General features: G+C 72.2%; 99 protein-coding genes and 1 riboswitch (1 of these 100 cut by a window edge). Of the genes, 31 read left to right on the forward strand and 68 right to left on the reverse strand.

Annotated features, from left to right (window positions below):
• Window positions 1-454: 454 nt before the first annotated feature.
• On the forward strand, window positions 455-904 hold the full coding sequence (locus tag ACZ3OF_RS33580; protein WP_361678835.1) for a PTS sugar transporter subunit IIA: 450 nt from the start codon (window positions 455-457) through the stop codon (window positions 902-904).
• 83 nt (window positions 905-987) lie between these two features.
• A complete protein-coding gene (ptsP, locus tag ACZ3OF_RS33585; RefSeq protein ID WP_361678832.1) occupies window positions 988-2,658 on the forward strand; it encodes a phosphoenolpyruvate--protein phosphotransferase in 1,671 nt (556 codons plus the stop codon).
• Window positions 2,659-2,724: 66 nt separating this feature from the next.
• Here ptsP and ACZ3OF_RS33590 read toward each other — a convergent pair whose 3' ends face one another.
• Both ACZ3OF_RS33590 and ACZ3OF_RS33595 read right to left on the reverse strand, forming a co-directional pair.
• On the reverse strand, window positions 2,725-3,621 hold the full coding sequence (locus tag ACZ3OF_RS33590; RefSeq protein ID WP_467308615.1) for a hypothetical protein: 897 nt from the start codon (window positions 3,619-3,621) through the stop codon (window positions 2,725-2,727).
• 22 nt (window positions 3,622-3,643) lie between these two features.
• Window positions 3,644-4,927 (reverse strand): MFS transporter, encoded by a 1,284-nt coding sequence (locus ACZ3OF_RS33595; protein ID WP_467308617.1) that lies wholly within the window; start codon window positions 4,925-4,927, stop codon window positions 3,644-3,646.
• Between the two features lie 47 nt (window positions 4,928-4,974).
• Between ACZ3OF_RS33595 and ACZ3OF_RS33600 the strand changes: the two genes are divergently transcribed.
• Complete coding sequence (locus tag ACZ3OF_RS33600) at window positions 4,975-6,294, forward strand: aminotransferase class I/II-fold pyridoxal phosphate-dependent enzyme (protein ID WP_467308619.1); 1,320 nt, start codon at window positions 4,975-4,977, stop codon at window positions 6,292-6,294.
• Between the two features lie 57 nt (window positions 6,295-6,351).
• On the opposite strand, the gene ACZ3OF_RS33605 is transcribed toward ACZ3OF_RS33600, so the two are convergent.
• Window positions 6,352-8,322, reverse strand: a complete 1,971-nt coding sequence (locus ACZ3OF_RS33605; protein ID WP_467308621.1) for an acetoacetate--CoA ligase — start codon at window positions 8,320-8,322, stop codon at window positions 6,352-6,354.
• A gap of 216 nt (window positions 8,323-8,538) precedes the next feature.
• Between ACZ3OF_RS33605 and ACZ3OF_RS33610 the strand changes: the two genes are divergently transcribed.
• Window positions 8,539-10,893 (forward strand): glycoside hydrolase family 31 protein, encoded by a 2,355-nt coding sequence (locus ACZ3OF_RS33610; RefSeq protein WP_467308623.1) that lies wholly within the window; start codon window positions 8,539-8,541, stop codon window positions 10,891-10,893.
• 94 nt (window positions 10,894-10,987) lie between these two features.
• On the opposite strand, the gene ACZ3OF_RS33615 is transcribed toward ACZ3OF_RS33610, so the two are convergent.
• Window positions 10,988-11,548, reverse strand: a complete 561-nt coding sequence (locus ACZ3OF_RS33615) for an NUDIX domain-containing protein (protein WP_361678814.1) — start codon at window positions 11,546-11,548, stop codon at window positions 10,988-10,990.
• On the opposite strand from ACZ3OF_RS33615, the gene ACZ3OF_RS33620 reads away from it, so the two are divergent.
• The 3 genes from ACZ3OF_RS33620 to ACZ3OF_RS33630 all read left to right on the forward strand — a co-directional run bounded on the left by ACZ3OF_RS33620 (window position 11,547) and on the right by ACZ3OF_RS33630 (window position 14,234).
• Window positions 11,547-12,356 (forward strand): M15 family metallopeptidase, encoded by an 810-nt coding sequence (locus ACZ3OF_RS33620; protein ID WP_361678811.1) that lies wholly within the window; start codon window positions 11,547-11,549, stop codon window positions 12,354-12,356. The genes ACZ3OF_RS33615 and ACZ3OF_RS33620 overlap by 2 nt on opposite strands.
• A gap of 166 nt (window positions 12,357-12,522) precedes the next feature.
• Window positions 12,523-13,050 (forward strand): Zn-ribbon domain-containing OB-fold protein, encoded by a 528-nt coding sequence (locus ACZ3OF_RS33625; RefSeq protein WP_361678808.1) that lies wholly within the window; start codon window positions 12,523-12,525, stop codon window positions 13,048-13,050.
• Window positions 13,047-14,234: a lipid-transfer protein gene (locus tag ACZ3OF_RS33630; RefSeq protein WP_361678805.1), complete on the forward strand. Its 1,188-nt coding sequence runs from the start codon at window positions 13,047-13,049 to the stop codon at window positions 14,232-14,234. Before ACZ3OF_RS33625 ends, ACZ3OF_RS33630 begins: the two co-directional genes overlap by 4 nt.
• A 42-nt stretch (window positions 14,235-14,276) precedes the next feature.
• Here the strand turns inward: ACZ3OF_RS33630 and ACZ3OF_RS33635 are convergent, their stop codons facing one another.
• Genes ACZ3OF_RS33635 through ACZ3OF_RS33650 form a run of 4 tightly spaced genes read right to left on the reverse strand, consistent with a single transcriptional unit; the run spans window position 14,277 to window position 18,627 of the window.
• On the reverse strand, window positions 14,277-14,879 hold the full coding sequence (locus tag ACZ3OF_RS33635) for a GTP-binding protein (RefSeq protein ID WP_361678802.1): 603 nt from the start codon (window positions 14,877-14,879) through the stop codon (window positions 14,277-14,279).
• Window positions 14,860-15,345, reverse strand: a complete 486-nt coding sequence (locus ACZ3OF_RS33640; protein WP_361678800.1) for a DUF742 domain-containing protein — start codon at window positions 15,343-15,345, stop codon at window positions 14,860-14,862. Before ACZ3OF_RS33640 ends, ACZ3OF_RS33635 begins: the two co-directional genes overlap by 20 nt.
• A gap of 13 nt (window positions 15,346-15,358) precedes the next feature.
• On the reverse strand, window positions 15,359-15,799 hold the full coding sequence (locus ACZ3OF_RS33645) for a roadblock/LC7 domain-containing protein (protein ID WP_467308628.1): 441 nt from the start codon (window positions 15,797-15,799) through the stop codon (window positions 15,359-15,361).
• A complete protein-coding gene (locus ACZ3OF_RS33650) occupies window positions 15,796-18,627 on the reverse strand; it encodes a sensor histidine kinase (protein WP_467308630.1) in 2,832 nt (943 codons plus the stop codon). Before ACZ3OF_RS33650 ends, ACZ3OF_RS33645 begins: the two co-directional genes overlap by 4 nt.
• A 427-nt stretch (window positions 18,628-19,054) precedes the next feature.
• Here ACZ3OF_RS33650 and ACZ3OF_RS33655 point away from each other — a divergent pair, with 427 nt between their 5' ends.
• Window positions 19,055-19,477 carry a hypothetical protein gene (locus ACZ3OF_RS33655; RefSeq protein WP_361678844.1) on the forward strand — a complete coding sequence of 141 codons (423 nt, stop codon included), beginning with the start codon at window positions 19,055-19,057 and terminating at the stop codon, window positions 19,475-19,477.
• Window positions 19,478-19,573: 96 nt separating this feature from the next.
• Here ACZ3OF_RS33655 and ACZ3OF_RS33660 read toward each other — a convergent pair whose 3' ends face one another.
• The 5 genes from ACZ3OF_RS33660 to ACZ3OF_RS33680 form a co-directional block, all read right to left on the reverse strand.
• Window positions 19,574-24,328 carry a hypothetical protein gene (locus ACZ3OF_RS33660; protein WP_467308632.1) on the reverse strand — a complete coding sequence of 1,585 codons (4,755 nt, stop codon included), beginning with the start codon at window positions 24,326-24,328 and terminating at the stop codon, window positions 19,574-19,576.
• 41 nt (window positions 24,329-24,369) lie between these two features.
• Window positions 24,370-25,278 (reverse strand): hypothetical protein, encoded by a 909-nt coding sequence (locus tag ACZ3OF_RS33665; RefSeq protein WP_361678788.1) that lies wholly within the window; start codon window positions 25,276-25,278, stop codon window positions 24,370-24,372.
• Window positions 25,275-25,667: a hypothetical protein gene (locus ACZ3OF_RS33670; protein ID WP_361678785.1), complete on the reverse strand. Its 393-nt coding sequence runs from the start codon at window positions 25,665-25,667 to the stop codon at window positions 25,275-25,277. Before ACZ3OF_RS33670 ends, ACZ3OF_RS33665 begins: the two co-directional genes overlap by 4 nt.
• The gene (locus ACZ3OF_RS33675; protein ID WP_361678782.1) at window positions 25,664-27,190 is read right to left on the reverse strand and encodes a hypothetical protein; all 1,527 of its coding nucleotides are present in this window, start codon (window positions 27,188-27,190) and stop codon (window positions 25,664-25,666) included. The genes ACZ3OF_RS33670 and ACZ3OF_RS33675 overlap by 4 nt, the downstream gene beginning before the upstream one ends.
• A gap of 110 nt (window positions 27,191-27,300) precedes the next feature.
• Entirely contained in the window at window positions 27,301-28,005 is a 705-nt protein-coding gene (locus ACZ3OF_RS33680) for a GntR family transcriptional regulator (RefSeq protein ID WP_361678779.1), read from the reverse strand.
• A gap of 173 nt (window positions 28,006-28,178) precedes the next feature.
• On the opposite strand from ACZ3OF_RS33680, the gene ACZ3OF_RS33685 reads away from it, so the two are divergent.
• From ACZ3OF_RS33685 to ACZ3OF_RS33700, 4 genes are read left to right on the forward strand one after another with little or no spacing between them, the layout of a single operon-like run.
• Window positions 28,179-29,459 carry an MFS transporter gene (locus tag ACZ3OF_RS33685; protein WP_361678776.1) on the forward strand — a complete coding sequence of 427 codons (1,281 nt, stop codon included), beginning with the start codon at window positions 28,179-28,181 and terminating at the stop codon, window positions 29,457-29,459.
• A 49-nt stretch (window positions 29,460-29,508) separates the two neighbouring features.
• Window positions 29,509-30,273, forward strand: a complete 765-nt coding sequence (locus tag ACZ3OF_RS33690; RefSeq protein WP_361678773.1) for a LamB/YcsF family protein — start codon at window positions 29,509-29,511, stop codon at window positions 30,271-30,273.
• Window positions 30,270-30,896, forward strand: a complete 627-nt coding sequence (gene pxpB, locus ACZ3OF_RS33695) for a 5-oxoprolinase subunit PxpB (RefSeq protein WP_467308637.1) — start codon at window positions 30,270-30,272, stop codon at window positions 30,894-30,896. Before ACZ3OF_RS33690 ends, pxpB begins: the two co-directional genes overlap by 4 nt.
• Entirely contained in the window at window positions 30,893-31,756 is an 864-nt protein-coding gene (locus ACZ3OF_RS33700; protein ID WP_467308639.1) for a 5-oxoprolinase subunit C family protein, read from the forward strand. Before pxpB ends, ACZ3OF_RS33700 begins: the two co-directional genes overlap by 4 nt.
• A gap of 14 nt (window positions 31,757-31,770) precedes the next feature.
• Here the strand turns inward: ACZ3OF_RS33700 and ACZ3OF_RS33705 are convergent, their stop codons facing one another.
• The 6 genes from ACZ3OF_RS33705 to ACZ3OF_RS33730 all read right to left on the reverse strand — a co-directional run bounded on the left by ACZ3OF_RS33705 (window position 31,771) and on the right by ACZ3OF_RS33730 (window position 41,023).
• Window positions 31,771-35,370: a hydantoinase B/oxoprolinase family protein gene (locus tag ACZ3OF_RS33705; protein ID WP_467308640.1), complete on the reverse strand. Its 3,600-nt coding sequence runs from the start codon at window positions 35,368-35,370 to the stop codon at window positions 31,771-31,773.
• Window positions 35,367-36,365, reverse strand: a complete 999-nt coding sequence (locus ACZ3OF_RS33710) for an SGNH/GDSL hydrolase family protein (RefSeq protein ID WP_467308642.1) — start codon at window positions 36,363-36,365, stop codon at window positions 35,367-35,369. The genes ACZ3OF_RS33705 and ACZ3OF_RS33710 overlap by 4 nt, the downstream gene beginning before the upstream one ends.
• Window positions 36,362-37,540: a glycosyltransferase gene (locus ACZ3OF_RS33715; RefSeq protein WP_467308644.1), complete on the reverse strand. Its 1,179-nt coding sequence runs from the start codon at window positions 37,538-37,540 to the stop codon at window positions 36,362-36,364. Before ACZ3OF_RS33715 ends, ACZ3OF_RS33710 begins: the two co-directional genes overlap by 4 nt.
• Window positions 37,537-38,667, reverse strand: a complete 1,131-nt coding sequence (locus tag ACZ3OF_RS33720) for a glycosyltransferase family 4 protein (RefSeq protein ID WP_361678755.1) — start codon at window positions 38,665-38,667, stop codon at window positions 37,537-37,539. Before ACZ3OF_RS33720 ends, ACZ3OF_RS33715 begins: the two co-directional genes overlap by 4 nt.
• A gap of 282 nt (window positions 38,668-38,949) precedes the next feature.
• Window positions 38,950-40,365, reverse strand: a complete 1,416-nt coding sequence (locus ACZ3OF_RS33725; RefSeq protein WP_467308646.1) for a HEAT repeat domain-containing protein — start codon at window positions 40,363-40,365, stop codon at window positions 38,950-38,952.
• Window positions 40,366-40,630: 265 nt separating this feature from the next.
• Window positions 40,631-41,023: an ankyrin repeat domain-containing protein gene (locus tag ACZ3OF_RS33730; RefSeq protein ID WP_361678749.1), complete on the reverse strand. Its 393-nt coding sequence runs from the start codon at window positions 41,021-41,023 to the stop codon at window positions 40,631-40,633.
• Window positions 41,024-41,343: 320 nt separating this feature from the next.
• Here ACZ3OF_RS33730 and ACZ3OF_RS33735 point away from each other — a divergent pair, with 320 nt between their 5' ends.
• Both ACZ3OF_RS33735 and ACZ3OF_RS33740 read left to right on the forward strand, forming a co-directional pair.
• Entirely contained in the window at window positions 41,344-41,538 is a 195-nt protein-coding gene (locus tag ACZ3OF_RS33735; RefSeq protein ID WP_046907412.1) for a hypothetical protein, read from the forward strand.
• Between the two features lie 37 nt (window positions 41,539-41,575).
• The gene (locus ACZ3OF_RS33740) at window positions 41,576-43,225 is read left to right on the forward strand and encodes a hypothetical protein (RefSeq protein ID WP_467308649.1); all 1,650 of its coding nucleotides are present in this window, start codon (window positions 41,576-41,578) and stop codon (window positions 43,223-43,225) included.
• Between the two features lie 66 nt (window positions 43,226-43,291).
• Here the strand turns inward: ACZ3OF_RS33740 and ACZ3OF_RS33745 are convergent, their stop codons facing one another.
• A complete protein-coding gene (locus ACZ3OF_RS33745; RefSeq protein ID WP_361678743.1) occupies window positions 43,292-44,791 on the reverse strand; it encodes an SCO1417 family PLP biosynthesis transcription factor in 1,500 nt (499 codons plus the stop codon).
• A gap of 102 nt (window positions 44,792-44,893) precedes the next feature.
• On the opposite strand from ACZ3OF_RS33745, the gene yczE reads away from it, so the two are divergent.
• The 4 genes from yczE (at window position 44,894) to ACZ3OF_RS33765 (ending at window position 48,362) form a co-directional block, all read left to right on the forward strand.
• Window positions 44,894-45,574 carry a membrane protein YczE gene (gene yczE / locus ACZ3OF_RS33750; RefSeq protein WP_361678740.1) on the forward strand — a complete coding sequence of 227 codons (681 nt, stop codon included), beginning with the start codon at window positions 44,894-44,896 and terminating at the stop codon, window positions 45,572-45,574.
• Window positions 45,571-46,335, forward strand: coding sequence for a glycerophosphodiester phosphodiesterase family protein (locus ACZ3OF_RS33755; protein WP_467308651.1), 765 nt, complete (start codon window positions 45,571-45,573; stop codon window positions 46,333-46,335). Before yczE ends, ACZ3OF_RS33755 begins: the two co-directional genes overlap by 4 nt.
• 41 nt (window positions 46,336-46,376) lie before the next feature.
• Window positions 46,377-47,732, forward strand: a complete 1,356-nt coding sequence (locus ACZ3OF_RS33760; protein WP_361678734.1) for an MFS transporter — start codon at window positions 46,377-46,379, stop codon at window positions 47,730-47,732.
• 255 nt (window positions 47,733-47,987) lie between these two features.
• The gene (locus ACZ3OF_RS33765; RefSeq protein WP_026278069.1) at window positions 47,988-48,362 is read left to right on the forward strand and encodes an RNA polymerase-binding protein RbpA; all 375 of its coding nucleotides are present in this window, start codon (window positions 47,988-47,990) and stop codon (window positions 48,360-48,362) included.
• Window positions 48,363-48,569: 207 nt separating this feature from the next.
• On the opposite strand, the gene fxsA is transcribed toward ACZ3OF_RS33765, so the two are convergent.
• The 4 genes from fxsA to ACZ3OF_RS33785 form a co-directional block, all read right to left on the reverse strand.
• Entirely contained in the window at window positions 48,570-49,163 is a 594-nt protein-coding gene (fxsA, locus tag ACZ3OF_RS33770; RefSeq protein WP_467308654.1) for an FxsA family membrane protein, read from the reverse strand.
• Window positions 49,164-49,230: 67 nt separating this feature from the next.
• Window positions 49,231-50,010: a polyprenol monophosphomannose synthase gene (locus tag ACZ3OF_RS33775; protein WP_361678729.1), complete on the reverse strand. Its 780-nt coding sequence runs from the start codon at window positions 50,008-50,010 to the stop codon at window positions 49,231-49,233.
• Between the two features lie 451 nt (window positions 50,011-50,461).
• Window positions 50,462-52,084 (reverse strand): amidohydrolase, encoded by a 1,623-nt coding sequence (locus ACZ3OF_RS33780; protein WP_361678726.1) that lies wholly within the window; start codon window positions 52,082-52,084, stop codon window positions 50,462-50,464.
• 67 nt (window positions 52,085-52,151) lie between these two features.
• A complete protein-coding gene (locus tag ACZ3OF_RS33785) occupies window positions 52,152-52,592 on the reverse strand; it encodes an Lrp/AsnC family transcriptional regulator (protein WP_260231077.1) in 441 nt (146 codons plus the stop codon).
• A gap of 227 nt (window positions 52,593-52,819) precedes the next feature.
• On the opposite strand from ACZ3OF_RS33785, the gene ACZ3OF_RS33790 reads away from it, so the two are divergent.
• Window positions 52,820-53,188 carry a hypothetical protein gene (locus tag ACZ3OF_RS33790; RefSeq protein ID WP_352186610.1) on the forward strand — a complete coding sequence of 123 codons (369 nt, stop codon included), beginning with the start codon at window positions 52,820-52,822 and terminating at the stop codon, window positions 53,186-53,188.
• Between the two features lie 6 nt (window positions 53,189-53,194).
• Here ACZ3OF_RS33790 and ACZ3OF_RS33795 read toward each other — a convergent pair whose 3' ends face one another.
• Together ACZ3OF_RS33795 and ACZ3OF_RS33800 are read right to left on the reverse strand one after the other, a co-directional pair.
• Window positions 53,195-54,286 carry a phosphotransferase family protein gene (locus ACZ3OF_RS33795; protein ID WP_467308658.1) on the reverse strand — a complete coding sequence of 364 codons (1,092 nt, stop codon included), beginning with the start codon at window positions 54,284-54,286 and terminating at the stop codon, window positions 53,195-53,197.
• A 37-nt stretch (window positions 54,287-54,323) separates the two neighbouring features.
• The gene (locus ACZ3OF_RS33800) at window positions 54,324-55,445 is read right to left on the reverse strand and encodes an Rv3169 family protein (RefSeq protein ID WP_361678720.1); all 1,122 of its coding nucleotides are present in this window, start codon (window positions 55,443-55,445) and stop codon (window positions 54,324-54,326) included.
• Window positions 55,446-55,645: 200 nt separating this feature from the next.
• Between ACZ3OF_RS33800 and ACZ3OF_RS33805 the strand changes: the two genes are divergently transcribed.
• Window positions 55,646-55,918: a hypothetical protein gene (locus tag ACZ3OF_RS33805; RefSeq protein WP_361445045.1), complete on the forward strand. Its 273-nt coding sequence runs from the start codon at window positions 55,646-55,648 to the stop codon at window positions 55,916-55,918.
• On the opposite strand, the gene ACZ3OF_RS33810 is transcribed toward ACZ3OF_RS33805, so the two are convergent.
• The 3 genes from ACZ3OF_RS33810 to ACZ3OF_RS33820 all read right to left on the reverse strand — a co-directional run bounded on the left by ACZ3OF_RS33810 (window position 55,881) and on the right by ACZ3OF_RS33820 (window position 58,833).
• Window positions 55,881-57,053, reverse strand: coding sequence for an acyl-CoA dehydrogenase family protein (locus tag ACZ3OF_RS33810; protein ID WP_361678718.1), 1,173 nt, complete (start codon window positions 57,051-57,053; stop codon window positions 55,881-55,883). The genes ACZ3OF_RS33805 and ACZ3OF_RS33810 overlap by 38 nt on opposite strands.
• Before the next feature lie 199 nt (window positions 57,054-57,252).
• Complete coding sequence (locus tag ACZ3OF_RS33815) at window positions 57,253-57,399, reverse strand: SCO1431 family membrane protein (RefSeq protein WP_361678715.1); 147 nt, start codon at window positions 57,397-57,399, stop codon at window positions 57,253-57,255.
• Window positions 57,400-57,474: 75 nt separating this feature from the next.
• The gene (locus ACZ3OF_RS33820; protein ID WP_467308660.1) at window positions 57,475-58,833 is read right to left on the reverse strand and encodes a peptidase C39 family protein; all 1,359 of its coding nucleotides are present in this window, start codon (window positions 58,831-58,833) and stop codon (window positions 57,475-57,477) included.
• A 189-nt stretch (window positions 58,834-59,022) separates the two neighbouring features.
• Between ACZ3OF_RS33820 and ACZ3OF_RS33825 the strand changes: the two genes are divergently transcribed.
• Window positions 59,023-59,667, forward strand: a complete 645-nt coding sequence (locus ACZ3OF_RS33825; RefSeq protein ID WP_361678693.1) for a uridine kinase family protein — start codon at window positions 59,023-59,025, stop codon at window positions 59,665-59,667.
• Between the two features lie 364 nt (window positions 59,668-60,031).
• Entirely contained in the window at window positions 60,032-61,969 is a 1,938-nt protein-coding gene (locus tag ACZ3OF_RS33830) for an AAA family ATPase (RefSeq protein ID WP_361678690.1), read from the forward strand.
• A 62-nt stretch (window positions 61,970-62,031) separates the two neighbouring features.
• Here ACZ3OF_RS33830 and ACZ3OF_RS33835 read toward each other — a convergent pair whose 3' ends face one another.
• The 10 genes from ACZ3OF_RS33835 to ribD form a co-directional block, all read right to left on the reverse strand.
• The gene (locus tag ACZ3OF_RS33835; RefSeq protein ID WP_467308663.1) at window positions 62,032-63,129 is read right to left on the reverse strand and encodes a hemolysin family protein; all 1,098 of its coding nucleotides are present in this window, start codon (window positions 63,127-63,129) and stop codon (window positions 62,032-62,034) included.
• The gene (locus ACZ3OF_RS33840) at window positions 63,126-64,466 is read right to left on the reverse strand and encodes a hemolysin family protein (RefSeq protein ID WP_361678685.1); all 1,341 of its coding nucleotides are present in this window, start codon (window positions 64,464-64,466) and stop codon (window positions 63,126-63,128) included. Before ACZ3OF_RS33840 ends, ACZ3OF_RS33835 begins: the two co-directional genes overlap by 4 nt.
• A 209-nt stretch (window positions 64,467-64,675) precedes the next feature.
• A complete protein-coding gene (locus ACZ3OF_RS33845) occupies window positions 64,676-65,128 on the reverse strand; it encodes a PH domain-containing protein (RefSeq protein ID WP_361678681.1) in 453 nt (150 codons plus the stop codon).
• Window positions 65,129-65,158: 30 nt separating this feature from the next.
• A complete protein-coding gene (hisG, locus tag ACZ3OF_RS33850) occupies window positions 65,159-66,007 on the reverse strand; it encodes an ATP phosphoribosyltransferase (protein ID WP_467308666.1) in 849 nt (282 codons plus the stop codon).
• A 102-nt stretch (window positions 66,008-66,109) separates the two neighbouring features.
• Complete coding sequence (locus ACZ3OF_RS33855) at window positions 66,110-66,382, reverse strand: phosphoribosyl-ATP diphosphatase (protein ID WP_260231097.1); 273 nt, start codon at window positions 66,380-66,382, stop codon at window positions 66,110-66,112.
• A gap of 34 nt (window positions 66,383-66,416) precedes the next feature.
• Window positions 66,417-66,902 carry a 6,7-dimethyl-8-ribityllumazine synthase gene (ribH, locus tag ACZ3OF_RS33860; RefSeq protein ID WP_467308669.1) on the reverse strand — a complete coding sequence of 162 codons (486 nt, stop codon included), beginning with the start codon at window positions 66,900-66,902 and terminating at the stop codon, window positions 66,417-66,419.
• Window positions 66,903-66,932: 30 nt separating this feature from the next.
• A complete protein-coding gene (locus ACZ3OF_RS33865; protein WP_361678675.1) occupies window positions 66,933-68,210 on the reverse strand; it encodes a bifunctional 3,4-dihydroxy-2-butanone-4-phosphate synthase/GTP cyclohydrolase II in 1,278 nt (425 codons plus the stop codon).
• A complete protein-coding gene (locus ACZ3OF_RS33870; RefSeq protein ID WP_361649579.1) occupies window positions 68,207-68,794 on the reverse strand; it encodes a nicotinamide mononucleotide transporter family protein in 588 nt (195 codons plus the stop codon). The genes ACZ3OF_RS33865 and ACZ3OF_RS33870 overlap by 4 nt, the downstream gene beginning before the upstream one ends.
• A gap of 44 nt (window positions 68,795-68,838) precedes the next feature.
• Window positions 68,839-69,447, reverse strand: coding sequence for a riboflavin synthase (locus ACZ3OF_RS33875; protein WP_361678672.1), 609 nt, complete (start codon window positions 69,445-69,447; stop codon window positions 68,839-68,841).
• Between the two features lie 2 nt (window positions 69,448-69,449).
• Window positions 69,450-70,511: a bifunctional diaminohydroxyphosphoribosylaminopyrimidine deaminase/5-amino-6-(5-phosphoribosylamino)uracil reductase RibD gene (ribD, locus tag ACZ3OF_RS33880; protein ID WP_361678841.1), complete on the reverse strand. Its 1,062-nt coding sequence runs from the start codon at window positions 70,509-70,511 to the stop codon at window positions 69,450-69,452.
• A gap of 188 nt (window positions 70,512-70,699) precedes the next feature.
• Window positions 70,700-70,829, reverse strand: a riboswitch (FMN riboswitch).
• A gap of 241 nt (window positions 70,830-71,070) precedes the next feature.
• Here ribD and ACZ3OF_RS33885 point away from each other — a divergent pair.
• Together ACZ3OF_RS33885 and ACZ3OF_RS33890 are read left to right on the forward strand one after the other, a co-directional pair.
• The gene (locus tag ACZ3OF_RS33885) at window positions 71,071-73,431 is read left to right on the forward strand and encodes a chitinase C-terminal domain-containing protein (protein WP_361678669.1); all 2,361 of its coding nucleotides are present in this window, start codon (window positions 71,071-71,073) and stop codon (window positions 73,429-73,431) included.
• A 136-nt stretch (window positions 73,432-73,567) separates the two neighbouring features.
• Window positions 73,568-74,320, forward strand: coding sequence for an SDR family oxidoreductase (locus ACZ3OF_RS33890; RefSeq protein ID WP_467308673.1), 753 nt, complete (start codon window positions 73,568-73,570; stop codon window positions 74,318-74,320).
• Window positions 74,321-74,413: 93 nt separating this feature from the next.
• On the opposite strand, the gene ACZ3OF_RS33895 is transcribed toward ACZ3OF_RS33890, so the two are convergent.
• Entirely contained in the window at window positions 74,414-75,538 is a 1,125-nt protein-coding gene (locus tag ACZ3OF_RS33895) for an ROK family transcriptional regulator (RefSeq protein WP_361678663.1), read from the reverse strand.
• Between the two features lie 106 nt (window positions 75,539-75,644).
• Between ACZ3OF_RS33895 and ACZ3OF_RS33900 the strand changes: the two genes are divergently transcribed.
• The 3 genes from ACZ3OF_RS33900 (at window position 75,645) to ACZ3OF_RS33910 (ending at window position 79,155) form a co-directional block, all read left to right on the forward strand.
• Window positions 75,645-76,868: an MFS transporter gene (locus ACZ3OF_RS33900; protein ID WP_467308675.1), complete on the forward strand. Its 1,224-nt coding sequence runs from the start codon at window positions 75,645-75,647 to the stop codon at window positions 76,866-76,868.
• Window positions 76,869-76,981: 113 nt separating this feature from the next.
• Window positions 76,982-78,382 carry a uracil-xanthine permease family protein gene (locus ACZ3OF_RS33905; RefSeq protein ID WP_361678657.1) on the forward strand — a complete coding sequence of 467 codons (1,401 nt, stop codon included), beginning with the start codon at window positions 76,982-76,984 and terminating at the stop codon, window positions 78,380-78,382.
• Window positions 78,383-78,456: 74 nt separating this feature from the next.
• A complete protein-coding gene (locus ACZ3OF_RS33910) occupies window positions 78,457-79,155 on the forward strand; it encodes a DUF5995 family protein (RefSeq protein WP_361678654.1) in 699 nt (232 codons plus the stop codon).
• Window positions 79,156-79,182: 27 nt separating this feature from the next.
• Here the strand turns inward: ACZ3OF_RS33910 and ACZ3OF_RS33915 are convergent, their stop codons facing one another.
• Window positions 79,183-80,880, reverse strand: coding sequence for a flavin monoamine oxidase family protein (locus tag ACZ3OF_RS33915; protein ID WP_467308677.1), 1,698 nt, complete (start codon window positions 80,878-80,880; stop codon window positions 79,183-79,185).
• A 55-nt stretch (window positions 80,881-80,935) separates the two neighbouring features.
• A complete protein-coding gene (locus ACZ3OF_RS33920) occupies window positions 80,936-81,742 on the reverse strand; it encodes a carbon-nitrogen hydrolase family protein (RefSeq protein ID WP_361678648.1) in 807 nt (268 codons plus the stop codon).
• A gap of 278 nt (window positions 81,743-82,020) precedes the next feature.
• On the opposite strand from ACZ3OF_RS33920, the gene ACZ3OF_RS33925 reads away from it, so the two are divergent.
• On the forward strand, window positions 82,021-82,566 hold the full coding sequence (locus ACZ3OF_RS33925) for a Repetin (RefSeq protein ID WP_361678645.1): 546 nt from the start codon (window positions 82,021-82,023) through the stop codon (window positions 82,564-82,566).
• A 60-nt stretch (window positions 82,567-82,626) separates the two neighbouring features.
• Here the strand turns inward: ACZ3OF_RS33925 and ACZ3OF_RS33930 are convergent, their stop codons facing one another.
• Both ACZ3OF_RS33930 and ACZ3OF_RS33935 read right to left on the reverse strand, forming a co-directional pair.
• Window positions 82,627-83,082, reverse strand: a complete 456-nt coding sequence (locus ACZ3OF_RS33930; protein WP_015032260.1) for an Lrp/AsnC family transcriptional regulator — start codon at window positions 83,080-83,082, stop codon at window positions 82,627-82,629.
• 10 nt (window positions 83,083-83,092) lie between these two features.
• Complete coding sequence (locus ACZ3OF_RS33935) at window positions 83,093-84,577, reverse strand: amino acid permease (protein WP_361678642.1); 1,485 nt, start codon at window positions 84,575-84,577, stop codon at window positions 83,093-83,095.
• A gap of 354 nt (window positions 84,578-84,931) precedes the next feature.
• Here ACZ3OF_RS33935 and ACZ3OF_RS33940 point away from each other — a divergent pair, with 354 nt between their 5' ends.
• A complete protein-coding gene (locus tag ACZ3OF_RS33940; protein WP_361678638.1) occupies window positions 84,932-85,936 on the forward strand; it encodes a GDSL-type esterase/lipase family protein in 1,005 nt (334 codons plus the stop codon).
• A 62-nt stretch (window positions 85,937-85,998) separates the two neighbouring features.
• Here ACZ3OF_RS33940 and ACZ3OF_RS33945 read toward each other — a convergent pair whose 3' ends face one another.
• From ACZ3OF_RS33945 to fmt, 7 genes are all read right to left on the reverse strand, one after another.
• Window positions 85,999-87,441, reverse strand: a complete 1,443-nt coding sequence (locus tag ACZ3OF_RS33945) for a GuaB1 family IMP dehydrogenase-related protein (RefSeq protein WP_361678635.1) — start codon at window positions 87,439-87,441, stop codon at window positions 85,999-86,001.
• A gap of 105 nt (window positions 87,442-87,546) precedes the next feature.
• A complete protein-coding gene (locus tag ACZ3OF_RS33950) occupies window positions 87,547-87,867 on the reverse strand; it encodes a barstar family protein (protein ID WP_467308682.1) in 321 nt (106 codons plus the stop codon).
• Entirely contained in the window at window positions 87,854-88,255 is a 402-nt protein-coding gene (locus tag ACZ3OF_RS33955; protein WP_361678629.1) for a guanyl-specific ribonuclease, read from the reverse strand. Before ACZ3OF_RS33955 ends, ACZ3OF_RS33950 begins: the two co-directional genes overlap by 14 nt.
• Before the next feature lie 120 nt (window positions 88,256-88,375).
• On the reverse strand, window positions 88,376-89,401 hold the full coding sequence (locus ACZ3OF_RS33960) for a sugar-binding transcriptional regulator (RefSeq protein WP_467308685.1): 1,026 nt from the start codon (window positions 89,399-89,401) through the stop codon (window positions 88,376-88,378).
• A gap of 166 nt (window positions 89,402-89,567) precedes the next feature.
• On the reverse strand, window positions 89,568-90,251 hold the full coding sequence (gene rpe, locus ACZ3OF_RS33965; RefSeq protein ID WP_361445130.1) for a ribulose-phosphate 3-epimerase: 684 nt from the start codon (window positions 90,249-90,251) through the stop codon (window positions 89,568-89,570).
• Between the two features lie 153 nt (window positions 90,252-90,404).
• A complete protein-coding gene (locus ACZ3OF_RS33970; protein ID WP_361678623.1) occupies window positions 90,405-91,826 on the reverse strand; it encodes an RsmB/NOP family class I SAM-dependent RNA methyltransferase in 1,422 nt (473 codons plus the stop codon).
• Between the two features lie 136 nt (window positions 91,827-91,962).
• Window positions 91,963-92,895: a methionyl-tRNA formyltransferase gene (gene fmt, locus ACZ3OF_RS33975; protein WP_467308688.1), complete on the reverse strand. Its 933-nt coding sequence runs from the start codon at window positions 92,893-92,895 to the stop codon at window positions 91,963-91,965.
• Between the two features lie 263 nt (window positions 92,896-93,158).
• On the opposite strand from fmt, the gene ACZ3OF_RS33980 reads away from it, so the two are divergent.
• Window positions 93,159-93,671: a hypothetical protein gene (locus ACZ3OF_RS33980; RefSeq protein ID WP_467308690.1), complete on the forward strand. Its 513-nt coding sequence runs from the start codon at window positions 93,159-93,161 to the stop codon at window positions 93,669-93,671.
• A 151-nt stretch (window positions 93,672-93,822) separates the two neighbouring features.
• On the opposite strand, the gene ACZ3OF_RS33985 is transcribed toward ACZ3OF_RS33980, so the two are convergent.
• The 14 genes from ACZ3OF_RS33985 to pyrR all read right to left on the reverse strand — a co-directional run bounded on the left by ACZ3OF_RS33985 (window position 93,823) and on the right by pyrR (window position 110,430).
• Window positions 93,823-95,967, reverse strand: coding sequence for a primosomal protein N' (locus tag ACZ3OF_RS33985; protein ID WP_361678614.1), 2,145 nt, complete (start codon window positions 95,965-95,967; stop codon window positions 93,823-93,825).
• A gap of 109 nt (window positions 95,968-96,076) precedes the next feature.
• Window positions 96,077-97,285 (reverse strand): methionine adenosyltransferase, encoded by a 1,209-nt coding sequence (gene metK / locus ACZ3OF_RS33990; protein WP_361445145.1) that lies wholly within the window; start codon window positions 97,283-97,285, stop codon window positions 96,077-96,079.
• A gap of 212 nt (window positions 97,286-97,497) precedes the next feature.
• Window positions 97,498-98,763: a bifunctional phosphopantothenoylcysteine decarboxylase/phosphopantothenate--cysteine ligase CoaBC gene (gene coaBC / locus ACZ3OF_RS33995; protein ID WP_361678611.1), complete on the reverse strand. Its 1,266-nt coding sequence runs from the start codon at window positions 98,761-98,763 to the stop codon at window positions 97,498-97,500.
• A gap of 117 nt (window positions 98,764-98,880) precedes the next feature.
• Window positions 98,881-99,153 (reverse strand): DNA-directed RNA polymerase subunit omega, encoded by a 273-nt coding sequence (gene rpoZ, locus ACZ3OF_RS34000; RefSeq protein WP_005319902.1) that lies wholly within the window; start codon window positions 99,151-99,153, stop codon window positions 98,881-98,883.
• A gap of 70 nt (window positions 99,154-99,223) precedes the next feature.
• The gene (gene gmk, locus ACZ3OF_RS34005) at window positions 99,224-99,787 is read right to left on the reverse strand and encodes a guanylate kinase (RefSeq protein ID WP_361678609.1); all 564 of its coding nucleotides are present in this window, start codon (window positions 99,785-99,787) and stop codon (window positions 99,224-99,226) included.
• 49 nt (window positions 99,788-99,836) lie between these two features.
• The gene (locus ACZ3OF_RS34010; RefSeq protein ID WP_026246651.1) at window positions 99,837-100,160 is read right to left on the reverse strand and encodes an integration host factor; all 324 of its coding nucleotides are present in this window, start codon (window positions 100,158-100,160) and stop codon (window positions 99,837-99,839) included.
• Between the two features lie 321 nt (window positions 100,161-100,481).
• Complete coding sequence (gene pyrF / locus ACZ3OF_RS34015) at window positions 100,482-101,318, reverse strand: orotidine-5'-phosphate decarboxylase (RefSeq protein ID WP_467308697.1); 837 nt, start codon at window positions 101,316-101,318, stop codon at window positions 100,482-100,484.
• A complete protein-coding gene (locus ACZ3OF_RS34020; RefSeq protein ID WP_467308699.1) occupies window positions 101,315-102,427 on the reverse strand; it encodes a quinone-dependent dihydroorotate dehydrogenase in 1,113 nt (370 codons plus the stop codon). Before ACZ3OF_RS34020 ends, pyrF begins: the two co-directional genes overlap by 4 nt.
• A 55-nt stretch (window positions 102,428-102,482) precedes the next feature.
• The gene (gene carB / locus ACZ3OF_RS34025) at window positions 102,483-105,791 is read right to left on the reverse strand and encodes a carbamoyl-phosphate synthase large subunit (RefSeq protein ID WP_361678600.1); all 3,309 of its coding nucleotides are present in this window, start codon (window positions 105,789-105,791) and stop codon (window positions 102,483-102,485) included.
• Window positions 105,784-106,926: a glutamine-hydrolyzing carbamoyl-phosphate synthase small subunit gene (gene carA / locus ACZ3OF_RS34030; protein ID WP_361604701.1), complete on the reverse strand. Its 1,143-nt coding sequence runs from the start codon at window positions 106,924-106,926 to the stop codon at window positions 105,784-105,786. Before carA ends, carB begins: the two co-directional genes overlap by 8 nt.
• Window positions 106,923-107,489, reverse strand: a complete 567-nt coding sequence (locus ACZ3OF_RS34035) for a PH-like domain-containing protein (protein WP_361678597.1) — start codon at window positions 107,487-107,489, stop codon at window positions 106,923-106,925. Before ACZ3OF_RS34035 ends, carA begins: the two co-directional genes overlap by 4 nt.
• On the reverse strand, window positions 107,486-108,772 hold the full coding sequence (locus tag ACZ3OF_RS34040; protein ID WP_361678594.1) for a dihydroorotase: 1,287 nt from the start codon (window positions 108,770-108,772) through the stop codon (window positions 107,486-107,488). The genes ACZ3OF_RS34035 and ACZ3OF_RS34040 overlap by 4 nt, the downstream gene beginning before the upstream one ends.
• Before the next feature lie 2 nt (window positions 108,773-108,774).
• Window positions 108,775-109,755, reverse strand: a complete 981-nt coding sequence (locus tag ACZ3OF_RS34045) for an aspartate carbamoyltransferase catalytic subunit (RefSeq protein WP_361445172.1) — start codon at window positions 109,753-109,755, stop codon at window positions 108,775-108,777.
• Between the two features lie 111 nt (window positions 109,756-109,866).
• The gene (gene pyrR, locus ACZ3OF_RS34050) at window positions 109,867-110,430 is read right to left on the reverse strand and encodes a bifunctional pyr operon transcriptional regulator/uracil phosphoribosyltransferase PyrR (RefSeq protein ID WP_361445175.1); all 564 of its coding nucleotides are present in this window, start codon (window positions 110,428-110,430) and stop codon (window positions 109,867-109,869) included.
• Window positions 110,431-110,684: 254 nt separating this feature from the next.
• Between pyrR and bldD the strand changes: the two genes are divergently transcribed.
• Window positions 110,685-111,185 carry a transcriptional regulator BldD gene (bldD, locus tag ACZ3OF_RS34055; protein WP_015032294.1) on the forward strand — a complete coding sequence of 167 codons (501 nt, stop codon included), beginning with the start codon at window positions 110,685-110,687 and terminating at the stop codon, window positions 111,183-111,185.
• 195 nt (window positions 111,186-111,380) lie between these two features.
• Here the strand turns inward: bldD and nusB are convergent, their stop codons facing one another.
• The 3 genes in view from nusB to ACZ3OF_RS34070 are tightly spaced (at most 49 nt apart) and all read right to left on the reverse strand, a layout consistent with a single transcriptional unit that may run on beyond the window.
• On the reverse strand, window positions 111,381-111,812 hold the full coding sequence (gene nusB, locus ACZ3OF_RS34060) for a transcription antitermination factor NusB (RefSeq protein WP_352186558.1): 432 nt from the start codon (window positions 111,810-111,812) through the stop codon (window positions 111,381-111,383).
• A 2-nt stretch (window positions 111,813-111,814) separates the two neighbouring features.
• Window positions 111,815-112,381, reverse strand: a complete 567-nt coding sequence (gene efp, locus ACZ3OF_RS34065; protein WP_361445999.1) for an elongation factor P — start codon at window positions 112,379-112,381, stop codon at window positions 111,815-111,817.
• A gap of 49 nt (window positions 112,382-112,430) precedes the next feature.
• Window positions 112,431-112,618: the final stretch of an aminopeptidase P family protein gene (locus tag ACZ3OF_RS34070; RefSeq protein ID WP_361678591.1), read on the reverse strand. The gene runs 919 nt beyond the window's last position; the window shows 188 of its 1,107 coding nt (coding positions 920-1,107); the start codon falls outside the window, past its right edge; its stop codon occupies window positions 112,431-112,433.

Below are 112,618 nucleotides of genomic sequence, written 5' to 3' on the forward strand. Positions count from 1 at the left end.
CCCTCTCGGGCTTTCCTCCGGGCTTTTCCCTTCGGTCTTTCGTGTTTCCAGCTTAGCAGATCCGTTTTCCGTTTCTGCCACCCGCTGGAGCGGGCGTGCCGTTTCGGGAATTAACTTTCGCGCTTTCCCTTGCGGCGGGGTCAAACACTACCAGGCTTTTTCGCTCCCCCTGACCACCCCTCCGCAGGCATGCAGAGGTGTAGACCACTGGGGTTAGGATCTGGCTTGATAGGTGCTGCCGACCCACGACTCAAAGTCGCGTTGGGGTCAGGCAGGAGTACGACAGTACATCCCACCGTCAGTAGAGGCAAATCGTTTCCGGCTAGCCCTAGGTCCGCCAACTGGTACATCTCGTGCGGAACCGGGACTTCCCATGACATACGCTTCTGAACAGTACGCCGTCCAGGACAGGCAGTGACGGCGCCACACCATCTCCGCCCCTGGGAGGCTTCCCATGACAACCGTGACGTCGCCGCTTGCTGGACGCGCCATCGGTCTTGCCGCAGTACCCGACCCGGTCTTCTCCGGCGCGATGGTCGGTCCCGGCACCGCCATCGACCCCGTACGTGAGCCGTCGGAGGCCGTGTCGCCGGTCGACGGCGTCATCGTCTCTCTGCACCCGCACGCGTTCGTCGTCGTGGACAGCGAGGGACACGGAGTGCTGACGCACCTCGGGATCGACACCGTTCAGCTCAACGGGGAGGGCTTCGAGCTGCTCGTGAACAAGGGGGACACCGTGACGCGGGGACAGGCCGTCGTCCGTTGGAACCCCGCCGGCGTCGAGGCCGCCGGCAAGTCCCCGATCTGCCCCGTCGTGGCCCTGGAGGCCACGGCCGACTCTCTCTCCGATGTCGTGGACAGCGGCGACGTGAAGGCCGACGACCAGCTCTTCAGCTGGCGCTGAGGTCGGCGTCGTCCTCGTGACGACCACGAGTTCGACATTCATCGCGGCGGCCGGATGCCGCCGCTCTATCGGAGACGGGTGAGATGGAGACAACGCTGCGAGGCGTCGGCGTCAGCCACGGAGTGGCGATCGGCGAGGTCCGGCACATGGGTACGGCGGTTCTCGAGCCGCCGGCCAAGCAGATTCCCGCCGAGGAGGCGGAGCGCGAACAGGGGCGCGCCCGTCAGGCCGTGGAGGCTGTGGCCGCCGATCTCATCGCGCGCGGCAATCTGGCGGGCGGCGAGGCTCAGCATGTGCTGGAGGCCCAGGCGATGATCGCCCAGGACCCCGAGCTCATCGCCGACGTCGACCGTCGGATCGCGGTCGGCAGCACCGCCGAGCGCGGTATCTACGACGCGTTCTCCCACTACCGCGAGCTGCTCGCGGGTGCGGGTGAGTACATGGCCGGGCGCGTGGCCGACCTCGACGACGTGCGGAACCGTATCGTCGCGCGCCTGCTCGGCGTGCCGATGCCTGGTGTACCGGACAGCGACGAGCCGTACGTGCTGATCGCGCGGGACCTCGCTCCCGCGGACACGGCGCTGCTCGACCCGGCGCTCGTGCTCGGTTTCGTGACCGAGGAGGGCGGGCCGACCAGCCACAGCGCGATCCTCGCGCGGGCGCTGGGTGTGCCTGCCGTGGTGGCGCTGCCGGGCGCGGGCGAGATCGGTGAGGGCACGGTCATCGCGGTGGACGGTTCCACCGGGGAGATCTTCGTGGACCCGACCGAGGAGCGGAAGGAGCGGCTGACCGAGGCCGCCGCCGCGCGCAAGGCCGCGCTGGCCGCGTCCAGCGGTCCGGGCGCGACCTCGGACGGGCACAAGGTGCCGCTGCTGGCCAACGTCGGTGGTCCGGCGGACGTGCCGGCCGCGGTGGAGGCCGGCGCCGAGGGTGTCGGTCTGTTCCGTACGGAGTTCCTCTTCCTGGACGACAGCAAGAAGGCTCCGTCGGAGGAGAAGCAGGTCGAGGCGTACCGCAAGGTGCTCGAGGCCTTCCCCGAGGGCCGGGTGGTCGTGCGTGTGCTGGACGCCGGTGCGGACAAGCCGCTCGACTTCCTGACGCCGGCGGACGAGCCGAACCCGGCGCTTGGTGTGCGGGGTCTGCGGTCGCTGCTCGACCACCCGGAGGTGCTGCGGACGCAGCTGACCGCGCTGGCGAAGGCCGTCGAGGGCCTGCCGGTGTACCTCGAGGTCATGGCGCCGATGGTGGCCGACCGTACGGACGCGAAGGCGTTCGCCGACGCGTGCCGTGAGGCGGGGCTGCAGGCGAAGTTCGGTGCGATGGTGGAGATCCCCTCCGCCGCGCTGCGGGCTCGTTCGATCCTGCAGGAGGTGGAGTTCCTGTCGCTCGGTACCAACGACCTGGCGCAGTACACCTTCGCCGCCGACCGTCAGGTCGGTGCGGTGTCGCGGCTGCAGGATCCGTGGCAGCCGGCGCTGCTCGACCTGGTGGCGCTGTCTGCCGAGGCGGCCAAGGCCGAGGGCAAGAGCTGTGGTGTCTGTGGTGAGGCCGCTTCGGATCCGCTGCTGGCCTGTGTGCTGACGGGTCTGGGTGTCACCTCTCTGTCGATGGGTGCCGCGTCGATCCCCTATGTGCGGGCGACGCTCGCGAAGTACACGCTGGCTCAGTGCGAGCGGGCCGCTGCGGCGGCTCGGGCCGCCGACACGGCCGAGGAGGCCCGGGTGGCCGCGCAGGCGGTGCTGTCCGGGGAGTGATCCCGGTTCGTTCGTAGGTGTCGAAGGGGCTTCCCGTCACGGATGTGGCGGGGAGCCCCTTCGGCGTCAGTGGTGGGAGGGCCAGTCGTCCTCGTCGGGGGTGAGGGCGAAGCCGGCCCGGTAGTCGACGCCGGGTTCCGGGGCGATCGGTTCTCCGGTGTGGGCGTCGGTGCAGTAGGCGCTGAAGACCTCGGCTTCGGTGAGGGGTTGCAGGGTCCCTCCGCCGAGGCGCCAGCCGTGGAGGCGGTCGGGTGTTCCCGGGATCTGGGTGCGCAGGACGACTCCCCCGAAGCTGTCGAGGGCGATTCCCGCGGCGAGGACGGTGGCGAATTCGGCTCCTTCGCCGCTGTCGAGGTGGGCGGGGCCGTCCCCGTCGCGGGTGGCGTGGAGTACGGCGAGGAGATGTTCGTCGTCCGCGGGGACGCTGCAGACGAGGTGGTGGCTGCCGGGGCCGGCGGCTTCGAGGAGGCGTGTGAGCAGGCGTGCGGCGTGGGCGAAGGCGGCTCGGCCGATGTCCTGTCCGCAGGAGGCGCAGTCTCCGGCGTCGGCGAGGAGTGTGGAGGCGTACTCCCAGGTGGCGTGGCGAACGCTGGTGTCGATGAGGGTGGGGACGAGGGTGGTCATGGGCTGCCCGGTGTACGCGACGAGGGCGCCTGTGGCGGCCAGTTCGGCGGTGTAGCGGCTGCGGCTGGCGGGGCGGTCGGGGTCGATGCCGGTGTCTTCGCAGTGCTGCGCGTACTCCTCGGGGTCGAAGAGGGCGACCGTGGTGTGTCCGCCCTGGTTGGCGAGGGACTTGAGGAGGCCTTCGACCTGGCGGAGGTAGTCCGGGTGGTCGTCGAAGACGAAGGTGGCGTACCGGCGCATGGCTGTGAAGTCGTCCTCGTCGGCGAGCAGGCCGACGGTGCTGGGGACTTCGCGGCGCAGGGCGCGGCGCATGGATGTGGTGGTGCCGGGCTTGGTCATGTCTCCCCCTGAGTGCTGTCGATCAGTGCTCACTCACCGTAACCGTCGGCACTGACAGTGACGGTTTGGTGAGGCGGTCGCGGATCACACGGTGCTGTGCCGCGCCCGCGGCGACGAGGCCGAGGCCGAGGAGGGGCCAGGCGAGAGCGCCGGCGGAGATGACGCCTGTGACGAGGAGGGGGCCGGCGAAACGCTGGGTGGACTGGGCGAGTCCGTGGACGCCGAGGTAGGCACCCTGTGCTTCCGCCGGGGCGAGGGCGACGGAGAGTTCCCACGAGGCGGTCGCGTGGATGATCTCGGCGAAGGTGAAGGCGATGACCGCGGCGACGAGCGCCGTGATGGCGAGGGCTCTGCCGCCGGCGGCGGAGGCGGCGAGGGCGAGGGTGCCGACCACGAAGAGGCCGGCGAGAGGGACGAGGAGACGCCGGGCGGCCTGGCTGGTGGCCCCGAAGCGGGCGAGCGGGACCTGGAAGAGAACGACCAGGACGGTGTTGAGGACCAGCAGCAGCGGGGCCATCCCGACGGGTGCGGTGGTGGCGTGGACGATCCAGAGCGGGATGGCGACCTGGAGGATCGTGTCGTCGAGGAAGAGGGCGGCGTCGGTGGCCGTGTAGGCGAGGAACGTGCGGTCGCGCCAGGGGCTCGCCGGTGTGGCGGGTGCCCGGTCCTCGGCGGTTCGGGAGGTGACGGCGATCCGGGAGGGGGCCGGGGGTTCGGCGCAGCGCAGGGTGAGGACGGCGATGACGAGGTACGTGACGACGTTGCCGACGAGGAGCAGTGCGTAGGCGCGGGTGCTGCCGGTGGCGAGTGCGGCGGCGGCGCCGAGGCCGCCGATGGACCAGCCGATGTTGACCGTGGTGCGCTGGATGGCCTGGTAGCGGACGCGGTCGGGTCCGGCCTGGCGGGCCGCGTACAGCTTGATGAGGACGCTGCCCGCGCGGTCGGGTAGGGCGCCGAGGGCGGAGTAGAGCGTCAGCAGGAAGAAGTTGTCGGTGGTGAGGAGGGCGAGGAGCGCGCCGCCGCGTACGAGTTGGGCGCCGACGATGAGCCGGACGAGGGGGAAGCGGTCGGCGAGGCGGCCGGCGATCGGAGCGCCCGCGATGCCGACGCCGCCGGAGACCGTCATGAGGAGGCCGACCTGGCCGAGGCCGAGGCCGGAGACGTAGGTGAAGTAGAGGACGGTGCAGCCGGCCCAGAGGCCGGTGCCGGTCTTGTCGATGATGCTGACGACGAGCATGCGGCGGCCGTCGCGGCCGCCCGGTATGCGCTTGAGGACGGTGCTGTGCCACGAAGTCCGGCGGCTCACTCGGTTCCCCCTTGACCTGAGTTTTGTATTGATACATAGTTCAGTACGTGGCAACACAATATTCGATCCAGGGGGCGACGGCCAAGGGGATTGCCGCGTCCGTCGAACGCGGCGTGACGGAGGGCGAGCTCGCCCCGGGCGTCGCGCTGCCTCCCGTGCGGCGGCTCGCGGACGAGCTGGGAGTCAGTGCCGGCACGGTCGCGACGGCGTACAAGGAGCTGCGGCGTCGGGGCCTGGTGGTCACGCACGGCCGGGGCGGCACGGTGGTCGCGGAGGCGGCCTCGGCTGCCTCGCGGCGACCGCCGAGGGTCCCGCCGGGCTTGGTGGACCTGGCCAGCGGCCTGCCCGACCCCGCCTTCCTGCCGGTCCTGCGCCCTCCGGCGGAGATCCGGCCGGTGTACGGCTCGCACCGCGCCGCGCCCCGGCTCACGGCGCTCGAAGACCTGACCCGCGCCTGGTTCGCCCGGGACGGCGTACCGGCGGAGCGGGTGACGTTCGCCCACGGGGCGCTCGACTGCATCGCCCGGCTGCTCTCGGTCGAGCTGCGGCCGGGAGACGCGGTGGCGGTGGAGGATCCCGGATTCCACCATCTCCTCGACCTGGTGACGGCCTTGGGCCTGAGGACGGTGCCGGTGGCCGTGGACGAGGAGGGAATGACGCCGGACGCCCTGCGGACGGCCCTGCGGGCCGGGGTGCGGGCGCTGGTCTGCAGCCCACGCGCCCAGTGCCCGACCGGGGCGTCGTTCACGCCCCGGCGGCGGGACGAACTGGCGGCGATGCTGCGGGGGTTCCCCGAGGTTCTGGTGGTCGAGGACGACTACAACGCACAGCTCGCCGGCCCGGAGGCGCCCACATTGGCCGCCTCCGGGCTCGAGCGCTGGGCACAGGTGCGGACGGTGTCCAAGCGGCTGGGCGTCGACCTGCGGTGGGCGGGGCTCGCCGGTGATCCGGTGACGCTGGCGCGGCACGACGGCCGGATGCTGATGACCTCCGGCTGGGTCAGCCACATCCTTCAGGAGACGGTCGTCGGCCTTTTCTCCGACCCGGCGGTCGCCCGGCTGGTGGCGGACGGGGAGGTCGCGTACGCGGAACGGCGGCAGGCGCTGATCGGCGGGCTCGGCTCGTACGGGATCCGGTCGGTCGGGGCGAGCGGGCTCAATGTGTGGGTGCCCGTTCGGGACGAGTCGGCGGTGGTCAACGGGCTGCGGACGCGCGGGTGGTGGGTCGCGGCCGGGGCGCGCTTCCGGATCGCGTCACCGACGGCGGTGCGGATCACGACGTCGGCGCTGGACGTGGCGGCCGCCCGGCGCCTGGCGTCGGACTTCGCGGAGGTGCTGGGAGAGGCACAGGCGACGTACGAGGGGTAGAACTCGCGTGAGGGCGGGGGGAGTCGAGCCGCTGGGCCGCTCCCCCCGCCGCGCGTCTCACTGCGCCCGCTTGCGGGCCACCTCTTCGTAGAAGTGCAGCAGGTCCAGGTTGTCGACCGAGCCCGGGTTGACCGCCTTGGCCATCGGGGTGCCCTGGAGAAGGCGCTTGACGGGGACCTCGATGCGCTTGCCCGTGAGGGTGTGCGGGACGCCGGGCACCTCGATGATGTCGTCGGGGACGTGACGCGGGGAGAGTTCGGTACGGATCGTCTGCTTGATGCGGCCGATCAGTGCCTCGTCCAGGGTCGCGCCGTCCGCGAGGTGGACGAAGAGCGGCATCCAGTAGCCGCCGTCGGGCTCCTCGAGGCCGATGACGAGGGATTCGCGGATCTCCGGGAGGCGTTCGACCGCCTCGTAGATGTCCGCGCTGCCCATCCGTACGCCCTGCCGGTTCAGGGTGGAGTCGGAGCGTCCGTGGATGACGACCGAGCCGTGGTCGGTGATCGTGATCCAGTCGCCGTGGCGCCACACGCCCGGGAACATCTCGAAGTAGCTGTCGCGGTAGCGGCTGCCGTCCGGGTCGTTCCAGAAGTGGATCGGCATGGACGGCATCGGGTTGGTGACCACGAGTTCGCCGACCTCGCCGATCAGCGGCTTGCCGGACGGGTCCCAGGACTGGAGGTCCGTGCCCAGGCCGGCCGCCTGGAGCTCGCCGATGTGGACGGGGAGGGTGGGGACCGCTCCGGCGAAGCAGGAGCAGACGTCCGTGCCGCCGCTGACCGAGGCGATCCAGAGGTCCTCGCGCACCTCGTCGTGGAGCCAGCGGAAACCATCGGGCGGGAGCGGGGAGCCGGTCGTCGCGACGCACTTGATCGCCCAGAGGTCGAAGTCCCGGCCCGGGTGGACGTCCGCCTTGGCGCACGCCATGACGTACGCGGCGGAGGTGCCGTAGAGCGTGGCCCGGGTCCGTTCGGCGACGCGCCACTGGGCGCCCGTGTCGGGGTAGCCGGGGCTGCCGTCGTAGATGACGACCGTCGTGCCCGTGAGCAGGCCGGAGACGAGGAAGTTCCACATCATCCAGCCCGTGGAGGTGTACCAGAAGAACACATCCTCGGGGCCGAGGTCGCAGTGCAGGCCGAGCTGCTTCAGGTGCTCGATCAGAATGCCGCCCTGGGACTGCACGATCGCCTTGGGCAGACCGGTGGTGCCGGAGGAGTAAAGCACCCAGAGGGGGTGGGAGAAGTCGACCTGCTCGAAGACCGGCTCCACGTCGGCCGCCGTCAGGTCGGCCCAGGTGAGAGCCCTCTCGGGGGCCTCGGTGCCGAGGAGCGGGATGTGGACCACGGCGCGGAGCGTCGGAAGCTCGGCGCGCAGCTCGGTCACGGTGTCGCGGCGGTCGTGCTCCTTGCCGCCGTAGCGGTAGCCGTCGACCGTGAACAGGACGACCGGCTCGACCTGCTGGAAGCGGTCCAGGACGCTGCGCGCGCCGAAGTCGGGAGCGCAGGAGGTCCAGACGCCGCCGACGGCGGCCGTGGCGAGGAGGGCGACGACGGCCTCGGGGATGTTGGGCAGGTACCCGCTGACGCGGTCGCCGGGGCGCACGCCCAGGGCGCGGAGCTCGGCGGCGAGGGAGCCGACCTGTCGGCGCAGCTCGGCCCAGCTGATGGGGCGCGGCTCATGTGTCTCGTCCACATGGAGCAGGGCCGTGTCATGGGGGCGCTCCTCGGCGGCGCGCAGGGCGTGCTCGGCGTAGTTGAGGGTGGCTCCGGGGAACCACGTGGCGCCGGGCATCGAGCGGTCGCCGAGGACACGCTCGTACGGCGTGGCGAAGCGGATGTCGAACCACTCGGCGACGGCCTGCCAGAACGACTCCAGCTCGTCGACCGACCACCGGTGCAGGGCCGGGTACCCGCCCTCGGACGGGGCTCCGTGGCGCTCGGCGGCCCAGGCCTGGAAGCGGGTGACCGCGGCGGCGGCGATGCGTTCCTCGTCCGGCTGCCAGAGCGGCTCGGTGTGCGCTGATGTCATGGGGCGGTTCTCCCTGGGCGTACGCGGGTCTGCGTGTGTCGCGCGCACGTGCTGGGGTGTGCGCGTGACGCGGCTGACAGGGACGATGCCATGTGATCGTCTTTCGCACCAGGGTTCCCCGCCCATGGTCGGACGGCTGAATATGTGCTCCCACCACGGGTGAACGGCAGTTGAACGAACCGCGCACGGGCCCTGGCGACTGGCAGGGTGAGCTGCATGGACGGTCGTGAGCTGGTGCGTTCGGTGAGGGTGTTCGGATCGGTGCAGGGGTTGCGGGCGGTGCGTTCGGCGTGGCGGCAGCGTCGGACGGATGCGCGGGGGTTGCCGCCGAGAGGGGCGGAGCGGGCCCGGGTGCCGGGACCGGTGGGCGAGGCGAAGCCGATGCCGGGCGGGGGGATCGTCCGGTTCGCCCGATCCGAGCTGAGGGTCTGTGTGTCGGCCGGGGGCACGGTCTTCTGGGGTTGGGACGGGGCCGAGGCGCTCCCCTCGTACGCGTTGGCCGGCGAGGCACCCGAGCCCGACCCACGGGCCGGGCTGGAGCCGGACACCGACGGCGGATGGCGGGTGGTCTCGGAGCGGGTGACGGTGGCCGTGTCCCGGCACGGGGCGGTGGAGATCCGTACGCCCGGTGGTGTGGTGCTGCGCCGGGATCTGCCGCCGCGCTGGTGGGAGCCGGTGTCAGGGGGGCCGGCGCGGTGGGTGCAGCGCAGCGAGGTGCCGGCGGACGCGCGGTTCTTCGGCCTCGGCGGGCGGGCGTCGGGGCCGCGGCTGCGGAACGGTACGTACCGGCTGTGGAACACCGACCCCAAGGGAAGCTTCTCCCCCGGCGACGATCCGCTGTACATCACGATGCCGGTGCAGTTCGTCGTCGCGGACGCGGGGACGCATCTGGCGTTCCACGACAACTCCTGGGACGGCCGGGTCTCCCTCACGGAAGGCGAGGAGGGGGCCGGGTCCGGGCACGACCGGCCGGGGACCAGCGAGGTCCGGATGGGCGGCGGGCCGCTGCGCTGCTGGGTGGTGGTCGGTACTCCCGCGCGCGTGCTCCATGGCTGGGCGGCCCTGACGGGGGCTCCGGCGCTGCCCCCGTCCTGGGCGCTGGGTCCACAGCACGCGCGGTGGGGGTTCGGCAGCGCGAAGGAGGTACGGCGGGTGGTGGGCGGGTACCGCGAGCGCGGCCTGCCGCTGTCCGTGCTGCACCTGGACATCGACCACTACGACGCGCACCAGGTGTTCACGGTGGACCGCGAGCGGTTCCCGGATCTGCCGGGGCTCGCGGAGGAGCTGCGCGAGCAGGGCGTACGGCTGGTGTCGATCGTCGATCCCGCGGTGAAGGCGGAGCCGGGGAACTCCGTGTACGACTCCGGGGCTGCGGCAGGCGCGTTCGTCCGCGACGGGCGGGGCGACGAGGTCCACGGGGTGGTCTGGCCCGGCGAGTGCGCCTATCCGGACTTCACGGACGCGGCGGTACGGGAGTGGTGGGGCGGGCTGTACGAGGAGCGGCTCGCACAGGGCTTCTCGGGGATCTGGCACGACATGAACGAGCCGGTCTCCTTCTCCCCCTTCGGGGACATGACGCTGCCACGCTCGGCACGGCACGCCCTTGAGGGGCGGGGCGGGGACCACCGCGAGGCGCACAACGTGTACGGGCTCACGATGGCGAAGGCGGGCTACGAGGGGCTGCGCCGGCTGAGGCCGGACGAGCGGCCCTTCCTCTTCTCCCGCTCGGGGTGGGCGGGCATGCAGCGGTACGGCGGGACCTGGTCGGGCGATGTGTCGAGCGGGTGGCCCGGGCTGCGGGCGTCCCTCTCGCTGGTCCTCGGCCTGGGGCTGTGCGGGGTGCCGTACTCGGGGCCGGACGTGGGCGGTTTCGACGGGAGTCCGTCACCCGAGCTGTTCCTGCGCTGGTTCCAGCTCGGGGCGTGGATGCCCCTGTTCCGTACGCACGCGGCGATCGGCGCGGGGCGGCGCGAGCCGTGGGAGTTCGGCCCCGAGGTTCTGGAGCACGCGCGCGTGGCGCTCGCCGAGCGGGAGCGGATGCGGCCCTACTTCGTGACCCTCTCCCAGCTCGCGCGGCTGACCGGGGCACCGTACATCCGTCCCGTGTGGTGGGGAGCGCCGGAGGACCGGGCGCTGCGGGACTGCGAGGACGCGTTCCTGGTGGGCGACGCGCTGCTGGTCGCACCGGTGCTCGCACGGGGCGCCGACCGGCGGGCGGTCCGGCTGCCGCGCGGCCGCTGGTACGACACGGCGACGGGGCAGGCGTACGAGGGGCCGGGGCAGGTCCTGCTCGACGCGCCGCTCTCCCGTATCCCGGTGCTCGCCCGAGCGGGGGCGGTCGTACCGGTCCGGGGCGAGGACGGTGGGCTGGAGTTGGAGGTGTGGGCGCCGGCCGCCGGGCGGACCGGCGGGGGGCTCGTCGTACGGGACACCGGTGACGGATGGGGGGCTGCCGAGATCGAGCGGTACACGTCACGGCTGGTGGACGGCCGGGTTGTGGTGGAACGCGTGACGGACGACGGACCGGTCGAGGCGGGGCTTCCGGTGCGGGTGCGGGAGGTGAAGGGGTAGGGGTCGCGGACGGGCGACCGGACATCGGATCCCGGATGTTGGATGTTGGATGTTGGATCCAACATCCGTGATCCGGGATCCGGCCGCGTTCCCCTCAGGCGTACGCCCCCGCGAACCAGCGCCGTACCGCCTCCGTGTGCAGGGGGAACCCCAGGTCCGTCGGCGCGTGGAGAACGTGCCAGCCGGTCGTCTCGTCCGTGGGCACGGAGGGCGGGAGTTCGGCGGCCGCGCGGGCCGGGAGGAGGCCGAAGAGGAGCAGGTGACCGCCGGTGGAGCTGAGTGCGTCGGCGAGCCGGACGTCCTCGGCCGGCGCCTCGATCCCGGTCTCCTCGCGCAGTTCACGGACGACGGCGTCCCGCCAGTCCTCGGCGTGGTCGATGAAGCCCCCTGGCAGGGCGACCTCGCCCCGGGCGGGCTCGATCGTGCGGGTGATGACGACGAGGCCGCTCCCCCGGTCGTCCGTGACGGGGAGCAGGGTGACGGCGACGGGCAGCGGGTTGCGGTAGGCGACGGCGTGGCACGCGGCGCAGGTGCGGGGCCAGCCGGCGGCCTCGGCGTAACGGGTGCCGCAGCTGGAGCAGTAGGAGTCCTTCACGTCAGGACCGTATGCGATCACCCTTTCCCGTGCCCCGCGAACCTGATAGACGGTGCACATGACAGGACTTGCTTCCGTTTTCCGTGGACTCGCCGTGTCGGCGGCCGCCGGGCTGCTGGCCGCCACCGCCGCCGTACCTTCCGCGCAGGCCAGACCGGAGCCGAAGGCGCCGAAGGAGTTCGTGGCGCTGAGCTCGGTGGACCGGACGATCATTCAGGAGATGCGCTACACCACGGAGCACAACTTCGTGGGCGAGCGGGTCGACGGCTACCGGCAGCCGCTGTGCATTCTGACGCGCCCCGCCGCCGAGGCGCTGCACCGCGCACAGCTGAAACTCCTCGCCCGGGGCTACTCGCTGAAGGTCTACGACTGCTACCGGCCGCAGCGCGCCGTCGATCACTTCGTGCGATGGGCGCAGGATCTGGCCGACGAGCGGATGAAGAAGGAGTTCTATCCCCGGGTCGACAAGTCGAGGCTGTTCGAGGACGGTTACATCGCCGAGAAGTCCGGGCACAGCCGTGGTTCGACGCTCGACGTGACGATCGTGCGGCTGCCCGCCGCGCCCACCCGTCCGTACGTGCCGGGCGAGAGGCTCGTGGAGTGCTCCGCCCCGCGGGACCAGCGGTTCCCGGACAACTCCGTCGACATGGGCACGGGATTCGACTGCTTCGACACGCTCTCGCACACCGACGATCCACGGATCCAGGGCGCGCAGCGGGCCAACCGGCAGCTGCTGAAGGGGACGCTGGCCGAGCAGGGTTTCGTGAACCTGCCCGAGGAGTGGTGGCACTTCACCTTCAAGCCGGAGCCGTTCCCCAGCACTTTCTTCGACTTCCCGGTGGCGCGGCGGTCGGTGGCCGGGCACTGACACCCGGAGCGTGACGAGCGGCCGGGACCACCCCCGTGGGTCCCGGCCGCCCGTTCGCATGTAGGGACGCGATAAGGGCCCGTACGGTTCTCAGCTCGCGACATCCGTGGCAGACTTCCTGACGCTTCGTCAGATGAGGGTGGTCTCGGGGTCGGGGAGGACCGTCGTGGCACGGACGCGCAGGCCGGTGGTGGCCGGATGGTTCACGGACGACAGCGGCGGAGGCGTGGCCGGTGGGAACGGGACCGGCGGTGACGGAGCCGGCGGCGCGAGCGAGTTCCGCCTCCTCGGCACCCGCTGTACGGCCTGCGCCTCGGTCTTCTTCCCGCGCGAGGACGCCTGGTGCCGCAACCCCGGCTGCCCCGGCGGGGGTGAACTCGTCGAGACCCCGCTCTCGCGGCGGGGCCGCGTGTGGTCGTTCACCGACGGCCGCTACCGCCCGCCCGCGCCCTATGTCTCCGACCCCGACGCGCCCTGGGACCCGTACACCCTGATCGCGGTCGAGCTGGCGGCCGAGGCGATGGTCGTCCTCGGACAGGGGGCGCCCGGGGTGCGGACCGGGGACCTCGCCGTCGGCATGGAGGTCGAGGTGGTGCCGGGCGTCCTCGACGAGGACGACACCCACGTCTGGACCACCTGGCACTGGCGGCCGGTGCACGCGCGCGTGGCGGACGGGACGGAGGAGCGGTCATGAACGACATCGCCGTGCTGGGTGCCGGAATGCACCCGTGGGGCAAGTGGGGCCGCAGCTTCGTCGAGTACGGTACGGCGGCGGCGCGGTCCGCGCTCGCGGACGCCGGGCTCGACTGGCGGGACGTCGGTTCGGTGGTCGGCGCGAACACCATGCGGTGCGGCTACCCGGGCCATGTGGCGGGGGCGACGTTCGCGCAGGCCCTCGGCTGGCAGGGCGCGCGCGTCACCAGCGTGTACGCGGCCTGCGCCTCCGGCGCGCAGGCCGTCTCCACCGCGCGGGCACAGATCCTCGCCGGCCTGGCGGACGTGGTGCTCGTCGTCGGCGCGGACTCGGCCCCCAAGGGCTTCTTCGCCCCCGCGGGCGGGGAGCGGCCCGACGACCCCGACTGGCTGCGCTTTCGGGTCCTCGGGGCGACCAACCCCGCGTACTTCGCGCTGTACGCCCGTCGCCGCATGGCCCTGTACGGGGACACGGTCGACGACTTCGCCCAGGTGAAGGTGAAGAACGCGGCGGCCGGAGCCCTCAATCCGCTGGCGCGCTACCGCAAGGCGGTGAGCGCGGACGAGGTCGCGGCCTCGGCCGTCGTCGCCGATCCGCTGCGGCTGCTCGACATCTGCGCGACCTCGGACGGGGGCGCGGCGCTGGTGCTCTCCAGCCTGGAGTTCGCCCACCGTCACGGGCATCGGGCCCCCGTCCGTATCCGGGCCGTCTCCACCGTCACACCGACGTACCCGAAGGCGGTCCTCGACCTGCCCGACATCGCGACCGACTCGGCGGTCGCCGCCTCCCCCTCGGCCCACTCCTTCCGCGCGTCGATCGCACGTGCGGCGTACGAGGAGGCGGGGATCGGGCCCGAGGACCTTTCGCTGGCGGAGGTGTACGACCTGTCCACCGCGCTGGAGCTGGAGTGGTACGAGGACATCGGCCTGTGCGGGGCCGGTGAGGGCGCCAAGCTCGTACGGGAAGGGGTCACGTCCCTCGGCGGACGCGTGCCGGTCAACACCAGCGGCGGTCTGGGGTCGTTCGGCGAGGCCGTGCCCGCCCAGGCCATCGCGCAGGTCTGCGAGCTGACCTGGCAGTTGCGGGGCGCGGCGGGAGACCGGCAGGTGCCCGGGGCGCGGGTCGGGATCACCGCGAACCAGGGGCTGTTCGGACACGGGTCGGCGGTTGTGGCGGTGCGCTGAGCAGCGGCACCGCCACCGCGTGGCGTCCGGCGCGGCCGGGTGTCAGGTGGTCACGGGCGTTCCCTGGTCCGCGAGGACCAGGGCGTGCTGGACGACGGCCACGAGGACGTTCTTCACCGACTCGCGGTCGCGGGCGTCGCACATCAGCAGCTCGACCTCGGGGTCGAGGTCGAGAGCCCCGCGGACGGTCTCCGCGGGGAACCGCCGTGCGCCCTCGAAGCAGTTGACCGCGACCGTGAACGGGATACCGCGCCGCTCGAAGTAGTCGATCGCCGCGAAACTGTCCTCCAGGCGGCGGGTGTCCGCCAGCACGATCGCCCCGAGCGCACCCTGTGCGAGCTCGTCCCAGAGGAACCAGAAGCGGTCCTGTCCGGGCGTGCCGAACAGGTAGAGGACGAGGTCCTCGCGGAGCGTGATCCGGCCGAAGTCCATGGCGACCGTGGTGGTCGACTTGTTCTCCACCCCGTGCAGATCGTCGACGGGCCGGCCCGCCTCGCTCAGGACCTCCTCGGTGCGCAGCGGTCTGATCTCGCTGACGGCGCCGACCAGTGTCGTCTTGCCCACCCCGAAACCGCCCGCGACCAGGATCTTCAAGGTCACCGGTTCGACGAACGGCTTGGTGCGGCTAGAGCGCCCGAAGGCCATTGATCACCTCGCGGAGAATGCTCACGTCCGGCAGCTCGGCCGGCGGAACGGGGCGGGTCACATGGACGAGTTCGTCCTCGACGAGATCTCCGACGAGGACGCGGACGACCCCGACCGGGAGGTCGAGTCCGGCGGCGAGTTCGGCGATCGACTGGGGCGTGTCCGAGCAGCGCTCGACGATCTCCACGTGTTCCGGGGAGAGCGTCTGGTCGCGGCCGGGGTCGTCGGCGGCGGGCTCGGGCACCACCACGGCGATCAGGTCGAGGCGGTGCCGGGTGGCGGCGCTGGTCCGGCCACGGGTCATCGCGTACGGACGGACCACCGGCCCGGCTTCGTCGTCGAACCAGTGGTGGGCCGGCTGCGGCGCCTGGTCCCAGGATTCCGCGGCGTGGGCGCCTTCGGTGGTGCGCTCGGCCGTGCCCTCGGCCGTCCCGGTGGCCGTGCCCTCAGTCGTGCCGTCAGTCATGGAGTCCCCCCACTCACCCTCCGGTGGACAGGCCGGAGCGAGGCGCCGTCCCCAGGTGGATGCCGACCCGCTTGACCATCAGCGTCATCTCGTAGGCGACCTGGCCGACGTCCGAGTCGGCGTCCGCGAGGACGGCGAGGCAGCTGCCGTCACCCGCCGCCGTGACGAAGAGGAACGCGTCCTCCAGTTCCACGACCGTCTGGCGGACCTTGCCCGCCTCGAAGTGACGGCCGACGCCCTTGGCGAGGCTGTGGAAGCCGGAGGCGACGGCGGCGAGGTGCTCGCCGTCCTCCCGGGTCAGGTCCCCGGAGGCACCGGTGGCGAGTCCGTCGCTGGAGAGCACCAGGGCCTTGCGGATGGATCCGACCCGCTGGACCAGCTCGTCGAGGAGCCAGTTCAACTCGCCGTTGCCGTTTCCGGAGGTGTGGGTTGCTGCGGCGTTCGGTGCGGTCATCGACCGTCCCCCTCGGGTGTCGTTCCTGGTGCTGTGGTCTCGGCGTTCTGCTGTCGTCCGCGCTGCCAGCCGCGCTGCATCGATGCCATGCGGTTGCGCACTTCCTCGGCGTCTCGCTCGAAGTCTGCGGCCGCCGGGGCGGTGGAGCCGCCGATGGCCTCGGAGTCGGTGCGGTCGCCCGTGCCGCGCAGCTGAGGCGCGAGGCTCGCCTGCCGGACCCGGCGGGGCAGGCCGCCGAACGGCGCGGGGCCGTCCGGCGACACGGGCCCGGCGGGCGGTACGGGGCCGGCGCCGGCGGGCGGCACCGGCGTGACGGACGGTACGGCCCCGGCGGGCGGCACCGGCGTGACGGGCGGTACGGGTACCAGGTTGGGCGGGGTGCCCGGTGCCTCGGTGTCCGGGGCGGAGGCCGGGTGGGCGCGGCCCGGCTCGTCGACCCGGCGGCCGTGGTCCACGACGAGCGTCGGCGGGCGGCGGCGGGGCAGCGGCACGATACCGCCGCGGTCGTGGGCCGCCCGGTCGGGCGACTGGTCCGGCGCCTGCTGGTGCTGCTCGCCGCCCGGGGCGGGGGCGAGACCTCGACGGTTGCCACGGGGCCGGAAGAGTCCACCGCGCTCGCTCTCGGTGTCCTCCAGGTCCGCGGCCGACGGGCCGAGCAGCTCGTCGAAACCGGAGGCGCCGAGGGGTGCTTCGAGCTCGACGGGTCCGTCGAGGGGGACGTCGAGCGAGTCGTCGAGCGGCCCGTCCAGCAGCGAGGAGCCCGCGGAGCGCCGGGAGCCGCCGGTCGTCGACGCGCCGCCCGGCACCTTGGTGAGCGCGGGGCGGCGGCCCGGCTGGTCGCCGGCGCCGCTCGGCCGTCCCTGGGGTCCGCGCTCCAGGGGCGGGCGGTCCACGGACGCCCGGTCCAGACGGAAGCCCGCGCCCTCGGTCTCGGGGGCGTCGGTGAGCAGGGCGGCCGGGATGAAGACGACCGCGGTGGTCCCTCCGTACGGCGAGGGCTGGAGCGAGACCCGGACGTTCTGGCGCTGGGCGAGCCGGCTGACCACGAAGAGGCCGAGGCGGTCGGTGTCGGAGAGCTCGAACTCGGGTGTCTCGGCGAGGCGGAGGTTGGCGTCGAGCAGCAGGTCGGGGTTCATGCCGAGGCCGCGGTCGTGGATCTCCAGGGTGAAGCCGTTGGCCACCCGTTCGCCGAGGACCTGCACGGCGGTGTGCGGTGGCGAGAACACGGTGGCGTTCTCGAGGAGTTCGGCGATGAGGTGGGTGAGGTCGGCGACGGCGGGGCCGCCGACGCCGAGCCGGGGCAGTCGGCGTACCTCGATCCGCTCGTAGTCCTCGACCTCCGCGACCGCCGCGCGCACCACGTCCATCAGCTGGACGGGCTTGCGCCACTGGCGGGAGGGCGCGGCGCCGGAGAGGATCACCAGGCCTTCGGCGTGGCGGCGCATGCGGGTGGTCATGTGGTCGAGGCGGAACAGGTCGGCCAGTTCCTCGGTGTCCTCGGTGCGCCGTTCCATGGTGTCGAGGAGCGTCAACTGGCGGTGCAGGAGGACCTGGTTGCGGCGCGCGAGGTTGACGAACACCTCGGAGACACCGCGGCGGAGCTCGGACTGCTTGACGGCGGCCTCGACGGCGGCCCGCTGGAGGGTGTTGAGGGCCTGTCCGACCTGGCCGACCTCGTCGTCCTCGTACCGCAGATGGGGTACCTCGGTCTCGACGTCGACGAGCTCTCCGGCGGCGAGCCGGCGCATCACGCTGGGCAGGCGTACGCCGGATACCTCCTGGGCCTCCTTGCGGAGCCGGCGCAGGTCGCGGACGAGGGCACGGCCGATGCGGACGGAGACGACGACGGAGACGAGCAGGGCGAGGAAGCCGAGGACGCCTGCGACACCGGCCTTGAGCAGCACGCTGTAGGCGGCGGGCTGGACACGGTCCTGGTAGCGGTCGCCGGCCGCGGTGTTCTCCCGCGCGAGGTCGTCGAGGACCGGGGTCGCCCATTGCTGCCACCTCTCGGCGGTGACGACGCGCGGGTCCCGGGTGGGCCCCGCCGCGATCAGGTCCTCCTCGGCACGGCGCAGCGTCTGGGTGTCGGGGCTGCCCCAGTACCTCTCGAATCTCTCGCGCTCGGCGGTGGGCAGGACTTCGAGGTTCATGTCGTAGATGAGGTCGCGCTGGGCGATGAGATCGGCGACCGCGCGGATCTCCTCCGCCGTGACGCGTTCGGAGATGAGCGCGGAGACGACCAGCGCGTCTTCGCGCGCGAGCATCTCGCGGCCGCGGGTGACGCCGACGAGGGCACGGCCCTGCTTGTCCATCTCGACGTTCTCCAGCGCGTGGAGAGTGGTGAGGAAGCTGTAGCAGGGGTCGACGAGCCGGTTGTAGAAGCCGAGGGCCTGGATCCGGTCGATGCTGCGGTTCTCCACGGAACGGCGCAGCGCGTCGAGGCCGTCGAGCGCCGTGAGCAGGGAGTCGAGACGCTGCGAGGCGACGGGCCGCATCTCGCTCCGTACGCCGGACTCGGCGGCGTTCCGGCGGATGACCGCGAGCTGACGGTCGGTCGCCTCGCGCTGGGTGCGCAGCGTGGTGAGGGCGTCCGAGGCACGCGGGTCGGCGAGATAGACGAGCGACTGGCGGCGTTCTTTCTGCAGGACGCGCGCGGTGTCCTCGATCGGGTAGCCGACCTTGTCGACGATGTAGCCCACGTCGAGGAGTTGGTCGGCCTCGCGGCTGGTGAGGACGGTCGCGAAGCCCCAGAGCCCGGTGAGGGAGACGAGCGGTACGAGCAGCAACGCCACGATCTTCCGGCGGATGGACTTCCCGCGAAAGCGCATGGCCTCCCCCAGTTCGGCCGGCCTCCGCCCGGCGCGGAGGTCCTCCTTGCGACGCGCGGCGTCAACACACAGCGTCAACACATGGCGTCAACCATCAGCTTCAACAAACGGCGGCGCGAGCCTACTACTGCATCACAGCCAACTCGAAGGCGCATCTGGGCGATTTTCAGCCTCCCGAGTGAGCGTTGATCAGGAGATGTCCTGGTATTCGGGGAGTTGGGCTTCGGCGCTGTGGCGCAGGACACTCGACTCCAAGGCACGGGCGACCTGCGGGGGATGGCTGGAAGTGTTCGTTCCGGTACGAAGGCGGGGAAACCTTTTGCCCTCGTCGAGCGTCATTGTGTGCGGGGAGGGGTGTGTCCGTGTAAAGCCACAAAAGACGGGCAGCCACCCCTGAGGACGTTCAGCGGTGGGGAGTGACGAGACGATGGAGCACGAGGCGCGGTCCGCGCGGCAGTTGTGGGTGGAGGACGAGAAGGGCCGGCGCAGGTTGCCGGACCCGGTGCGTACCGCCGCCGTACGAGCCGTGATGATCACGTCGGTGACACTGATACAGGCGATGGTGGCCTTCCTCTGCGCGGTCACGAGTTCGTGGCTCGCGTTTCCGACGCTGCTGACCACGGTCGGCAGTACGGTCGTGGCGACCTGGAGCGTGCTCGATGTGTGGGTGACGCGTCAGGTCTGGCGGCAGCGCAACGGTGTGGTGTCCGAGCCGAGCAGTGCGGTTCGGATGTCGCGGCGTGAGCGGCGCCGGGCGCAGAAGGCCACACGGGCGGCGGAGGCCGATCCCGGTCAGGGTGCCGCGGCGATACGACGTGCGGAAGCGCCGGCGCTGTCCGAGGCGGCCTGAGGCACGGCCCGTGCCTCGGGCTCGCTGAGCCGGCCCGAGGCACGGGAGTACGACGAACGGCCCGGCCCCACCAGGGGGCCGGGCCGTTCGTCGTCGTCACCGCGTGACGGGTTCCTCCACCGAGGAGCGCCGGAACATCCGGGTCGCCGTGATCTCGCCGTGCACGCCCCCGTCCTCCGCGGTGGGCTGCGGAAGGCCCGGGCGCAGATGCTCCTCCACGCTGATGTACTTCAGTCCCGCCCGCAGGTCCGCGTCGTTGCGCAACCGGATGACCAGGGGGAACTCCGCGAGCGCGGTCGTGTCGAACAGACCGGTCGTGTACAGCAGCTGGACGCCGAGGGCGTCCGAGACGGCCCGCTGCAGTTCGAGGAGGTACGTGGCGTTGGCGCGGCCGATCGGGTTGTCCAGGAACAGCGTGCCCGCGTGGCGGTGCTTGTCGCGGCCCCGGTCGTTGGAGCGCAGCGCGGCCATCGTGCAGTAGAGCGCGATGGCGGCGGTGAGGAGCTGGCCGCCGGAGAAGACGTCGCCCATCTGTCCGACCGGTACGCGCTCGGCCCGCAGCACGGCGTCCGGCTTGAGGATCTCCACCGCGATGCCGCGCGGCTCCAGCGCCGCCTGAACGCCCCGCAGGAGCAGGGACATGCCGTCGCGGCGCAGGTCGGAGTTCTTCTTGACGGCGGCGCGGGTCGCCTCGTCGATGACCTCGCCCAGCCGCTCGGTGAGGGTCGCCTGGTCCGGCTCCTCGAAGCGGATGCGCAGGAACTCCTGGCCCGACCACTCGCCGAGCCCCTCGGGCAGCCGGGACAGCCGCTGCGCGGAGCGGAGCGTGGTCAGTGCGGACTCCACCAGGCCGCGGAGCCGGTCGACGATGGAGTCGCGGTTGCGCTCCAGCTGCTCCAGCTCGTCGGTGAGGACGCGGAGCCGGGGCGCGAAGGCCTCGGCCCACTTCGCGGCGTGCTCGGGGAGCGCGGCGGCGGGCAGTTCGCGGATCTGCTGGCGGGCGGGGGTGCGGACCTGCTCGTAGCGGGTCGAGTTGGCGTGCCGGACGAGGATGTCGCTCGCCTCGCGCACGGCCGCGTCCGCCGCGGAGAGCTCGGCGGAACAGGCGCGCAGCGAGCGGCGGGCCTCGGCGGCCGTCTGCCGGGCCTCCTCCAGCGTGCCGGGGTACGTCTCGGGCCCGTCCTCCTCGTCCTCCGTGTGGTCACGGAGGAGGTCGCGCAGGAGCGCCGCGGACTCGTCGAAGCCGCTCGCGGCGTCCTCGGAGGCGCGGTGGGCCCGCAGGAGGCTCGCGTGCGCGGTGCGCGCGGCTTCCAGGGCGTCGCTGCGGGAGGCGAGTTCGGTGGTCGCGGTACGGAGCAGGGTCTGGGCCTGCTCGGCGTCGGCGGGGACCAGCTCCTCGGGGAGCTCGGTGTGCGACGCGCCGTCCTCGGGGGCCAGCCGCTCGGCCTCGCCGCGCAGCCGGCCGAGCTTCTCGCTCGCCTCGGAGGCCCGGGTCTCCAGCATCTGGACGAGCGCCTCGGCGCGCGCGGCGGCGGCCTGGCGGGACGGGCCGTCGGCGCCGTCGGTCGACTCCAGGAGCTGCTCGGCGCGGGTGCGGACCTTGTTGGTGAGGCGGTCGAGCTCGGCGAGCGCCGCTGACTCGTCGCTCTCCGCGCGCGCCTGCTCGGCGCGGAGGTCCGCACCGACGCCGACCTTCTCGTACAGCTGGGACGCGGCGCGGTACGCCTCGCGGAGGGTGGGGAGCGCGGTGCGGGGCGCTGCCGGGTCCTCCTCGGGGAGCTGGTCGGGTGCCCCGGCGATCTCGGCGCGTTCGGCGCGCAGGGCGCGGGCGGTGCGGTGGGCGTCGTCGGCGGCCCGCTGGGCGGCCCGGCGGTCCTCGTCGGCGGCGCGGGCACGCTCCAGGCAGGTCTGGGCACGGGCCTCGGACTCGGCGGCGTCGTCGGCCAGTTCGCGGAGCTTGGCCTGCCAGGCGGAACGCTCGCGCAGCCGGAACGCGAGGCCCGCGAGGGCGTCGGCGACGCGGCGGGCGCGCTGGGCGGCCTCCTGGCGCTCGTCCCGTACGCGAGCGGCGTCGGCGGCGGCCTCGTCGGCCTCGGCCCGTACCGTACGAGCCTCGGCGAGGGTCTCCGCCGCGGCCTCGGCGGTCTCCCGGGCGGTGGTGGCGACCGCGGCCAGCTCGGCGAGCATGCCGGGCGGGCAGTCGGCCCGCCAGGAGCCGATCCGGGCGGCGAGGGAGCGGTCTCCGGTGAGCCGGGCGGCGAGCGTACGGATCTCCTCGTCGCGCGCGGCGGCGCGGGCGCGCAGGGCGTGCCGCTCCTCGTCGGCGGCGTGCTCGTCGTGCATGGCCGGGTTCGGCGGGACGAGGAAGACGCCCTGGTCCTCGCCGGCTTGCGGGCTCGGTACGGGGGCGAGGAGCGCGGCGGCCGTGCCGACGGCGACGGTGGAGCGCGGCAGCAGGGCGGCCGTGCTCAGCACCTCACGGGCGCGGGTGTACGAGACGGGGTCGGTGATCACGACGCCGTCGACCAGCTCGGGGCGGGCGGCGAGGACGGCGGCGTGGTCGGCGGGGTCGACGGCCTGGGCGAGGTAGCGCCAGCCGGGGAGGGCCGGGATGCCCTGCTCGCCGAGGTACTCGACGGTGGCGAGCACGTCCGGTCCCGGCGGAAGCAGTCCGCCGTCGCCGAGCGCGCCGAGGATGCGGGAGTCGTCGGCGGCGGCGGTGCGCAGGTCGAAGAGCTGGCGTTCGGCGGAGGCGATGGACTGGTCGAGGAGCCGGCGCAGTTCGTCGGCGTTCCGGTCGAACTCGGTGACGGTGAGCGGGCCGTGGGTCCCTTCGGGGCCGGTCGTCCCGGCGGGGCCGAAGGCGGTGTCCGCGTCCGTGCCGGGCTCGCTCGGGGCGCCTTCCGCGCCGGGAGCGCCCTGCGACCCGCCCGCGGCCGGGTCCGCGGCGGCCGCTCCCGCGCCGGCCTCCCCCGCACGCTGGCCCGGCAGCGGGGCCGTCGGCCGGGGCGGCAGGCTCAGGAGTTCGGCGAGGCGGTCGTCGGTCGCGAGGGACTCGGCGGCGCGGCGCTCCGCGTCGTACGCGTGCTCGGCGGCCTCGGCGGCGTCCGTGGCGCGGGCCGCGGCGAGTTCGGCGCGGGACTCGGCGGCGGCGGCCTCGCGGGCGCGGTCGGCCGCGGAGCGGGCGGCGTCGCGGGCCGCGTCCCAGGCGGCGACCGTGGTCTTCTCGGCGTCGCTCGCGGCGAGGGCCGCGCGGGCCGGGTCGGCGTCCGGGGCGGAGTCGTCGAGCCAGCCCGCCCGTACGGCCTCCGCGGTCTCCTGCTCGACCTCGGCGAGGCGCTGGCGCAGGTGTCCGGCCTCGCTGCGGGCGCGCTGGGCCTCGGTGGCGGCGACGGTGGCGTCGCGGTGGGCGGTCTCGCCGGTCTCCTGGAGGGCCGCCGAGCGCTCCTCCTCCTCGGTGGCGTGGCGCTCGCCGTCCTCCGCGGCGGCGTGCAGGGCCCGTACGAGGTCGGCGGCGGCCTTGGCGCGGGCGGCGAGCGCGGGCGCGGCGTCGCGCTCGGCCTCGCGGATCGCGGCGGCCACGCGCGCGGAGCGGTCGCCCGCAGCCCGGTGGCGGAGCACGGCTTCGGCAGCCTGCCAGGCGGAGTGCAGCGTACGGGCGTCGGTGAGTTCGCGCCGCTGGGAGGCGGCGCCCTTCTCGGCGACGGTGAGGGCCAGGGAGGCGTGCCGGTAGGCCAGTTCGGCAGCGATGAGGGAGCTGCGGCCACGGCTCGTCTCGGCCTCGGAGACGGCGTGCGCGGCGGAGGTGACCTGCTGGGCGAGTTCGGCGGCGCGCGAGCGCTCCTCGGTGGCGCGGGCGGAGAGACGGCGGGCGAGCGTACGCGTGCGGCGCTCGGCCCCGGCGTGGATGTCACGCGCGCGTGCCCGGGTCTCGGCGGCTTCGACGATGCGGCCGAGGAGGTCGACGGAACCGGCGGTGAAGTCGCGTTCCGCGGTGAGTTCGGCCCGCCGTCCGAGCTTGTTGCCGAAGCCGCTGACGAGGTCCGCGAGCCCGTCGGTGTCACGGGTGTCCGTGACCGCCCGGAGCAGCAGGTCGGTGAAGTCGGAGTCCTTCTTGACCGCGAAGAGGCCGGCGGCCTCGCCCTCGTCGGCGTTCATCTCGCGCTGGTAGCGGAAGAGTTCGGGGTCGAGGCCCAGGTCGCCGAGGTGCTCGTTCCAGCGGTCGTGGATCTCCTCCCAGTAGACCTCCAGGTGCGGGTACGCCTTGCCCGCGTCCGTGAGGGCGTCCCGGAAGCCCTTCATGGTGCGGCGGCGGCCCTGGGCGCCGGACGCGCCCTCGACGGGCGGGCGGACGGACGTGGCCTCCGCGACGGGGAGGTTGTCCAGGCTCAGGCCCGGGCCGGGACGGAAGGAGTACCAGGCCTCGGCGAACTTCCGCGGGTCGTTGGAGACCTGCCGTCCGCGCCACTCGCTGGCCTTGCCGACGACGACCAGCTCGCCGGTGAGGGTGTGCTGCCACTCCAGGGCGACGTGGCCGCAGTCGTCGGCGAGCAGGAACTTGCGCAGCACGCCGGAGCTGGCACCGCCGAGGGTGTTGCGGTGGCCGGGGAGCATGACCGAGAAGATCAGCTTGAGCAGTACGGACTTGCCGCCGCCGTTCTCCAGGAAGAGCACACCCGCGGGGGCGGGACGGCGCGGCGGCCCGACCGGCTCCTCCTCGAAGAACTCCGCCTGGGTGGGGGCGGGGTGAGGCACGGGCGCGCCGACTCCGCGCAGGTCCAGGACGGTGTCGGCGTAACGCGCACCGGCGGGACCGATGGAGTAGAGGCGGACCCGGGACAACTCGTACATGGCGGACTCTCGTCGACTGGTTCTGTGATTACGCGGGGCGGTTACGCATGGAACGGGAGGCCGGCGTCGGCGGCGAGCTCCAGGTCGTCGCCGTCGGGCGGCGGCAGGAGGGTCGCGGAGCCGTCGCTGACCGGGACGACTCCGAGGTCGAGCAGCTCGGCCATGGCGGCGCTGCCGGCCATGTCACGGACCTGGAGCTGATAGCGGGCCGTGGTGCGGTAGGCACCGCCCGCGTCGTCGCCGGTGCGCTGGAGGAAGCCGGAGTCGGTGAGGAAGGCGACGGCCTTGCCGACGATGCCGGTGGTGGAGCCGGCGAGACGGCGGGCGTCCTTGGTGGCTCCGGTGGAGCTGCGGCGGGCGTAGATCCGCCAGGCGGCCTCCAGGCCGGGGGCGTCGGAGGCGGGGTCGGTGTTCTCGCCCTGCCGCTCGGCGCGCTCTTCGAGGCGGCGGCAGGCCTGGCGTACGAAGGCGTCGACGCCGTTCACGGTGAGGCGGCCGATGTACCCGTCGTCGGCGAGGTCCTCGGGCCGGGGGAACGCCATGGCGGCGACGGCGAGGTGGGCGAGACCGTGCAGGAAGCGGTCGGCGGAGTCGGTGGAGGCGCGGCGGGCGTAGTCACCCATGCGGACGGCGAAGACCGAGTCCTCGCCGGCGGTGACGGCCATGCCCGCGCGCGGGGAGACCTCCAGGACGACGAGCCCGAGCCCGGTGGCGACGGCGTCGGCGAGGCGCGCGAAGGCGGGGTCCTCGCGGTAGCGGCGGAGCAGCTCGGTGTACTCGGCGTCCCGGGCGGGCAGCAGCTTGGGCTGCAGCCCGAACGACACGAGCCGCGCGGCGTCGGCTGCGTCGGCGGGCGTGACGGGTGCGGCGACGGCGTGCGGTGCGGCAGCGGTGTGCGGGGGCTCCGGCTCGCTCCACGCGGCGGCGTGCTCGGCGTGGTGTTCGCTCACGGCTGGGGCTCCTCGGGACGGCTGTCGGTCGGTGGTGCGGTGGGTTCGGGGCGGGGCAACGGCAGGCGGACGGGCGTCACGCTCACGGCGCGCCGCCGGGGCGGGGTCTGGATCCCCGGCTCGGGCGCGCGGGCCGGGGTCAGCCGGACGGCGCGCACGTACGGGGCGGGGCTCCGCCGGCCGGAGGCGGGCGGGGGCACCGCCGCGGCCGGGTCAGGGTCCGGGGCGGGGACACCCTCGTCCGGAACCACACGCGCTTCCGCGGGGACCACCTCGTCCGGAACCGCACGCGCTTCCGCGGCCGTCTGCGCCGTGGGCACGCCCTCGGGCTGCGCGTCAGGCGTCGAGCCGGGCAGTACCTCGGGCAGCGGCGACCGGTCGGTGGTCATGAGGCCTCCGAGCGGTCCGCCGCCATACCCAGCGCGTCGAGGAGCGCCGTACCCACTATCAGGTCGGCGCCGCCGAACTCCGGGTCGTCGAGCTGCGTACCGTCGTCGACCGCGAAGAGCAGCCGCTCCTCGCCCTGGCGGTACGCCGTGCCGACCGGCGGGCTCGCCGCGTGGACGGCGAGGAGCGCGACCAGGTACGGGAGGTCGGGGTCGCGCAGACGGGCCTCGGCGAGCAGTCCGGAGAGCCGGCGCGGGGCGTCGTGCTCCAGGTCGAGCAGCTCCATCGCGCTCGCCAGCTGCTCCTCGCTGAAGCGGCTGTCGTCGGGGGTGGCGATCAGGTCCGGCTCGGGCATCTCCGCGCCGAGGTGCTCGCGCTCGACGGGCGGGGTGAGGAGCATCTCGACGAGGTCGCCGACGCGCACGGACGCCGGGGTGCGCAGCCCGGTACCCCGCGCGAAGAACGCGTCCGTGACCTTGATCGCCTGCTCGACGGGGAGCGGCAGGATCGGCGCGACCAGCTGCCCGTAGAGGTCTATGCCGGTGTACGAGGTGGGGGCGGCGAAGGCCTGTCGGTCCTGCTCCGCGCGGAAGAGCGGGCCCGCCTCGAGGAGCCGGGACTGGAGCTGGGTGTGGCGGCGGATGCAGTCCTTGACGATGTCGACGAGTTCGGCGGCGCGGCGCTTGTGCTCCGGGTCCTCGGCCTCGTCGCGGGCCTTGCGGATGTTGGTGAGGATCGCGTTCTCGTGGCGGTACCGGTCGGCGACGTGGTCGAGCGCCTCGGCGATCATGTCCGGGACGGCCTGCAGCCAGTCCACCGCGCGTACGTTGCGCCGGGTCGCCTCCAGGGTCTTGCGGAGGGTCTCGGCGTACTGCACGGTCCGGTACCGCGCCTGCTCGGCGGCGAGCTGGGCATCGGCGAGCCGGCCCCGGCTGATCAGGACCTCCAGCTTGACCTCGGCGGCGATCTGGGCGCTGGTGACGTCGGTGTCGAGAGCGCCGACGAGGACGTTGACCGCTTCGTCCGTCGTACGGAGATAGACCCCGCCGCCGTAGCCGGGGACCTCTTCGATCAGCTTGAAGTCGTAGTCGCGGCGGGTGTAGACGCCGTCGGCGCCGAACGTGCCGTACACGGCGCGGAAGCCGCGGTCCACGCTGCCGACGTTGATCAGGTTCTCCAGGACCCAGCGGGCGACGCGCTCGTGCTCGGCGGCGGGGCGGGCGGGGGCCTGGGCGCCGACGCGGGGCAGGAGGCGGGCGACGATCTGCTCGTGGTCGGCGCCCGTGTCGAAGTCCATGTTGAGTGTGACGAGGTCGATGGCGGCGAGGGCGACCTCCGCCATCGCGTAGACCGAGTACTCACCGGCCAGGTTCGCCTTGCGCGCGTCCAGGTCGTGCAGCGGGGCCGTGCACGCGAGCGCGCGAAGCCGCCGCGCGAGCCCTTCGTCGGCGGCCGGACCCTGCGCGGGCCGCGGCCCCGCGCTGAGCTGGGGCGGAACGAAGTCCGTCGAGGCAGGCGAAGTCACGGTGCACAGATTAGGTCCTCGAACTGACAACGGTCGAAACGGCGCAGATGCGACCCCGTCGGCCGGCGGGACGTGGTAGCGCGGAGGCGACCCGCCGGACCCGCGCCCGCTCAGGCGTCCGGGGGCTCCGGCTGCTCGACCGCCTTGGCGTACGCCTCGACGATCCGGGTGCGGGAGTCGTCGAGGTAGCGGGCCAGGAGACGTTCCGCCGTCGCGCGCTCACCGGCACCCAGGGCGTCCAGAATCTCCCGGTTTCGTACGAGATAGGGCTCGTGGAGGCCGCGGGGGTCGTCCACGGTGTGGAAGGCGAGGCGGAGTTCGGCGAGGACGCTCCGCATCAGCTCGTCGGTGCGCGCGCTGCCGGCCAGGGCGACCAGTTCCCGGTGGAAGTGGATGTTGGCGGTGGAGACACCCTTCCAGTCCTCCGTACGCGCCGCCTCCACGCCCTCCTGGACCGCCGCGACGAGACCGTCCAGGGCGTACGGCGACTGCCCCAGGCCGCGGACGACGGCGCATTCGACGAGGCGGCGGGTGCGGTAGATGTCGGCGACGTCCTCGACGGCCAGGACCCGGACGAAGACGCCCCGGTTGAGCTCGTGGACGAGCAGCCGCTCGTGGGTGAGCAGGCGGAACGCCTCGCGCAGTGTGTTCCGGGACACTCCGAGCGCGCCGCCGATGCTGTCCTCGGAGAGCCGGGTGCCGGGCGGGAAGAAGCCCTCGGCGATCCGGGTGCGCAGGATGTCCGCAACCCGTTCCGCCGTGCTGGTCCGCCCGAGCAGCGCCCGGTCGTCCGCGAGTTCGCCGATTCCGCCCACCGCGCCTCGATTCGTTCGTCGTCCGCGGCCGAGTCAATACCAGGTCCCGCGCGGAAACAAGAACGTGACGACATACCTCTTGTCGGATCGTTGAACGATCCCCTACGTTGACGACACCGCACGGTCCTCGAGTACGTCACTCAGCACGCCTCCTCCCCCTCTGCGAGGTGCACATGAGCACGGCACAGACCAAGCAGCAGCCCCAGGGCGAACGGCACGACGACACGGGCGCGTTCGCCTGGCTGCGGGCCCTCGGGCCGCGCGGCCGGCGTGCCTTCGGCGGCGCGTTCGGCGGATACGCCCTGGATTCCTACGACTTCTTCACGCTGCCGCTCTCGATGGTGGCCATCGCCGCCTACTTCAGCCTGGACAAGGGTCAGACCGGTCTGCTGACCACGGTCACCCTGGTCGTCTCGGCGATCGGCGGCGCGCTGGCGGGCATCCTTGCGGACCGTATCGGCCGCGTGAAGGCGCTGATGATCACCGTCATCACCTACGCGCTCTTCACCGTCCTCTGCGGCTTCGCGCCCAACTACGAGACCCTGATGGTCTTCCGCGCCCTCCAGGGCCTCGGCTTCGGCGGCGAGTGGGCGGTCGGCGCGATCCTGGTCGCCGAGTACGCCTCGGCCAAGCACCGGGGCCGTACGCTCGGCGGCATCCAGAGCGCGTGGGCGGTCGGCTGGGCGCTCGCGGTGATCGTGTACACCCTGGTCTTCGCGTTCGTCGACGCCGACCTGGCCTGGCGGGTCATGTTCTGGACCGGTGCCCTGCCCGCGCTGCTCGTCGTCTACGTCCGGCGGAACGTCGAGGACGCCCCGCAGGCGGCCGAGATCCGGCGCACCGCCACCGAGCGCGGCTCGTTCGCCGCCGTCTTCAGGCCGGATCTGCTGCGCACGACGCTCTTCGCGGTGCTGCTGTCGACCGGCGTCCAGGGCGGCTACTACACCCTCGCCACCTGGGTCCCGACCTTCCTGAAGACCGAGCGGGGACTGACGGTCGTCGGCACCGGCGGCTATCTGGCGTTCCTCATCTCCGGGGCCTTCATCGGCTATCTGACCGGGGGCTACCTCACGGACGTCCTCGGCAGGAAGAAGAACATCGCGCTCTTCGCCGCCCTGTCGGCACTCTCCGTCCTCGCGTACACGAACATCCCCTCCGGGGCGAACACGCTCCTCCTCGTGCTCGGCTTCCCGCTCGGCTTCTGCATGTCGGCCATCTTCAGCGGCTTCGGCTCCTTCCTCGCCGAGCTCTACCCGACGGCGGTACGGGGCACGGGGCAGGGGTTCACGTACAACACGGGCCGCGCGGTGGGCGCGGTCTTCCCGACCCTGGTGGGCTTCCTCGCCGAGAGCTGGGGCGTCGGCGGCGCGCTGGTCTTCGGGGCCATCGGCTACGGCCTCGCGGTCCTCGCCCTGCTCGGCCTCCCGGAGACCCGCGGCCGGGAACTGGTATGACACCGGCGGCCCTCATGTCCCGGGCCGCCGGGGAACGAAAGGAACGGCCATGACCTGGGCCTCGATCGACCTCAACGCCGACCTCGGAGAGGGCTTCGGCCGCTGGACGCTCACCGACGACGAGGAGCTGCTCTCCGTCGTCACCAGCGCCAACGTGGCCTGCGGCTTCCACGCCGGGGACGCGGTCACCATGCGCCGCGTCTGCGAACTGGCGGCCGCGCGGGGCGTACGGATCGGCGCCCAGGTCTCGTACCGCGATCTGGCCGGCTTCGGGCGCCGCTCGATGGATGTCCCGGCGGACGAGCTGGCGGCCGAGGTCGCGTACCAGATCGGCGCGCTGGACGTCTTCGCCCGCGCGGCAGGTTCGCGGGTCTCCTACGTCAAACCCCACGGCGCGCTCTACAACCGGGTGGTCCGCGACGAGGAGCAGGCGGCGGCGGTCGTCGACGGGGTGCTTCTCGCGGGCGGCGGGCTGCCCGTGCTCGGCCTGCCCGGCTCCCGGCTCCACGAGGCGGCCGCGAAGGCGGGGCTGCCGGTGGTCGCCGAGGCCTTCGGCGACCGGGCGTACACGGCGGACGGCTCCCTGCTGCCACGGGGGCAGGAGGGGGCGGTCGTCGCCGATCCGGCGGAGGTCGTCGAACGGTCGGTCTCCATGGCCCGGTCCGGCGTCGTGACCGCGCACTGCGGGACCTCCGTCGCCGTGCGGGCGCGCTCGCTCTGCCTGCACGGGGACACCCCGGGCGCGGTGGGCATCGCCCGGCGCGTGCGCGCCGGGCTGGAGGCGACCGGAGTCACGGTCGAGGCGTTCGCGTGAAGGCGCGGCGCGTGTTCCGGGTGGGCGAGCGGGCGCTGCTCGTCGAGTTGGGGAGCGGCACGGAGACCGAGGCGTTCCACGCCGAACTGCTGCGCCGGCGCGCGGGCGGTGCGCTGCCTTCCGTACGGGAGATCGTCCCTGCGGCGCGGACGGTGCTGCTCGACGGGGTCGACGCTCCGGACCTCCTGGCGGGCCAGTTGCGGGAGTGGACGATTCCGCCGCTCCACGCGCGCGTGGAGCGGGCCGTCGAGGTGCCGGTCCGCTACGACGGTCCTGACCTGGCCGATGTCGCCGCGCTCTGGGGGGTGTCCGTGGAGACGGCGGTACGGATCCACTCGGCCACCGAGTTCCGGGTCGCGTTCTGCGGGTTCGCGCCGGGCTTCGGCTATCTGACCGGTCTCGGCGAGCCGTACCAGGTGCCGCGCCGGGCCACCCCGCGCACGTCCGTCCCGGCCGGTTCGGTCGCGCTCGCGGGGCCGTACACGGGCGTGTATCCCCGCTCCTCCCCCGGCGGCTGGCAGTTGATCGGCTCCACCGACACGGTCCTCTGGGACGCGGGGCGCGAGCCCGCCGCGCTGCTGACGCCCGGCGCGCTGGTGCGTTTCGTGGTGGAGAGCCGGTGACCGATCGTGCTGTCGCCGTCGTACGGGCCGGAGCGCTGACCACCGTCCAGGACCTCGGCCGGACCGGTTTCGCGCATCTGGGCGTGCCCCGCTCGGGGGCGCTGGATCCCGGCGCGGCGCGACGGGTGAACCGTCTGGTGGGCAATCCGGAGGACGCCGCGGTCCTGGAGACCACGATCGTCGGGTGCGCGGTGCGGCCCCGGTGCGCGGTCACCGTCGCCGTGGGCGGCGCGCCGTGCCCGGTCACCGTCGACGGCCGGCCGGCCGCCTGGGGCACGGCCGTACGGGTGCCGGCGGGCGCGCTCCTCGACATCGGGGCGGCCACCCACGGCCTGCGGGCGTACGTGGGGTTCGGCGGCGGGATCGCCGCCGAACCCGTCCTCGGCAGCCGCTCCACCGACCTGCTGTCCGGGCTCGGCCCGGCGCCGCTCGCGGACGGGGCCGTACTGCCGCTGGGAGCGGAACCGGGCGTACGGGGGCCGCTCGACGCTCCTCCCTGGCCGGGCCCGTCAGACGAACTCGTCCTGCGGGTCCGGCTGGGGCCGCGCGACGACTGGTTCACAGAGGGGGCACTGCGCACCCTGGCCACGCGCGCGTACCGGGTGTCCGCCGCCTCCAACCGCATCGGCCTGCGTACCGAGGGGCCACCCCTGGAGCGGGCGGTCACGGCCGAACTCCCCAGCGAGGGCATGGTCCTGGGGGCGGTGCAGGTGCCCCCGGACGGGCGGCCCGTGGTCTTCCTCGCCGACCATCCGACCACCGGCGGCTATCCGGTGGTGGCGGTGGTCCGGGAGGCCGATCTGGCCGCGGCGGCGCAGGCCGTGCCGGGGACGGTGGTGCGCTTCGTGCCGACGGGCTGACGGACGGCGCCGGTTCAGGGCGTGCCGTAGCCTCCGCCGCCCGGGGTCCGCAGGACCAGGACGTCGTCCGGACCGACGTCGGTGGTGTCGACCCCGTCGAGGTGCTCGACGGTGCCGTCGGCGCGCCGGACCTGGTTCTCCCCCAGCGCCCCGGCCTCGCCGTGCGCCATGCCGTACGGCGGGATCCGGCGGTGGCCCGTCAGCAGGGCCACGGTCATCGGTTCGAGGAAGCGGATCCGGCGTTCGACGCCCTGCCCTCCGCGCCATCGGCCGCGCCCGCCGCTGTCCCGCCGTAGCGCGAAGGAGTCCACCCGGACCGGGTAGCGCCACTCCAGGATCTCGGGGTCGGTGAGGCGGGAGTTGGTCATGTGGGTCTGGACGGCGTCGGCCCCGTCGAAGCCGTCGCCCGCGCCGGAGCCGCTCGCCACCGTCTCGTAGTACTGCACGCGCGCGTTGCCGAAGGTGAGGTTGTTCATCGTGCCCGAGCCCTCGGCCTGGACGCCGAGGGCCGCGTAGAGGGCGCCGGTCACCGCCTGGGAGGTCTCCACGTTCCCGGCGACGGTCGCGGCCGGGTAGGCGGGCGCGAGCATGGAGCCGGGCGGCACACGGACCTCCAAGGGCTCCAGGCAGCCGCTGTTGAGAGGGATGTCGTCGTCGACGAGCGTGCGGAAGACGTACAGCACGGCGGCCGTCACGACGGAGGTGGGCGCGTTGGCGTTGCCGTCCTGCTGGGGCGAGGTACCGGTGAAGTCGAGGACGGCGGAGCGCCGTTCGCGGTCGACGCGGACCGCCACCTGGATGACGGCGCCGCTGTCCGTCTCGTAGCGGTACGAGCCGTCCCGTAGACCGGCGACGATCCGCCGCACGGACTCCTCGGCGTTGGCGCGCACGTGCCGCATGTAGGCGTGGACGACGTCGAGGCCGAACTGGTCGACCATCTTCCGCAGTTCCTCGATGCCCTTCTCGTTGGCGGCGATCTGGGCGCGGAGGTCGGCGAGGTTGGTGTCCGGGTCGCGGGACGGGTACGTGGCCCCGGTGAGGAGCGCGCGGGTCTCCTCCTCGCGCAGTCGGCCGTCCCGTACGAGCAGCCAGTTGTCGAAGAGGACGCCCTCCTCGTCGACGGTCCGGCTGAAGGCGGGCATGGAGCCGGGGGTGATGCCGCCGATCTCGGCGTGGTGGCCGCGTGAGGCGACGAGAAAGAGCAGCCGGTCGCCGGAGTCGGCGAAGACCGGGGTCACCACGGTCACGTCCGGCAGGTGGGTGCCGCCGTGGTACGGGTCGTTGATCGCGTAGACGTCGCCGGGGCGCAGGGTGTCGCCGCCGCGCCGCAGGACCTCCTTGATGGACTCCCCCATGGAGCCGAGGTGGACGGGGATGTGGGGGGCGTTGGCGATGAGGTTGCCCTCGGGGTCGAACAGGGCGCAGGAGAAGTCGAGTCGCTCCTTGATGTTGACGGAGTGGGCGGTGTTCTCCAGGCGTACGCCCATCTGCTCGGCGATCGCCATGAAGAGGTTGTTGAAGACCTCCAGCAGGACCGGGTCGACGTCCGTGCCGACCGCCACGCGCGCGGGGCGGGGTGTCGCACGGGTGAGGACGAGGTGTCCGCCGTCGCCGGCCGTGGCCCGCCAGCCCGCGTCGACGACGGTGGTGGCGTCGGCCTCGGCGAGGATCGCCGGTCCCGTGACGGTGTCGCCGGGCCGCAGGTCCTCCCGGCGGTGGAGCGGGGTGTCGGCGGTGGCGTGGCCGCTGTACATCCGTACGGTCGCCCGGGGCGCGCGTTCGGCGGGGCGTTCCCCGGTGGGCTCCCCCGCCTCTACGGCCACGGGACCGTGCGGCCCGGCGAGTCCCACGGCCTCGACCGAGACGGCCTCGACGACCAGGGGCCGGTCCATGGTGAAGGCGTACCGCGCGCGGTGGACGGCCGTGAACGCCTCGCGCATCTCCTCGGCGGGGGCGAGGTCCGCCTGGAGGCTCGCGTCGGTGCCGGCGTAGCGCAGCAGCACGCGCGCGTGGGTGGTGATCGCGGAGTCGGGCAGTCCGTCGGCGCGCAGCTCCTCCGTGGTGCGTTCGGCGAGTTCGTCGCAGAGCTCCGTCACGCGCGCGTGCGTCCCCTCCGCGTCGAGTTCGGCCTCCACGGACTGTTCGCGCATGGCCGTGGCGTCGGCGAGCCCGATGCCGTACGCGGAGAGGACACCCGCGAGCGGCGGTACGAGGACGGTGTCGACGCCCAGGGCGTCGGCGACGGCGCAGGCGTGCTGGCCGCCCGCGCCGCCGAAGCTGGTGAGGGCGTAGCGGGTGACGTCGTGACCGCGCTGGACGGAGATCTTCTTGACCGCGTTGGCCATATTGAGGACGGCGATCTCCAGGAATCCCGCCGCGACCTCCTCGGGGGTGCGGCCGCCGCCGGTCTCCTCGGCGAGGGCGGTGAACTTCTCCCGTACGACGGCCGCGTCCAGCGGCTGGTCGCCGTCCGGTCCGAACACGGCGGGGAAGTGGTCGGGCTGGACCCGGCCGAGCATCACGTTCGCGTCGGTGACGGTCAGCGGGCCGCCGCGGCGGTAGCAGGCGGGGCCGGGCACGGCGCCCGCGGAGTCGGGGCCGACGCGGTAGCGCTGGCCGTCGTAGTGCAGGACGGAGCCGCCGCCCGCGGCGACGGTGTGGATGTTCATCATCGGGGCCCGCATCCGTACGCCCGCGACCTGTGTACCCAGTTCACGCTCGAACTCGCCCGCGTAGTGGGACACATCGGTGGAGGTGCCTCCCATGTCGAAGCCGATGACCCGGTCGAACCCCGCTTGCCCCGAGGTACGGGCCATGCCGACGACGCCGCCGGCCGGTCCCGAGAGGACGGCGTCCTTGCCACGGAAGTGGGCGGCCTCCCGCAGGCCGCCGTTGGACTGCATGAACATCAGCCGGATACCGGCGAGCTCGCGGGCCACCTCGTCGACGTAGCGGCGCAGGATCGGTGAGAGATAGGCGTCGACGACAGTGGTGTCGCCGCGGGGCACGAACTTGATCAGCGGGCTGACCTCGTGGGAGCAGCTGACCTGGGCGAAGCCGAGGGCGCGGGCTCGGCCGGCGATCCGGCTCTCGTGGCCGGGGCTGCGGTAGCCGTGCATGAGGACGACGGCGGCGGAGCGGTAGCCGTCGCGGTGGGCGTCCCGCAACTCCTCGGCGACGGCGTCCTCGTCCAGCGGCCGCACCACCCGGCCCTGGGCGTCGACCCGCTCGGGGACCTCGATGACGCGTTCGTAGACGGCCTCGGGGAGCACGATGTGGCGGTCGAAGAGCCGGGGCCGGTTCTGGTAGGCGATCCGCAGGGCGTCGCGGAAGCCCTCGGTGACGAGGAGGACCGTCGGCTCGCCGCGCCGCTCCAGGAGGGCGTTGGTGGCGACGGTCGTACCCATCTTCACGACGGCGACCCGGTCGGCGGGCACCGGCTCATCGGGGCCGAGCCCGAGAAGGAGGCGGATACCGGCGACGGCCGCGTCGTGAGGGCGGGCAGGGTCGTGGGAGAGGATCTTGCGGGTGACCAGCCGCCCGTCGGGTCGCCGGCCCACGACGTCGGTGAACGTGCCGCCACGGTCGATCCAGAACTCCCAGCGCCCTGTCATTCCCCCATTGTGGCCACCGCGGCGTCCAGGGACACGGCCGCGAGCGCGGCGGCCAGGGCGTGTTCGGCCCGCCGGTCGAGCCGGGCGTCGGTGCCGCCCGCCCAGTGCCGCAGCTCCGAGCCCGCCAGGTGCAGCAGCTGGGGCAGGAGGTCGTGGCAGCGGCGGAGCACCCATCCGGTGCCCGCGGTGGCGAGCCAGAGCACCGCCTCCGTCCGGGTCGGCGGCGGCTGTTCGGGATCGGGTGAGGGCGCGGTGCCATGGGCGAGGCCCCGGTCGGCGAGGAGCGCGTGGAACCGCGCGGCGATCGCCCGATGGCCGCGCTCGCCGGGGTGGAGGCGGTCGGCGCTCCACAGGGCCCGGTCGTCGGTCCAGGCGCTGCCGGCGAGGTGGAGGTGGACGGCGTCGTATCGGGCGGAGAGCGCGTGGACCAGGGTGTTGACGGCCCTCTGGCGCCGGGCGAGAGGGCGGGCGAGCGGCGGCGGCAGGCCGAGCATCCGGCCGGGGTCGGGCAGGCACGCGGTGAGGACGACGGCCCCGCTCGCGGTCAGGTCCGCGCAGACCCGGTCGAGGCGGCGGGCGAGCTGTTCGATGTCGAAGGTGTGGCGCAGGGTGTCGTTGACGCCGACGACGACGGAGGCGAGGTGCGGGCGGAACGCCACGGCCTCGGGTGCCTGCCGCTCGGCGACCTCCCGGCTCTGGGCGCCGCTGACGGCGAGGTTGCGGAGATCGAGCCGCTGCCCGGGGCCCGCGAGCCCGGTGGCGAGCAGGGCGGCCCAGCCGCGCCAGGTGCCGTCGACGCGGTCGCCGACGCCCTCGCTGAGGGAGTCTCCGAGGACGGCGAAGCGGAGGGGAGCGGGCGCGAGCACGGCGGAAGGCGCGGGCGTCACCGGACCGGCTCCGGGTTCGCGACGGGGGGCGGGGACGGCGTGCAGGCGCACGTGACGGGTCTCGGGCATGACGGCGGGGGCGGGATCGGCGATGGGATCCGATGTCATGTGCGCACCCCCTGCGGCGGGACGCGGATCGTGGTCGGGGCCGCCTCGAGGGCGTCGAGGAACGCGGCGACGGAGCGGTCCCAGCCGAAGAGTTCGGCACGCGCGCGTGCCGCCGCGCGGCGGGCCGGCTCCGGGCGGTCGAGCACCGAGCGGACCGCCTCCGCGAAGGAGGCCGGGCCGTCCGTGGCGCAGGCGCCCGCGTCCCCGATGACCTCGGGGAGCGCGGAGGAGGAGCTGGCGACCACGGGGGTCCCGCAGGCGAGTGCCTCCAGCGCCGAGAGACCGAACGTCTCGGCGGGCCCCGGTGCCAGGCACAGGTCGGCGGAGGCCTGGAGGTCGGCCAGGGTCTCGCGGTCGGCGACGTGCCCCAGGAAGCGCACCGGGAGCCGTTCCTCCCGCGCCCGCCGCTCCAGAGCGCCTCGCAGCGGCCCCTCGCCCGCCACGGCGAGCGCCGCCCGCACCCCCTGGCCGCGCAGGTGCGCGAGCGCGTCCAGGGCCGTTCCGGGCCTCTTCTCCACGGAGAGCCGCGAGCACATCAGCAGCAGCACCCGCTCGCCGTCCGCGTGCTCGGCCCGCAGGACGGTGCTGCGCCGCCCCGGCCGGCAACGGTCCAGGTCCACGCCGAGCGGCGCGCGCAGCACGTTGCGGGCCCCGATCCGTACGAACTCCCGCTCCGCCCATTCGGTCGTGCAGACGATCCGCGAGTACGCCCACGCCGTACGGCGGTTGAGCCGGTCGGCGGCGCGGGCCGCGGTGGCCGGGGGCACGCCCCAGGTCCGCAGGACGCCGTCCGCGGTCTCGTGGGAGACCATCACCGAAGGCACCCTGGCCCGTCGCGCCCACTCCCCCGTCCAGCGCAGGGTCGTACGGTCGGAGACCTCGATGCGGTCCGGGGAGAGCTCCTCCAGGATCCGGCGGACGCGGCGCCGGTCGGCGAGGACGCGGTAGCCGCCGGTGCCGGGGAGCACGGGGCCGGGGAGGGTGATGATCCGGCCCTGGTCGGTCACCCGGTCGCTCTCCATGTCGCCGGGGACGATCAGGACGGGCTCGTGCCCGGCCGCGAGGTAGCCGCGGCCGAGCTGTTCGAGGGCCGTACGCAGGCCCCCCGAGGTGGGCGTGACGAAGTTGGCCAGCCGGACGATGCGCAGCGGCCGGGGTATCGCGGGGCCTCTCATGCCGCCACCGCCGTCCGCTCGCGCAGGACCTCCAGGTAGTGCCCGATCAGCTCGTCGCCGACGGCCTCCCAGGTCCGGTCCTCGACGGCGGCGCGGCCCGCCCGCCCGTAGGCGGCGCGCAGGGCCGGTGCCCCGGCGAGCGAGGCGACGGCGTCGCGTAGTGCGGTGGAGTCGTCCGGCGGAACGAGGAGACCGGTCCGGCGGTGGTCGACGAGGTCCAGCGGCCCCCCGGCGGCCGGAGCGACGACGGGGACGCCGCCGGCCATCGCCTCCTGCACGGTCTGGCAGAACGTCTCGTACGGGCCGGTGTGCGCGAACACGTCCAGCGAGGCGAAGATCCTGGCCAGGTCGTCGCCCGTGCGGCGGCCGAGGAACCGGGCGCCGGGCAGGGCGGCGCGCAGGGCCGGCTCGCTGGGTCCGTCGCCGACGACCACGACCCGTATGCCGGGCAGTCCGCACACGCCGGAGAGCAGCTCGACCCGCTTCTCCGGGGCGAGGCGGCCGATGTAGCCGACGACGAGTTCGCCGTCGGGGGCGAGTTCGCGGCGCAGGGTGTCGTCGCGCAGGTCGGGTCGGAAGCGGACGGTGTCGACGCCGCGCCGCCAGAGCCGTACGCGGCCGATGCCGTGCGTCTCCAGGTCGCGCACGGCGGCGGTGGACGGCGCGAGGGTGCGGTCGGCGGCGCCGTGGACGGCCCGCAGCCGGCGCCAGGCGGCGCCTTCCCCGGTGCCCATGTAGGTGCGGGCGTATCCGGCGAGGTCGGTCTGGTAGACGGCGACGGCGGGCAGTCCGAGTCGGGTCGCGGCGGCCATGCCCCGTACGCCGAGTACGAAGGGGCTCGCCAGGTGGACGACATCGGCCCGGTGCGCGGCGATGGCCGTGGCGAGGCGGCGGCTGGGGAGGGCGACGCGCACCTGGGGGTAGCCGGGCAGGGGCAGGGACGGAACGCGCACGACCGGGCAGGGCGCGTCGGTGTCCGGGTGGGTGTCGGTGGCTCCGGCGACGGCCGGGGCGATGACGAGCGGGTCATGACCGCGGCGGACGAGGTGGCGCGCGGTCTGCTGGGCGCAGTGCGCCACACCATTGACATCGGGTGGGAAGGATTCGGTGACGATGACGACACGCATACCGGTGTTGTCGTCGCGCCCGGCGTGTTCCCGCCGACATGCATCTGGACGCCCGGGGAACGTCCTATGAGCGTTTGCCCCTGGGGCCGGGGACGGCCGGACGGGCGTGTCACGGAGACCTGGCCCACCCCTGTGGGGTGCGCAGCCGCAGTCCTGCGTACGCACCCCCGGCGAGCGGTCGCCGGGGCCGTCGCCCAACGCTCACGGCCGTCCGAGCCCGGCTCCTCGGCGCCCGCCCCCGAGGGGGCGCCGAGGCCAGGAGCCGCAGGACGGCCGCCGGGCTCAGACCTGGAGGTCGGGCCCTATCCGGTTGCGGACCGCCGTCTGGACCTCGGCCTCCTCGGCCGGGTCGACGGCCAGCCGCCGCAGTCGCTCGGCGACGCGGACGTCGCCGGTCTCGGCGTGCAGCGCCGCTACTTCGCGCGTGGTCTCCTCGCAGTCCCAGAGGCATTCGACGGCGAAGCCCGTCGGAAAAGTCGGGTCGGTGGCCGCGAGGGCGCGGGCGGTTCGGCCGCGGAGCTGGGAGGAGGCGGTCTCTCGGTAGACGTGGCGCAGCACGGGGGCGGCGCAGGCGATGCCGAGGCGCCCGGCGCCGTCGACGAGGGTGTAGAGGGCGGTCGCGTCGGGTCCCGCGGACCGGACGGTCTCGCGCAGGGCTCCGAGGACGAGTGCGGCGTCCTTGGCCCCGCCCCGGCAGGCGAGGACGCCCGCGGCGGCGGTGCCGAGCGCGTCGGGCCGGTGGACCCAGCCGCGGGCTCGGTCGACGGCGGCCTCGCCGCACATCCGCTCGAAGGCGGCGACGGCGGCCTCGGCGACGGTACGGGAGTCACTGCCGGCGGCGGCCTCGATCAGGTCGAGGACGGCGGGATCGCGTGATTCGGCGAGGTAGTGGAGCGCGGCGCAGCGCGCCCCGTCGGGTCCGCTGCGGGCGGCCTCGACGATCAGCGGCCGGTCCTCGGGTCCGGCGACGGCGGTGAGGCAGCGGGCGGCGGGCCCGTGCAGCACGGCGCCGCGCTCCAGACCCTCCTGGGCCCAGTCGAAGACCGCCTGGACGCTCCAGCCGGGCCGGGGCCCGCTCGGCCGCATCTGGCGCTGCCAGCGGTCGAAGGAGCCGCGTTCCTGGGCGGCCCTGACCCGGGCGCCCACGGCCTCGCGCCGGTCCTCGGCCCACAGCCGCCACGGCCGGGGCTCGAAGGCGTCCCGTACGGCGCTCGACAGCTCGGCGTCGCCCTCCGGGCCGGCCGGGAAGCGGGCGAGGACGGGCAGGGCGAGCGAGCGGAGGCCCGCGTCGTCGTCGCGCAGCGCGAGCTCGTCGAGGGCCCACGCCCAGTTGGTGCCGGTCGCGGCGTACCGCCGCAGCAGCACCAGGGCGTCCTGGCGGCCGTAGGAGGCGAGGTGCCCGAGGACGGCGAGCGCGAGCCCGGTCCGGTTCTCCTCGGTGTCGAAGTGGTCCTCGGCGCCGAAGAGGTGGGCCTCGATCTCCTCGAGCCCGCCGTCGAGGTCGAGGTAGAGCCGTGCGTAGTAGAGGGACCGGTTCTCGACCTGCCAGTCGTGGCGGGGGTCGCTGAGAACGCAGTGGTTCAGGGCCTCGAGGGCCTCGGCACGGGGGGCGGCGAGCGCGTGCAGGGTGCCGTCGCCGCGGCCCCTCTGCAGCAGGCCGAGCAGGGTGCCGCTCGGCGCTATGACTGGTTCGAACATGGAAGACGCCTCACATCAAGCTGTCGACACGACCGGAACTACGGGGCACTGGTGATCGCCTAGGCCGCGCAGCAACATGTCGAGCCGCCCGTCGTCCTTCGCTTGGTGCTGACCATCTTCCTCTGCCTCTCGTCGGTGGCCCGTTGCGGGCCCGACGTCATGATGACCCAGCCATTTCGCCACCGCGACCACATTTACGACACCGCTCTCACCTGGGGTTCAGTGCCCGTTCATCCGGATCTCGCCCCCGATCTTCACCGGGGCGTCACCGGGCGCCGAACAGCTCCAGGAGTTCTGCCTTCCCAAACATCCGAGCAGTATCCACGGCGGACGGAGTCCCCGCTTCCGGATTTGCGCCGCCGGCCAGCAGCGCGCGGACGACGGCGTCCTCGCCCTTGAAGACGGCACCCGCGAGCGGGGTCTGTCCCCGGTCGTTGGCGCGGTCGCCGTCGGCACCCCGCGCCAGCAGGGCGGTGACCGCGTCGGCGTGCCCGTGGTAGGCGGCGAGCATGAGGAGCGAGTCGCCCCTGTCGTTGGTGAGGTTCGCGGGGACGCCCGCGTCGAGGTAGGCGGCCAGCGTCGCGGCATCCCCTGTGCGCGCCAGGTCGAAGACCTTGCTCGCCAGCTCGATGACCTCGGGGTCCGGGGTCTCGCTCATCGGACGTGCCCGCCTTTCTTTCCTCAGAACTGTGACGTGCGCACGGCAACCGCCGCCGTACGAGTGAATCGACAGGGTACTGCTCGTCCGGCGACATGACGCGGGGCGTCCACGGCAAAGATCACCGCAGCTCATCCGGGACGCGAGCACCTCCCGCGCTAGCGCGCTCCGCGCGTTTCGCCACCCGGACGAGGCCCCTCCATCCGCCAGTCAAGTGAAATCGCCCGACATTCACCCATATGCACCTTTAATCGCATAGATACTTGCTGTGAACCTGGAAGGACTCATGGTGACTGTCCCCTCAACCAGGAGAACACCTCATGATCCTGTCCATCTCAGGCGTGGTCCTGCTCGGCATCATCTGCTTCCTGTTCTTCAAGAAGGACGGGATGAAGGCGTCCCACGCCCTCGTCAGCGCGCTGTTCGGCTTCTACCTCGCGGGCACCGCCATCGCCCCGAGCATCACCGCAGGCGGCCAGAGCCTCGCCAGCCTCTTGGGCGGGATCAAGTTCTGACGCCCGACAGTCCCTTCCACAACTCCAGGAGTACGACGTGGCCCGGCGACCACTCCCCCGCATTCTGAGCAGCGGCAGCGACCGGATCGCTCGCAGTCGAGAGATCGCGCGCACGGCCGCCGACAGCGCCACCGATGTGCTCCATCCGCTGATCACCATCACACGTGGTCTGCGGAGACTGGCCGCGACCGCGCGCGCCAGGTGGGCCGCGACCCCCAAGGAACGGCGCGGTCCCACGCTGCTCCTGGTCGCGGCCTGCGTCCTCGTCGTAGCGCTCGTCCCGTACGGTCCGCTGCTCGCCCTTGTCTCGGTGATGGGCGCGGCCGCGTGGACGGGCCGTGAGCGCCCGGTCGTCAAGACCGGGCCCGACGAGTCGGAGATCGAACGCCTCAAGGGCCTCTACGAGGCTCTGGTGCCGTACTTCTCGGTCCCCGAGGACCCCGCTCCCCTCTTCGCCCACGGAGGCGACTGGAGCGGCGCCTTCGGGGACCACGCCTTCGACGACAGCGGGCGCCTCACGCGCCTGCGGATCAAGTACCCGGCGTACTTCACCGACGGTGAGGCCGCCTCACGTGCCCGTATCGAGCAACTGCTGCACGCCAAGTCGGGGCGCGGCCGCGAGTACCTCTTCGACTGGGACGAGGAGGGCAACCAGCTCGTCATGAACGTGCTGCCCGCCCTGCCCACCACGATCGCCGCCCAACGGTTCGTCACCGTGCCCGGCGAGACGGTCCTCGGCTTCACCGACGCCGACGCCGTCCAGCGGACCGTCCCGGTCCTCGCCGCCGGCGGGGAGGAGGACGCGCCCTCCGTGATCTGGCGGACGGGCCCGCGCTCCACCGAGCCGCACCTGCTCGCCGTCGGCCAGCCCGGCAGCGGCACGACCTCGCTGATGCGCTCCATCGCCCTGCAGGCCCTGCCGTACGGCGACGTCCTGATCGTCGAGGGCAGCGGCACCGGTGAGTACGCCTGTCTGACCGGCCGCGCGGGCGTCCTGGCCGTCGAGTGCGGCCTCGCGGGCGCACTGGCGAGCCTGGAGTGGGCCGCGCATGAGACGGAGCGGCGGCTCATCGCGGCGAACCGGGCCCGTCAGGCGGGCCGTCCCGCCCCCGACGACACCCGGCGCCCGCTGTGGATCCTGCTCGACCGGCCGAGCATCCTCGGGCACCTGGCGGCGGCCGACGGGCGCCGCGACCCGCAGGAGCTCCTCCAGGTGCCGCTGCGGCACGGACGGGCCGCGCAGGTCACGGTGGTGGTGGCGGAGCAGTTCGACAGCGTGGACACGCTGAGCGAGACGGTACGGACGCACACGCGCGCCCGGGTCGTCCTCGGTCCCGCGTCGCCCGAGCAGATCGAGTCGGTCCTCGGTGTCGCGCCGCACACCACGCCGATCCCGGCCGTCCCCCCGGGCCGCGGCTACGCCCGCCTCGGTACGGGGCCGGTCCTGCGGGTCCAGGTGCCGGCGACGCCGGATCCGTACGACGACGCGACGAGCGAGGCGCATCGGCAGGCGGTCCTCGCGCTGCTGCCGGAACGGCAGGACGCGACGACCACAGCGGTCCCGGCGGCTCCCGGTTCGGCCCCGGACCCGGGGCCTGCCCTGGACCTCGGCCCCGCGCCTGCCCCTTCGCCGGCACCGGACCCCGGCCCGCCGCCGCGCCACGCCCCGGTCCCGGCCGAGGGCTGACCCCCACCGCGCCCTGTGCGGCCACCGTTCCGCCCGAGCGGAACGGTGGCCGACGCGCGTATGGCGCTACGCCACGAACGCCCTCGGCTGTTCGTTGCCCGTGCCCGCGCCCGACTCCACCAGGCGGGCCGCCGCCGCGAGGCGGGAGGCCGCCTCCTCGGCGACCGGGCCGCCCACGGTGAACGGCAGCCGCACGTACCCCTCGAAGGCGCCGTCGACACCGAAGCGCGGCCCCGACGGGACCCGTACGCCGACGCGCTCGCCCACCTCCGCGATCCGCGAGCCGGAGAGGCCGCCCGTGCGGACCCAGAGCGTCAGGCCCCCGGCCGGGACGTCGAACTCCCACTCCGGGAGCTGCGCCCGCACCGCCGCGACCAGCGCGTCACGGTTCTCGCGCGCCTGGGTGCGGCGGATGGTCACCGCCTGCTCCCAGCCGCCCGTCCGCATCAGCCAGTTGACGCCGAGCTGCTCCAGGACGGGCGTCCCGAGGTCCGCGTAGGCCCGCGCGGCCACCAGCGAACGGATCACGTCGGGGGCGGCCCGGACCCAGCCGATCCGCATGCCCGCCCAGAAGGCCTTGCTCGCGGAGCCGACCGTGAGCACGGTCGCGCCCGCCGGGTCGAAGGCGCAGACCGGCCGGGGCATCTCCGCACGGTCGTCCAGATACAGCTCGGACATCGTCTCGTCGACGACGAGCACCGTGCCCGCCGACCGGGCCGCGTCCACCAGCTGCCGCCGCTGGTCCTCGTCGGCCAGCGCGCCGGTCGGGTTGTGGAAGTCGGCGACGACGTACGCGAGGCGGGGTGCCGCATCGCGCAGCACCTGGCGCCAGCGGTTCAGGTCCCAGCCCGCGAGCCCCTCGGCCATGGCGACCGGCACCAGCCGGGCACCCGCCTCCCGCATGAGCTGGAGGATGTTCGCGTATGAAGGCGACTCGACGGCGATCCGCTCGCCGCGCCCGGCGAAGAGGTGGCAGATGGCGTCGATCGCGCCCATCGCGCCGGTGGTGACCATGATCTGCTCGGGCATGGTCGGGATGCCGCGCTCGGTGTAGCGGTCGGCGAGCATCTGCCGCAGCGCGGGCAGCCCCGCCGGGTAGTCCCCGTGCGTATGGGCGTATGGCGCCAGTTCCTCCAGCGCGCCCTGGACGCTGCGGGTGAGCCACGGCTCGGGTGCGGGCAGCGCCGCGCAGCCGAGGTCGATCATCGAGCCGAGCGACTCCGGCGGCAGGGGTTCGAGGCCGCGCGCGGGCAGCGGATTCCCGGCCGGTACGGACGTCCAGCTTCCGGCCCCGCGCCGCGACTCCAGGAACCCCTCGGCGCGCAGCGCCTCGTAGGCGGCCGCCACCGTCGTACGGCTCACGGTCAGCGCCACCGCGAGTTCACGCTCGGCGGGCAGCCGGGCCGCGACCGGCACCCGGCCCTCCAGGACGAGGAGCCGGATCCCGTCGGCCAGCGCGCGGTAGGCGGGCGGCTTGCGCGTGCCCGGCCCGGCCGGGCGGGGCTGCTGCGTCTGAAGCTGCCGGGCGAGCTGAGCCGGCCCGACGGCCGAGGTCCACTGAGCCATGAAATTCAGTCCACCTTCCTCGAATTGGCCATGGTTGGCATCCGATCCCCCGCCACAGAGTGTCATGAGTCAGTCCACCACCACCACACAGGGGGCACCACCTTGTCCATCGCCACCGGCCTCCGCGGCCGGCTCACCGGTCGCCATCTGCCCCGTCGGCTCACGCAGCTGTACGTCGGACTGGCGTTGTACGGGATCAGCTCGGCGCTCCTCGTGCGCGGCGGGCTCGGCCTGGAGCCCTGGGGCGTCCTCCACCAGGGTCTGGCCGAGAAGACCGGACTGACCATCGGCGTCGTCTCGATCATCGTCGGGGCGGCCGTTCTGCTGCTGTGGATCCCGATCCGGCAGAAGCCGGGCCTCGGCACCGTGTCGAACGTGTTCGTCATCGGCGTGGCCATGGACGGAACCCTCGCCCTGGTGCCGGAGGTCCAGGGGCTCGCTCCGCGGATCGCCCTCCTCGTCCTCGGGATCGTCCTCAACGGGGCGGCGACCGGCCTGTACATCGCCGCCCGCTTCGGCCCGGGGCCGCGCGACGGGCTGATGACCGGACTGCACCGGCTCACCGGCCGCTCGATCCGGCTGGTCCGTACGGCGATCGAGATCGCCGTCGTCGCCACGGGGTTCCTGCTCGGCGGCTCGGTGGGCGTCGGTACGGTCCTCTACGCCCTCAGCATCGGACCGCTCGCCCAGTTCTTCCTGCGCTGTTTCGCCGTCCCCGAGCAGGAATCGAGCAGCACCGTGGTCGCCTCCGGGACACCGAAACAGGCGATACTGCGGCCGTGACTCGCGTACGCCACCCCTACCTGGACCACCCGTCCCCCATCCCGTTCGCCCATCGCGGCGGCACGGCGGACGGCCTCGAGAACACCGCGGCGGCCTTCCGCCGGGCCGCGGCGGCCGGATACCGCTACTTCGAGACCGATGTGCACACCACCGCGGACGGTGCGCTCGTCGCGTTCCACGACTCGACGCTCGACCGTGTGACGGACACCGCCGGGCGGATCCGCGACCTCCCGTGGGCCGCCGTCCGCGAGGCGCGCGTGGCCGGGAAGGAGCCGCTGCCGCTCTTCGAGGAGCTGCTGGAGGAGTTCCCAGAGGCCCGCTGGAACGTGGACCTCAAGGCCGAGTCCTCCCTGGTTCCGCTGGTCGACCTGATCCGCAGGACCAAGGCGTGGGACCGGATCTGCGTCGGCTCCTTCACCGAGAGCCGGGTGGCCCGGGCGCAGCGCCTGGCGGGACCGCAGCTCGCGACCTCGTACGGCGTCAAGGGCGTGGCCGCCCTGCGGCTGCGCTCCCTCGGCATCCCGGCGGCTCTGCGCGCGGGCGCGGTCGCCGCGCAGGTCCCGGAGCGTCAGGGCGGCATCGTGGTCGTGGACCGCCGTTTCGTCCGCGAGGCCCACGCCCGGGGGCTCCAGGTCCATGTGTGGACGGTCAACGATCCGGAGCGGATGAACTCTCTCCTCGACCTGGGGGTGGATGGCATCATGACCGATCATCTGGAGACGCTGCGCGCAGTGCTGACCGACCGGGGCGTGTGGGTCTGAGCGCGCGCTCCGCCACGGGGACGAACGAGGGGGCCGCGGTCTTGACTGCCGACATCACCGAGCCGGAGCGGCCCGCCGCCGATCCGGCCGAACGCAGACGCGAGCAGCGCGGCTGGTACTTCTACGACTTCGCCTGCTCGGTGTACTCGACGAGCGTGGTCACGGTCTTCCTCGGCCCCTATCTGACGGCGGTCGCCGAGGCGGCCGCGGACGGGGACGGCTTCGTCCACCCGCTGGGCATTCCGGTGCGGGCCGGCTCGCTGTTCGCGTACGCCGTCTCGGCCTCGATCCTGCTGGCGGTCGTGGTGATGCCGCTGGTGGGTGCCGTGGCGGACCGTACGGGCCGCAAGAAGCCGCTGCTCGCAGCCGCCGCGTACACGGGCGCCGCGGCCACCGGGGGCATGTTCTTCCTGAGCGGCGACCGCTATCTGCTGGGCGCGTTCCTGCTCATCGTGGCGAACGCCTCGCTGGCGGTCTCGATGGTGCTGTACAACGCCTATCTGCCGCAGATAGCCGAGCCGGACGAGCGGGACACGGTCTCCTCACGCGGCTGGGCGTTCGGCTACACCTCGGGGGCGCTGGTCCTCGTGCTCAATCTCGTCCTGTACTCGGGGCACGAGTCCTTCGGGCTCTCCGAGGGGACGGCGGTGCGGATCTGTCTGGCCTCGGCCGGACTGTGGTGGGGCGCGTTCACCCTCGTACCGCTGCGGCGGCTGCGCGACCGGCACGTCCAGCCGCAGGGCGAGGGGACGGTCGGCGGCGGCTGGCGGCAGCTGGTGGCGACGCTGAGGGACATGCGCCGGTATCCGCTGACGCTGTCGTTCCTGCTGGCGTACCTCGTCTACAACGACGGGGTGCAGACCGTGATCTCCCAGGCGTCGATCTACGGCTCCAAGGAACTGGGGCTCGACCAGACGACGCTGATCACCGCGGTCCTGCTGGTACAGGTGCTCGCGGTCGCGGGCGCCCTCGGCATGGGACGGCTCGCGCGTTCGTACGGCGCCAAGCGCACGATCCTGGGATCGCTGGCGATCTGGACGCTGATCCTGGGCGCGGGGTACTTCCTGCCGGCCGGCGCGCCGGTGGCGTTCTTCTGTCTGGCGGCGGCGATCGGTCTGGTGCTCGGCGGGAGCCAGGCGCTGTCGCGGTCGCTGTTCTCACATCTCGTCCCGCGCGGCAAGGAGGCGGAGTACTTCTCGGCCTACGAGATGAGCGACCGGGGCCTGAGCTGGCTGGGCCCATTGGTGTTCGGACTCGCGTATCAGCTGACCGGGAGCTATCGGGATGCCATCATCTCTCTGGTGATCTTCTTCGCGGCCGGTTTTCTCCTGCTCGCGCGGGTACCGGTACGACGTGCCGTGGCCGCCGCGGGCAACCCGGTTCCGGAGCGGATTTAGACGCGGCAGTGAAAGGCCGGTAGTGTACGCCTTTGGCCTGCCAGGCGGACCGTTACTGCGTGCTGCTTTGGTGAAGACGCTGGGTGACATCTGCTGTCAGATGTGACAAACCGGGCACTGGTGGGTAGAACAAGGGGCGGCACGACGGGCGACGCATGACCCGGAACGGGAATCTTTACCGCCGACCGGACGTTGACCGGATGACGACGACAGCGACACCTGTCCTGTGGGCGACAAGCCCGGGAGGCACGATTCATGAGTGAGCGAGCTCTTCGCGGCACGCGCCTCGTGGTGACCAGCTACGAGACCGACCGCGGCATCGATCTGGCCCCGCGCCAGGCCGTGGAGTACGCATGCGAGAAGGGCCATCGTTTTGAGATGCCCTTCTCGGTGGAAGCGGAAATTCCGCCGGAGTGGGAGTGCAAGGTCTGCGGCAGCCAGGCACTCCTGGTGGACGGGGACGGCCCCGAGGAGAAGAAGGGCAAGCCGGCGCGTACGCACTGGGACATGCTCATGGAGCGGCGCACCCGCGAGGAGCTGGAGGAGGTCCTGGCCGAGAGGCTGGCGGTCCTTCGTTCCGGCGCCATGAACATCGCCGTACATCCGCGCGACAGCCGCAAGTCCGCCTGACGGACGGCACGGCCTGAGCAACGCCGTGGGGCCCGGTACACCTTGTGTGTACCGGGCCCCACGGCGTTGTCGTCCCTCCGGGAAGGCGCGCTCGCCTCTCCAGGAAGGGCGGGGGCAGCCTTGCGCGCCGGGCAGCCATGCGCGCCGGGCAGCTTTTCGGGCCCCGGGCCGAGGCTCCGGGGCCCCCGTCCGCTCGGGGTGCGGTGGTTACGGGGTCAGCGGCGGACGGGGCTCGTGGACCCGCTGCGGGCCCTGAGGGGCGTCGTCGCGGATGACCTCACCCTGCACGACCTTTCCGTCGGGCCGGTGAATCCGGGCCTGCTGGAAGGCGTCCTGGAGGCTGCCCGGAGGAGCGGCGCTCATCCTGCGCTCGGCGACCTTGTCGGCGTACCTGCCGAGGAGGGAGCGGACCGGCGGCACGAGCAGCAGCAGTCCGGCCACGTCGGAGATCAGGCCGGGAATCATCAGGAGCAGGCCGCCGAGCATCAGGAAGCCGTTGCGGTCGCCCGCGCCGACCCGCTCGGTGCCGGTCGGCGGGACGCCGTGCTGCGCCGCCGCCTGGGCCTGCTGGAAGGTCTCGGTGAGGTTCTTGAAGGCACGGCGGCCGGCCCGCTTGATCACCACGGCGCCGAGAACGGCTCCGCCGAGCAGCAGACCGAAGACCGTGAGCCCGCCGGCGGCGTTCGCCACCACCGTGAGCAGCCAGATCTCGAGGACCAGCCAGGCGGCGAGTGCCAGCGGGAGAAACGTACGCGCGCGTGAGCGCTTCGGGGCGAGAGGAGGCGTGGCGCCGGTCGTCATGTCCCCCAGTGTGCCTGGCCCCTCGCAGGAACGTCGTAAAGGAGGGATCAGCCCCGACCGGCGGCCGTCAGCCCGCGGACCTACGGCCGAGCAGCTTGCCGACCTTGTTCGCACGGGCCGTCAGACCCCAGCCGGTGACCCGCCACAGGGCCTCGACGACGATGTTGCGGCTCATCTTCGAGTCGCCGATCTCGCGCTCCACGAAGGTGATCGGCACCTCGACGACATGGAAGCCGGCGGCGACGGCGCGGCGGGCCAGGTCGACCTGGAAGCAGTAGCCGGCCGAGGCCACGTCCTCCAGGCCCAGGCCTTCCAGGGTCTCCTTGCGGAAGGCCCGGTAGCCGCCGGTGACGTCGCGGATCGGGACGTCGAGCATGACGCGCGAGTAGAGGCTGCCGCCGCGGGAGATGAACTCGCGGGACTTGGGCCAGTTCACGATGCGGCCGCCGGGGACCCAGCGGGAGCCGAGCACGAGGTCGGCGCCCTTGAGCGCGGTCAGCAGCCGGGGCAGCTCCTCGGGCTGGTGCGAGCCGTCGGCGTCCATCTCGACCAGGACGCCGTAGCCGTGCTCGATGCCCCAGCGGAAGCCGGCGAGGTACGCGGCGCCGAGCCCCTCCTTGCCCTTGCGGTGCAGGACGTGGACATGGTCGTCCTCGGCGGAGATCTCGTCGGCGAACTTGCCCGTGCCGTCGGGGCTGTTGTCGTCGGCGACGAGGATGTGCGCCTCCGGTACGGCCGCCCGTACGCGCGAGACGATCGGCTTGATGTTCTCCGCCTCGTTGTAGGTCGGAATGATCACCAAGGCTCTGCCGAGCGGGCCGTAACGCCTCTGGCCACCGTCGTTCACTGCTGCCCCTTCGGATACATACGCGAACCCCCACCATAGCGATCCCCGCGCGCGACTCCGTCGCGGCGGGGCTGATTGTGGGCGGGGCGTCGCGCAGGACGGCACGCGTCGCGTGCGGATCGGGGCCCGGCGCCCTTCGGGCCGACCTGGAACCCGCTGGCTGCGGGTCGACCGAGAGCCGTTGTCTACTGAACGTCCGGGCCCCACCCGGGTCGCACCCTCCGCCGGGAAAAACCTTCCCTCGCCCCCGAGGCGCGGGCGCGGAACCTGAGGTTTGGAACCGGTCGGACGTCCTGTGGTGGACGCGGGAGAACCTACCCGCCCCTGGCGGCTCGCTGTCAACACCCGTTTGACCTGCGGAGATGACCGATACTGCCAGGTCAGTGGGGAAGATCCGCAGGTCGTCGACGAGCCGGTTGATCATCGATCGGCGGTACGAAATGTCCCGACGTCACCCGTTCAGCCGGTCGAAGACCGTTTGTCCGAACACCACCGTGCGCAGGCAGAGGGGAAGGTCACCACCGGGGGTCAGATCGGGCAGACCGGGCGTTCCGGAGCGGGGATCGGTCGACCAGCGGGCCACCCGGTCGTCCGGGGCCTGGACCACGAGCTCCTCGGCGCGCCAGATCGCGTAGTCGGCCGGGGCGCCGGGGACGAGCGTGCCGGCGTCGTCCCGCCCGACGGCACGCCAGCCGCCCCGCGTGTGGGCGGTGAAGGCGGCGCGGACGGAGATCCGGTGCTCGGGGGTGCGGTGGAAGGCGGCGGCGCGGACGGTGCCCCAGGGGTCCAGCGGGGTGACCGGGCTGTCCGAGCCGAAGGCCAGCGGCACGCCGGCCCGGAGCAGGGCGGCGTACGGGTTGAGGGTGCGGGCGCGTTCGGCACCGAGGCGGTCGGTGTACATGCCGTCCTCACCGCCCCAGGCCGCGTCGAAGGCCGGCTGGACGGAGGCGGTCAGTCCGAGTTCGGCGAAGGCGGCGATCGTCTCGGGGGTGAGCATCTCGGCGTGCTCGACACGGTGGCGCGCGGCGCGGATCCGGGCGAGGCCGAGCTTCTCCGAGGCGGCCTGGACGCCCTCCACCACGGCCGTGACGGCCGCGTCGCCGATGGCGTGGAAACCGGCCTGGAGGCCGGCCTCGGTGGCGGCGACGACATGGGCGGCGACGGTGGCCGCGTCGAGGTGGGAGACGCCGGTGTGGGCGGCGTCCGCGTACGGGTCGTGCAGGCAGGCCGTGTGGGAGCCGAGCGAGCCGTCGGCGAACAGGTCGCCGGCCGCGCCGACGGCGCCGAGGGCGCGGGCCCGCTCGACGTCGAGGTCGGCCCAGTAGCCGACGACGCGCGGGCCGGCCTCCGCGCGGGCGAGGTCGAGCAGGCCGGTGAAGTCGTCCTCGGAGGAGATCTCCGGTCCGCCGCACTCGTGCAGGGTGCCGATGCCGAGTGAGGCGGCGTGCCGGCGGGCCGCACGCTGGGCCTCGGTGCGCTGCTCGGGCGAGAGGGCCGCGTAGGCGGCGGCGCGGACGGCGTGGTGGGCGTCGGCGGTCAGCGGTTCGCCGTCGCGGAAGCCGGTGAGTTCGCGGATGCCGGGGACGAGATCGAGCAGAGCCGTGGTGACGACGGCCGAGTGGACGTCGATCCGCGTGAGGTAGAGCGGGCGGCCGCCGGTCAGTTCGTCCAGTTCGTCGCGGCGCGGAGCCCGGCGCTCGGGCCAGCGGGCCGCGTCCCAGCCGTGTCCGATGAGGATCCGGTCGGCGGGGCGGGCGGCGGCGTATCCGCGGATCAGCTCCGCCGCCTCGGCGAGCGAGGCCGCGGAGGACAGGTCGAGGCCGGTCAGCGCGAGACCGGTCGCCGTGGTGTGCACATGGGCGTCGACGAACGCGGGGGTGACGAGCGCGCCTTCGAGGTCGACGACCTCGTCCACGCCGGAGGCGAAGGCGTCGGCCGCCCCCTCGGAGCCCACCCAGGCGACATGTCCCCGTTCGACCACCATGGCGGTGGCGAAGGGGTCGGCGGGGCTGTGGACTTCTCCACCGCGCAGCAGGACGGTGCGGTGCTCGCTGTCGATACGGGTCTCGCTCATGGTGACCAGGCTAGATGCGCGGCGGCACCCGGATGGACCCCGGGCCCGCGGCGATCCGCCGGAGCGCCTAGATGCGCGGCGGCCTGGCTTCGTACGGGGTAGACAGGACGACCGTGGTGCGGCTGGAGACTCCCGCCTGGGTACGGATGCGGGTGAGCAGGTGCTCCAGCTCCAGCGGGGTCGCGACGCGCACCTTGAGGATGTAGTTCTCGTCGCCGGCGACGCTGTGGCAGGCCTCGATCTCCGGGATGTCCGCGAGCCGGTCCGGGGTGTCGTCCGGCGCGCTGGGGTCGAAGGGTTTGACCGAGATGAAGGCGGTCAGCGGCAGCCCGACGGCCTCCGGGTCGACGACGGCGGCGTAGCCGCGGATGACCCCACGCTGCTCCAGACGGCGGACGCGCTGATGTACGGCCGAGGTGGACAGGCCGGTGGCCTTGCCCAGGTCGGTGTAGCTCATGCGCCCGTCCCTGACGAGCAACTCGACGATCTGACGATCCAGCTCCTCCATGCGGTCAACCTATTGCCCGGGGAGGCCATCGGCACAGCCGGGGGCCCTGTCGCTATAGACGTCTATGGGCATCCGCGAGGCACCTGCGAGGGGCATGTGACGAACGCCACAGGTTTGTGGGCAGCTCGATCGAGACCTCACGGTTATGCGGGTGGCCGTATGGGAATTGCTTGCTGTGGTCGAGGCCATACGTACTTCGGTCGACCCACCCGAGGGGGAGATTCACCATGCAGGAGCCTGTTGATTCGGTCGAGACGACCGACGAGCTCGACGCCTACGACACCTTCGAGATGTACCGGGTGATCTGCCCGGACTGTGTCCAGCCGATCGCGCTGCTCGCGGACGAGGACGTACTGCCGGAGCACGCGCTGTGCCCGACGCCCTGGAACCCGTTCGTGCTGACGGTCTGCCCCGGCACCGGCCGGGCCGCGTCGGACGCGCGCCCCGCCGACGAGACGCTGGAGGTCCAGGAGCAGGACACCGCGCTCCTGCTGACGCTGCCTCAGGGCCTCGACTGGCGGACGCAGCCCTTCTCGCACGTCGGCGGTCCGGGCTCGCGTCCGATCAAGGTGCCGCAGATGCGGCGCGCGGCGTAACGACGCCTACCAGTAGCTTCCCCGCAACATCGCCGCGAGCGTGGCGTGGTGCAGGATCAGGCTGTCCGGATTGTCCGGCACCTGCACCTCTCCGAAGTGCGCCTGGCGGTACGCGACCCTGAGCATCACGATCGCGTGCCGCAGCGCCGCGTAGAGGGTGTGGAACTCCATGTCGCGTGGTATGTGTCCGGTGAGGGCGGCGTAGCGGCGTTCAACCGCTTCGCGGCGGAGGAATCCGGGCAGCCCCGGCTGGCCGAAGCCGACCGTCAGGTCCTGGAAGAAGCGGTGCAGGTAGACGGTCCAGCCGAGGTCGACCTCGCGCGGGGCGTAGCCGGCCATCTCCCAGTCGAGGACCGCCGCGGGCTCGAATCCGTCGTAGACGATGTTCCCGATGCGTGCGTCGCCCCAGTTCAGGACGGCGGGGCCCTCGTCGGCGGGCCAGTGCGCGTCCAGCCAGTCGAAGGCCGACTCGATGAGCGGGGACGGTGCGAGCCCCTTCACGACCCAGGCGTAGTAGGCGCGTTGGGCGTCGACATGGCGCCGCAGTGGGCTGCCCTCGCCCTCGGGGAGGAGGAACTCGGCCTTCTTGGCCGGGAATTGGTCGTGCAGCCGGGCCAGTACGGAGACGGATTCGGCCTCCAGCCGGGCCCGTTCGGCGTCGGTGGCGGAGTGCAGCCAGTTCCCCTCGTACGTGTACGGCATGACGTCCGGCGGGACGCGGCCCTCGGCCCGGGCCATCACGAAGAACGGGGCGCCGAGCGGCCCCGGGTCGCTCTCCAGCCACAGGACGCGCGGAACGGGGATGTCGGTGTGCTCCCCGACCAGGCGCATCACCCGGTGCTGCCGCTCCATGTCGTAGACCGGGAAGATCGTGTACGCGGCGGGGTCGGCGGCCAGCCGCAGGGCGCACCCTCGCACGGGGGCTTCGGGGTGCTCGATGTCGAAGAGCAGGGTCTCGCTGGACATGCCGTTGGAGCCGGGTACGGCGAGTCGGGTGACCCGGGCGCCCGGGAGACGGTGGTCGAGCCAGCCGGTGAGGCGGCGGCCCAGCTCCTCGGGGTCACGGGTCGTGGTGCGCGGACGGGGGGCGGTAGCCATGGTCCTCCTCATTCTCTGCGGCTCGGTTCGCCTCGGGTCAGTCGGCCGTGGAGGCGTAGTCGGCGAAGCCGCTGGGGTCGTGGCGGCCGAAGGAGCCGTGCTCGAAGATCCCGTAGCCGGTTCGCCCTTCGAGCGTGAAGCGGGCCGCGTGGTCGGTGACGCCGAAGGCGGCCATGGGGTGCGCCGCCGGGTCGGAGAGGTCGTAGACCCTGCGGTCGGTCCAGTCGCGGCCCTGCCAGGTGCCGTGCTGCCAGTCGGCGGCGGGCGGGTAGCCGGCCCCGACGGCGAGCGGGGAGGAGGCGAGGATCTCGACGTCGACCTCCAGGGGCTTGCCGGCCTGGTCGGTGAGATGGACGACGGCCCGCTCGGGGTGGCGGGTGCCCGTGCGGTACGTGATGTCGGTGCGGGGCCAGCCGAGTTGCACGTCGCGCCGCCCTTCGCGGACGAGCAGGGCCTCGCTGAGGGTGCGGTAGCCGTCGGCGTCCTCCTGCGCGACGACCATGAGGAAGCGGTCGTCGAAGCGCATGGGTATCCAGAGCCAGTGGAAGCCCTCGGGCCGGAACTCGTCGGCGCGGCCGGGTTCCTCGCCGGGGATGGGCCGTACGCCCCAGCTGCGGTCGCGGGTGCCGGTCCACTCCCCCGCGGTGACGGTGAACTCCTCGCCGCCGCCCCGGATGGTGCCGGTGCAGTGGCCGGCCTGGACGAAGCGGCGTCCTTCCAGGGTGAGCCGGTCGCCGCGGCGCTGGGTGTGGTGCGGCTCCCAGACGGCCGGGAAGTCACCGTTCCAGGTCAGGTCGAAGGAGAGCCCCTCGGGGTCGGCCGGGTCGGCGTCGCAGTGCAGGGTGAGCTTCTTCAGGGGTTCGTCGACGGTGATGCGGAGCGGGCCGACGGCGAGGCTCATCCGGTCGTCGCCGAGGGCGTCGGAGGCCCGGACGGCGTGGAGCCGGTCGCCGACGCGGAGAGTGGCGTAGGCGTCGACGACCCCGGTGTTGGGGTAGACGCCGAGCCCCGCGATGAGCAGGGCCCGGCCCTGGTGGTCGAAGACATGGAAGATGCATCGGTCGTAGACGTTGCGGTCACCGCTGACGTGGTGCTTCATCGAGAGCGGCGCCTGGTGCACGGGGTACTCGTCGAGCGCGACGGGCCGGTCCTCTGACACGTGTGACCTCCTGGTCGACAGCGGGATCTGACGGTAAGTCAGAACTCCTGTCGGGGGCCAGAGTCGTGCGGTGACCGATCGAGCGGGCAGAGCGCGGAGCGGGTACCCCCGGCCCCGGCCCGACCGCCGGGTAGCGCCCGAACGCCTCCTCGATTCCCTCCGGCGGTGACCTCGGCCCGGCGGGTCGCGTTGGGTCAGGCATGACATCGCTGTACACCGCCCCCATCGGCAGCGGACGGCGGCGCCTCGCCGAGCCTCGCTTTGAAGAATCGGTTCCGCAGCCGCCCCCGCACCTCTCCGACCCGCCCATCTACAAGGCACTGATCAGCCAGTGGGCCAGCCACGGCCGCACGCTGCCGGGCCGCACCGACCAGGAGTGGAACCGGCTGACCGCCGCCCCGGTCTGGGCGGACCGGACCGTCCGCGTGAGCGGCGTCAGCGGGACTCTGGTCCGACAAGGTGGCGGGCGATGACCATCCGCTGGATCTGATTCGTGCCCTCGACGATCTGCAGCACCTTCGCCTCCCGCATGTACCGCTCGACGGGGAAGTCCGCCGTGTAGCCGTAGCCGCCGAGCACCTGCACCGCGTCCGTCGTGATCCGCATGGCCGCGTCCGTGCAGAAGAGCTTCGCCATGGCCGCCTGCCGCCCGAAGGGCCGACCCTCGTCGCGCAGGCGCGCCGCCTCCAGGTACAGCGCCCGGCCCGCCTCGACCCCGGTGGCCATGTCGGCGAGCAGGAAGCGGAGCCCCTGGAAATCCGCGAGCGGCCGGCCGAACTGCCGACGCTCCCGGGCGTACGAGACGGCGACGTCGAGCGCGGCCTGCGCGACACCCACGGCGCAGGCGGCGATACCGAGCCGCCCGGAGTCCAGGGCGGACAGCGCGATCGCGAACCCCTGCCCTTCCTCCCCGATCCGGCGCGCGTCGGCGATCCGCACCCCGTCGAGGTGGACCTGGGCGGTGGGCGAGCCCTTCATGCCCATCTTCCGCTCGGGCGCGGCCGCGCTCAGGCCCTCCGCGTCGCCGGGCACCAGGAACGCGGTGACCCCTTTCGGGCCCTCGCCGCCCGTGCGTGCCATGACCGTGCAGAAGTCGGCGATCCCGCCGTGGGTGATCCACGCCTTGGTGCCGGTGAGGACCCAGTGGTCGCCGTCCCGGACGGCCTTCGTCTTCAGCGAGGCGGCGTCGGAACCGGAGGCCGGCTCGGATAGGCAGTACGCGCCGAGGAGACCGCCACCCAGCATCGCCGGCAGATGGGCGGCCCGCTGCTCCTCGGTCCCGAAGTTCGCCAGGGCGTGACAGGAGAGCGAGTGGACGCTGACACCGAGACCGACGGTCAGGCGGGCGGCGGCGAGCTCTTCGAGGACCTGGAGGTGGACCGCGTAGGGCTGGTCACCGCCGCCGTACTCGGAGTCGTACGGAAGTCCGAGCAGGCCGGAGGAGGAGAGCAGGGAGAAGAGCTCTCGCGGGAAGCGGCCCTCGGCCTCCTCCTCGGCGGCGCGGGGCACGATCTCCCGCTCGGCGATCTCACGGACCAGGGCGAGCAGCTCCCGGGCCTCCTCGGTGGGCAGCCGGCGTTCCACGGTCTGCGGGGCGCGGTCAGGCATGGCGGCGCATCCTCCCTCTCGGACGCTGCGGCGGTGCGCGCCGGTGACGCGGCGCCGCCGTCGGTCACTGCTGCGCCGATGCTGCCCCCGGCGGTTCGCGCGCGGGGGCGCCCGGCGCCCGTGGCGCAGGGAGTATGCCCGTTCGGCGGCACCGGTCACACGGGGCGGCGCCTCGGGAGCCGGCCCCGGGGGGCCCGGATCACATCAGGCCGGCCTGGGTGACGAACATGGCGAGGACGACGACGAGGGTCCAGCCGAGGACGTGCTCGAGGATCTTCGGCCCGTTGCCCTTGGGGCCCCCGGTGCGGGCGCGGGAACGGGCGGCGGAGTGGGTGGTGGCGGTCATGGCAGCCACAGTGCCGGCCGAGGAGGGCCCCGGAGTAGGACGCGGGTCACGGCCCCGGGGCCCGTACGGCAGGTGTCAGCGGACACCGACAGCGGCGAGGGCCCTGCGCTGGGCGAGGGTCGGCCGGTCGGGGAAGTAGAGGTAACAGACCCCTCCCGTGCCGGAGACCACGCTGCCGCTCGCGTTGTACCGCTTGGTCCGCAGCCAGATGTTCTCCCACTCGCGCCGCCGGTAGATCCGGCGCACCGCCTCGTTGCTGGGTGAGGCGGGGTCGTTGGCGATCACGTCGCCGTCCTCGGTGAAGCCGATCACGGTCATCAGATGGCCGGAGGTGCCGTAGCCGGCGCCGGTCAGTTCCTCCTTGCGGAAGGACTGTGACGTTATGACCGGAATGCCGGCGCGGATCAGGGTCTCCAGGTCCGTCAGCGAGAGCAGCCGGGTCACGACCGCGTTCATGGCGGGGTACGTCGCGGCGTAGGCGGCGTTGAAGGGCCAGTTGCCGCAGCCGTCGTACTGGTGGTCGAAGGTGAACCGGGCCGCGTGGCAGACCTGGGGGTCCTCGAAGGCCGGGTTCACCCAGGAGAGGTCCTCGGCGCTCGGCCGGCGGCCCCAGTACTCGACGATCATCTGCGAGGACGTCGGGCTGCACCACGCCTCGCCCCCGTTGTCGTACTCGGGGTACTGGCCGACATGGGTGTTCTGCGAGTAGCGCGGCACGGCCAGCTCGCGGGCGAGGCAGGGCGCCGAGGCCGGCACGGTGAAGCGGTCGGGGATGTCGGAGGCCATCGCGCCGAGCCGCCACACGACAGGCGTGAGGTCGGTGCCGGGAGCACGGTAGAGGGTCAGCCTCAGCTGGTACGCGTCCAGGCGGAGCCCGCTCGCGGCGTCGTCGACGGCGAAGGTGTCGGTCCAGATCGAGCTCCTGCCGTCGCTCTGGCCGTCGACCGAGGTACGCCGGATGTCTCCGTCGCCGGCCGCCCAGCGGCCCATCACGTACCAGGGTGTGGTTCCGGCGTCGTTGTAGGTGCCGCGCAGCTCGATCTGGATCCAGGTGCCGGGCGGGGTGTCGGCGTTCCAGGAGGCGATGACCTCGGTGGCGGGGACGGTGGACGTGTGGACCGGGGAGGTCCAGCTCGCGTACTCCCAGGTGGACGTCGCGCCGGTGTGCGGGTCGGCGTAGTCGGTGACCCCGAGGGGCGTACCGATCACCAGGCCGGGGCGGTGCCCGGCGACGGCCCGGGTGCCGGCCCGGTCGCCGCCGCGCCAGTCGGTGAAGGAGACCCAGAAGCGGTTGTCGACGAGCGCGGGTTCCGGCGCACGGCCGCGGTCGCCGGCGGGGGCGGCCGTGGCCGGCGCGGTGGCGGCCACGGACGTACCGGCGACGACGGCGAGGGCCGCGGCGAGGACGGTTCTGCGGGGAGTGGAACTGGCCATGGGCGATGACCCCCGGTCGAGAGCGGCGAACGACGGCGACGGGCGGGAAGTGGGGACCACTATCGCGGCTCGCGGAGCGGTTCTGCCAGCGATTCGGCACGCGTCGCCGCACCAATATTGGTCTGCACCACTGGCACCGCCGGGCCCCTGACCTGCGGCGCCCGCAGCCGGGATCGCTACGCTTGCCCCATGGCCGAAGGGACCGAAGGGACCGACCTCGACCGCGCCGCCGATGCGCTGCGCGGCCTGCCGCCGTCCTGCGGACCGGTCCGGCTGATCGCCGTCGACGGTCACGCGGGCTCGGGCAAGTCGACCCTCGCCGCACACCTCGCCGCCCGGCTCGCCGCGCCCGTTCTCCACCTCGACGACCTCGCCAGCCATGCGGAGCTGTTCGCGTGGACGGGGCGGATGCGGGACCAGGTGATCATGCCCCTCTCCCGGGGCGAGGTCGCGCACTATCACCCGTACGACTGGAATCTGCGGACCTTCGGCGCACCCCGTCCCCTGCCGCCCGCCCCGGTCGTCCTGGTCGAGGGCGTCGGCGCGGGGCGGCGGGCGCTGCGCCCGTATCTCGCCGCGCTCTTCTGGATGGAACGGGACCCCGAGGAGTCCTGGGCGCGCGGCCGGCACCGGGACGGACCTGCGCAGTCGGAGTTCTGGGACGGCTGGACGGTGGCGGAGACTCGCCATTTCTCCGTGGACCCTTCGCGCCCCTTCGCCGACACCCTGGTACGGGAGTGTCCTGAGGGGTACGAGTGGCTTCCTGGGCCGTCCGTGACCGCGGGCCCGAACCAGATCATCACGGAGAGTGAAGCCGCGCCACCACGTAAATGAGTAGGCGGAATCCCACTTCCGCAAGTGCCTCAACTCCGCTTGACCCAAGGGGCGTACAGGTCTTACGTTCTCAATGTGCGGCTTTCCGAAGCCGTCGCGGACACGAAGCCCCCGGTTGTTCCCCCGTGATCGGGGGCTTCGTTCTGCCCTGATCATCCCTTTCTCCGGCCCGTCGACGACCTTGATGCTTACCCAGGGTCACGGTCACCGGATCATGCGCTTCTCCTTCGTCGCGCCCCCTCTGCGCAGGTACGATGCCCTGCGGTGGGGTCAATTCCCGTCCACGAGAAGGCGGTTCTGTACGGCTTCCGGCGGGAACCCGCCCGCCGGGACAGCAACGGGGGCACGTTTTGTGGGGGACCCGATGGACATCGGCACGCAGGGCGGAACGGCCCCGGCCGAGCTCGCCTGGCTGCGGGGAGTCGACGCCTACACGATGGGCGCCTATCCGCAGGCGGAGGAGGAGTTCCGTACGGCCGTACGGATCGATCCCGGCATGGCGGACGCCTGGCTCGGGCTGCACGCGCTCCGGGTGGACACCACCACCGCGCTGCTCAGGATGTACCGCAACCGCGACCGGTTCGGCGAACAGCGCGCACGCCACCGCCGGACCCTGAACTCCTGGTACTGGCTGGGCTGGTGGGTCCAGCCCGTCCTGGAGAGCCCGCGCGATCTCCTCCTCGCGCACGCCTCGCACTGGCTCGACGGCCGCCATGTGCCGGAGCTGGACCGGGCGCTGGCCGGGCTGCCGCCGGTCGACACCGATCCGCAGGTCCGCTTTCTGCACGCCTGCCGGTCGTATCTCGTCAAGGACTGGGACCAGCTGGTCCGGCACACCGAGCCCCTGGTGGACGATCCGCTGCTCGGGATCGAGGCCGGGCTCTTCGGCGGGATGGCCCGGGTCCGGCTGGAGATGTACGGCCAGGCGGAGCCGCTGCTCTCGGCGTCCCTGATGCGCTGCCGCAGCGAACAGCCGCAGCGCAAGGAGTTGCGCTACTGGCTGGCCAGGGCCCATGAAGGCACCGGGCGGAGCGCGGCGGCCCTGCCGCTCTACCGGGCGGTGCACCGGATCGACCCGGCGTTCATGGACACGGCGGCCCGGCTGGCGGCGATCACCGAGTACGACGGGTTCGAGGGGACGGACGACACGGCGGGGCTCGCCTCGGTCGCCCTGGGCGGGGTCGGGCAGGACGCCTCCGCCGACGCGGTGCAGACCGACCTCGACGGCCCGGCCTCCGACGCGCTGCGCCTCGGCAGCGAGCCGGGGCTCGGTACCGAGCCCGGGTTCGGTGCCGAACCCGGGGCCCCGACACCCCCCTCGGCACCGCCCGAGCCGCCCGACGTACGGCAGAAGGCGCCCGTCCCCGCGCAGCCGTCGCCGCCGCGCTTCCCCGCCAGCCCCACCGACCCTGCCCTGCTGGCCCAGGCGCTCGCCGAGCTGGAGCGCATGGTCGGGATGGAGCCGGTGAAGCGGCAGGTCAAGGCGCTGTCGGCACAGCTGGAGATGGCGCGGCTGCGGGCCGGGCAGGGCCTACCCGTCCAGCCGCCAAAACGTCACTTTGTCTTCTCCGGCCCCTCGGGCACCGGGAAGACCACCGTGGCCCGCATCCTCGGCCGGGTCTTCTACGCGCTCGGGCTGCTCGGCGGCGATCATCTGGTCGAGGCCCAACGGGCGGATCTCGTGGGCGAGTTCCTGGGCCAGACCGCCGTCAAGGCGAACGAGCTGATCGACTCGGCGATCGGCGGGGTCCTCTTCGTGGACGAGGCGTACTCGCTCTCCAACACCGGCTACAGCAAGGGCGACGCCTACGGCGACGAGGCGCTCCAGGTCCTCCTCAAGCGCGCGGAGGACAACCGCGACCACCTGGTGGTGATCCTCGCCGGCTACCCGGAGGGCATGGACCGGCTGCTGGCCACCAACCCGGGTCTCTCCTCACGCTTCACGACCCGGGTCGACTTCCCCTCGTACCGCCCGCTCGAACTCACCGCCATCGGCGAGGTGCTCGCGGCGGCGAACGGGGACTGCTGGGACGAGGAGGCGCTGGACGAGCTGCGCTCCATCAGCGGCCATGTCGTGGACCAGGGGTGGATCGACGAGCTCGGCAACGGGCGCTTCCTGCGCACGCTGTACGAGAAGTCCTGCGCGTACCGCGACCTCCGCCTCGCGGGCTACCCGGGCACCCCCACGCGCGACGACCTGGCGACCCTGCGCCTGGCCGACCTGATGCAGGCCTACGGCGAAGTCCTCTCCGGCCGCGGCCCGTCCCCCCGGGGTCCCCAACAGGACCCCGGGGGCATGTGAAGGCTGCACCCGGCCTGCCGCGGGACCCGGCGGGCGGCCGCCGGGTCCCGTGGCGTCGCCGCTCAGGCGGTCAGGGCCTCGTCCGTGCGGTCCGGGCGGGGGTTCCTGAGCAGGCGCGGTTGGGGTGACGGTACGGGCAGGCGGTGGGCCGGGTCCCGGACCTCTCCCACCAGCATCTCCAGGACGTCCTCCAGGGCCACGAGCCCCAGCACCCGGCCCGAGCCGTCGGAGACCTGGGCGAGATGGGTCGCCGCGCGGCGCATCATGGTGAGCGCGTCGTCGAGCGGCAGCTCGGCCCGGACCGTCGCCATCGGGCGCCAGATGTGCTGCGGCACCGCCCGCTCCCGCTCCTCCAGGTCCAGGACGTCCTTGACGTGCACGAACCCCATGTACGTCCCGCGCCTCTCGGCACACACCGGGAAGCGCGAGTAGCCGGTGCGCACGGTGAGCTCCTCGATCTCCCGGGGCGTCACGGACGGCGGGACCGTCACCAGCGCCGACGGGGCGATGAGCACGTCCGTCACCGGACGGCTGCCCAGCTCCAGGGCGTCCTCCAGGCGTTCCTGCTCGACCGGGTCGAGCAGTCCGGCCTGGCCCGCGTCCTCCACGAGCCGGCCGAGCTGGGTGCTGGTGAAGACCGCCTCCACCTCGTCCTTCGGCTCGACGTGGAACGCCCGCAGCACCAGTCGGGCGCAGGCGCCCAGCGCCCGCGTCACCGGTCGGCACAGCCGGGCGAAGCCGACGAGGGCGGGGCTGAGCCAGAGCGCGGTCCGCTCGGGCGCGGCCATCGCGAGGTTCTTCGGGACCATCTCGCCGATCACGAGATGGAGGAAGACGACCGCGGCGAGCGCCACGACGTACCCCAGCGGATGGATGAGCCCGGCCGGGACGCCGACGGCGTGGAAGACCGGTTCGAGGAGACGCGCCACGGTCGGCTCGGCGACGGCGCCCAGGGTCAGGGAGCAGACGGTGATGCCGAACTGTGCGGCCGCCATCATCTGCGGCAGGTTCTCCAGGCCGTACAGGACCTGGCGCGCCCGCGTGCCGCCGAGCGGCTCGATCTGGCTGCGGCGTACGGAGACGAGCGCGAACTCGGCGCCGACGAAGAAGCCGTTGGCCACCACGAGCAGGACGGCGAACAGCAGTTGGAGCAGGCTCATCGGACCGCCTCCGGCACCGCGGGCACCTCGGCCGTCCGTACGATCCGCACCCGCTCGGCGCGGTAGCGGTCGACCTGCCGCACCAGGAGCCGCCAGCCGGGGAGCTCCGCCCGGTCGCCGGGGGCCGGGATGCGGCCGAGGAGGTCGGCGACGAGGCCGGCGACCGTCTCGTACGGCCCGTCGGGCACGTCGAGGCCTATCCGGTGCAGGGTGTGCACCCGGCAGGAGCCGTCCGCCTCCCAGGCGGGGTTGCCGTCCTCGGCGGCCACGGCGGCCAGCTCGGGCCGCTCGTCGGCGGCCGTGTCGTGCTCGTCGCGGACCTCGCCGACGAGCTCCTCCACGATGTCCTCCAGCGTGACGACCCCGGCCGTACCGCCGTACTCGTCGACGACCACGGCGATCGGCTGCTCGCGCCGCAGCCGCTCCAGGAGCGCCTGCGCCGGCAGGGTTTCGGGGACGAGGAGCGGGGGGACGGCGATCCTTCCGACCGGCGTGCGCAGCCGTTCGTGCGGAGGCACGGCGAGCGCGTCCTTGAGGTGGACCATGCCGACGATCTCGTCGATGCGCTCGCGGTAGACGGGGAAGCGGGAGAGGCCCGTCGCCCGGGTGAGGTTGAGGACGTCGGCCGCGGTGGCGTCCGACTGCAGGGCGCTCATCCGTACCCGCGGTGTCATGGCCTGCTGAGCGGTGAGTCCGCCGAGCGTCAGGGTCCGTACGAAGAGGTCGGCGGTGTCCTGTTCCAGCGCGCCCGCACGTGCGGAGTGCCGGGCCAGCGAGACCAGCTCGCCGGGGGTGCGGACGGAGTCGAGCTCCTCGGTGGGCTCGACGCCCAGCAGCCGGACGAGCCGGTTGGCGACCCGGTTCAGGAGGGTGATGACGGGGCGGAAGAGGGAGGCGAAGAGGTGCTGCGGACCCGCCACGAACCGCGCCACCTGGAGCGGCCGGGAGACCGCCCAGTTCTTCGGGACGAGTTCGCCGACCACCATCTGTACGGCGGAGGCGAGCAGCATCCCGATCGCCACCGCGACCCCGGCGACGGCTCCCTCGGGGAGTCCGGTGGCGGTGAGGGGGCCGTCGAGGAGCTGGGCGAGCGCGGGCTCGGCGAGCATGCCGACGACGAGGGAGGTGATCGTGATGCCGAGCTGGGTGCCGGAGAGCTGGAAGGACAGCTCGCCGAGCGCCTTGACGACGGTGCGGGCGCGCCGGTCGCCGGCGGCCGCGGCCCGTTCGGCCTCGGGGCGTTCCACGGTGACGAGGCCGAATTCGGCCGCCACAAAAAAGCCGTTGGCGAGGATCAGGAGGAAGGCTGCGGCGAGCAGCAGAAGCGGGATGATCATGCCGCCGCCTCCGCGGAGGGGGCGGCGCAGGTACTACCGGACGATCCGTCCATTGCCGGAGGGAGTCACTCCTCGGGTCGCAGGGAGGCCTCGCGGGCCGCGGCAGCGGCCCTGCACACGCGAGGCGGTGGTGCCGCTCGGCACCACCGCCTCCAGAGTAGTCACGCACACCGCGCGTGGGGCAGGGGGTCGGCCCCCGTATGGGGGACTCAGCCGCCGTCCGGGCCGGTGCCGCGGCTGTCGGCCAGGGCCCGCAGCGCGCGGGCGTCGCGGATGGCCTGCTGCTTGGCGATTCCGGGCTGGATGCCCAGCGCGGGCATGCTCGTGCCGTCGCTCAGGTCGAGGAAGACCCAGGGGTCGCCGGGCCGCAGATTGACCTGGAGGATTTCGGCCCACGCCAGTCGGCGTGTCCGGGTGATGTTGACGACGGTGACGCCCTCGTCGTCGGCGACGACCTTGGGCCGGCTGAGCAGCACGAGGATGCCGAGGAAGAGCACCGCGGTGAAGATGAAGCTGGCCCGTTCGCCGGGGCCGAGCTTCTCCAGCATCAGCGCGACGGCGGTGATGACGACGAACATCACCGTCCCCACGGTGAGCAGCACAGCACGGGTGCGGCCCGGCCTGAAGGTGACCGGGAGGGCAGGCGTCGGCGACTCGGACATCGGTGTTCCTCGGTGGGTCGTGCCGGGCCGTCAGAGACGGCAGGCGTGGATGGCCGTCGTCAGGATGGCGCGGGCACCCAGCTCGTACAGGTCGTCCATGATCCGCTGTGCCTCCTTGGCCGGGACCATGGCCCGGACCGCGACCCAGCCCTCGTTGTGCAGGGGCGAGATCGTGGGCGACTCCAGGCCCGGGGTGAGGGCGACGGCCTGCTCCAGGTGCTCGGCGCGGCAGTCGTAGTCCATCATCACGTAGCTGCGGGCCACCAGGACGCCCTGGAGGCGGCGCAGGAACGTCTGGACGCGGGCGTCCTCGGTGTCGGCGCCGGCCTGCCGGATCACCACGGCCTCGGAGGTGAGGATCGAGTCGCCGATGACCTCGAGGCCGGCGTTGCGCAGGCTGGTGCCGGTCTCGACGACGTCCGCGATGATCTGGGCGACACCGAGCTTGATGGCGGTCTCGACGGCACCGTCGAGGTGGACGACGGAGGCGTCGATGCCCTGGTCGGCGAGGTGCTTGGCGACGATGCCCTCGTACGAGGTGGCGATCGTCATGCCGTTGAAGTCCTCGGGGCCCTTCGCGGTGCCGGGGCGGGTGGCGTAGCGGAAGGTCGACCGGCCGAAGTTCAGCGGGAGGATCTCCGCCGCGTTGGCTCCGGAGTCGAGCAGCAGGTCACGACCGGTGATGCCGATGTCCAGCTTCCCGGAGGCGACGTAGATCGCGATGTCCTTCGGACGCAGGTAGAAGAACTCGACCTCGTTCTCGGGGTCGATGACCACGAGCTCCTTGGACTCCTTGCGCTGGCGGTAGCCGGCCTCATGGAGCATCGCCGACGCAGGTCCGGACAGTGAACCCTTGTTGGGGACGGCGATGCGCAGCATGGGATGAGCTTCCTTTGCCTGGGAGTTTTCGGGGAGGGTGTTCGGTGCGCTCAGAGGTGTCGCGTAGGGGCGTGCACGCGTACGGGTGCACGGGTGTACGGGTCAGAGATGGGCGTAGACGTCGTCGAGCGAGATCCCGCGGGCGACCATCATCACCTGGACGTGGTACAGCAGCTGCGAGATCTCCTCGGCGGCGGCTTCCTTGCCCTCGTACTCCGCGGCCATCCAGACCTCGGCGGCCTCTTCGACGACCTTCTTGCCGATGGCATGGACGCCCTTCTCCACCAGCTCCGCGGTGCGGGAGGTGGCCGGGTCGCCGTTCTCGGCCTTGAGCTTGAGCTCGGCGAAGAGCTCTTCGAAGGTTTTGTTCGCCATGATGGTCCTAAGGGTACGGGGTGAGGATCTCCACTCAGCGCCAGGGTTCGCTGACCGTGCGCAGCGTGGTCGCGGTGGCGACGGCGGCGGTGACGGCCTCGTGGCCCTTGTCCTCGCTGGAGCCTTCGAGGCCTGCCCGGTCGACGGCCTGCTCCTCGTTGTCCACGGTCAGGACGCCGAAGCCGACGGGTACGCCGGTGTCGATCGAGACCTGGGTGAGGCCGTGGGTGACGCCCTGGCACACGTACTCGAAGTGCGGCGTTCCGCCGCGGATGACGACGCCGAGCGCCACGATGGCATCGTAGCCGCGCCCGGCGAGGACCTTCGCCACGACCGGCAGCTCGAAGCTGCCGGGGACGCGGAGCAGGGTCGGCTCGTCGATGCCGAGCTCGTGCAGGGCCCGCAGGGCACCGTCGACGAGTCCGTCCATGATCTTCTCGTGCCACTGGGCCGCGATCACGGCCACCCGCAGGTCGCCGCAGTTCTTCACGCTGAGGACGGGTGCGCCCTTGCCGCTCATGTCTCTCCTAGCTCCGTGCTGATCGCTGACTTACTGGTTGCCGCAGGTGGACGCGGCTTCGGCGTCCAGCCAGGGCAGGTCGTGACCCATCCGGTCCCGCTTGGTGCGCAGGTAGCGGAGGTTGTGCTCGCCCGCCTGGACGGGCATGGGCTCGCGGCCCTCGACCCTCAGGCCGTGCAGGGTGAGGGCGGAGATCTTGTCGGGGTTGTTGGTCATCAGCCGCATGCTGCGGACGCCGAGGTCGCCGAGGATCTGCGCGCCGGCCGCGTAGTCGCGGGCGTCGGCGGGCAGCCCGAGCTCCAGGTTGGCGTCGAGGGTGTCACGGCCGCGCTCCTGGAGCTCGTACGCGCGCAGCTTGGACAGCAGGCCGATGCCCCGGCCCTCGTGGCCGCGGAGGTAGACCACGACTCCCCGGCCGGTCTCGGTGATGCGATCCATGGAGGCCTGGAGCTGCGGGCCGCAGTCGCAGCGCAGCGAGTGGAAGATGTCGCCGGTCAGGCACTCGGAGTGGACCCGCACGAGGACGTCCTCGCCGTCACCGATCTCGCCGTGCACGAGGGCGACGTGCTCGACGCCGTCGACGGTGGAGCGGTAGCCGTAGGCGGTGAACTCGCCGTGTGCCGTGGGCAGCTGGACCTCGGCCTCACGGCGGACCGTCGGCTCGGAGGAGCGGCGGTACGCGATGAGGTCCTCGATCGAGATGATCGTGAGGCCGTGCTTGCGGGCGAAGGGGACGAGCTCGGGCAGGCGCAGCATGACGCCGTCCTCGCCCGCGATCTCGACGATCGCGCCGGCCGGGCGCAGACCCGCGAGGCGGGCGAGATCGACCGCGGCCTCGGTGTGGCCGTTGCGGGCGAGGACGCCGCCGGGCTTGGCGCGCAGCGGGAAGATGTGGCCGGGGCGGACGAAGTCGCCGGGCTCGTGCCGGCCGCTCGCCAGCATCCGCAGGGTGGTGGCGCGGTCGGCGGCGGAGATGCCCGTGCTGACGCCGTGGGCGGGGGCCGCGTCGACGGAGACCGTGAAGGCCGTGCGCATCGACTCGGTGTTGTGCTCGACCATCTGCGGGAGTTCGAGGCGCTCCAGCTCGTCGCTCTCCATGGGTGCGCAGATCAGTCCGCGGCACTCGCTCATCATGAAGGCGACGACCTCGGGGGTGGCCTTCTCCGCGGCGATGACGAGGTCGCCCTCGTTCTCGCGGTCCTCGTCGTCGACGACGACGACGGGGCGGCCCGCGGCGATGTCGCGGATGGCCTGCTCGACGGGGTCGAGGGAGAGGTCGGTGACGTCCCAGATCGGCAGCGCGCTCATGCCGTAGCTCCTTCCAGAGCGGTGGTGCGCGTCCGGAGCCACCAGTCGCGCATGCCCCAGATGACGAGGGCGAAGTAGATGACGTAGACCAGGCCGGAGAAGGCCAGGCCGCTGTTGAAGGCGAGGGGGACGCCGACCAGGTCGACCAGGAGCCACGCGAACCAGAACTCGACCAGACCGCGGGCCTGGGCGACCATCGCGACGAGGGTGCCGACGAAGATGTACGCGTCGGCCCACGGGGACCAGGAGAGCGACGGGTAGAGCGTGAACAGGCCGCCGACCGCGAGGGTGCCGAGCACGGCTCCGCCGAGGAGGAAGGCGCGTTCCTTCCAGCTCGCGAAGCGGACGGCGATGGAGCCGTCCTGGGCCTGCTGCCGGCCGCGGTTCCACTGCCACCAGCCCCAGGCGGCGACGCCGATGACCAGGAGCTGCTTGCCCACGCCGCCGCTGAGGTGGGCGGAGGCGTAGGCGCCGACGAGGATGACGCCGGAGAGCAGCTGCGCGGGCCAGGTGAGGATGGAGCGCCGCCAGCCGAGCGCGAGGGCGATCAGACCGATCGTGTTGCCGATCATGTCGGACCACATGATGTGCTGGTCGAGGACGGTGAAGGCCTCGGAGTTGAGCCAGTTCACTTGTCGTTCTCCCCGGCGTTCGGGCCGAGCAGCCGCTCGACGTACTTGGCGATGACGTCCACTTCGAGGTTGACCGGGGAGCCGCTCTGCTTGATGCCGAGCGTGGTCAGCGCGAGGGTGGTGGGGATGAGGCTGATGGTGAACCAGTCGTCGGCAACCTCGACGACGGTGAGGCTGACACCGTCGACCGTGATCGAGCCCTTCTCGACGACGTACCGGGAGAGGTGGGCGGGCAGGCCGACCTTGACGATCTCCCAGTTCTCGGACGGGGTCCGGTCGAGGATCGTGCCCGTACCGTCCACATGGCCCTGGACGATGTGCCCGCCGAGGCGGTCGCCGACCGCCATCGGGCGCTCCAGGTTGACGCGGGAGCCGACATCGAGGGCGCCGAGCGAGGAGCGCAGAAGCGTCTCCTCCATCACGTCGGCCGTGAACTCGCCGTCGCCGAACTCCACGACCGTGAGACAGACACCGTTGACGGCGATGGAGTCGCCGTGCTTGGCGCCTTCCGTGACCAGGGGGCCGCGCAGGCGGAAGCGGGAGGCATCGGCCAGCTTCTCGACGGCGGTGACCTCACCCAGTTCTTCGACGATTCCGGTGAACACGCTCAACGCTCCTTGGGAGTGGCAGTGATACGAAGATCGGGGCCGATGCGCACGGTCTCGGTCACGTCGAGGCGCAACGCGTCGGTGATGGTGGTGATTCCGGCGCCGGCGAGGGCGTTCGGACCCGCGCCGAGAAGGACCGGGGCGAGGTAGCCGACGACCTGGTCGACGGCTCCCGCGGCGACGAAGGCGCCGGCCAGCGTCGGCCCGCCCTCGAGGAGGACGGAACGGACGCCCTGCTGGTGGAGCGCCGCGAGGAGTTCGAGGAGGTCGAGGCCGCCGCCGGGCGCGCGGGGCAGCCGCCACGTCTCGGGGAAGTGCGCGGTGTCCTCCAGGAGGACGTCCTCGGCCACGGCGATCACGGTGCGGGCCGTGTCGTCGAGGATCCGGGCCCCCGGCTTCACGGCGCTCGCCTCGGTGTCGACGACGACCCGCAGCGGCTGGTCGGCGCCTTCGATGCCCCGTACGGCCAGATGGGGGTCGTCGGTACGGGCGGTGCCTGAGCCGACGACGACGGCGTCGGCCTCGGCGCGCAGCCGGTGGACGTCGGCGCGGGACTCGGCGGAGGTGATCCAGCGGGAGGTCCCGTCGGCGGCGGCGATCCGGCCGTCGAGGGTGGCGGCGTACTTCCAGCGGACGAAGGGGCGGCCGTGGCGTACGGAGGTGAGCCACGCGATGTTGCCCGCCTCCGCCTCCTCCGCCAGGAGGCCCTGCAGGACCTCGACGCCGGCCGCGCGCAGGGTGTCCGCACCGCCAGTGGCCTGCGGGTTCGGGTCGCCGACCGCGTACACGACGCGGCTGACGCCGGCCTCGACGAGCGCCTGCGCGCAGGGGCCGGTGCGGCCGGTGTGGTTGCAGGGTTCGAGGGTGACGTAGGCGGTTCCGCCGCGGGCGCGCTCGCCGGCCGCGCGCAGGGCGTGGATCTCGGCGTGCGGTCCGCCGGCGCGCTGGTGGAAGCCCTCGCCGACCTGGTGTCCGGAGGCGTCGAGGACGACGCAGCCGACGACCGGGTTGGGGCTGGTGGAGCCGAGACCGCGGGCAGCGAGCGCGATGGCGCGTCGCATGGCGATGATGTCGGTCGGCTCTGCCACCGGGTCCTCCTGCCTCTTCGGGCACGGACTCCGGGGCCTGTCGATGACGACAGAGAGCGGGTACGCCACTACGCACAGGGATGCCGAAGCCGAAGACACCGGTCGCCGACGAGAGCGACCAGCGGCGATACGGCCGTAGCGCCCCCTCGAAGGGTCGCCCGCCGCGCACTGCCTCCCATCCGGACTTTCACCGTCGGTCCAGGAATTTCACCTGGTCAACCGGCCGCTGGCTGCGGACGGGTCGCGGACTATACCGCCGGTTCGGAATTACACCGACCCCGGAGTGCGCTGCTGCTGATACAGGGCCAGTGTGCCACGGACGGCCGTCGGCCATGCGCGCGGCGCCCTGTGGGCTGGCTCACAGCACCCCCCGAAGCTCTTCTTTGGTCCAGACCTATTGACGCACTGGTCTAGTCCTCTTAATCTCCGTGTCACCTCCGAGGCACGGCTCGTGGTGTGCGCACTCCACGGGCCCAACACGACCCACCCCTTTGTTCGTTGTGTTCTTACACCTCCCCAGGAGGAACCGATCGTGTTGTCCCCCACGAAGACGAGGGTCTCGCTGCTCGCGTCCGGCGCCGCCGTCGCCGGTCTGCTGATCAGCTCCCTCGCGGGCGGTGTCTCGTACGCCGCCGACAACGAGGGCTGTCGCCCGGACGGGCTGTACAGGACCCCCGGCGTCGACGTCCCGTACTGCTCGGTCTACGACACCGAGGGCCGCGAGAAGATGGGCGCGGACCATCAGCGCCGGGTCATCGGCTACTTCACCGGCTGGCGGACCGGCAAGAACGGTGAGCCCGCCTACCTCGCCAACAACATCCCGTGGGACAAGATCACCCACATCAACTACGCCTTCGGACACATCGGTTCCGACAACAAGCTGTCCGTCGGCACGGACGGGCCGAACAACGCGGCCACCGGGATGACCTGGCCCGGTGTCGCGGGGGCCGAGATGGACCCGGGCTTCGCCTACAAGGGCCACTTCAACCTGCTGAACAAGTTCAAGAAGCAGCACCCGGACGTCAAGACGCTGATCTCGGTCGGCGGCTGGGCGGAGACCGGCGGCTACTTCGACGACAACGGCACCCGGGTGAACTCCGGTGGCTTCTACTCGATGGCCACCAACGCCGACGGTTCGGTCAACCAGGCCGGGATCGACACCTTCGCGGACTCGGCCGTCGCCTTCATCAAGAAGTACGGGTTCAACGGCGTCGACATCGACTACGAGTACCCGACGACGATGAAGGACGCGGGCAACCCGCTCGACTGGCAGCTCTCCAACGCCCGTCGCGCCGGTCTGGTCAAGGGCTACGACGCCCTGATGAAGTCCCTGCGCGAGAAGCTCGACCGCGCCGGCGCCGCCGACGGCAAGCACTACCTGCTCACCGTCGCCGCGCCCTCCTCGGGCTACCTGCTGCGCGGCATGGAGACGTACCAGAGCCAGAAGTACCTGGACTACGTCAACATCATGTCGTACGACCTGCACGGCGCCTGGAACGAGTACGTCGGCCCCAACGCCTCGCTCTTCGACGACGGCAAGGACGCCGAGCTGGCCGCCGCCAACGTCTACGGCTCCTCGCAGTACGGCGGCATCGGCTACCTCAACACCGACTGGGCGTACCACTACTTCCGCGGCTCGATGCCGGCCGGCCGGATCAACATCGGTCTGCCGTACTACACGCGCGGCCACAAGAACGTCCAGGGCGGTACGGACGGGCTGTGGGGCAAGGCCTCCGCGACCACCTGCCCGGCCGGCGCGGGTCTGACCAAGTGCGGTGACGGCGCCGTCGGCATCGACAACCTGTGGCACGACAAGGACACCAACGGCGCCGAGTCGCCGGCCGGGTCCAACCCGATGTGGCACGCCAAGAACCTGGAGAAGGGGATCGTCGGCGACTACGTCACGCAGTACGGCTTCCCGGCGAGCACCACCCTGACCGGCACCTACGCCCGCAAGTACGACTCGACCCTGGTCGCGCCTTGGCTGTGGAACGCGCAGAAGAAGGTCTTCCTCTCGACCGAGGACGAGCAGTCGGTGGCCGCCAAGGCCGACTACGTGGTCAGCAAGGGCATCGGCGGCACGATGGTCTGGGAGATGGCCGGCGACTACGCATGGAACGCGGGCAAGGGCCAGTACGAGATGGGCTCCACGCTCACCTCGCTGATGTACGACAAGTTCAAGGCCGCCACCCCGTACGGCGCGAAGAAGTCGAACACGGCGCTGCCGACGAAGGCCGTGAACGTGGGTGTGGAGTTCACCGAGTTCAAGCTGGGCGACTCCAACTACCCGATCACCCCGAAGATCAAGATCACCAACAACACGGCCACCGCGCTGCCGGGCGGCACGGAGTTCCAGTTCGACTACGCGACGGCCGCGCCGGGCAACGCCTCCGACCAGTCCGGTTTCGGCACGAAGGTGATCAGCAGCGACCACACCGGCAACAACGTGGGCGGTCTGAAGGGCGACTTCCACCGGGTGTCGCTGAAGCTTCCGGCCTGGCAGTCGCTGGCCCCCGGCGCGACCGTGGACCTGGCGTTCAACTACTACCTGCCGGTCTCGACGCCGTCGAACTGGACGGTGAACATCAGCGGCACGACGTACGCGCTCGCCGGTGACCTGGCGCGCGGTACGACGGTGGTGGAGCCGGGGACGACCACCCCGCCCACGACCCCGCCGCCCACCACCCCGCCGACGACTCCCCCGACCACGCCGCCGACGACGCCGCCGGGTGGCACCTGCACCGCCCCGGCGTACGTGGCCGGCACGGTCTACAACGGGGGCACCGAGGTCTCCCACAAGGGCCACAAGTGGAAGGCCCAGTGGTGGACGCAGAACGAGGAGCCTGGCACGACCGGCGAGTGGGGGGTCTGGAAGGACCTGGGGGCCTGCTGACCCTCTGACCTCCGAGTCGCTCCGGCCTCGGAAGAACGCCCGGCGGCGGGATTCACGGCCCTTGCCGCCGCCGGGTCTCCCTCCTTCGCCGCGGTCCGCATGTGCGGGCCGCGGCGGAGGCGTTCACGCTGGACACATGACCACCATCCTGGTGACCGGGGGCACGGGCACGCTCGGCCGCCCGGTCTGCGAACGGCTCCGCGCGGCGGGCCACGAGGTGCGCGTCCTGAGCCGCCACTCCCCGCCGTTCGCGGTCGATCTGCGCAAGGGCGGGCCGCTCCTCGACCGGGCGGTGCGGAACGTGGACGCGATCGTCCACTGCACGAACATCGTGAAGGGCGACGAGCAGGCCGCCCGGGTGCTGATCGAGGCTGCCCGGCGGGCCGGGGTCCCGCATCTGCTGTACATCTCGATCGTCGGCGTGGACCGGGTGCCGCTCGGCTACTACCGCAGGAAGTACGCGGTGGAACGGCTGATCCAGCAGTCGGGCATCGCCTGGACGCTGCTGCGGACCACACAGTTCCACGACCTGATCCTGATGCTCCTGGAGGGGCTGGCGAAGCCGCCGGTGATGTTCGTCCCGAAGGCCGTACGGGACCAGCCCCTGGAGGTCACCGAGGCCGCCGCGCGTCTCGCGGAGCTGGCGGCGGGCGACCCGGCCGGCCGGGTGGCGGACATGGGCGGCCCTCGGATCCACACGTTCGCCGAGCTCGCGGACGCGTATCTGCGGGCGAGCGGGAAGCGCCGCCGCGTCGTGGAGGTCCCGCTTCCCGGCAGGGTCTACCGGGGTCTGCGCCACGGCGGTCACCTCGCTCCCGAGCAGGCGGTGGGCCGGGTGACGTTCGAGGAGTTCCTGACCGGCCGGTTCCAGGCCGAGCCGGGCGCGTAAGGCCGGCCGGCGCCGAGGCGGTCGGGGGAGCGCAGGGCCGGCCGGCGCCGAGGCGGTCAGGGGAGCGCAGGGCCGGGCGGCGCCGACGGGCGGTTACGGGAAGAGCACGTCCTGGGCCGCGTCCCGGGCGGCCAGGAGCGCGCCGCGCAGGACCGCGGTGTCGCCGAGGGCGGTGGCGCGGACCTCCGTCCGGAGCGGGGAGAGCGCGGCGAGTTCGGCCTCGACGCGGGCCGCGAGTTCCGGGCCGCCCCGGTGGCCGGTCTCGCCGCCGAGGACCACACAGCCCGGGTCGAGGACGGAGGCCACGGCCGCCGCGCCGACCGCGAGGCGCCGGGCCAGGACGTCGAGGAAGGGACCGTGTCCGGAGCCGAGCGCACTCACCGGGTCCAGGCCGTGCTCCACGGCGAGGGCCTCCACCGCGGCCGCGCAGGCCAGCTCGTGGAAGCCGCCGTCGCAGCCGGTCGCCGACGGCAGCCCGGAGGTGCCGGGCACCGGCAGGAAGCCGAGCTCGCCCGCCCCGCCCGAGGCCCCTCGGCGCAGCCGCCCGTCCAGGACTACGGCCGCGCCGACGCCCTGGCCCAGCCAGAGCAGGACGAACGTCTCGTGGTCGCGGGCCGCGCCGACCCGCTGTTCCGCGACGGCCGCGAGGTTGGTCTCGTTCTCGACGAGCACGGTCGCGGGCAGCCGTTCCTGGAGCGCGGCCATCAGCCGCCGGTGCCACTCGGGCAGCCCCGTCGAGTTCCGCAGCTCCCCGGTGGCGGGGTCGATCAGTCCGGGGGCGCCGACGACGACGCTGTGGAGCGTCTCCGCGCCGGCCTCCTTGGCGGTCCGTTCCAGGAGCGCGACGGCCTTCTCGACGGCGGGTCCGGTGCCGTCCTCCCCGCCTATCGGCGCCGATGCCTCGGCGAGCGTGGTGCCCAGCAGGTCGGCGACGGTGAGCGAGACGGACGTGGTGCGGACGTCGAGCGCGGCGAGATGGGCGCGGTCGGCGGCGATCCCGTAGAGCTTGGCGTTGGGCCCGCGGCGCTCCGCGCCGGACTCCCCCACGATGCGGACGAGCCCGGAGCCCTGGAGCCGTTCGACGAGGTCGGCGACGGTGGGGCGGGAGAGTCCGGTCAGCGTCTTCAGCTGAGTCGCCGTCAAGGGCCCCTCGTCCTGGAGCAGTCGCAGGGCGAGCCGGTCGTTGAGGGCCCGGGCGGTACTCGGGGATGCGGCCATGCCCGGATCCTCTCAGACGTGTGCGGGACGGTCCCTGCTCCCCTACTCTATTTATCAGGCAGGGTTCCTGATAGTTTACCGCCCACCACACCGAGGGAGGGCACACATGGCGGGCGAGACCGTCTTCAGTACCGAGCGACTGCGGCGGGCGCGGTTCGCCGTCGCCGCCGTCTTCTGCGTCCATGGCGCGGTCACCGGCAGCTTCGCGACCCGCATCCCGTGGATCCAGGACCACGCGGACGTCAGCGCGGGCCAGCTCGGACTCGCCCTGGCCTTCCCGGCCATCGGTGCCTCACTGGCCATGCCGCTGGCCGGCGCGATCAGCCACCGCTACGGCGCCCGCACCGCGCTGCGCGGACTGCTCGCCCTGTGGACGCTTGCCCTGATCCTCCCGTCCCCCGCCCCGAACATCTACGGGCTCTGCGCGGCGCTCTTCGTCTACGGCGCCACCGCCGGCATGTCCGACGTGGCGATGAACGCCCTCGGCGTCGAGGTCGAGACCCGCATGGACAAGTCGATCATGTCCAGCCTGCACGGCATGTGGAGCGTGGGCGCGCTGATCGGCTCCGCCGCCGGTACCGTCGCCGCCCACTTCGGCACGGACGCACGCCTCCACCACCTCGTCGCGGCCCTCGCCCTGACCGCGCTCGGTCTCTTCTTCTGCCAGGGCGTGCTCGATCTGCAGAGCGCCCCCGAGGACGAGGCGCCGCCGCGCTTCTCGCTGCCTCCGAAGTCCGCCCTGATCATCGGCGCCATCGGCTTCTGCGGGGTCTTCGCCGAGGGCGCGAGCCTGGACTGGTCGGCGGTCTATCTGAAGGACGAGCTCGGCTCCTCGGCCGGCGTCGCGGCCGCCTCCACCACCGCCTTCGCGCTGACGATGGCGATCGCCCGGCTGGTCGGCGACCGGGTGGTGGACCGCTTCGGCGCGGTGCGGACGGTACGGGTCGGTGGCGTCGCCGCGACGGTCGGCGGCGTGCTCGTGGTCCTCGCCCCGCACGCCGTCGTGGCGATGGCCGGTTTCGGACTCATCGGCCTCGGGGTCGCCGTCGTCGTCCCGCTGGCCTTCGCGGCGGCCGGGCGCAGCGGTCCGAACCCCAGCCAGGCCATCGCGGGCGTCGCCACCATCACGTACACCTCGGGGCTCATCGCCCCCTCGGCGATCGGCGGCATCGCCGACGCGACCTCCCTCATGTTCTCCTTCGGCCTGGTCACGCTGCTGACTTTCGGTCTGGTGCTGGGCGCCGGTGTGCTCCGCCAGGGCAACCGGCCCGCGAGCACCGCCGCGGCCACGAGCGGAAGCGCCACGGCGAGCTCGGGCCAGGTCTCGTAGAGCACGCTCCGCAACACCGGTGACCTGCGGCGCATTACCATGTGGCTGATCTTTTTCGGCTGAGGTTTCGCGCGGCGAACCGGCCACCGTCATCGGAGAACTGGAGCGACCACATGAACCTCGGCGTGCGCTGGACCCTGCACGGCGACGGACGAACACCCGCTCCAGGAGCCGTCGTCCGGCCGGACGAACGGCTCTCCTGGCCCCGTACGGCCGGCCTCGGCGCCCAGCATGTGGTGGCGATGTTCGGCGCGTCCTTCGTGGCCCCCGTCCTCATGGGTCTCGACCCCAACCTCGCGATCATGATGTCCGGCGTCGCGACCGTGATCTTCCTGCTCGCGACGCGGGGCACGGTCCCCAGCTATCTGGGCTGCTCGCTCTCGTTCGTCGGTGTCGCCGCGGCCATCCGGGCCTCCGGCGGCACCAGCGCGACCGTCACCGGCGCGGTGTTCGTCGTCGGCGGCGTGCTGTTCCTGGCGGGTCTCGCGGTACGGAAGTTCGGCGCGCGGATCATCCACGCGGCGATGCCCCCGATCGTCACCGGCGCCGTCGTGATGCTCATCGGCTTCAACCTCGCCCCGGTCACCGCCGCCACCTACTGGCCGCAGGACCAGTGGACGGCGCTGCTCGTCATGCTGTTCACCGGTCTCGCCGTGGTCTGTCTGCGCGGGTTCTGGTCGCGCATCGCGATCTTCCTCGGACTGATCTTCGGCTACGCCATCTCCTGGGTCTTCGACCTGGTCTTCGGCAAGATCCACTCCATGTCCCCGGGCGGTCAGGTCACCGACCACTGGCGGCTCGACCTGTCGGGTGTCTCCCAGGCCGACTGGATCGGTCTCCCGTCCTTCCACGGCCCCAGCTTCGAGTGGTCGGCCGTCCTGGTGGCGCTGCCCGTGGTGATCGCCCTGATCGCGGAGAACGCCGGGCACGTCAAGGCCGTCGGCGAGATGACCGGCGACCCGCTCGACGACAAGCTCGGCACCGCGATCGCGGCCGACGGCGCCGCCTCGATGCTGTCGACCGCCGTGGGCGGACCGCCGAACACCACGTACTCCGAGAACATCGGCGTCATGGCGGCCACCCGCGTCTACTCCACCGCCGCCTACTGGGCGGCGGCCGGCTTCGCGCTGCTCTTCGGCCTCTGCCCCAAGTTCGGCGCTGTCGTCGCCGCGATCCCGGGCGGCGTGCTGGGCGGCATCACGGTGATCCTCTACGGCATGATCGGCCTGCTCGGCGCCCAGATCTGGATCAACGCCAAGGTGGATCTCCGTAACCCGCTCAACCTGGTGCCGGCCGCGGCGGGCATCATCATCGGCGTCGGCGGGGTGAAACTGACCTTCACCGACACCTTCGAGCTCGGCGGTATCGCGCTCGGCACGCTCGTCGTGATCACCGGCTACCACGTCCTGCGGGCGTTCGCCCCCGCGCACCTGAAGCAGCAGGAGCCCCTGCTCGACTCCGGCACAAGCTCGTACGAGAGCACGGAGGACAGCGCTTCGGCCGGCAAGTCGTAGGCATATTCGCCCGTTCTGGGGAAGCCGGGCCGAGGGAGTTCCCTCCCGGGCCCGGCTGCTGGGACGCTGCCCCCATGGCGCAGACCACGCAGATCGGGCAGTTCACCGCGGTCGACCCGGTGGTGGAGCGGATGCGGAGAATCCGCTCGGCCTGGCATCCGGCCGACGGCGTCGCCGTCTTCAACCGGGTCTATCTGACCGTGACGGAGGAGATCGGCCGGGCCATCGACTCCGGCACCTTCGCCGACCGCCGGGCCGCCGCGACCCTCGACGTCCGCTTCGCCGAGCGCTATCTCGCGGTCGTCGACACCGTCGCCGCCGACGGCGCCGCCCCGGCCTGCTGGCGGCCGCTCTTCCACTACCGTCGCCATCCCGGCGTACGGCCGCTCCAGTTCGCGCTCGCCGGGATCAACGCGCACATCGGCCACGACCTGGCGCTCGCCGTGGTCGACACCTGCCGGACCCTCGACTGCGCCCCGCGCGACCTCGAGGACGAGTTCGACCGGGTCGGCGACATCCTCGTCCTCCTGGAGGAGCGGATCCGCGAGGAACTGATGCCGGGCCCGGACCTCCTGGAGGTCGCGGACCCGCTGACGCATCTGCTGGGCTGCTGGAGCCTGGACCGGGCCCGTGACGGGGCCTGGCTCTCCGCCCGCTCCCTCTGGGAGCTGGGCGAACTTCCCGAACTGGCCGAGGAGTTCAGGGAACGCCTCGACCGGTCGGTGGGCCTGGTGGGGCGGATGCTGCTCACCCCGCTGTCCGTGCGCGGCTGACTCCGCGCGGCGCACGGCTCGGGACGCTCAGTCCTCGGGGAGCTCCACCGGGGCGATCTCGTCGTACACGTCGCCCGGGCCCGGGTTGGTGGCGTCGGTCGAGCCGCCGAAGTGGTGCATCACGCCCCACACCGCGTTGAGCGCGGTCTGCACGGCACCCTCGGCCCAGCCGGCCGTCCAGGAGATGTCGTCGCCGGCGAGGAAGATGCCCCGCTTGTCCTCGGGCAGCCTGTCCTGCATGAAGTGGGTGAACAGGCGGCGCTGGTAGCGGTAGTGGCCCGGCAGGTTCGCCTTGAAGGCGCCCATGAAGTAGGGCTCGTTCTCCCAGGAGACCGTCACCGGATTGCCGATGATGTGCTTCCGGATGTCGACCTTCGGGTAGATCTCGCCGAGCGACTTCAGCATGACCTCCATCCGCTCGTTCGCGGACAGCGGCAGCCACTTCAGGCTGTCGTCGCACCAGGTGTACGAGAGGCAGATCGTGGCGGGCTTGTCCGGGCCGTCGTCCAGGAGGTACGTGCCGCGGGTCATCCGGTCGGTCAGCGTCATCGACATGACGTCCCGGCCGGTCTCCTCGTCCTTGTCCAGCCAGAACGGCCGGTCCACCGGCACGAAGAGCTTCGAGCTCTCCATGTAGTGGGTGCGCTCGATGGCGGTCCAGTGGTCGATCGGGAAGAGCGAGTCGTCGCAGGCGATCTTGGAGAGCAGCATCCAGGACTGGGCGGTGAAGATCGCCGCCTTGTACGTACGGATGTCCCCGGTGGCGTCCGTGACGGTGATCCGGTTGCCGGCGGTGCGGTTCAGCCGCGTGACGGCCGGCTTCGGGTCGCCCTCGTGCAGGGACCGCAGGGAGGTGCCCTGCGCCCAGTGGACGATCTTCTCCGGCTCGCGCTCCCACAGGCGCAGCGGCAGCTGCTGCGAGCCGCCCACGATGCCGCGGTGGTGGTCGTCGGCCTCGGTGTAGACGACGCGGAGGATCTCCAGGATGGAGTTGGGGAAGTCGGTGTCCCAGCCGCCGGTGCCGAAGCCGACCTGGCCGAAGATCTCCCGGTGCCGGAAGGACTTGAACGACTCCGACTCGCACAGGAAGCCGTAGAAGGTCTGGTTGTCGAGCTTCTCGACGAGCTTCGACCAGATCTCACGGATGCGCGGGACGTCGCGCTCACGCATGGCCTGGTTCATGTCGGAGAAGTCGGCGCCCTCGTCGAGACAGGCGTTCCACGCGTTCATCACGTCGCGGTAGACCTGCGGGAGGTCGTCGACGGTCTGCGCGTAGTGCGACTCGCCCTTGAGGTCGACGACGGTCGACGGGGTGGACTCGGCGAGCGGGTTCGGGAAGGGCTGCGTCTCCAGGCCCACCAGGTCGATGTAGTGCTGGAAGGCGGTGGAGGAGGGCGGGAAGCGCATGGCGCCCATCTCCGCCGTCAGCCCCTCGGTGCCGGTGCCCTCGAAGCCGACGGTGCGCAGCCGGCCGCCGATCTGGTCGGCCTCGTAGACGACGGGCTTGAGGCCCATCTTCATCAGCTCGTAGGCCGCGATGATGCCCGAGAGACCGCCACCGATGACGGCGACCTCGGTGCCGTGCTCGGTCGCGGGTATCTGGCCGAGCCCGGCCGGGTGGGCCAGGAAGTCGTCGTAGGCGTACGGGAAGTCCGGACCGAACATGGTGATCGGCGGCTGGCCGTCGCTGTGCGGGACGGCGGTCGTGGGCACCGTGGACGTCATGGGGTACGGACTCCTTGCACGGAAAAGATCGGGGCGGTTCGAGGGAAGGGGCGGCTCAGACGAGGGAGCCGTAGAGGCCGGGACGCCGGTCGCGGAGGTAGGGGTTGTCCTTGCGGGAGGCGGCGAGGACGGCGGGGTCCACGTCGCCGAGGACGAGGTCCTCGCCCCGGCCCGCGCGGGCCCGGGCGGTGCCGTCGGGGGCGGCGAGCGTGGAGAGTCCGACGAACTCGAAGTCGCCCTCCGGGCCGGTCCGGTTGGCGTACGCGATGTAGATCTGGTTCTCGAACGCGCGCACGGGGACGACGGACTCGGGCACGACCTCGGCGGGGTGCATCAGCGCGGTCGGTACGAGGAGGAGGTCCGTACCGGCCAGGGCCTGCGCCCGTACGTTCTCGGGGAACTCGACGTCGTAGCAGATCATCATCGACACGGTGAGGCCGCCGAGCTCCGCCTGGACGACGGCGTCCTCGCCGGGCGTGAACCAGTGGTGCTCGAAGTCTCCGAACAGGTGGGTCTTGCGGTAGCGCAGGAGGGTGGCTCCGTCGGCGCCGATGAGCTGGGCGGCGTTGTAGAGGACGCCGTGCTGCTCGGTGTCCCGCTCCGGGTAGCCGTAGCCGACGGCGAGGCCGTGGCGCTCGGCGACGGCGGCGACGGCACGGGCGGAGGGACCGTCGGCCGGCTCGGCCAGGCGCGCCATGTCGGCGCCGATCGCGTAGCCGGTCAGGAAGAGCTCGGGGGCGAGCAGCAGCCCGGCTCCGGCCTCGGCCGCGCGGGCGGCGGCCTCGTCGAGGACCTTCAGATTGGCGGCCACATCACCGGGCTGTCCGGAGCTCTGGAGCAGGGCGGTGCGCAGCGCGGGCATCGGCGATCCTCGGGGGTCGGAAGGGGGAGGGAAAGACCTCAGAAACGGTACGGTTTCGCGCTCGATCGGGACAAGACGCGACCGTTGCGGACCGACCGTCGAACCATTGCGCGATCGGACGGTGCGGCGGCGATTCGTTGCGCGCCTGTCCGACCACGGTCGCAGGACTCCCCCGCCGCGCGGCGGAGGGGGAACCGTCCCGCGGCCCGACGCCGTGCGAGGGGTGTCGCGGAAGAGTGGTGGTCGTCCGGTTGACCTGCCGAAAGGACCGAGATTCCATGAACCGCCGTACGAAGATCGCCGCTCTCGCCGCCGCCCTGACGATCAGCGCGGGAGCCGCGGGCTCCGCGGTCGCCTCCGGGGACGGGAGGGGCGGCAGCCGGGAGGCCGCGGCGCTGACCGGGAGCGCGAAGATCTACCGGGTGGCGAGCGACGACATCACGTTCTCCTTCGACGCCCATCTCGCGGCGAAGGACAACATGAACCCGCAGGCGGCGACCGGCACCTTCCGGTTCAGCCACTACAAGAACGGCAAGGGTGGCTACGCCGTGGTGAAGGTGGACTGTCTGGTCACGGGCGGGAAGGTGGCCACAGTGACGGGCAAGGTCACCGAGACCGATGTGAAGGAGTTCGACAAGCGGCGCATCGGGGTCTCCGTTCACGATCTGGGCAAGCACGACCGGCTGGGCTACAGCTGGCTGGCGCAGGACCCGGAGCAGGGCGACGTGCCCCCGTGCCACAGCCCGGCGCCGTTCGAGAGGACGAAGGCCGGCACGGGCGACTTCAAGGTGCTGCCCTGGCAGCCGGAGTACCCGACCGAATAGCCCGAAGGGCGGTGCGGGAACCACGGCCCGCACCGCCCTTCGTCCCGCTGCCCGCAAGGGCTACGCGGGCGAGCCGGAGGAGAAGCGCCGCAGCAGCGGCGAGAGCACCAGGACCGACTTGGTGCGCTCCACGAACGGCTCGCCCGCGATCCGCTCCAGGACGCGCTCGAAGTGGCGCATGTCGGAGGCGAAGACCTGGACGACGGCGTCCGCGTCGCCCGTGACGGTCGACGCGGACACCACCTCGGGGTAGCGCTCCAGACCTCGCCGGATGTCGTCCGGCGAGGTGTTGTGGCGACAGTAGATCTCGACGAACCCCTCGGTCTCCCAGCCGAGCGCCGCCGGGTCCACCCGTACGGTGAATCCGGTGATGGCGCCCTCGGCCCGCAGCCGGTCCACGCGCCGCTTGACGGCGGGCGCGGACAGGCCGACGAGCGAGCCGATGTCGGCGTACGAGCGGCGGGCGTCCTCCGCGAGGGCGTGGACGATGCGTTCGTCGAGGTCGTTGAGTCGCACTACGGGTGGATCACTTCTCTGCGTCGGTGACCACGAGGGGTTCGGTGGCCAGGCGGGAGCGGCGCATGCCGTACAGGAAGTAGAACACGAGGCCCGCGGCCATCCAGCAACCGAAGACCACCCAGGTGACCGAGTCCAGGCTGAACATGTTGTACACGCAGAAGCCGAAGCCGAGGATCGGGAACGTCCAGCCGAGCGGCACGCGGAAGGTGCGGTCCATCGTCGGGCGGCTGCGGCGCAGCACGATCACCGCGATGTTGACCAGGGCGAAGGCGAACAGCGTGCCGATGCTGGTGGCGTCGACGAGCTTGCCCAGCGGGATGACGGAGGCCAGGGCGCCGCAGAAGACCGAGACGATGACGGTGTTGACGCGCGGGGTGCCGGTCTTGCCGCTGACCTTGCCGAAGACCTTGGGCACGAGGCCGTCGCGGGACATCGCGAAGAGCACACGGGTCTGGCCGTAGAGGACGGTCAGGACGACGCTGGCGATCGAGATGACCGCACCGGCGGCGAGCAGGGTGCCCCAGAACTTCTGGCCGCTGACGTCGTTCATGATCGCGGCGAGCGAGGCCTCGGAGCCCTCGAAGTCCTTCCAGTTCCACGCGCCGACGGCGACGGCCGCGACCAGGACGTAGAGGACGGTGACGATGAGCAGCGAGAGCATGATCGCGCGCGGCAGGTCACGCTTCGGGTCCTTCGCCTCCTCACCAGCGGTGGAGGCGGCGTCGAAGCCGATGTACGAGAAGAAGAGGCTCGCACCGGCGGCGCTGACGCCGGCCATGCCGAGCGGCATGAAGTCGGCGTAGTTGCCGGACTTGAAGCCCATGAAGCCGATGGCGCAGAACAGCACCAGCGCGGCGATCTTCACGAAGACCATGACGGTGTTCACGAGAGCGGACTCGCGGGCGCCGCCGAGCAGGAAGACCATCGCGAGCAGGACGACGATCAGACCCGGCAGGTTGATGATGCCGCCCTCACCGGGCGCCGAGGAGAGCACGTCGGGGATGGTGACGCCGATCGTGCCGTCGAGCAGCTCGTTGAGGTACTCGCCCCAGCCGACCGCGACGGCGGCGACGGACACGCCGTACTCCAGGACCAGACACCAGCCGCAGACCCACGCGACAAGTTCACCCATCGTTGCGTACGCATACGAGTAGGAGGAGCCGGCGACCGGTATGGAGCCCGCCAGCTCGGCGTACGAAAGGGCGGAGAAGAGGGCCGTGAGACCGGCGATGACGAAGGCGACCGTGACCGCGGGGCCGGCCTTCGGCACGGCGTCGCCGAGGACCACGAAGATGCCGGTGCCGAGCGTCGCACCGATGCTGATCATGGTCAGCTGCCACATCGAGAGCGTGCGGCGGAGCGAGCCGCCCTCACCCTGGCCACCCTCGGCGACCAGGCGTTCTACCGGCTTGCGCCGGGTAAGGGCGGAGAGCCCGGAGGTCTTGGGGACGGTCGGCTCGGTGGCCGGTGAGGCCGTGCCTTGATCCAGCACTGCGAAGGCTCCTTGATCGCTGCCTGTCGAAATGCGACGACCACGGCGGTACGCGGGCATGACGAGAGGGCCCGCGAGGGAAGGGGGAACCGCCGAGCAGGCGGTCGCCGCCACTCCTGGTACGAGGCATGAGCCTAAGCCCCACGCTTCGCGCTCGTAATGCAGGGTTGTTGCGCACCCGCAGATGATCATTGCGCACTTGGAGCCCAGACGAGGAAACATTGCGCCCCCTCGCATGAATCGGCACATTGGGGCGATAAGCGGGGTGTGAAGCACACACCACGTGCGCATTGACTCCTTGTGCCGGATGACCGACTCTGCGAGCCCGCTGCGTCACCTCGATCGGAGGCTTCGGTGGGTTGGCTGGATCCCACTCCCTATCTCCGCGGCACGGCCTGGCTCGACGGCGGCCGTGCGGTCCGCGCCGACCCCGCCGACCTGGCCCGGCTCCCCTGGGACACGGCCGAGCGGGCCGCGCTGCCCATCGGCGTACGGGTCGAGTTCGCGGCCGAGCCCGGCACCCGGGCGGTCGAGCTGCGCTACCGCGCCGCCGTTCCGGCCTCCGGGGACGCGATGCGGGCCCTGCGGCACTGCTTCGCGCTGTGGCGGGACGACCGGTGCGTGGGCGAGAGCTTCACGGCGCCGGCGGAGGAGGCCACCATCGCCCTCGAACTCCCGCCCGAGGGCGGGACGTTCGCGGTCCATCTGCCGGAGAGCCAGGCGCCGGTGGTGCTCGGCCTCCGGGCGTGCGACGGCTCCCTCTCCCCCGCCCCGCGGCGGCCGCGCTGGCTCGTGCACGGCGACTCGATCACCGAGGGCTGGTGGTCCACACGGCCCGCCCACTCCTGGCCGGCGACGGCGGGGCGGATGCTCGGCCTGGACACGGTCAACCTCGGCTTCGCGGGCGGGGCGCGCGGTGAACTTCCCCTCGCCGAGCAGCTCGCGAGCCTCCCCGGCGAGCTCGTCACCCTGGCCTTCGGCACCAACTGCTGGTCCAGGGCGCCCTGTTCGGCGGGATGGCTGTACGAGACGGTACGGGCCTACGTGGGCCTGGTGCGCCGGCGCCACCCGGACACCCCGCTGCTGATCCTCTCCCCCGTGCTGCGCCCGGAGGCCGAGACCGCCCCCAACGCCCTGGGCGCCACGCTGGAGGACCTGCGGACGGCCATGGAGGAGGCGGGGCGCGACCTGGCGGCGGAGGGCGACAGTCGGCTGATCGTGCTCTCGGGCCGTCCCCTGCTCGACCCCGAGGACCTGGCGGACGGCCTGCACCCCAACGACCGCGGGCACGCCCGGATGGCGGCGGCGGTCGCGGACGCGCTGAGGCCGCATGTGCGGGGACTGCGGACGGCCGCGTGACCTGTGTGCGGAGACGACGAAGGCCCCCGCGAGGCGACTCGCGGGGGCCTTCGTACGACGGACTAGCTCCAGCTGGCGTGCAGCGGCTTGCCCTCGGCGTAACCGGCGGCGCTCTGGATGCCGACCACGGCCTTCTCCTCGAACTCCGCGAGCGAGGCCGCGCCCGCGTAGGTGCAGGAGGAGCGGACGCCCGCGATGATCGAGTCGATCAGGTCCTCGACGCCCGGGCGGGCCGGGTCGAGGAACATCCGCGAGGTCGAGATGCCCTCCTCGAAGAGGCCCTTGCGGGCACGGTCGTAGGCCGACTCCTCGCTCGTGCGGTTCTGCACGGCGCGGGCCGAGGCCATGCCGAAGGACTCCTTGTACGGACGCCCGTCGGCGGTGTGCTGGAGGTCGCCGGGGGACTCGTACGTCCCGGCGAACCACGAGCCGATCATGACGTTGGACGCGCCGGCGGCGAGCGCCATGGCGACGTCACGCGGGTGCCGAACGCCACCGTCGGCCCATACGTGCTTGCCGTACTTCTTCGCCTCGGCGGCGCACTCCAGGACCGCGGAGAACTGCGGGCGGCCGACGCCGGTCATCATGCGCGTGGTGCACATGGCGCCGGGGCCCACGCCGACCTTGATGATGTCCGCGCCGGCCTCGATGAGGTCGCGCACACCCTCGGCGGCGACGATGTTGCCGGCGACGATCGGGACCTGCGGGTCGAGGGCGCGCACGGCCTTGATCGCGGCGACCATCGACTCCTGGTGGCCGTGGGCCGTGTCGATGACGAGCGTGTCGACGCCCGCGTCGAGGAGCTGCTTGGCCTTGCCCACGAAGTCGCCGTTGATGCCGACCGCGGCGGCGATGCGCAGCTTGCCGTTCGCGTCGACGGCCGGGGTGTACAAGGTCGCGCGGAGCGCGCCCTTGCGGGTCAGGATGCCGACCAGACGGCCGTCCTTGTCCACGGCCGGGGCGTAGCGGCGGTTGGCGTGGTCGAGCGTGTTGAACGCGTCGCGCGGCTCGATGTCGGCGTCGAGGAGCAGCAGGTCCTTCGACATGACCTCGGAGAGCTGGGTGAAGCGGTCCACGCCGGACAGGTCCGCGTCGGTGACGACACCGACCGGACGGCGGTCCTCGTCGACGACGACACCGGCGTCGTGCGACCGCTTGGGCAGCAGCGAGAGCGCGTCGGCGACGGTCTGGTGGGGCGCGAGGACGATGGGGGTGTCCAGGACGTGGTGGCGGCTCTTCACCCACGAGATGACGTCGGTGACGACCTCGATCGGAATGTCCTGGGGGATGACGACGAGGCCACCGCGGCGGGCGACGGTCTCGGCCATACGGCGGCCGGCGATCGCGGTCATGTTGGCGACGACCAGCGGGATCGTCGTGCCGGTACCGTCCGGCGAGGAGAGGTCCACGGCCTGGCGGGAACCCACGGCCGAGCGGCTCGGCACCATGAAGACATCGTCGTACGTCAGGTCGTAGGGCGGCTTGACGTCATTGAGGAAACGCACGTGCTGACATCCCAGTCGTTCGGATCGGCCCCTAGGCATTTCAGCCAGGGGAAAAAGCACGTAGTTCATTGTCCCACGCCCGTACACATACCAGTCCCGGGCGTTTCATCCGAGGCTTGCGACACCCCTCTTGTCGATTCCTCCAAGAGCGAGGAGGACGGTGAGGCCGGTGGGGCTGGTGTCGGCCGCCGTGGCGAAGACGTCCTGGGCGGTCTCCCAGTCGCCGGGCCGGGTCTCGGCGTACGACTTCCAGCCGGTGACGACGAGGGCCACCGGCTCGGGAAGGTCCGTCAGGCAGTCGGCGAGGGCGTCCCAGTTCCGTCCGAACCAGGCGGGGAGCCCGAGGGTGGTGGCGCAGCGGTCCATGAAGCCGGCCTTGTCCACGATCCCGTTCAGGTCGAGGACGAGTGCGTCATCGAGCGTCATCGAGCACCACTTCCCGGAAGGTCTCGTAGTGGTCGTCGGTGTAGTAGACCTCGCCGCCCTGCCCGGTGACCAGGCGCCGTGCGCCACGGTCGCGTTCGCCGGGGGTGCGGACGGTGTACTCGCGGTAGTAGCCGCGCTCGTGCTGCGGCAGGATCCGCTCGAAGTTGGAGAAGGTCGCGCCGTCCTTCTCGTACGGGAACGGCCCGCCGCGCTCGATGAGCTCCAGGGCGGCCCGCGCCTCGGCAGGCAGGTCGCCGGCCTGGACGGTCACGAGCCCGGAGGATCCGGTGGGGGCGGGCGCGCCGTCGCCGGCGGCGGTGGAGCAGCCGGCGAGTGCCGTGACGCACAGCACGAGCGCGAGCAGCGCGCGGAGGGTCCGGGGCAACATGTGCCGACGATACCGGCGCGGGGCCCGGCGGCCCGGGTCCCGCGCGGGGCCTCGGACGGGGCGGCCTTCGGCGCGGCCCACCCGGTCCCGGGCCGCCCGTGGGACGGGCGTGCCGGGGCGTCAGACGCCGTCCGGGTCCTTCCGCTCCAGCGCGGGGCGCGGGCCCGGGACGGACTCGGTGAGGAGGTAGTCGGCCGCGGCACGGTCGGTCACGAGGCTGGTGACGAGCCCGGAGCGGAGCACCGCCCCGATCGCCGCCGCCTTGCGCTGACCGCCCGCGATCGCCACGACCTCGGGGATCCGGCGCAGCCGGTCCGCCTCGACCGTGATGCAGCGCTCGCCCAGGTCACGGCCCACCCGGCGCCCGTCGGCGTCGAAGAGGTGCGCGGACATCTCGGCGGCGACGCCGAGGGAGGCGTAGTGAGCGCGCTCCTCGTCCGTGAGCATGTCGTGCACGGTCGAGATGCCCGGCTCCCAGGAGCCGATGGACACACAGGCGACGGTGACCTTGTCGAAGTACTCGAAGGCGCGCGCGATGCCCGTCTGGTTGCGCAGCGCGGCCGCCGTGGCCGGGTCGGGCAGCAGCATCGGCGCGTAGATGGGGTGCGCCTCGCCGCCGGAGACCTGGGCGGCACGCCGTACCGCCTCGACCGAGCCGCGCTCGGCGGTCCCGGCGTCGTACACGCCGGTGAGCTGGACGACCGTGCACGGGGGCAGCCGGTCGAGGGCGGCGGCCATGTGGATGGTCGAGCGGCCCCAGGCCAGGCCCAGGACGTCACCCTCGTTGACCAGCTCGCCGAGCAGGTCGGCCGCGACCTCGCCGAGGTTCTCCGGGTCGGGCGACTCGTCCTCGCCCTCCGCCGGGGACTCGACGACGACGGCGTGGCGGAGCCCGTACCGGGCGCGGAGCGCGTCCGAGCGCTCCGCGTCCAGCTCGGCCGGGACGCGGATCTCGATCCGTACGAGGTCGCGTTCGAGCGCGGTCTCCAGGACCCGGGCCACCTTGAAGCGGCTCACGCCGAACTCCTCGGCGATCTGGATCTTGGACTTGCCCTCGAGGTAGAAACGGCGCGCCATGGCCGCCGCCTGCACCAGCTCCGCGGGTCCCATCCGCAGGGCTGACCGTCCCGCCGAGATTCCCGCCACCGCGATCTCCTTAGCTCTGTTCACGTACCGCTGCCCACGTGCCGCGTCGTGCTGCTGTCGTCCTGCTGTCGTTCACACTCTGGACTCGCCGTTCATCCTGTCAGATCCGGCGGGTCACGATCGGTCCTGTCGGTGCGCCGACGGACCGCGTTCATCTGCCGGAGGCTCAGTGGCCACACGCCCACGCCGCCGTGGCGGTCGCGGACTCGGCCTGCGCGCGGAGGGAGCGGACGGCCTCGGCCGGGTCCTGGGCGCCGTAGACCGCCGACCCGGCGACGAAGACGTCCGCGCCGGCCTCGGCGCACCGCTCGATGGTGGATTCGGCCACCCCGCCGTCGACCTGGAGCCACAGCTCCAGTCCGTGCTTGGAGATGAGCTCACGGGTGCGACGGATCTTGGGCAGCATGATGTCGAGGAAGGCCTGCCCGCCGAAGCCCGGCTCGACGGTCATGATCAGCAGCATGTCCAGCTCGGGGAGCAGGTCCTCGTACGGCTCGATGGGCGTGGCGGGCTTCAGGGCCATCGAGGCACGCGCCCCCTTGGCCCGGATCTCGCGCGCCAGCCGCACGGGGGCGGCCGCCGCCTCGACGTGGAAGGTGACGGACCCGGCGCCGGCCTCGACGTACTGAGGGGCCCAGCGATCCGGGTCCTCGATCATGAGGTGGCAGTCCAGCGGGGTGTCCGTGGCCCGGGCGAGCGACTCGACGATCGGCACGCCGAGCGTCAGGTTGGGCACGAAGTGGTTGTCCATGACATCGACATGCAGCCAGTCGGCACCGGCGACGGCCTTCGCCTCATCGGCGAGGCGGGCGAAGTCTGCGGACAGGATGCTGGGGTTGATCTGCGCCATGTGCCAAGCCTGCCATGTTCTTGGGCACTTCTTTGCCGCGGAGCGGTTTCGGACCGGGATCCGCACGGGTTCGGTGCGGATTCGGCCCGGATTCGGTCCTGATTCCGGATTCGCCCCCTGTCCACATGCCGGACGGGCGCGGATCCGCCGCCGTCAGGCCGTACGCCGCAGCAGCGCGAGATACATCGCGTCCGTGCCGTGGAGGTGCGGCCACAGCTGGACGTCCGGCCCCTCACCGAGAGCGGGGACGCCGGGCATCAGCGGGCGTACGTCGATCCACTCCGCCTCGGCCGCCGGGCCGCCGCGGCCCTTGAGGACGTCCTCGACGACCACGCGGGTCTCGGCCAGGTGCGGCGAGCAGGTCGCGTATCCGACGACTCCCCCGACGCGGACCGCCGAGAGCGCCTCGCGCAGCAGCCCGCGCTGGAGCGGGGCGAAGCCGTCCAGGTCCTCCGGGCGGCGGCGCCAGCGGGCCTCGGGGCGGCGGCGCAGGGCGCCGAGGCCCGAGCAGGGCACGTCCATGAGGACGCGGTCGAACGAGCCGGGGCGCCACGGCGGGCGGGTGCCGTCGGCGGCGATGACCTGGTACGGGCCGGGGTTGCCGGCCAGCGCGCGTTCGACGAGGCGGGCGCGGTGCGGCTGCTTCTCGGAGGCGAGCAGGGCGGCGCCGCGCTCGGCGGCCAGGGCGCCCAGGAGGGCCGCCTTGCCGCCGGGGCCCGCGCAGCCGTCCAGCCAGCGCTCGTCGCGACCCTCGAGGGGCGCGTTGGCGAGCGCGATGGCGACGAGCTGGCTGCCCTCGTCCTGGACGCCCGCGCGCCCGTCCTTGACGGCCTCGATGGCACCGGGCTCGCCGCCCTCGGCCAGCCGCACCGCGTAGGGCGACCAGCGGCCGGGCAGGGTGTCCTCGTCGGTGAGCTCCTCGGTGGTGGCGCGCCCGGGGCGGGCCACGAGCGTGACCTCGGGACGCTCGTTGTCGGCCTCGAGCAGGTCCTCGATCCCGGCCCGGCCGCCGCCGAGGGCGTCCCAGAGCGCGGAGACGACCCAGCGGGGGTGCGAGTGGACGACCGCGAGATGGTCCTCGGCGTCGTCCTCGTAGGGCGGCGCGACCTGTTCCACCCAGGTGTCGAGGTCGTGCTGCGAGATCTTGCGCAGAACGGCGTTCACGAACTTGGCCCGTCCGTCCCCGAGCACCACGCGCGCGAGCTCCACGCTGGCGGAGACGGCGGCGTGCGTCGGGATGCGCGTACCGAGCAGCTGATGGGCGCCGAGCGACAGCACGTCGAGGACCGGCGGGTCGACCTCGCGGAGCGGTCGGTCGATGCAGGCGGACACGATGGCGTCGTACGTCCCCTGGCGCCGCAGCGTGCCGTAGACCAGCTCGGTCGCGAGCGCGGCGTCACGACCGTCGAAGTCACCCTTCTCCCGGGCCTTCTTCAGCAGCGGCGGCAACACGAGGTTCGCGTACGCGTCCCGCTCGTCGACCGCCCTGAGTGCCTCGAAGGCGAGGATCCGCACGGGATCCTTCTGGGGGCGCCGGTACGGCTTGGGGGGACGGCGACGTGCCTGCTCGCTCAAAGGTGCTCCGCGTGAGAAAAGACGAGGTCGAACCCTCTCAGCCTACGTCCGCCGCCCCCGCGCGCCGAAAAGGCCCCATGCCGACGGCCGGCGCCTCGGCGGCGATCAGGCACGAGGCCGGCTCGCCGCCCCCTCGCTAGAGGCCCACACGCTCGCCCGGGGCGATTCGGACGCCGCGGGCCCAGTCGGCGGCCTTCATCGGCTTCTTGCCCTGCGGCTGGACCCAGAGCAGCTCGACGGCGTGCGAGCCCGTGCCGACGTACACGTTGTTCTTGCCCGCCGCGAGCTCGCCGGGCGCCAGGTCCGTACGGTCGGGGACCAGCGCCGCCTGGATCAGCTTGAGGCGCTCGCCGCGGAACACGGTCCACGCGCCCGGGGCGGGCGTGCAGCCGCGCACGACGCGGTCCACGCGCAGCGCCGGGGTCTTCCAGTCGACGTGCGCGTCCTCGACCTGGATCTTGGGCGCGAGGGTGATGCCGTCGGCCGGCTGCGCGACGGCCTTCAGGGTGCCGTCCTCGATGCCGTCCATCGTCGCGGCGAGCAGGCCCGCGCCCGCGAAGGCGAGCCGGGTGAGCAGGTCGCCGCTGGTGTCGGTGGGGCGGACGTCCTCGGTGATCACGCCGTAGACCGGTCCGGAGTCGAGTCCCTCCTCGATCTGGAACGTCGACGCGCCGGTCACCTCGTCGCCCGCCATGACAGCGTGCTGCACGGGCGCCGCGCCGCGCCACGCGGGCAGCAGCGAGAAGTGCAGATTGACCCAGCCGTGGGCCGGGATGTCGAGGGCGACCTTGGGCAGCAGCGCGCCGTAGGCCACGACCGGGCAGCAGTCCGGGGCGATCTCCCGCAGGCGGGCGAGGAACGCCTCGTCCCTGGGCCGCGAGGGCTTGAGGATCTCGACCCCGGCCTCCTCCGCACGCTCGGCGACCGGGCTCGCCACCAGGCGCCGGCCGCGGCCGGCGGGGGCGTCGGGGCGGGTGACGACGGCGGCCACCTCGTGCCGGCCGGAGGCGAGCAGGGCATCCAGGGCGGGCACGGCGACCTCGGGGGTGCCTGCGAAGACCAGCTTCACTCGGAAAAACCTCGCATCTCGGGGCGATGGGGGTACCCCCCTGCTCGAGCGCAGCCGAGAGCTTGGGGGAGGGCAGCGCACCAGTCTAGGGGCCGTGGCACGAGGGGGCGTACGTGACGAAGAGCGCCCCGCGCATATGCGTGTACGCCCCCGCAGCGTGACCCAACCCCGGGTAGCGCGTTGGTCAAGAGAGATTGACCGAAACGGGCCCGCCCCCTCGTCGTGGCCCGACCCTATTCCACGCCGGTTCGAGAGGCTTAGACATGGCCGACCACGCAACCCACGACGCCCAAGCCCGGGCAAGTCTGCATCTGTTGGTGCGGGACATCGAGCGGGTCCGGCGCCAGGTCGACGCACTGCGCACGCTCACGGCCCAGTTGGGCAATGTCTACCGCCCGCGCCGCTCCGGTCCGTCGACGGGCTTCGTCGTCTACGGACGGGCACCCGCGCCGACCGTCCGGCTCGCCCAGGAGCTGCGGGACAGCGTCGAGACGCTGGTGACGGCGGCGGTCGACTTCGACCGCTCGCTGGGGTTCTCGTGGGACGCGGTGGGCTCGGCGCTCGGGGTCACGAAGCAGGCGGTCCACCGCCGTTACGGCTCCCGTCGCACGCCGCAGCCGGGCGCCGTGGCGGAGCAGGAGCGCGCCCCGGAGCCTGGGGCGACGCGCACGCTCCCGGTGGTGCCGCCGGCCCGCACGATGCCGCCGCAGCCGGCCGCGATGCCCCTCCGCGAGGACGCCCGCCCGTCGGCCTTCCCCGCACCCCGCAACGGCTGACGCCCCCACCCGCCGGGGCGGCCCACCCCGCCCCGTTGTGGCCTTGCGCTCCGCAGGGGCGGTGGGGTGGCGCCGCCCCCGGGGAACGCCTCTCCGCAGGTCGAGGGTGGGCAGCGCCACGGCGGACGATCGCCCGACCTCACCCGACCCGTCAGCCGATGTCCGGCGGGTCCACCCGCACCCGCACCGGTTCTCCCCCGCCCCGCGCCAGCCGCCCCGCCTGCGCCTTCTTCAACGCCGCCGCCAGCGCCGCGCCGTTGCCCGGGGGGACACGGACCAGTGCGCGCTCCCACTGCTCGCCCGGCGGGGTGTCCCCCGGGCGGCGAGGCCCCCCGGGCCGTACGACGGGTAGCGGCACCGGGCCCAACACCTCCGCGTCGTGGGGCAGTTCGGCCGCCGCGAGGAACGCCACGACCGCTTCCGGCGGGCCGGAGACCGCCGCCATCCGGGACACCGGCGGGAAGCCCAGCTCCGCCCGCTCCGCCAGCTCGCGCTGCGCGTGGCCGACGGGATCCCACCGCACCAGCGCCTGCACCGGTCGCAGCGTGGGCTCCGCGACCACCACCACCGTGCCGCCCTCACCCTGCCCCCGTACCAGCGAGGCCGCGTCGATCCAGCGACGCAGCGCCTCCTCACCCGCCCGCAGATCGGGACGACCGAGCATCGCCCATCCGTCGAGGAGCAGCGCGGCCGCGTAACCGCCCTCGGCGACCGGCTCCGCGCCCGGTGTGGACACCACGAGCGCGGGGCGCCCGGGCACGGTGTCCAGGACATGGTCCCGCCCAGACGTCCGTACCGGCACGGCCGGGAACGCCCGGCCCAGCTCCTCCGCCGTCCGCCGCGCCCCCACGATCTGGGCCCGCAGCCGGGTCGCACCGCACTCCACACAGTGCCAGTCCGGCGCACCCAGCCCGCACCAGCCGCATCGCAGCTCCTGCTGCTCGGGCGCCTCCAGGGGCCCGGCGCAGTGCCGACAGCGGGCGGGCGTCCGGCAGCGCTCGCACGCCAGCCTCGGTACGTAACCCCGCCGCGGCACCTGGACGAGCACCGGGCCGGTCTTCAGGCCCTCCCGTACCGTCTCCCAGGCCAGCGACGGCAGCCTCGCGGCCCGCGCCGCCTCGTCGCGGGCGAGCAGTTCGTCCCCCACGGTCCGTACGAGCGGGGCGGCGACGCGCACCTGATCCCGGCCGGCGACGATCGGCGCGGCCCAGCCGGACTCCACGAGCTGCGCGGCCTCGACGGTGCAGCTGGTCGAGCCGAGCAGAAAGGCGCACTTGTCGTGGGCGGCGCGCAGCAGCAGGACGTCGCGCGCATGGGGCTGCGGGGCGTGGAGCTCGCTGTGGCTGCCGTCCCCGTCGTCCCAGATGGCGACGAGCCCGAGGTCGCGGACGGGTGCGAACATCGCCGCACGCGTACCGACGACCGCCCGCACGGAGCCCCGCCGTACCGCCAGCCACTGGGCGTACCGCTTCTCCGGTCCGGTCTCCGCCGTGAGCAGCGCGTGCCGCCCCGGCCCCAGGAGGGCCGCCAGCGCCGCGTCCACGCGCGCGGCGGCCCGCCCGTCGGGTACGACGACCAGCGCGCCGCGCCCGGAGGCGAGCGTGGCTCCCACGGCGCGGGCCAGCTCCTCGGCCCAGTACGGCCCCGGCAGCGCGTTCCACACGGCGCGCGGCGCACCACCCCGGGCCAGGGCGTCCAGGAACCCCGGTCCGCGCTCGTACCGCGCCCAGGTGCCCGCCTCGGGCGCTGCGGGCGGGGGCAGCGGCTCCGGGGACGCCTTCCCCTCGGCCCGCGCGCTACGGGGCGGAATCGCGAGCTGGAGCACGTCCGCCAGGCTCCCCGCGTACCGGTCGGCGACGGCCCGGGCGAGCCCCAGGAGCTCGGCGCTCAGCACCGGCTCGGGCGACACGACATCGGCGAGCGCGGCAAGGGCGCCCTTGTAGTCCGACTCGGCCCGCCGCTCGACGAGGAACCCGTCGATCAGCCGCCCGCCCTCGCGCCGCCCGTCCCTGACCTGATGCGCCCCGGCCCCGAACCGCACCCGCACCCGCACCCCGGGCTGCGCGACGGCGTCCAGCTCCTCGGGCACGGCGTAGTCGAAGAACTGGTCGAGATGGAGCACGCCCTTGTTGACCACCACCCGCGCGACGGGCAGCTCCTTGGCCAACGCGGCCCCCCGCCACGTCCGCGGCTTGGCCCGCGGCACCTTCGCCTTCCGCACGGACTCCCGAATGAGCGCGAGCTGCTCGTGCGACTCGCCGGCCGCACCCTCGGGCGTCTCGTTCTCGCTGCTCACAGCCCCATACCTACCAGACCGCACTGACAGCCGTGACGGGGCCGGACGCACGGAAGCCCGGCGCCCCCCAGGGGTGCCGGGCTTCCGTGTCGTCGTGCTGAGGCGCGGGTTAGAGGCCCGCGGCCTTGCGGAGGGCGTCCACGCGGTCCGTGCGCTCCCAGGTGAAGTCGGGGAGCTCGCGGCCGAAGTGGCCGTACGCCGCGGTCTGGGCGTAGATCGGGCGGAGCAGGTCGAGGTCGCGGATGATCGCGGCCGGGCGGAGGTCGAAGACCTCGCCGATGGCGTTCTCGATCTTCTCGGTCTCGATCGTGTTCGTGCCGAAGGTCTCGACGAAGAGACCGACGGGCTCCGCCTTGCCGATCGCGTACGCGACCTGGACCTCGCAGCGCGAGGCGAGGCCGGCGGCCACGACGTTCTTGGCGACCCAGCGCATCGCGTAGGCGGCCGAGCGGTCGACCTTGGACGGGTCCTTGCCGGAGAACGCGCCGCCGCCGTGGCGGGCCATGCCGCCGTACGTGTCGATGATGATCTTGCGACCGGTGAGGCCGGCGTCGCCCATCGGGCCGCCGATCTCGAAGCGGCCGGTCGGGTTGACCAGCAGGCGGTAGCCGTCGACGTCCAGCTTGATGCCGTCCTCGACGAGCTGCTTCAGGACGTGCTCGACGACGAACTCACGGATGTCGGGCGCGAGCAGCGACTCGAGGTCGATGTCCGAGGCGTGCTGGGAGGAGACGACGACCGTGTCGAGACGGACGGCCTTGTCACCGTCGTACTCGATGGTGACCTGGGTCTTGCCGTCGGGGCGCAGGTACGGGATCGTCCCGTTCTTGCGGACCTCGGTCAGACGGCGGGAGAGCCGGTGCGCGAGGTAGATCGGGAGCGGCATCAGCTCCGGGGTCTCGTCCGACGCGTAGCCGAACATCAGGCCCTGGTCGCCGGCGCCCTGCTTGTCCAGCTCGTCCTCGTCGCCCTCGACGCGCTTCTCGTACGCCGTGTCGACGCCCTGCGCGATGTCCGGGGACTGCGACCCGATGGAGACCGAGACGCCGCAGGACGCGCCGTCGAAGCCCTTCTTCGAGGAGTCGTACCCGATCTCGAGGATCTTGTTCCGAACGAGGGTGGGGATGTCGGCCCACGCCTTCGTGGTGACCTCACCGGCGACGTGCACGAGGCCGGTGGTGATCAGCGTCTCGACGGCGACGCGGGACGTGGGGTCCTCGCGGAGGAGCGCGTCGAGAATGGTGTCGCTGATCTGGTCAGCGATCTTGTCGGGGTGACCTTCGGTCACGGACTCCGAAGTGAACAGACGACGGGACACAATGCTCCCTGGGGTTGCAGCGGCTGCTGGCTGAACAATGTCGGACGGCAGGGGGCTGCGCCCCGCGTCGTACCAAGAACAGTCTATCGGGCGTCGTCAGCCATTGGGCCAGGTGTCTCGGAAGATGGGAGCGTCGCGCTCGCCGATTCCGGTCCGGCCCGCTCCGCCCTCACCGGATCGGATCGCCCGCTGGGACCGGATTCCCGGGGAATTCACTCGGCTGGGACGGTGAAATCCGGCCGGGAGTGAGATTTCGCCGAATTCTCCTGGGGAACAGACCGCAGACGGGGTGCGACGAGGTCCCAGACCTTCTCGGCCAGGGCTTCCTTCGGTCCGTACGGTACGGGCGTGTCGGAGCCGTCGGAGGCGAGGATCACGGCCTCGTTCTCCTCGGAGCCGAAGGTCTTGCGCTCGCCCACCTCGTTGACCACGAGCAGGTCGCAGCCCTTGCGGCGGAGCTTCTCGCGGCCGTTGGCCAGGACGTCGTCCGTCTCGGCGGCGAAGCCGACGACCACCTGGCCCGGCAGCGCCCGGTCGGCCGAGATCTCGGCGAGGATGTCGGGGTTGCGGACCAGCTCGACGACCGGCGCCTCGACGTCGTCCCGCTTCTTGATCTTGCCGGGGGCGTAGACGGCGGGGCGGAAGTCGGCGACGGCGGCGGCCATGACCACCGCGTCGGCGTCGGCCGCCGCCTTGAGGACGGCCTCGCGCAGCTGGACCGCGGTGCCGACGTGCACGACGTCGACCCCGGCCGGGTCGGGGATGCCTGTGTTGGCCTCGACGAGAGTGACCCGGGCGCCCCGGGCGGCAGCGGCCCTGGCCAGGGCGTAGCCCTGCTTGCCGGAGGAACGGTTGCCCAGGTAGCGGACCGGGTCGAGGGGCTCACGGGTGCCGCCCGCGCTGACCACGACGTGGCGGCCGACGAGGTCGGGGGCTGCCGTGCCGCGCGCGAGGATCCGCCGGCAGACCTCGAAGATCTCGCCGGGATCCGGCAGCCGGCCCTTGCCGGTGTCGACGCCGGTCAGCCGGCCGACGGCTGGCTCGATGACGACGGCGCCGCGCCGGCGCAGTGTGGCCACGTTCTCCTGGGTGGCGGGGTGCTCCCACATCTCGGTGTGCATCGCCGGGGCGAAGACGACCGGACAGCGGGCGGTGAGCAGCGTGTTCGTCAGCAGGTCGTCGGCGAGGCCGTGGGCGGCCTTGGCGAGCATGTCGGCGGTGGCGGGGGCCACGACGACGAGGTCGGCGCCCTGCCCGATCCGTACGTGCGGGACCTCGTGGACGGACTCCCACACCTCGGTGGAGACGGGGTTGCCGGAGAGGGCGGACCAGGTGGCCGCGCCGACGAAGTTCAGGGCGGAGGCGGTCGGCACGACACGGACGTCGTGACCCGACTCGGTCAGCCGCCGGAGCAGCTCACAGGCCTTGTAGGCGGCGATGCCGCCGCTGACGCCCAGAACGACCTTCGGCTTGGTCACCACTGCCACTCCCCGCACTCGGAACGCGTAATCGGATGCGTACGACTCCATGAGACACCACAGGCCCGGCGGATGTTCCGCCGGGCCTGTGGTGACGAACGTTACGTTCGTACGTGCTTACTGCGCCGGGCCCTCGATGGCCTCGGAGGTCAGCAGACCCGCGTTGATCTCGCGCAGGGCGATCGAGAGCGGCTTCTCGTGGACGTGGGTGTCGACGAGCGGACCGACGTACTCGAGCAGGCCCTCTCCGAGCTGCGAGTAGTACGCGTTGATCTGACGCGCGCGCTTGGCCGCGTAGATCACGAGGCTGTACTTCGAGTCGGTGGCCTCGAGCAGCTCGTCGATCGGCGGGTTGATGATGCCCTCGGGCGCGGTGATGGAAGAGGACACGCTCTAGCCTTCCGAAGAAACTTCTGGGTGAGCTGATCGGGATGATCAGATCCAGGTGATCAGAAAAAGATCAAACAACGTTCATCAAGGCTAGCAGCTCACGCGCCACGTCCTCGACGGAGGTGTTGACCAGGGTGGTGTCGAACTCCGTCTCGGCGGCCAGTTCGATCTTCGCGGCCTCCAGCCGTCGCTCGATGACCTCGGGCGACTCGGTACCCCGGCCGGTGAGCCGGCGGACCAGCTCGTCCCAGCTCGGCGGGGCCAGGAAGACCAGCTGCGAGTCCGGCATGGACTCCTTGACCTGCCGGGCGCCCTGGAGGTCGATCTCCAGGAGGACCGGCTCGCCGGCCTCCAGCCGCTCCAGAACCGCCTGACGGGGCGTGCCGTAGCGGTTGCCCGCGAACTCGGCCCATTCGAGGAGCTCTCCGTTGGCGACCAGCTTGTCGAATTCGTCGTCCATGACGAAGAAGTACTGGACGCCGTGCTTCTCGCCGGGGCGCGGCTTTCGTGTCGTGGCCGACACCGAGAGCCAGACCTCGGGGTGGACCTTGCGCATATGAGCGACGACCGTGCTCTTACCCACCCCGGAGGGGCCGGAGAGCACGGTCAGCCGCGGACGTACCTCTGCTGCCATGCAGCGATTATTCCAGCTTTGCGGGGGTGCCTGGGACGGCAGTCCCGTCTCAGGCGCCGGTGCTGCCGAACTCGCGCTCCAGGGAGGCGATCTGGTTGGAACCGAGCCCGCGCACACGACGGCTCTCGGAGATCCCGAGCCGCTCCATGATCTGCTTGGCGCGGACCTTGCCCACGCCGGGGAGGGACTCGAGCAGCGCGGAGACCTTCATCTTGCCGATGACGTCGTTCTCCTGGCCCTGCTTGATGACCTCGTGGAGGGAGGCGCCGGAGTGCTTGAGTCGATTCTTGACCTCGGCCCGCTCCCGGCGAGCCGCGGCGGCCTTTTCGAGCGCGGCTGCGCGCTGTTCAGGGGTAAGGGGCGGAAGAGCCACGCCTACGTCACCTCGGATGTCGAACTGTCGGATACGGACCGGTGAGGAACCTAGTCGCCCCACACCAGTGGAGCAGCGATCAACGCAAGTGGCCGTCGAACGCTGGCTCTGCCCCGGAGACTAGCGGCCAATGTCTCTCCAGTCAGCGAGAACAAGCGAAAAGTCCTGGTCAGCATCGACCGACCAGGACTTTTCCGGCATAACAACCGGGTTTTAGGTAAGGATCTTGTCAAGGAATGAGACGGCCCTCACCTGCGGGTTGGTCCAGCGGCCCACTCCGGCGGCGTCGGACGGCCACGGCGTGGGCGGCACCCGGCGCCGTCAGACGGCGACCGCCTCGCGGATCTCGGTCGCGTAGCGCTCCGCCGAGGCGCGCAGGGCGGCGGCGTCCGGACCGTGCTTCAGGACGCCCCGGCTGACGTTGGGGACCACGTTGCGGACCGCCGCGCCGAAGACCGCGGGGAGGTCGGCCGGGGTCGCGCCCTGGGCGCCGAGGCCGGGGGCCAGGAGCGGGCCGTTGATGTCCAGGTCGAAAGAGGAGAGATCGCCCAGCGTCGCGCCGACCACCGCGCCGAAGGAGCCCATCGGGGTCTCCCCCGCGTTCTCCTCGGCGAGGTGGGCCAGCATGGTGGCGCCGATGGTGCGCCCGTCCTCGCGGACGGCCCGCTGGACCTCGGCTCCCTCCGGGTTGGACGTGAGGGCCAGGACGAAGAGGCCCGCACCGGACTCCCTCGCCAGGTCGACGGCCGGCTTGAGGGAGCCGTACCCGAGGTACGGCGAGACCGTGAGCGCGTCCGAGAAGAGCGGTGAGTCCTTGCGCAGGAAGGCCTCGGCGTACGCGGCCATGGTGGAGCCGATGTCGCCGCGCTTGGCGTCCATGACGACCAGGCCGCCCGCCGCCCGCAGCTCGGCGACGGCGCGCTCCAGGACGGCGACACCGCGCGAGCCGAAGCGCTCGAAGAACGCGGACTGCGGCTTGAACACGGCGACGGTCTCGGCGAGCGCCTCGACGACCGTGAAGGTGAAGCGCTCCAGGCCGGCGATGTCGTCGTCCAGGCCCCAGGAGGCGAGCAGGGCGGCGTGCGGGTCGATGCCCACGCAGAGCGGGCCGCGCTCGTCCATGGCCGAGCGCAGGCGGGTTCCGAAGGAGAGAGTCACTGGACGGCGGCCTTTCGGTTGTCGGCGCCGACGGCCTCGGCGAGGGTGGCGTACGGGGAGGCGGCGAGGCGCGCCGCGAGGCCCTTGTGGATCGCGCGGGCGTAGAACGGGCCCTCGTAGATGAAGGCGCTGTAGCCCTGGATCAGGGTGGCGCCGGCCAGGATGCGCTGCCAGGCGTCCTCGGCGTTCTCGATGCCGCCGACGCCCACGAGGACGAGCCGGTCGCCCACGCGCGCGTGGAGGCGCCTCAGCACGGCGAGGGAGCGCTCCTTGACCGGGGCGCCGGACAGACCGCCGGTCTCCTTCACCAGAGCCGGGTCGGACTTCAGGCCGAGGCCCTCGCGGGCGATGGTGGTGTTGGTGGCGATGATGCCGTCGAGGCCGAGCTCCAGGGCCAGGTCGGCGACGGCGTCGACGTCCTCGTCGGCCAGGTCGGGGGCGATCTTGACCAGGAGCGGGACGCGGCGGTCGGTGACCGTGCGGTCGGCCGCCTCGCGTACCGCGGTGAGCAGCGGGCGCAGCGACTCGGTGGCCTGGAGGTTGCGCAGGCCCGGGGTGTTCGGCGAGGAGACGTTGACGACCAGGTAGTCGGCGTACCGGGCGAGGCGCTCGGTGGACTTCACGTAGTCGGCGGCGGCCTCGGCCTCCGGGACGACCTTGGTCTTGCCGATGTTGACGCCCACGACGGTCCTGAAGACCGGCACGCGCGCGTGCAGGCGGGCGGCGACGGCGGCGGAGCCCTCGTTGTTGAAGCCCATGCGATTGATCAGCGCGCGGTCCGGTACCAGCCGGAAGAGCCGCTTCTTGGGGTTGCCGGGCTGGGCCTCGCCGGTGACCGTGCCGATCTCGATGTGGTCGAAGCCGAGCATCGACATGCCGTCGATGGCGACGGCGTTCTTGTCGAAGCCGGCGGCGAGGCCGAAGGGGCCGTGCATGCGCAGGCCGAGGGCCTCGGTGCGCAGCTCCTTGTACCGGGGCGCGAGCACGGCGGCGACGAAGGTGCGGAGCACCGGGACGCGGGCGGCCAGGCGGATCCAGCGGAAGGCCAGATGGTGGGCCTGCTCCGGGTCCATCCGCTTGAAGACGAGGTCGAAGAAGAACTTGTACATGTGGGTGTCCTCAGCAAGAGGGGGACACCGTTTCCGGTGTCCCCCTCGTGGGTTGCTAGTCGCGGGCCGCGGTCAGGTGTTCCGCGTGTTCCTGGAGCGAGCGGACGCCGACGTCGCCGTGGCCCAGCGCCTCGATGCCCTGGACGGCGGCGGCGAGCGCCTGGACCGTGGTGAGGCACGGGACGGAGCGGGCGACCGCCGCCGTACGGATGTCGTAGCCGTCGAGGCGGCCACCGGTGCCGTACGGGGTGTTGACGATCAGGTCGACCTGCCCGTCGTGGATGAGCTGGACGATCGTCTTCTCGCCGTTCGGGCCCTCGCCCTCGGACTGCTTGCGCACGATCGTGGCGTTGATGCCGTTGCGCTTGAGCACCTCCGCCGTGCCCGAGGTGGCCATCAGCTCGAAGCCGTGGGCGACCAGCTCGCGCGCCGGGAAGATCATCGAGCGCTTGTCGCGGTTGGCGACGGAGATGAAGGCGCGGCCCTTGGTGGGCAGCGGGCCGTAGGCGCCCGCCTGCGACTTGGCGTACGCCGTGCCGAAGACGGTGTCGATGCCCATGACCTCGCCGGTGGAGCGCATCTCCGGGCCGAGGACGGTGTCCACGCCGCGGCCCTGGATGTCGCGGAAGCGGGTCCACGGCATCACGGCCTCCTTGACGGAGATCGGCGCGTCGAGCGGCAGGGTGCCGCCGTCCCCGGTCTTCGGGAGCAGGCCCTCCTCGCGCAGCTCGGCGATGGTGGCGCCGAGCGAGATGCGGGCGGCGGCCTTCGCCAGCGGCACGGCGGTCGCCTTCGAGGTGAAGGGGACGGTCCGGGAGGCGCGCGGGTTGGCCTCGAGGACGTACAGGATGTCGCCGGCCATCGCGAACTGGATGTTGATCAGGCCGCGTACGCCGACGCCCTTGGCGATGGCCTCCGTGGAGGCGCGCAGGCGCTTGATGTCGAAGCCGCCGAGGGTGATCGGCGGCAGGGCGCAGGCCGAGTCGCCGGAGTGGATGCCGGCTTCCTCGATGTGCTCCATGACGCCGCCGAGGTAGAGCTCGTGGCCGTCGTAGAGGGCGTCGACGTCGATCTCGATGGCGTCGTCGAGGAAGCGGTCGACCAGGACCGGCCGCGTGGGGCTGATCTCGGTGGACTCGGCGATGTACGACTCCAGGCGGGTCTCGTCGTAGACGATCTCCATGCCGCGGCCGCCGAGCACGTACGAGGGACGTACGAGGACGGGGTAGCCGATCTCGTCGGCGATGGCCTTGGCGCCGGCGAAGGTGGTCGCGGTGCCGTGCTTGGGGGCCGGGAGGCCCGCCTCGGCGAGGACCTGGCCGAAGGCGCCGCGGTCCTCGGCGGCGTGGATCGCCTCCGGGGAGGTGCCGACGACCGGTACGCCGTTGTCCTTGAGCGCCTGGGAGAGGCCCAGCGGGGTCTGGCCGCCGAGCTGGACGACGACACCGGCGACGGGACCGGCCAGCGTCTCGGCGTGCACGATCTCCAGGACGTCCTCGAGCGTCAGCGGCTCGAAGTACAGGCGGTCGGAGGTGTCGTAGTCGGTGGAGACGGTCTCCGGGTTGCAGTTGACCATCACGGTCTCGTAGCCGGCGTCGCTCAGGGCGAAGGAGGCGTGGACGCAGGAGTAGTCGAACTCGATGCCCTGGCCGATCCGGTTCGGGCCGGAGCCCAGGATGATCACGGCGGGCTTGGTGCGCGGCGCGACCTCGCTCTCCTCGTCGTACGAGGAGTAGAAGTACGGGGTCTTGGCGGCGAACTCGGCGGCGCAGGTGTCGACCGTCTTGTAGACCGGGCGGACGCCGAGCGCGTGCCGGACCTCGCGGACGACGTCCTCGCGCAGGCCGCGGATCTCGGCGATCTGGGCGTCGGAGAAGCCGTGGCGCTTGGCCTCGGCGAGCAGCTCGGGGTGGAGCTTCTCGGCCTCGGCGAGCTCGTCGGCGATCTCCTTGATGAGGAAGAGCTGGTCGACGAACCAGGGGTCGATCTTCGTGGCCTCGAAGACCTCCTCGGGGGTGGCCCCGGCGCGGATGGCCTGCATGACGGTGTTGATACGGCCGTCGGTCGGGCGGACCGCCTCGCCGAGCAGCTCGGCCTTGTCCCCGGGCTCGCCGACGAAGGTGAACTGCGAGCCCTTCTTCTCCAGGGAGCGCAGGGCCTTCTGGAGCGCCTCGGTGAAGTTGCGGCCGATGGCCATGGCCTCGCCGACGGACTTCATGGTCGTGGTCAGCGTGGAGTCGGCCTGCGGGAACTTCTCGAAGGCGAATCGCGGGGCCTTGACGACGACGTAGTCGAGCGTGGGCTCGAAGGACGCCGGAGTCTTCTCCGTGATGTCGTTGGGGATCTCGTCCAGCGTGTAGCCGACGGCGAGACGCGCCGCGATCTTCGCGATCGGGAAACCGGTCGCCTTGGAGGCGAGGGCGGAGGAGCGGGAGACGCGCGGGTTCATCTCGATGACGATGATCCGGCCGTCGTCCGGGTTGACCGCGAACTGGATGTTGCAGCCGCCGGTGTCGACGCCGACCTCGCGGATGATCGCGATGCCGATGTCGCGCAGCCGCTGGTACTCGCGGTCGGTGAGGGTCATCGCCGGGGCGACGGTGATCGAGTCTCCGGTGTGGACGCCCATGGGGTCGAAGTTCTCGATGGAGCAGACGACAACGACGTTGTCGTTCTTGTCGCGCATCAGCTCCAGCTCGTACTCCTTCCAGCCGAGGATGGACTCCTCCAGGAGCACCTCGGTGGTGGGAGAGAGCGTCAGGCCCTGGCCGGCGATGCGGCGCAGCTCGTCCTCGTCGTGGGCGAAGCCGGAGCCGGCGCCACCCATGGTGAAGGAGGGGCGGACGACGACGGGGTAGCCGCCGAGCGTGTCGACGCCCTTGAGGACGTCGTCCATGGAGTGGCAGATGACCGAGCGGGCGGACTCGCCGTAGCCGATCTTGGCCTTGACCGCCTCGACGACGCCCTTGAAGAGGTCGCGGTCCTCGCCCTTGTGGATGGCCTCCACGTTGGCGCCGATGAGCTCGACGCCGTACTTCTCCAGGACGCCCTGCTCATGCATGGAGATCGCGGTGTTGAGCGCGGTCTGGCCGCCGAGGGTGGGCAGGAGCGCGTCGGGGCGCTCCTTGGCGATGATCTTCTCGACGAACTCGGGGGTGATCGGCTCGACGTAGGTGGCGTCGGCGATCTCCGGGTCGGTCATGATCGTGGCCGGGTTGGAGTTCACCAGGATGACCCGCAGGCCCTCGGCCTTGAGGATGCGGCAGGCCTGGGTGCCGGAGTAGTCGAACTCGGCGGCCTGGCCGATGACGATCGGGCCGGAGCCGATGACCAGGACGGACTGGATATCGGTGCGCTTAGGCACGCTCGGCCTCCATCAGGGATACGAAACGGTCGAAGAGGTACGCGGCGTCGTGCGGGCCCGCGGCCGCCTCGGGGTGGTACTGGACGGAGAAGGCCGGCTGGTCGAGCAGCTGGAGGCCCTCCACCACGTTGTCGTTCAGGCAGACGTGCGAGACCTCGGCACGCCCGTAGGGGGTCTCGGAGACCTTGTCGAGGGGCGCGTCGACGGCGAAGCCGTGGTTGTGCGCGGTGACCTCGACCTTGCCGGTCGTACGGTCCTGCACCGGCTGGTTGATGCCGCGGTGGCCGTACTTCAGCTTGTAGGTGCCGAAGCCGAGCGCGCGGCCGAGGATCTGGTTGCCGAAGCAGATGCCGAAGAGCGGGGTCTTCCGCTCCAGGACGGCCTGCATGACGGCGACGGGGCCGTCGGCGGTGGCCGGGTCACCGGGACCGTTGGAGAAGAAGACTCCGTCGGGCTGGACGGCGTAGACGTCCTCGGCGGTGGCGGTGGCGGGCAGCACGTGCACCTCGATGCCGCGCTCGGCCATACGGTGCGGGGTCATGCCCTTGATGCCGAGGTCGACGGCGGCGACGGTGAACTTCTTCTCGCCGATCGCGGGGACGACGTACGTCTCCTTGGTGGCGACCTCGGCGGAGAGGTTCGCGCCCGTCATCTCGGGGGCCTGGCGGACCTCGGCGAGCATGGTGCCCTCGTCGGGCAGCACGTTGCCGGAGAAGATGCCGACGCGCATGGCGCCGCTCTCGCGCAGGTGGCGGGTGAGGGCGCGGGTGTCGATGCCGGAGATGCCGACGACGCCCTGGGCGGCGAGCTCCTCGTCCAGCGAGCGCTTGGCGCGCCAGTTGGAGGAGACGCGCGCGGGGTCACGGACGACGTAGCCGGAGACCCAGATGCGGGAGGACTCGGGGTCCTCGTCGTTGACGCCGGTGTTGCCGACGTGCGGGGCGGTCATCACGACGACCTGGCGGTGGTACGACGGGTCGGTCAGGGTCTCCTGGTAGCCGGTCATGCCGGTGGAGAACACGGCCTCGCCGAAGGTCTCCCCCACGGCCCCGTAGGCACGGCCGCGGAAGATGCGGCCGTCCTCCAGGACGAGTACGGCGGGAACTTTGCCGGTTCCCCGGGTGGAGGTCGTCATCGTGCGGTGCCTTCCGTCGTCTTGATCATGCTGTTCAGGGTCTCGACCCAGGTGGCGTGCTCCGCCGCCCGGTCGGACCGGAAGCCGGAGTCGAGCAGCTTCTCGCCGTGCGCCCACGTGACGATCAGCAGCCCGCCCTCGGCGAGGACCTTGCCCGCGATGCCCTTGTCGAGCCGGGCCTCGCGCAGGGCCGCGGCCGGGATGAGGAAGTCGTTCGCCCCGGGGCGTACGACCTCGATCCCCGCGTCCGTCAGGGTCAGCTCGACGCGGCTGCGGGTGCCGAGGCCGTGGGCGACGATCCGGTCGAGCCACTGTCCGGCCGTGGTCGAGCCGTGGTACCGGCCGGTGAGCTTCAGTGTCGCCTCACCGGCGGCCTCGGGCATTTCCGGCAGTTCGGGCAGGTCCGACTGGAGGCTGCCGCGCCACTTCCATCCCTGGCGCATCAGCCAGTAGACGAAGGCGATGAAGAGCAGGAGTCCCGCGACCCAGCCGATCCGCCCGGCCCAGTCGGTCACCTCCGCCGACTTCTTCTCGGCCTCGGCGGCCAGTTCGATGAGTGTCACGCCAGCTTCCCGTCGACGAGCGTTGCCCGGCCCCGCAGGAAGGTGTGGGTGATGCGTCCCGGCAGCTCACGGCCCTCGTAGGGGGTGTTGCGGCTGCGGGAGGCGAAGCCCGCGGGGTCCACGGGTCCACGGTATGCCGGATCGACCAGGGTCAGGTTGGCGGGCTCACCTGCCGAGACGGGGCGTCCGTGGCCCTTGGCCTGCCCGATCTCGGCCGGCTTGACGGACATCCGGTCGGCGACGCCGGCCCAGTCGAGGAGTCCGGTCTCGACCATCGTCTGCTGGACGACGGAGAGCGCGGTCTCCAGGCCGACCATGCCCATGGCGGCCGCGGCCCATTCGCAGTCCTTGTCCTCGTGCGGGTGCGGGGCGTGGTCGGTGGCGACGATGTCGATGGTGCCGTCGGCCAGGGCCTCGCGCAGCGCCATCACGTCACGCTCGGTGCGCAGCGGCGGGTTGACCTTGTAGACCGGGTTGTACGAGCGCACCAGCTCGTCGGTGAGGAGGAGGTGGTGCGGGGTGACCTCGGCGGTGACGTCGATGCCGCGGGACTTGGCCCAGCGGACGATCTCGACCGAGCCGGCGGTGGAGAGGTGGCAGATGTGGACCCGGGAGCCGACGTGCTCGGCGAGGAGCACGTCACGGGCGATGATCGACTCCTCGGCGACGGCCGGCCAGCCGCCCAGACCGAGTTCGGCGGAGACGATGCCCTCGTTCATCTGGGCGCCCTCGGTGAGGCGGGGCTCCTGGGCGTGCTGGGCGACGACGCCGCCGAAGGCCTTCACGTACTCCAGGGCGCGGCGCATCATCACGGCGTCGTCGACGCACTTGCCGTCGTCGGAGAAGACCGTGACGCCGGCGGCCGAGTCGTGCATGGCGCCGAGCTCCGCGAGCTTCTTGCCCTCGAGGCCGACGGTGACGGCGCCGATGGGCTGCACGTCGCAGTAGCCGGACTCCTTGCCGAGCCGGTAGACCTGCTCGACGACACCGGCGGTGTCGGCGACCGGGAAGGTGTTGGCCATCGCGAAGACGGCGGTGTAGCCGCCGGAGGCGGCGGCCCGGGTGCCGGTGAGGACGGTCTCGGAGTCCTCACGGCCGGGCTCGCGCAGATGGGTGTGGAGGTCGACCAGGCCGGGCAGCAGGATCCGGCCCTCGGCCTCGACCACCGTCGCGCCCTCGGCGGACAGTCCCGTACCGACCTGCGCGATCGTCTCGCCGTCGATCAGGACGTCCTGCGCCTCGCCGCCCAGCACCTTGGCACCGCGGATAAGAATCTTGCTCATGGTTACTTGCTCTCCTCGGTACGCATGTGGCTGACGGCGGGCTCGTTGCCGCCCAGAAGCAGGTAGAGGACGGCCATGCGGATGGAGACGCCGTTGGCGACCTGCTCGACGACCGTGCAGCGGTCGGAGTCGGCGACCTCGGCGGTGATCTCCATGCCGCGGACCATCGGGCCGGGGTGCATGACGATGGCGTGCTCGGGCATCCTCGCCATCCTGTCGCCGTCGAGCCCGTACCGCCGCGAGTACTCGCGCTCGGTCGGGAAGAAGGCCGCGTTCATCCGCTCGCGCTGCACACGCAGCATCATGACCGCGTCGGACTTCGGCAGCACGCTGTCGAGGTCGTAGCTGATGTCGCAGGGCCAGGTCTCGACGCCGACGGGGACGAGCGTGGGCGGGGCCACCAGGGTCACCTCGGCGCCGAGGGTGTGCAGCAGGTCGACGTTGGAGCGGGCGACCCGGCTGTGCAGGACGTCGCCGACGAGCGTGATGCGCTTGCCCGCGAGGTCCTGGCCGAGACCGGCGTCGCGGCCGACGAGGCGGCGGCGCATGGTGAAGGCGTCCAGCAGGGCCTGGGTGGGGTGCTGGTGGGTGCCGTCGCCGGCGTTGATGACCGGGGCGTCGATCCAGCCGGAGGTGGCGAGCCGGTAGGGGGCGCCGGAGGCGCCGTGGCGGATGACGACGGCGTCGACGCCCATCGCCTCCAGGGTCTGCGCGGTGTCCTTGAGGGACTCGCCCTTGGAGACGCTGGAGCCCTTGGCCGCGAAGTTGATCACGTCGGCGGAGAGGCGCTTCTCGGCGGCCTCGAAGGAGATCCGGGTACGGGTGGAGTCCTCGAAGAAGAGGTTGCAGATGGTCCGGCCGCGCAGCGTGGGCAGCTTCTTGATCGGCCGGTCGGCGACCCGGGCCATCTCCTCTGCGGTGTCGAGGATGAGGACGGCGTCGTCGCGCGTGAGGTCGGCGGCCGAGATGAGGTGACGCATCATCGGGGTGTTCTCCGTGGTCGGGAGGTGGGGGGTCCGGGGGTGTTCCGGGAGACCCCGTCGGGGTGCGGGCGCGCAGGGGTGTGCCCTGGACCCGTCGGGAAGCCGGACCGGCTAGGCGGAGGTCTTGCTGCCGAGCAGCACGGTGTCGCGACCGTCCTCCTCGGCGAGCTGGACCTTGACCGTCTCGCGCAGCGACGTGGGGAGGTTCTTGCCGACGTAGTCGGCGCGGATCGGGAGTTCGCGGTGGCCGCGGTCGACGAGGACCGCGAGCTGGACGGCCCTGGGGCGGCCGATGTCGCCGAGCGCGTCGAGCGCGGCGCGGATCGTACGGCCGGAGAAGAGCACGTCGTCGACGAGGACGACCAGCCGGCCGTCGATGCCGTCACCGGGGATCTCGGTGCGGCCGATGGCGCGGGCGGGCTTCATCCGCAGGTCGTCGCGGTACATGGTGATGTCGAGCGAGCCGACCGGGATCTTGCGTCCGGTGATCTCGGCGAGCTTGTCGGCCAGCCGACGGGCGAGGAAGACGCCACGCGTCGGGATGCCGAGGAGGACCACGTCGTCGGCGCCCTTGGCGCGCTCGACGATCTCGTGGGCGATGCGGGTCAGGACCCGCGCGATGTCGGGGCCCTCGAGAACCGGGCGTGCGGCATCGGTGTGCTGCTGTGCGTCCATATGAAACGGACCTCCTTCTCCGCCTCACGGGACGGACCTTAAAGGACGTCGGATTTGCGCCCTCGACTCTACCAGGGGCGGGTGACCGTCCTGCTCACCACCCTGCCGCCACTCCGGGCGCCGTCCCCCGGGAGGGGGCGGTACGGACCATTCGGCTTGACGGGGGAGAGTAACGCTGCGTAACCTCACAGTGAGTTACCAGCCAGGCGGCGGAGCCGCACGTTGTCTACAGCGTCCAGCGTCCGGGGAGCTATATGTCCAGCGAATACGCAAAGCAGCTCGGGGCCAAGCTCCGTGCCATCCGCACCCAGCAGGGCCTTTCCCTCCACGGTGTGGAAGAGAAGTCCCAGGGCCGCTGGAAGGCCGTCGTGGTCGGCTCGTACGAGCGTGGTGACCGCGCCGTGACGGTGCAGCGCCTCGCCGAGCTGGCGGACTTCTACGGCGTCCCGGTGCAGGAGCTCCTGCCGGGCACGACCCCGGGCGGGGCCGCCGAGCCGCCGCCGAAGCTCGTCCTCGACCTGGAGCGGCTTGCCCACGTCCCGCAGGAGAAGGCCGGCCCGCTGCAGCGCTACGCGGCGACGATCCAGTCGCAGCGCGGTGACTACAACGGCAAGGTGCTGTCGATCCGCCAGGACGACCTGCGCACGCTCGCGGTCATCTACGACCAGTCGCCCTCGGTGCTGACCGAGCAGCTGATCAGCTGGGGCGTCCTCGACGCGGACGCGCGCCGCGCGGTCGCTCACGAGGAGAACTGAGAAGAAACGTTGCCGCCGGGGTGCGGAGGGCCTGAGGGCCTTCCGCACCCCGGCGGTTTCTCTGTGTCCGGAGGGTCCTGAACGTCGGCTCCGACGGTCCGGACATCGGTTCTGACGGTCCAGGGTCGCGGGGTACGCCGAAGGGGCCCGCAGCACGGTGTGCTGCGGGCCCCTTCGACTGCCGGAGGCCGTTTCTCAGGCGTCCCGGCGCAGACGTGGCTTCAGGTCCTTGAAGCGGGCCAGAAGGCCGTTGACGAAGGTCGGCGACTCGTCCGTGGAGAACTCCTTGGCGAGCTGCACCGCCTCGTCGATCGCCACGGCGTCCGGGGTCTCGTCCAGCCAGATCAGCTCGTACGCACCGAGGCGCACGATGTTCCGGTCGGCGACCGGCATCCGGTCCAGGTCCCAGTCCACCGCGTAGGTGGCGATGAGCTCGTCGATCCGGTTCGCGTGATCCGCGTACCCCTCGACCAGCACCATCGTGAACTCGTTGACCGGCGGCTGACGGTCGTCGGACCGTGCGTGCCGGACCCAGTCCGCGAGGACCTGCTGCACGGACGCACCGCGCTGGTCGGCCTCGAAGAGGATCTGGAAGGCGCGCTTACGGGCCTTGCTGCGGGCAGCCACGGTTAGCTGTTCACCCGGCCGAGGTAGTCGCTCGTGCGGGTGTCGACCTTGATCTTCTCACCGGTGGTGATGAAGAGGGGGACCTGGATCTCGTGACCGGTCTCCAGCTTGGCCGGCTTGGTGCCGCCGGTGGAGCGGTCGCCCTGGACGCCCGGGTCGGTGTGCTCGATCGTCAGCTCGACGGCGGCCGGAAGCTCGACGTAGAGCACCGCGCCCTCGTGCTGCGCGACCGAGGCGGTGAAGCCCTCGATCAGGAAGTTGGCGGCGTCGCCGACGGCCTTGCGGTCGACGTGCAGCTGGTCGAAGGTCTGCATGTCCATGAAGACGAAGTAGTCGCCGTCCATGTACGAGAACTGCATGTCGCGGCGGTCGATGGTGGCCGTCTCGACCTTCACACCGGCGTTGAAGGTCTTGTCGACCACCTTGCCGGAGAGCACGTTCTTGAGCTTGGTGCGCACGAAGGCCGGGCCCTTGCCGGGCTTGACGTGCTGGAACTCGACGACGGACCAGAGCTGGTCCCCGTCGAGCTTGAGCACCATGCCGTTCTTGAGGTCGTTCGTGGAAGCCACGGTTGCGGAATCTCCTGGACTGACGTGGGACCAGGGAGGCGTACGCGCCCTACAGCGCGAGCAGCTCCTTGGTCGTAATGGTGAGTAGCTCGGGTCCGCCGTCCGCCTCCTGGCGCACGACGAGCGTGTCATCGATCCGGACCCCGCCCCGGCCCGGGAGGTGGACCCCCGGTTCGACGGTGACCGGCACACAAGCGTCCAGTTTACCCATGGCCGCGGGTGCGAGCTGCGGGTCCT

It is taken from the genome of Streptomyces sp. NPDC022552 (genome assembly GCF_055561875.1).

What these genes read in the sequence shown, in the direction of transcription:
- ACZ3OF_RS33580 (WP_361678835.1), top strand. Translation starts at nt 455, where the DNA reads ATGACAACCGTGACGTCGCCGCTTGCTGGACGCGCCATCGGTCTTGCC.
- ptsP (WP_361678832.1), top strand. Translation starts at nt 988, where the DNA reads ATGGAGACAACGCTGCGAGGCGTCGGCGTCAGCCACGGAGTGGCGATC.
- ACZ3OF_RS33590 (WP_467308615.1), bottom strand. Translation starts at nt 3,621, where the DNA reads ATGACCAAGCCCGGCACCACCACATCCATGCGCCGCGCCCTGCGCCGC.
- ACZ3OF_RS33605 (WP_467308621.1), bottom strand. Translation starts at nt 8,322, where the DNA reads ATGACATCAGCGCACACCGAGCCGCTCTGGCAGCCGGACGAGGAACGC.
- ACZ3OF_RS33610 (WP_467308623.1), top strand. Translation starts at nt 8,539, where the DNA reads ATGGACGGTCGTGAGCTGGTGCGTTCGGTGAGGGTGTTCGGATCGGTG.
- ACZ3OF_RS33620 (WP_361678811.1), top strand. Translation starts at nt 11,547, where the DNA reads ATGACAGGACTTGCTTCCGTTTTCCGTGGACTCGCCGTGTCGGCGGCC.
- ACZ3OF_RS33615 (WP_361678814.1), bottom strand. Translation starts at nt 11,548, where the DNA reads ATGTGCACCGTCTATCAGGTTCGCGGGGCACGGGAAAGGGTGATCGCA.
- ACZ3OF_RS33630 (WP_361678805.1), top strand. Translation starts at nt 13,047, where the DNA reads ATGAACGACATCGCCGTGCTGGGTGCCGGAATGCACCCGTGGGGCAAG.
- ACZ3OF_RS33635 (WP_361678802.1), bottom strand. Translation starts at nt 14,879, where the DNA reads ATGGCCTTCGGGCGCTCTAGCCGCACCAAGCCGTTCGTCGAACCGGTG.
- ACZ3OF_RS33640 (WP_361678800.1), bottom strand. Translation starts at nt 15,345, where the DNA reads ATGACTGACGGCACGACTGAGGGCACGGCCACCGGGACGGCCGAGGGC.
- ACZ3OF_RS33645 (WP_467308628.1), bottom strand. Translation starts at nt 15,799, where the DNA reads ATGACCGCACCGAACGCCGCAGCAACCCACACCTCCGGAAACGGCAAC.
- ACZ3OF_RS33650 (WP_467308630.1), bottom strand. Translation starts at nt 18,627, where the DNA reads ATGCGCTTTCGCGGGAAGTCCATCCGCCGGAAGATCGTGGCGTTGCTG.
- ACZ3OF_RS33655 (WP_361678844.1), top strand. Translation starts at nt 19,055, where the DNA reads ATGGAGCACGAGGCGCGGTCCGCGCGGCAGTTGTGGGTGGAGGACGAG.
- ACZ3OF_RS33660 (WP_467308632.1), bottom strand. Translation starts at nt 24,328, where the DNA reads ATGTACGAGTTGTCCCGGGTCCGCCTCTACTCCATCGGTCCCGCCGGT.
- ACZ3OF_RS33670 (WP_361678785.1), bottom strand. Translation starts at nt 25,667, where the DNA reads ATGACCACCGACCGGTCGCCGCTGCCCGAGGTACTGCCCGGCTCGACG.
- ACZ3OF_RS33685 (WP_361678776.1), top strand. Translation starts at nt 28,179, where the DNA reads ATGAGCACGGCACAGACCAAGCAGCAGCCCCAGGGCGAACGGCACGAC.
- ACZ3OF_RS33690 (WP_361678773.1), top strand. Translation starts at nt 29,509, where the DNA reads ATGACCTGGGCCTCGATCGACCTCAACGCCGACCTCGGAGAGGGCTTC.
- ACZ3OF_RS33705 (WP_467308640.1), bottom strand. Translation starts at nt 35,370, where the DNA reads ATGACAGGGCGCTGGGAGTTCTGGATCGACCGTGGCGGCACGTTCACC.
- ACZ3OF_RS33710 (WP_467308642.1), bottom strand. Translation starts at nt 36,365, where the DNA reads ATGACATCGGATCCCATCGCCGATCCCGCCCCCGCCGTCATGCCCGAG.
- ACZ3OF_RS33715 (WP_467308644.1), bottom strand. Translation starts at nt 37,540, where the DNA reads ATGAGAGGCCCCGCGATACCCCGGCCGCTGCGCATCGTCCGGCTGGCC.
- ACZ3OF_RS33720 (WP_361678755.1), bottom strand. Translation starts at nt 38,667, where the DNA reads ATGCGTGTCGTCATCGTCACCGAATCCTTCCCACCCGATGTCAATGGT.
- ACZ3OF_RS33725 (WP_467308646.1), bottom strand. Translation starts at nt 40,365, where the DNA reads ATGTTCGAACCAGTCATAGCGCCGAGCGGCACCCTGCTCGGCCTGCTG.
- ACZ3OF_RS33730 (WP_361678749.1), bottom strand. Translation starts at nt 41,023, where the DNA reads ATGAGCGAGACCCCGGACCCCGAGGTCATCGAGCTGGCGAGCAAGGTC.
- ACZ3OF_RS33735 (WP_046907412.1), top strand. Translation starts at nt 41,344, where the DNA reads ATGATCCTGTCCATCTCAGGCGTGGTCCTGCTCGGCATCATCTGCTTC.
- ACZ3OF_RS33745 (WP_361678743.1), bottom strand. Translation starts at nt 44,791, where the DNA reads ATGGCTCAGTGGACCTCGGCCGTCGGGCCGGCTCAGCTCGCCCGGCAG.
- ACZ3OF_RS33765 (WP_026278069.1), top strand. Translation starts at nt 47,988, where the DNA reads ATGAGTGAGCGAGCTCTTCGCGGCACGCGCCTCGTGGTGACCAGCTAC.
- fxsA (WP_467308654.1), bottom strand. Translation starts at nt 49,163, where the DNA reads ATGACGACCGGCGCCACGCCTCCTCTCGCCCCGAAGCGCTCACGCGCG.
- ACZ3OF_RS33780 (WP_361678726.1), bottom strand. Translation starts at nt 52,084, where the DNA reads ATGAGCGAGACCCGTATCGACAGCGAGCACCGCACCGTCCTGCTGCGC.
- ACZ3OF_RS33785 (WP_260231077.1), bottom strand. Translation starts at nt 52,592, where the DNA reads ATGGAGGAGCTGGATCGTCAGATCGTCGAGTTGCTCGTCAGGGACGGG.
- ACZ3OF_RS33790 (WP_352186610.1), top strand. Translation starts at nt 52,820, where the DNA reads ATGCAGGAGCCTGTTGATTCGGTCGAGACGACCGACGAGCTCGACGCC.
- ACZ3OF_RS33795 (WP_467308658.1), bottom strand. Translation starts at nt 54,286, where the DNA reads ATGGCTACCGCCCCCCGTCCGCGCACCACGACCCGTGACCCCGAGGAG.
- ACZ3OF_RS33805 (WP_361445045.1), top strand. Translation starts at nt 55,646, where the DNA reads ATGACATCGCTGTACACCGCCCCCATCGGCAGCGGACGGCGGCGCCTC.
- ACZ3OF_RS33810 (WP_361678718.1), bottom strand. Translation starts at nt 57,053, where the DNA reads ATGCCTGACCGCGCCCCGCAGACCGTGGAACGCCGGCTGCCCACCGAG.
- ACZ3OF_RS33815 (WP_361678715.1), bottom strand. Translation starts at nt 57,399, where the DNA reads ATGACCGCCACCACCCACTCCGCCGCCCGTTCCCGCGCCCGCACCGGG.
- ACZ3OF_RS33820 (WP_467308660.1), bottom strand. Translation starts at nt 58,833, where the DNA reads ATGGCCAGTTCCACTCCCCGCAGAACCGTCCTCGCCGCGGCCCTCGCC.
- ACZ3OF_RS33825 (WP_361678693.1), top strand. Translation starts at nt 59,023, where the DNA reads ATGGCCGAAGGGACCGAAGGGACCGACCTCGACCGCGCCGCCGATGCG.
- ACZ3OF_RS33830 (WP_361678690.1), top strand. Translation starts at nt 60,032, where the DNA reads ATGGACATCGGCACGCAGGGCGGAACGGCCCCGGCCGAGCTCGCCTGG.
- ACZ3OF_RS33835 (WP_467308663.1), bottom strand. Translation starts at nt 63,129, where the DNA reads ATGAGCCTGCTCCAACTGCTGTTCGCCGTCCTGCTCGTGGTGGCCAAC.
- ACZ3OF_RS33840 (WP_361678685.1), bottom strand. Translation starts at nt 64,466, where the DNA reads ATGATCATCCCGCTTCTGCTGCTCGCCGCAGCCTTCCTCCTGATCCTC.
- ACZ3OF_RS33845 (WP_361678681.1), bottom strand. Translation starts at nt 65,128, where the DNA reads ATGTCCGAGTCGCCGACGCCTGCCCTCCCGGTCACCTTCAGGCCGGGC.
- hisG (WP_467308666.1), bottom strand. Translation starts at nt 66,007, where the DNA reads ATGCTGCGCATCGCCGTCCCCAACAAGGGTTCACTGTCCGGACCTGCG.
- ACZ3OF_RS33855 (WP_260231097.1), bottom strand. Translation starts at nt 66,382, where the DNA reads ATGGCGAACAAAACCTTCGAAGAGCTCTTCGCCGAGCTCAAGCTCAAG.
- ribH (WP_467308669.1), bottom strand. Translation starts at nt 66,902, where the DNA reads ATGAGCGGCAAGGGCGCACCCGTCCTCAGCGTGAAGAACTGCGGCGAC.
- ACZ3OF_RS33865 (WP_361678675.1), bottom strand. Translation starts at nt 68,210, where the DNA reads ATGAGCGCGCTGCCGATCTGGGACGTCACCGACCTCTCCCTCGACCCC.
- ACZ3OF_RS33870 (WP_361649579.1), bottom strand. Translation starts at nt 68,794, where the DNA reads ATGTGGTCCGACATGATCGGCAACACGATCGGTCTGATCGCCCTCGCG.
- ribD (WP_361678841.1), bottom strand. Translation starts at nt 70,511, where the DNA reads ATGCGACGCGCCATCGCGCTCGCTGCCCGCGGTCTCGGCTCCACCAGC.
- ACZ3OF_RS33890 (WP_467308673.1), top strand. Translation starts at nt 73,568, where the DNA reads ATGACCACCATCCTGGTGACCGGGGGCACGGGCACGCTCGGCCGCCCG.
- ACZ3OF_RS33895 (WP_361678663.1), bottom strand. Translation starts at nt 75,538, where the DNA reads ATGGCCGCATCCCCGAGTACCGCCCGGGCCCTCAACGACCGGCTCGCC.
- ACZ3OF_RS33900 (WP_467308675.1), top strand. Translation starts at nt 75,645, where the DNA reads ATGGCGGGCGAGACCGTCTTCAGTACCGAGCGACTGCGGCGGGCGCGG.
- ACZ3OF_RS33905 (WP_361678657.1), top strand. Translation starts at nt 76,982, where the DNA reads ATGAACCTCGGCGTGCGCTGGACCCTGCACGGCGACGGACGAACACCC.
- ACZ3OF_RS33910 (WP_361678654.1), top strand. Translation starts at nt 78,457, where the DNA reads ATGGCGCAGACCACGCAGATCGGGCAGTTCACCGCGGTCGACCCGGTG.
- ACZ3OF_RS33915 (WP_467308677.1), bottom strand. Translation starts at nt 80,880, where the DNA reads ATGACGTCCACGGTGCCCACGACCGCCGTCCCGCACAGCGACGGCCAG.
- ACZ3OF_RS33920 (WP_361678648.1), bottom strand. Translation starts at nt 81,742, where the DNA reads ATGCCCGCGCTGCGCACCGCCCTGCTCCAGAGCTCCGGACAGCCCGGT.
- ACZ3OF_RS33925 (WP_361678645.1), top strand. Translation starts at nt 82,021, where the DNA reads ATGAACCGCCGTACGAAGATCGCCGCTCTCGCCGCCGCCCTGACGATC.
- ACZ3OF_RS33950 (WP_467308682.1), bottom strand. Translation starts at nt 87,867, where the DNA reads ATGACGCTCGATGACGCACTCGTCCTCGACCTGAACGGGATCGTGGAC.
- ACZ3OF_RS33955 (WP_361678629.1), bottom strand. Translation starts at nt 88,255, where the DNA reads ATGTTGCCCCGGACCCTCCGCGCGCTGCTCGCGCTCGTGCTGTGCGTC.
- rpe (WP_361445130.1), bottom strand. Translation starts at nt 90,251, where the DNA reads ATGGCGCAGATCAACCCCAGCATCCTGTCCGCAGACTTCGCCCGCCTC.
- ACZ3OF_RS33980 (WP_467308690.1), top strand. Translation starts at nt 93,159, where the DNA reads ATGGCCGACCACGCAACCCACGACGCCCAAGCCCGGGCAAGTCTGCAT.
- gmk (WP_361678609.1), bottom strand. Translation starts at nt 99,787, where the DNA reads ATGGCAGCAGAGGTACGTCCGCGGCTGACCGTGCTCTCCGGCCCCTCC.
- ACZ3OF_RS34020 (WP_467308699.1), bottom strand. Translation starts at nt 102,427, where the DNA reads ATGTACAAGTTCTTCTTCGACCTCGTCTTCAAGCGGATGGACCCGGAG.
- carA (WP_361604701.1), bottom strand. Translation starts at nt 106,926, where the DNA reads ATGACGACCTCCACCCGGGGAACCGGCAAAGTTCCCGCCGTACTCGTC.
- ACZ3OF_RS34040 (WP_361678594.1), bottom strand. Translation starts at nt 108,772, where the DNA reads ATGAGCAAGATTCTTATCCGCGGTGCCAAGGTGCTGGGCGGCGAGGCG.
- ACZ3OF_RS34045 (WP_361445172.1), bottom strand. Translation starts at nt 109,755, where the DNA reads ATGATGCGTCACCTCATCTCGGCCGCCGACCTCACGCGCGACGACGCC.
- pyrR (WP_361445175.1), bottom strand. Translation starts at nt 110,430, where the DNA reads ATGGACGCACAGCAGCACACCGATGCCGCACGCCCGGTTCTCGAGGGC.
- bldD (WP_015032294.1), top strand. Translation starts at nt 110,685, where the DNA reads ATGTCCAGCGAATACGCAAAGCAGCTCGGGGCCAAGCTCCGTGCCATC.